Source organism: Bacteriovorax sp. As-1 (assembly GCF_058446905.1).
In genome coordinates, this window is record NZ_CP184341.1 from 1,079,313 (window position 1) to 1,192,285 (window position 112,973).

A 112,973-nucleotide genomic window follows, 5' to 3' on the forward strand; every position below is an offset into this window, starting at 1 on the left:
GCCTTACAATTTAAGGCCTGATATCACTGAAGGTTTCATGGCATTCAAAATTAGCACTAAAGAAGAATTTGAAAATTTTATTTTCAATAATTACGAAATTGTTAATCAATACCTGCACGATAAAAAGCAAGGTTTACCAATCCCCTTTTATTCAAGTGTCGATGTAAGAGAGAGCAAAACAAAATACGCTCCAGTCGATCACAATATGTACCCTGCAGGATTTAACAATCTCTGTGCGGCGGATTTTGCAGACGCAGCAGTGATTGTAAAAAATACGATTTCTAAAATCGCTCCCGATGCAAAAGTTGTAGGGATCATTCCTGAATCGCATACAAAAAATCTTTTCTATCTCGATCACCTGACTAAACTTGCTCAACTAGTTAGAGACTCTGGCTACGAGGTCATCTTTCTAACTTTTGATGAAGCGCCTTTTGAAGGCAGCAATTCTCTTTCTCTGGTTTCACAAAACGGAACATCACTGACAATTGAAAAAGCTAAATTAGAAAACGGTGAAATCCACGGCCTGACAAAAAAATGTGATTTCGTTATCTGCAATAACGATCAGTCTAATCCGCTTCCAGTTAACTGGAACGAAGTTAAGACTCTCATCAATCCAACTCCGAAGATCGGATGGTTTAGAAGACAAAAAAACACTCACTTCAAATACTACAAACAAGTGGCGGATGAATTCTGCGCACACTTCGGGATTGACCCGAATTTAATCCAGGCAAGATTCGTGGGCGTTGACCATGTCGACTTCGAGGAAAAAAGCGGATTAGACACACTTGGTGCTGCCGTTGATGGAATCATTGCGGAACTTCCTCCGGGATCAAAAGTATTCGTTAAAGCTTCTCAAGGGACATACGGAATGGGAATTTCAGTTGTGTCTTCTGGTGAAGAGATCATTAACATGAACCGCAAAACCCGCAACAAAATGGATGTGGGTAAAAACTCAATCAAGTTCACTTCCCTTCTGGTTCAAGAAGGTGTTGAGACAATTATTAAATACGATGACAAGCCGGCAGAAATCACAATCTACCTTATTAATTGCCAGTCGATTGGTGGGTTCATGAGAATCAACGGTGAAAAAGACAATATTGGAAACTTAAACAGCCGTGGAATGGTTTTTAGAAAACTGTGTATGAGTGAAGTTGTGAAAGAAGCTCAAGATCACACGATGAAAGAAGCCGTCTACTCTGTTATTGCGAGGCTATCAACATTAGCCTCTGCTTATGAAATCAAAGAAGTGATGGAATAAATGCTCCAGTGGAGCATTTATACAATGAAATGAAATACTAAAAACGTGGAACTTCTTTTTTAAGAGTTCCATCACAAACAGTGAGAAAATATTATGATGACAGGAGCTAAGAAAAACATCTTAGATGCCATTGGATGGACACCGATTGTAAAACTTAACAAAGTGACAACTGGTGTGGAGTCAGAAATCTACGTAAAACTAGAATTCATGAACCCAGGTGGATCTTCAAAAGACCGTATCGGTGGGTTTATCATGGACCGCGCGATTGCGGCCGGAAAACTAAAGCCAGGTGGAACAATCATCGAAGGGACATCAGGAAACACTGGTGTGGGACTTGCGATGTGGGCCGCTGTTAACGGATACAAATGTATCTTCGTTATGGCCGATAAGCAGTCAGTTGAAAAAGTAAACAACCTGAAAGCTTTCGGAGCAAAAGTTGTGGTGTGCCCTACTGACGTTGAGCCGGAAGATCCAAGATCATACTACTCAGTTTCAAAGCGCCTTGCTGAAACAATTCCAAACTCGTACTACGTTAACCAATACGACAACCTTTGGAACCGCGAAACTCACGTGGCAACGACAGGTCCGGAAATTTTCGAACAAACTAAAGGTGACTTCGATGTTTATATGGCCGGAGTTGGTACTGGGGGAACAATCACAGGTGTTTCAATGTACCTTAAAACTAAAATGCCAAAACTAACAACTGTTGGTGTTGACGTTGAAGGATCAATCGTTGCTCAGTTCGCCCGCACAGGAGACCTAAGCGGTGCTCGTTCATACGTTATCGAAGGAATTGGAGAAGACTTCATTCCAGAAAACTATGACTTCAAAGTGATTGATGACTGGGTCGTTGTTGGCGATAAAGAATCATTCCTCATGACTCGCGCTCTATTAAAACAAGAAGGGATCTACACTGGTGGATCTGGTGGAGCTGCTGTCGTTGGAGCGATTAAATACGCTAAGACTTTAAAAGAGCCGAAAAAAATCCTGGTAGTCCTTCCAGACTCAGGAAACAGATACGCTTCAAAAATCTATAACGATGAGTGGATGATGAGCAAAGGCTACATCGATTCTTCTTTCAACGTTATTATCGGGGATCTTCTAAAAGATCTTGGTAAAGACAAAAACGAAGTAATCTCAATCACTGACCATGCAACAATCGGTGATGCTGTAAAATTAATGGAGCAAAAGAGTGTTTCTCAGCTGCCAGTTATCCAGGGAGATATCATTAAAGGTGTCGTGAGTGAAACGAGCTTACTGAAGCCGCTTTACACTGGAGAATTCAAGCTGACTGACAACGTAAGTTTAGCTTACAACAAAGGTTTCAGAGTTGTTGATATCAACGACCTTCTTGCTAACGTTCAGGACTCTCTTCTAAAGAAAGAAGTTGTACTGATTACTGAAGGTGGAAAACTGAAAAACCTTTTAACTAACATTGATATTTTAAATTTCATCGCTAAGAGAGAAAACGTATGACAAAAAAGGCAGCTCCTAAAAAATCAAAAAACATCGTTCACGACATCGCAACGAGAACTATTCATGTAGGTGGGGAACCGGATAAAGAAACAGGCGCGATTATGCCTCCTATTTTCCAGACTTCGACATACGTTCAGGAGTCTCCAGGCGTTCACAAAGGTTATGAGTACACACGTTCTCACAACCCTACTCGTACACGTCTGGAAGAATGTCTTGCTTCTCTTGAGCAAGCAAAACACTGCTGTGTAACAGCTTCAGGTCTTTCTGCTGAAATGCTGATGATGCACTTACTTCCTCCTGGATCAAACATTATCTGCGGTGACGACGTTTATGGCGGAACATACAGACTTTTTACAACTGTATTCAACCACACTCACAACTTCAGATTCGTTGATACAACTGACCTAAAGAAGCTTGAAAAAGAAATTAAAGACTTCAAACCGGCAATGATCTGGCTTGAAACTCCAACCAACCCGCTTCTAAAAATCACTGATATCCAGGCGGTATCAACAATGGCGAAAAAAGTGAAAGCTCTCGTTGTTGTAGATAACACTTTCATGAGCCCGATCTTCCAGAACCCACTAGTTCTTGGAGCTGATTTTGTTCTTCACTCGATGACAAAATATATCAACGGACACAGCGATGTTGTTGGTGGATGTATTATGTTAAACGACGATCACCACAGAAAAGAGCTTTTCCGACTGCAAAACTCAATCGGACCTTCTCAGTCTCCGTTTGATTCTTGGCTAGTTCTTCGCGGAGTAAAAACTCTGGCGATTCGTATGGCCGCTCATGAGAAGAATGCAATGGCCGTAGCTCAGTACTTAGAAAAACACCCTAAGGTTGAGCGCGTAGTATACCCTGGCCTAAAATCTCACCCTCAACACGCAATCGCTAAAAAGCAGATGCTTGGTTTTGGTGGGATGATCACTTTCTTCTTAAAAGGTGACATCAAGAAATCAAAGAAGTTCTTATCGACTGTTAAGCTGTTTGCCCTTGCAGAGAGTTTAGGTGGAGTTGAGAGCTTAATTGAGCACCCGGCGATCATGACTCACGCTTCTGTTCCAAAGAAGGTTCGTGAATCGATTGGTCTTTCGGACAACTTGATCAGATTATCAGTTGGGATTGAACACGTTCAAGACTTGATTGATGACTTAGAGCAAGCATTTAAATCTGTTTAAAAAAGAAAGGCTCCCGCAGGAGCCTTTCTTTTTTCTGCGATGATCACTAAATTTGATAAAGGGTCTTCTGATCTACTTCAATCACACTCATCAGGGCATCATAAATTAAAAAGTTCCCTGCTTTGTTTCGCGAAACTTCAAAGAAAAACTCATTAATAAGGTCGCGAGTGTTTTTATCATTATTGTCTTTATAGAAGCTCTTTAAAGACAGCTTTGGATTAAGCTCTTTTAAATTTTTAAGTGCTCCGCTTGAAAGGAGATAAAACTTTTCGGCCGGCTTAAGTTTTAACTTCACAGGCTCAGAGAAATCAATTAACTCTCCCTGATAGAAAAGAGAGCCGTTGCCTTTAAACTGGCAATCAACTTGAAGAGTTTTCAGGTCGATATTAATAATGCAGTAACTAAGTTCTGCATTGTTTTCCTTTGCATGGTGATTGATCATTTTCTCAAAATGTTCACTTTGAGCTTTTACAGCTGTCGTTGGAGTTGAGTTTTTTAAGACTTCAAGCTCAGAGAGAATTAAAGATGAAAGGATATAACTGTCACTTCCGGCCTGAATGAAAAGGAAATTATGGTCCGTCTGGATCATATCAAAAAATTCACCACCGCTTTTTTCTCCGGCCATAAACTTACTAGTCACAGTGATGCCTTTTAAGCTGTCAACTCTCACCTTCACCAAACGATCGTGCAAGTCTTTTACTCTCGTCAACTCACTTCTCGTAAATTCATAAACCTTATCTAAATCTGCGGCCAATTGATCGAGCTTCACAGCATGATCAGAAAAATTCATATTAATATAATTTTTTAATAAAGGAGTGTTGTAATTGATCTCTTGAGAAAGATCGATAAAACCAAAAATTTTATCAAAGTGATCTTTTAACTGAGACACTAGTTTAAATTCTTTTCTTGTATTTAAGGCCACAACTAACTTTAAATCGCGCTCTTCGCACACATCAATTAGAGCATCAATATGGTCTTCATCTACGATTAAAAGCAATGGCGAGTTTGCTGAGACTCGCGAATCTTCCCAAGTGATGAATTTTGGCGAGAGGTCTGCATCTTTTAAAAGTTTCTTAATATACTCATCTGTCGCCGAATTCTGACGTACGCATTCCATTTCTCGCATAATTCTCCTAAAGCTTCTTTGGGTCTCTAACATTTTAAAATAAGGCTGGAAAAAGCGATATTTAAAAATGTTCTGCCTACTTTTTAGGGCGGATGCCGGAAGCCTTAGATTTTATATCTCCGCGTATTTTGGTCAAATTAGCTTTCTTGCTAAAGTCGCAGGCTTTTCTCACCGATACTAAATGAAAGTGGTAGTCCTTTTTTGATGGGAACCTGGAACTAGTAATGACGAAGAAAAGCAATGTAATTCAATTGTCGGCTTTAAAAGAGAAGCGTGAGCTAAAGCTTAAGGCCGAAGCAGAAGCGCTGTCACGTTCACGTGCAATTGAAGATGCTATCAAATCTACTCCTTCCATCAAATCTATCAAAAAAGAATTCTTCGAACTTTCAATCAAAACTTTATTAAGTGCTCTTCGTTGTAAAGATGACTATACATGGGGACACTCGCTTCGCGTGGCCTATTTCTGTATTTCCGCAGGAAAAGAAATGGGACTATCAGAAGACGAACTATATGAACTAGAGGTCTCGGCCCTTTTCCATGATATTGGAAAAATCGGTGTGCCTGATGCTGTTTTAAAAAAACCTTCGCGTTTAACAGACGAAGAATTTTTGGAAATGAAGCTTCACCCGTCGAAGTCATACGAGATACTTCAAGACTTCCCTATTTTTGAGAAGATGGCGATCAATGCCAAATACCACCACGAGCGTTTCGATGGACGTGGCTACCCGGAAGGGCTTAAAGGTGAAGACATCCCGCTATTTTCAAGAATCATTCTGATTGCTGACACTTTCGATGCCATGACATCGACAAGGCCATACCGCAAAGGGCTTCCTTTTGAAGTTGCCTTTGCTGAACTTCGTGAATTTGCCGGAACTCAATTTGACCCTATGTTAGTTGAGAAATTCATCACTAGTATGATGAAAGAGCAAAATAAAAACGAAGACACCTTCACTCTTCAGGTTATCGCTGGAGATTTCAAGAAAGACGCTGCTTAATTCTGACAAAAAGTCGTTGCCTGGCTCGTACTCACATTGTACTTCTGTACTTTTGCACAGTCTTCATCTGAACTGTAGATTGCTTGAACTACACACTCTGCAGAATTGCCCTTAGACTTATTCCACTTCATGTTTTTGTTACATGTAACATAGGCCGGCTTATCGACACAGGCCCAGTACTTATCTTTACAGTTATAAACAAGCCCACGTCCAAGTTGATCATAAGCAGGAGGTGCTGTTTCAACCGCTACATCATCAACAATTTTTGAGGCCATTGAAGTTTCTTGTTTTTCAGAATCAGCTCCTCCCATCGAAGGAACTTTTACTTCTTCCATCTGTCCGGTTGATGGAGTCTCAGTTGTGTTTTCAAAATTATTCACCAATTGATCCAGCTTTTGATCCACACCTGTCTCAACAGGTTTTGAATCAACAACAACTTCATTTGATGTTGGAACATCTAATGATGAAGAAGCTGTACTCTCATCTTTTGGAGCAATATTAATATTTTCAATGGGAGCTTCTTCTGTTGCATTGGCTTTAGTATCCGTTGCGGCAACTGCTCCCTCTGCCGGTGTAGTCCCCTCGGCCGGTGCTGTTGCTTCAGTAGGTTGAGTCGCCTCTGCTTTTTTCGGTCTTCTTGGTTTTTTTGGCGCAGCTGCTAAAAGTTCTTCGACCGATGGTTCAGAAGAATTTTGCTTTAGAACAAACTCATCCAGGGCCAAGTAACCCAAAACCAGGATAATCACGACTCTGATAATCATGCTTATCTGCTTCTTTTTCTTGTCTTCTTCAGGGGATGCTTCGGATTCGGCTTCCGTCTCCTCAACTTCTTCCTCTTCCTGCTCTTCGACCTGCTCATCCTCTTTTGCCACGCCTAATTTTTTGCGTAGTGGCTCAGGGAGACTCTTTTTAAAATTTGTGATAAGTTTTTCAAGCATATAGACAATTATAAAGGATTTTCATGAAAGTCATAGATGATGGAGTTATCAAGTACGACCGGTCAAATTTTTCCCAGTGCGGGGCGCTTTTAGCCGATGAATACGAGGCCCTTGAATACTGGAGAAAAAAACTCTATCAAATGAACTTGATTGGTGAGTACCCTGAAGTGCATATCGGTTTCGGAAACATGTCTACACTTCGAGACTATTCCTGTTATCACTCAAGCACAAACCCCCAATTTGTCATCACTGGTACTCAAACTGGAAAATACGCTGACCTCAATGGCCTTCAATACACACGCGTGCTCGACTATCAAATTGACCAACTAAAAATTCAAATGATGGGAGCAATTGAAGCTTCCAGCGAAGCCCTTACCCACGCTGCTATCTACGCAGCCAACCCTAACATCACAGCTGTCTTTCACATTCATTCCAACGAGATTTGGAAAAAAATGATTGAAGATAAGTCAGACTTTACTTGTGAAAGTATTCCTTACGGAACAGTTGAGATGGCCCATGCAACTCAAGCATGCATTAAAAACAAAGACACTGGTGTCTTTTGTATGCATGGACATGAAGATGGAATCGTCATCTATGCCCGCTCTCTCGAAGAAGCAGGAAGCCTGACAATTTCCCTCTATCAAAAATATATGAATTAAGTACATATTTAATTTTTTTTTCCGAAAATAGACCCATGAAAGTCATGGGTCTTTTCATTCTTTTTTTATCTATCTTTCTTTCTTGGGAGTTTCCAAGAAGGACATGCATTTTCCACCAACTCTGAAATTCAATCAATCGAGATCAAAGAATTAAACTCCCATTTAGCTGAGGCAGATTGGATCGCGAAGTGGGATCAAGGCCCGAGGTCTTCTTACGGATACGACATGGTCAAAATTCAATCGCCTAAGTTTGTTCACCTGACTATTGATTTAAAAAATTCATCTGAATTTAAATTTGAGATGGAAGTCGCATGAATCATTGCTTATGGATTTTTTGATGGAGAGGTTAGCATTCAGTCATCAACAGAAGAATCTAATAGAGGAACTGAAGTCATCCTGATTTTTAAATACATTGATAAGTCAGCTCCCTCTCAAGTCGATGAAGCTTTTAATAAAGTCGGCATTGTTTAAAAAGCTTTGTAAAAACTTCTAAAATGATTCCCTTCTGGCGAAACTTTAACCCAGGAATCCATCTCATTGGTTACTTCTTTAGAAGAAAGCACTTTCCATTCAATATGATGAGCTTCAGCATATTTGTCAGCAAGTGACTGGATAACTAGTCCCATTGTTTTGCGATAATTGACTTCAACTAGAGGATAGAGTTTTAGCTGTCCTTGTTCCTGGTAAATAAATGAGTCAATCTGCACATTAAAAAGAGCGCCTTTATTCAAATAAACTTGGGCAATCTCCTGAGTGATTTTTTCCAGTTCATCTAAAGAAAAATGGTATTTTTCCTGAATATATTTTTTGAATTTATCCACATCGGAAGCCCCTGCTCCCCCTTTAAACCCACCACTTTCCGAATTAAAATTCTCGACCATAAACTGGCGTTTAATTTCTCCATTGTGGATGACAAACGTTGTGCCGATATCAAAAACTCTTTGATAAACAGGTTCCAATAAAATTTTTTCCACCAGGATTTTTTTTAATGTCTCAACATTAACCTGGTCGACAGAAAAGTAATAATGTCCAATACCGCTAAAACTATGCGGTCGCTTAATAATCCAATGTTTAATATTCGGGTGTGTCTGTAAATGAAAGAGAACATCCTCCACACTCTCTGCTATTTTACCCTGCCAAAAACCCCATCCTCTTTCTTTTGCGACTTCAACTGACGTAAGTTTAGAATTTAATTCTTTTTCTAAATTTCGTTCGTGGCGATGACTCCACCAGTAATCGAATGTTTTTTCATCTGGAGTCAATGATGGAATACTAAACCCTAGAGACTTTAAATGTTTGAGATAATGATCATCATATTGTTTGATGTTTTTTAAGTGACAGGCTTCCTGATTAATAAGGAAAAAAACATATTCAAACTCTCTGATAACTTTTAATGAAAAAGCTGAACCTTCATCGTAGCGAGGATCAAAAAGAGAGGCTTCATAATCCAGGTCAACTTTATAAGTTTTCATTACCAATTCTTGCGGTTGGTGACTTTGAATTCATCTCTAAACTCATCCAGCGACTGGATAAAAGCGTCGTCAAGGCCTGCTTTCTTTCTGATTTCTTTATCAAATTGAATGCCTTTAGCGCGGGCCGGAGTCATCACTCCCGGCAGATGCGTGCGATAATAGTTCCATAGGTCCTGGTTTCCTCTCCACTGATTTAACCAGTAAGCACCAAGGGCCACGTGAGAGATTTCATCTTCTAAAACCACTCGCATAATCTCTGCCGTCTTAAAGTCCTCTACCGCTTTAAAACTCTGCTCATAAAACTGAGCAAAATCTAAGTTGGCCGACTCAAAAGTCATCGCCATGGCTGAATAAAAGTGTGAGGGAGTTTTAAGTTTCTCCATTGAACGCCAGAAAAAGTCATTGAGAGGGAAATCCCCTAACTCAATTCCAAATTCCTTCATACGCGCAAGATACATTTTTAAATGTTTTTGTTCGTCTTGAATGGTCTTTATTAATCCTTTTTTAAACTGGATCATTTCTTTGCCAGTATCCGGATAGAGCAACAGGGCTGCGGCCATCATTTCGATTGCCAGAAGCTCGTGATTCGCAAAAAAATGTAGGGCCAATCCTCTTTTATCTTCCAGGTGAAAGCTTGCGCTTCGAGGGAATTTAACCTGCTCGTTATTGAACTCAAGGCGCTTGGTGCGCCCTGGGTTTTGCGGTAATTCATAATCTTGAAGCTGCTCAGTCAGAATAATGTCTTTTGAAGAAAGTAGTTTATCTTCTAAACTCTCCCCTTCTAGAACTTGTCTGGCAAAATCGCGGTAATGCATAAACTATCTTTTTGGTTTACCTTGAAACTTTCTCTTCTTAGAAGGTTTCCCCTGACGGAAGTTGCTCTTCGTTGAGCCTACTGCCGAGGCTAGGTTTGATTGTCTTTCTCCCGGTTTTCCACCTGGTGGCGACCCTCTTCTACCTTGGAATGGACGTCTCGTGAAGCGCCTTTGCTGGAAGCACTCTTCACAGATCGCAAACTTAGCGTTTTCTGGAAGTTTTCCCCCACAGCTTGAGCAAGTTGGCGTGATCTTGTCCGAAAGAAGTGTATTAAGTTTGTCGATGGCCAGAAGTTTATTTTCCAAAAGATCTGTCTCATCAAACTCAAAATTCTTATTGTTGAAGTGGCGGGCAAGCCATTGGTAAAGCTCCACACACTTGATAGTCGTTTCAAGATAATCAATCTCATTTGAAGCGTGATTGATGTGTTCGTTCTTAATGACTTCATTAGTAACAAATTTCTTTAAGATCCAAACGTAATACTGAACGTGCTCCAGAAGACCTAAGTTAACCGGTGCACAGGCGAATCCAAAAATCTCTGCTGATGAAAGTGTTTGATTGCTGTCGATATCTTCTACTGTTTCAGCAAGTTCAATCATCTCTTTCAAGTCAACGCAATAAAACGGCTTTGTGAAGGTCATAGTGTTGAAGAGTCTTAAAAACTCTGAAAGCCTAAGAATTGGAAGATTATGAGATGAAAGGGCATTGTTAACTTTGGTAAAGATATCCAGATCGGGACCAACCATACTTTGAGTCTGTTGTTCCAGCACTGAATCCAATGCATCCTGAATGTCAGTTAACCCATCTTCTACTTTCTGAAGGCACGTCACCTTTCCTACCGGGAAACGTTGAAAGCGTCCGGCACGTCCGGCAATCTGCTTAATCTCACTCACAGTGATTGGATGCTCTTGTGAATTAATGTGTTTTGTAAGAGTGGTAAAAACGATTCTCTTAATCGGAAGGTTCATCCCCATTGAGATGGCATCAGTACTAACGATAACGTCCGTTATCCCTTTATCAAACTTGCGGGCCTGCTCACGACGAACTTCCGGAGAAAGCATTCCGTAGATAATAGATACTTTAAAACCAACCTGCTCCAAATCGTACTTATATTTAAGAGCATTTCTTCTTGAGAAAACAATCAGAGCATCACTTTTTTGCAGCTGAGAGAGCACGATTGGCTTTTCTTCAACTTCAAGTTTCGTCATACGCTCATAATTCTTCACTTCTAATTCGTCACCGCAAAGTTCAGTGATCTGTTTTACCAGGTCAAGAACAGAGCCATCACCACAAACGTGAACTTCATAGGCGTGAAGGTTAACCAGAGCACGGGTCCATGCCCATCCTCTTTGTTTATCAGTGATCATCTGGATTTCATCAATAACCGCGCATGAGAACTCTTCGTTCAGCTTGGCCATTTCAATCGTCGATGAATAGTGAGTAGCATCTTCAATCTCGATAACTTCTTCACCGGTTAAAAGAGTGGTCTTCACCCCTTTCCCGTTAAGCGTATCGTATAACTCGGCAGCAAGAAGTCTCAGTGGTGCCAGGTAACATCCCTTGCGAGAAGCGGCGAGCGCCTGGATCGCATGGTAGGTCTTACCAGAGTTGGTAGGCCCCATGTGATAGATAATTTTTCTTGGAATTTTTCTAGCGTGCGAGTGCAGCCAGAACTGCCCTAAATACTCTTGAAGAATGTTTGAAGAGATATCTTTTCTCTTTAATACCAGGATGGATTTGATTAATTTTTTAAATTCAACAACCAGGTACTTTTCATGTCTCCAGATGTTGCTAGAAAGCTGCTTGAAAAAGCGTGTGAATTCTTCGTCACTCACCAGTTCAGGTGAATGCCCTTCTTCTGCTAGAATGCGATGGAAGAAAAGGATTAAGTTATTAGCGTGTTCTTTTGCCAGCGGGCTTGGATAAGTGAATGTCTCATCTTGAAGGCCTTTAATTTGCGATTCAAGACGATTTAGAGAAGACTTCTTTAACCTGAATTGCACCTGCTGAAATTTTTTATCCAGAGTTCTTAAAAGGTTCTGATAGATCGCAGTGATATCAGAGATAGCACTTTCTTTATTAAGAGCAATCTGCTCTTCAATCTTCGCTTTTGTATCGTTGATTGCGGCCACGCACTCATCGTAAACGACTTCGCGTACACGCGTTCTGTAATCAGCAAGACAGGCCACACACTGACAGGCAAGTTGGCTTGATTTTAATTCTGCATTGAAGTTTTCTTTGAAACTCTTTTGAGTTTCAACGTGATTTGTTTCTTTTCCTTCAACCCACTTCTTTAATACAGCGTAGTGAAGTTCAAGAACTGCCGGAGTGAGTCCCCCATCCTGACCGAAATAAAAAATTTCTTTTTCCGGCATTAAGCAGTCATCGATAAAAATGAGTGAAATAATATTTTCTCTTTGAAGGAATTCAAAGAAATTTACGTATTCAGTGTTAAAGATAGAAACAAGTGATGGGTACTGCTTAAAAACATTCCAAAGAGCGCTTTGAGTTTTTTCAACGAAATTTAAGACAATGCCTGCATCTTCAACAGTTCGAAGATAATCATCGCTTTCGGAAAAAGAATGAATTTTAATTAAGGTCTTTCTTTCGGTATCTAAGAGGTCGCGGATACCTTGGTAATCGGGAAGGGCGGGAAAATCAGTCGTGCTCAATAAAAATTCCTTTTTAACGTTTCACGACTGATTATATCATCTTGCTTTCTATCGGTCTAATTCAACGATGTACGCTACGGCCATTTTCGCAAACTTTGCAGCATGGTTAGCGTTTCCATTTGATGCGGCCAGAGTGTCTCTAGCTGTATGGATGTTATGGTTCATGTCATTCATCTTCGCTTCAAACGGCATTGATGCCGGATAACCTTGAGAATGCCAAGAAGCGTGATCTGAGCAGCCGTATCCACACTTATCAAATCCCCACTTCACACCTGGGACGTAACGGTCAATGATCGATCCAACAAAGTTGTTTTGTTGGTCGTTGGTGTAGTCTCTCATCATAACGATATCGAGATCTTTTGTTCCCTGGAAATTCGTCATATCAAGTTGCATAACTCCAATGACATTGACGTTTTTCTGCTTGAAGCTTCTTGAAATTTCTTTTGATCCTAAGAGACCAACTTCTTCAGCTGCATAGGCCATAAATTTAATCGTTTTTTGTGGTTGGTATGAACTATCAGCAAGAATGCGGATAACTTCTGAAATCGTCGCGATTCCTGACGCGTTATCATCTGCACCTGGGGCCGTTGAAGTCGCACCACCGAATGATCCGTTGATTGAATCCTGGTGACCACCAATGACAATCGTCTCATCTGACGCACCCTTTAGAGTTAAAATAACTGAAGGCTGATCCCATTGAGAGTGTGGAAAAAATTCGACTGTCGCGTCAGCGCGATTCTTGACTAAATCACTCCAGTAATCTTTGATCCATGTTGCTGATTGCTTTCCGAACTCACCTTTGTAATAACGATTTTTAAACGAAGAAAGTTTAGTGATCGTTGCCAAGATGTTATCAGCTTTTACTTCGTTCACCAGAGGCTTAACTAAGTTTTCCTGATTGATAGTATAGTCCGCGAACATATTATTCTTAGCAAAGACCTGAGCTCCATCTTGAGAATCTAATTGCTCAAGAGCTTCTTCCTTATCGTCGTGAACCATGAATCCACCACAACGGTTGAAGTTTCTGTGCATAAGAAGTGAAAGCCATGGAATCGATTCTTCATCGATTTTTAAGACGCTGATTCCGTCTTTTGTCTCGATAGATTCTACTCTTCTTCCGAAAGTTTTTTCAGAAAAAGCTAGAGCATCTGAATCGATAGTAATGTAGACGCTTTTTGTGTTTTCAGTAGCAAGTGGAGACACTGCTGGGATAGCAATCATTGCTACGGCCAGAGAGAGTGATTTGAAACCTTTCATCATAAACAACCTATTCCTTTAGTGGTAATCATCCGTGATTAACAAAAAGTTTGTTCCTTTTGGTATGATTTGTCTAATTTTCTGGAATTTTATCTTCTTACTTCTTACAATTAATCAAAGAAAGATTTCACATTTTTGACGGAGAGAACCATGATCTCAACTTGGCTAACAAAAACTTTTGATATTAAGTACCCAATCATCCTGGCGCCGATGTTTTTAGTGTCTAATAACAAAATGTTAGCTGAAGCCTATAAGAACGGATTCATTGGTTGTATCCCCTCTTTAAACTACCGAACCCCGGCCGATTTTGAAGCAGGAATGGTCGAACTCCACAAAGAGTGCAATGGTAAATTTGGAATTAATCTCATAGTAAATAAGTCAAATGTTCACCTGGCAGAACACTTAGCTGTTTTAGAAAAATACCCACCTGCCTTCATCATCACTTCTCTTGGTTCTCCAGAAGAAACCATCAAAAGATTAAAACCGCTGGGAGTAAAAATTCTTTGTGACGTGGTCGATGTTGAATACGCTAAAAAAGTCGAATCCCTTGGAGCTGATGCTTTAATTGCTGTTAATTCCGGGGCCGGCGGACACGCTGGAAATATTTCTCCTTCAATCCTGGTTCCAATGTTGATGAAAGCAACGAAGCTCCCGGTGATCTCCGCTGGTGGTGTAGGAACAGGAGCAGGTCTTCTTTCTGTCATGGCCTTAGGAAGTGAAGGTGTTTCGATTGGATCTCCCTTTATCGCCACTAAAGAATCTCCAGTATCAGCTGAATACAAAAAAGCCGTCGTTGATTTTGGAGCGATGGATATCGTTATGACGACAAAAATTTCAGGAAGCCCGTGTTCAGTTATCAACACTCCTTATGTGAAAGAAATCGGGACTGAACAAAACTTCGTTGAATCTTTCTTAAATCACAACAAGCAGCTTAAAAAATATGCCAAGATGCTTACTTACTACCGTGGAATGAAAGCAGTAGAAAAAGCAGCCTTCGCGGCCACTTATAAAACAGTCTGGGTTGCCGGACCTTCAATTGAGTTTACTCACGCCATCGAAGATGTTCAGACGATTATTAAAAGAATTATTACTGAATACGAAGAAGCTTACCAGGCACTGGTCGCTCGCCAGCTTAAGTAAGAGGCAGTTCAATCACAAATGAAGTGTGGGCAGAAGCGGTGTCGTAATAAAACCTGCCGCGGTGGTTTTCAATAATCCCTTTTGAAATAGAAAGACCAAGCCCTGTTCCCTTCCCTACTTCTTTTGTTGTAAAAAATGGCATCATGATTTTGTCCAATACTTCCGGATCAATTCCATCACCACTATCAGTCACGCTGATTTTGCAAACGCCATCATCATGACCGACATTAATTTCAACCCATTTTTCTTTTAATGGCTCGACGGCGTCGTAAGCATTATTGAGCAGGTTTACCAAAACCTGTAAAAGCTCAGCCGCTCTTCCGTTAATGTAAAGCGAGTCACCTTCATCCATATTCACTTTTAAATTGATTGCATGGAATTTGAATCGCTCGCGTGAAAAATCCAAGGTTTCATCAATGAGTCCCGGCACATGGATGCGCTCCATTTGATCGTTTTCAGCATTTCTTGAAAACGATCTCAGCCCGCGAATAATAGATCCGATTCTCTTGGCCGTGTTTTGAATATTGGTTAGTTCTTCGGCAATTGAATGGTTGTATTTAAAGTTATTGCTTAAAGCATTGTCAGTGCCTTCAATTCTACGTTTTAAAAGCGATGTTTTCCCAATGATAATTGTTAGAGGGTTATTGATCTCGTGAGCAATCCCTCCTGCCATTTCCCCCAGCGAAGACATCTTGGCAGAGGCCACTAGTTTTTCTCTTTGGCTGCTTAAAATAGCTTCTGCATGTTTTCTTTCACTGATATCGCGAACACAGGCCTGAAGAACAGTCCTTCCGTCATAAGAAAAAGCAGTGAGAAGAACTTCGGCCGGAAAACTCTTTCCATTCTTGCGACAGTGCACCCATTCAAAATGACTATAACCATCGTTAAAGGCCTTTCTCATGTGGTTGTTGGCCATAGTCTCTGAATCACCTCCGTTAGGCTGAAATTCAGGAGAAAGATCCGACGGGTGCAATGAAAGAAACTCTGCTTTTTTCTCAAAACCAAAAAGTTTCAACGTGCGAGAGTTACAATCAAAGAAACGTCCATCCATTGTTAAAAGCATCAGGGCATCACTTGATCCTTCAAAAATAGAATGTGCCTTGGCCCTTTGTCTTTGGATTTCATATTCGTAATCTTTTTGTGATGAGATATCTGAAATCGTTCCGACCATGCGATGAGGCTTATCACCGGACTTATTATGGATCATCATTCCCCGAACAAGAACCCATTTATAATTACCATTTTTACAAAGGAGGCGGCATTCAGTAATAAAGCTCTGCTCGCCATTAAAGTGTACTGCCAGGTTTGCTCTTACACGAGGAAGATCTTCAGGATGCACTGTCGTTAGCCAGTCTATTTCAGCACTATCTAATTCACCTTCTTCGTACCCCAAAAGACTATTGAGTCTCCTGCTGAAATGAACTTTCCCCGTATCAATATCCCAATCCCAGACAGCATCTCCAGCTCCTTCCAAAGCGAACTTCCAAAGCTCTTCACTGGCCTTTAGTTCTTCAGTTGTCTGACTGGCAAAATTGATCGCACGCTTTTTCATGGCCTGCAGAGAAACGATTAATGTTCCTAACAGTAAACTAATAATCGCTGCCACTGCGCCTACGCGAGATGAAAATGAATCACGGCTGGCATAAAAAGCGGCTGTCCCTTTAAATTGAAAAACAAAATCATGATTACCAAAACGAACTTTTTTAATAATCTCATTAGACCCTGGAAGTTTGTCATACCCTGGAGTCGTCGTAATTAAAGTGCTTTTCCCTAACGAATCTTCTGAGACTTTAAAACTGATCTCTTTTAAATTACCTTGCTGAAAAACAGTGCTGAAGAATTGGTCTGTCATTACTGGAGCATACGTCCACCCAATAAGTCTCTCTCTTCTTTCTGCTACAGTTTTAGGTATTTCTCCTCTTCCATAAAAGGGATAGTAGGCCAGCATCGCCGGCTGTCCATCAGGATCATCAATGAGTTTTATTCTTCCTGTAATTGCCGGCTCTCCTGTATCACGGGCGTATTCGGCGGCCATGCGACGTTGTTCTTCAGTCGCCAGGTCAAGACCTGCCTTTAAACGATTGCCGCCAAAAGGTTCAATATAAGTTACAAGATACGCTTCAGAAAGAAGTGCGTTTTGGGAAGCTTCTTCCGGTGAAACGCCAGGAAAAGCATGGTACTCGAAATCCTGTCCTTTTCTCAGTTCATTTTTCTTAATAAAGGATTCAATCTCAGTTTTAGGAAGGCGGAAAACAACACCTAGCCCTCTTAGTGCCGGAAGTTTTTTTTGAAATTGATTGTATTCTAAAAAACTACTCCACTCTTCTTGTTTCACTTTATCGCTGGCGGTAAATAAACTCGCGCCACTTTGAAGAGCAAAAAAGTAGTTATTCATTTTTGATTCAAGTAATGGCTCCACACCTTCGACAATGGTTTTCAAATAATCATCAGAGTCGCGGCTGTTTTTAAAAAAGAATCCCAAAAATAAAAGGCTGGCGAAAATCCAGCTAAACAGAAGGACTAATCCTGGCTGCTTTAATGAAGAGATGCGCTTTAAATCAGTCATCATCAATGAACTGATCCCTACGCTGGCCAGGAATACCTGTAAGTTAATTAAGTTTGTATTAGTCGTTCCATGTAAGAACACTCCATAGCCAAACTTAACAGCGAGCACGCCGATAAAAGAAATCAGAATCGTGGCCAGAGAACTACCACGCTCTCCTGCCTGAGCTGCACACCAAAGCATGTATGGAAAAATAAAAAATAAGTAAGGTGCTCCTTCAACCTGAAAAAAAAGAAGCCAGCACAGAAGCACTCCACCAAAGATCAGGGCCAGACTCATAAGAATGCCTGGAGCTTCGTGAACTTCATCCTGCAAACTAAAAGAATTTTTAACGAAAGAAAATACCAGAGGCAGAACCACGATGCCTCCAAGAGAGTCTCCTGTCCACCAAGTCAACCAAACCTGATCAAACATTTCTCCTGGTGAAGCTCCTGATAAAACCAGAGTCAGGGTTCCCACCATTGAACTGATAGAAGCTCCAATAATTGAAGCTAAAACAATTGCGAGAGTCCGTGAGTGAGTTTCAGTCTGGTATTTCTTTTGACTAAAAAAAAAGAGCACTACTGCACCGACAAGTGCTTCCAGTGTATTTCCAGTGGCGATACTAAGAATCGATATAAACGACAGGTTTGAAAGTGAATTGATGATAAAAGCACCGATAAAAACGAAGGGCCAGAAACGAAGACCGAAAAGAAACAAAACGGACATGGCCACGCCTGTTGCCGGCCACACAGGAGAAGTCACCTCATTAATCGTTGCCAGTGAAACACCAACGCGAGCAAAAATTAAATAGAGCGCCACGAAAGCAACAAGCTTCACAAAATAATTTTGTAAAAATGTCGAAGTAACGCCGCTCTGAATGCGCTCAGGATCCACAGTGTCCCCAAAACGTAAAATACACCACTAAGTTAGCGACTTCATTTATCACTTTTGTGGCATTTTATCTATTAATTGAAACTTAAGTTTACCTCAACTTCCATTGGGGATGCCAATAAAAAGAAGGCCCGCTAAGCGGGCCTTCTTTAAGGTAAAATTTAATTAGGGTGGCTCAAATAATTTCACAGTCAACAGACGAATGAGTGTTTAAAACATCCAACTTAGTCGAGAGGCTTCTTTGAGCGTAGTCCTTCATCGAATAACTCATCGTTTTAGCGGAAGCTGACGGGTCTTCAATTGAAACCGAGTTTAATCGACCCTCAAGAACAGTAGCTTCAAAGGCAACGCCATTATGAACCTTGTTCATCGAGGCCATTTCGTACTCAGAAATCGGTGTTTCCACGATATCTACCTGAAACTTGGCCAAGAGAATGCACTTTAAAATCGTCCCTGATGCAATCATTTAAAACTCCTATTTTGCCAATAGACCAGCTCTTCTTAAAAGAGCGTCTGGGTTTGGTTGTTTTCCTCTGAAGGCCACATAAAGGTTCATCGGATGCTCACTTCCACCTTTTGAAAGGACATTGTCCTTAAACTTATTAGCGACATCGCGGTTGAAGATTCCTTTTTCTTTGAAGAATTCAAAAGCATCAGCATCTAAAACTTCGGCCCATTTGTATGAGTAGTATCCAGCAGAGTATCCACCGGCAAAAATGTGTGAGAACGCAGTTGAAATACTTGTTCCCTTAACTGATGGAAGGAAATCCATTTTATTAGTCATTTTTGTTTCAAAAGCTTCGATGTCTTTAACTTGATCTGGGTTAGCTGAGTGCCATGCCATATCGATCGTTGCAAAACTAACTTGTCTTAGAGTTGCACGTCCTTCAAGGAAACTTGAAGAATCTTTAATTTTTTTGATCAAATCCGCTGAGATTTTTTCTTTTGTTTCGTAGTGTTCAGCAAAAAGGTCCAGGCACTCTTTTTCGTATGCCCAGTTTTCCATGATCTGTGATGGAAGCTCTACGAAATCCCAGTAAACGTTTGTTCCTGAAAGAGTCTCGTAACGAGTGTTTGCCAGCATACCGTGTAGGGCGTGACCAAACTCGTGGAATAGTGTCACAACTTCATCAAATCCTAGAAGAGAAGGTTTTGTTGGAGTTGGTTTTGTGAAGTTACAAACGATGGCCACATGTGGACGAACGTTCACACCATGATCCATCTTTTGCCCTCTAAAAGACGTCATCCATGCTCCGTTTCTCTTTCCTGCTCTCGGGTGGAAATCAGCATAAAATACAGAAACGTGTTTGTCGTTTTCATCTAAAACTTCATATGTTTTTACATCTTCATGATAGACAGGGATGTCAAAACGTTGCTCAAATTTTAAACCATAAAGGTTTTTTGCAACTTTAAATACTCCATCAATAACGTTCTCAAGCTTGAAGTAAGGGCGAAGCATTTCATCGTTTACCTGAAACTTCTCGTTCTTTAATTTTTCAGCGTAATAAGCTGTATCCCACTTTTGAAGCTCTTCGATGCCATCGAGTTTTTTAGCATAAGCTTTAAGCTCTTCAGTTTCTTTAATAGCAGCAGGTGTCGCATGGTTAACAATGTTGTCTAAGAATTCAAAAACTGTTTTTGGATTCGAGGCCATTCTCTCTTCAAGAATGAAATGAGCGTGAGACTCGTAACCAAGCAGGTTGGCCTTCTGGTGTCTTAGAGTCGCGATCTCTTTAATAATTTCTTTGTTATCTGTTTCGCCGTCTTTAAACCCTTTTGTTGAGTTTGCCAGCCACAGTTTATGGCGAAGCTCACGGTTTTTAGCGTAAGTTAAAAAAGGAATCACACTTGGGTATTGAAGTGTGAAGGCCCATTTGCCTTCATGCCCTTTTTCTTTTGCTGTCATTGCCGCTGCTTCGATTACATCTTCAGTCAGGCCTTCAAGGTCTTTTTTATCTTCAACCAGCATGACGAAGTCATTTGTTTCTTTCAGGATATGATCGCCAAACTTTAGCCCTAGAGTTGAAAGTTTAGTTGAGATTTCTCTCAGTCTTTCCTTTTGAGCATCGTTTAGAAGAGCTCCGTTTCTTACAAAACTTTTGTAGCTTTTTTCTAACAGCATTTTTTGTTCAGCTGAAAGGTTGAAGTTTTCTTTGTGGTCCCAGACTTTTTTAATTTTCTTAAACAGGTCTGCATCCAGGCTAATATCATTTCCGTATTCAGTTAGAAGTGGAGAAAAATCCTTAGCGATTGCCTGAATTTTATCGTTTGTTTCTGCCGAGTGAAGGTTGAAGAAAATTCCTGAGATCAGATCAACTTCCGGCCCTGCATTTTCCAGTGCCTCTACGACGTTTTCAAACGTTTCAGTTTCTTTGTTGTTTTTAATATCAGCAATTCTACTTTTAGCTGCTGCAATAGCTTCTTTCACAGCTGGAATAAAGTCTTCCGGCTTAATTTCATTGAAAGGAACTGTTTCAAACGGTGTCGTGAATTTGTTCAAAAGAATATTCATGTGTATCTCCTACTTAATTTGCAATTCAAATGTCGTACTATCTTTGCCTTCAGCTTCCTGGATAATTGTCTCAGGCAGGCCTAGTGTTTTACTTTTACTATTGAGGTCAGTAACGATTTGAGCGATGCTGAGGGGTTCATTTTTCCTCAGACTCACTTCAGAAGTGACCTTCGTTCTGTTTAGTTCTGTGAATGAAAAGATCAACTGATAAATCCCGCTTGCTCCCTGTCTGCATTCGACATATAGAGCTCTCCCATCAAGGTCCAGCGATCCTGGTTTTCCCATCCCGAGAAGAATTTGAGCGGTTGATGTCTCTCTTAAATCGCGGTTGGAAGTTTGTGCATCGTTGGTTCTTCCCACTCTGACATTGATTGAATCGACTTTTCTAGCTCTCGTCGTTTTCATTTCCAGCTGGCAGTGATCTTCTGTTATTTGAGTATTAGAAGCCGCTGCTTCGCTAGTTTCACTTATCAAAGTGTAACGCTTGCTAAGGAATTTCTCCAATAATTTTGATCTATCGGGCGATGTCACAATATCGAGACAATTATCAGCAGAACGCATAAAAACCTTCTCTTTAGGCAAAAGAAGGAATTCTAATGATTTTTTAGCCTCGGAAAGACTGACTTTTCGCTCAAAGCAAAAGCTGGCCAGGTCTTCCTGCGCAAAGACTGGATTCACAAGTAGTGGAATGACTAAACTACTTATCAGTTGGTAAATGGCTGTCGCCCTTTTGATTGTGAATAAACTCGTCTGCTGTGTTGTATGAGCACAGGTCGAGAGTTGTCTTGAATTGGAAAGACTTTGGTAGTTGTCCTTTTTTATCAAGATCCTCACATGTACATGCAAGCGTCTTCATGAAGTTGAAGAAACGTTGGCTGGTTTGTGGACTCATTAAGTGTTCCATCTGACAAGAATCGTACTCAGCAGTTTTTTCATCTACGCCTACGAAGTCTCTTAGGAAATAAAACAGTAATGTTCTTGAAGATAAAATGCGGTGAACTTCTTCGTGACCAAGTTCAGTTAGAACAACAAATTTACATTCGTCTTCTTCCTGGATTAGACCCTTCTTTTTTAGATTGTTCAGCATTGTAGAAACTGATCCCTTTGTCAGGTCCAGGTCTTTTGCAATGTCTGTCACGCGAGCGAATCCTCTGTTTTCTTTTAACTTATGGATCGTTAAAAGGTAGTGAACCATCGAGTGAGATAAATCATTTTCGTGAGCGTCTTTTTGGTCATTGTTTTTTGTCATCATAACCAAATTTGTACCAACCAAAACCTTCCACGTCAACGAACCAAAAGCCTACAAAACAAGGCACTTACCTGTGCCTAAGAGGCCTGCTTTGAGTGACCTAACATCTTGTTTTTATAAGGGTGCTAAACCGAAACCTTTTTGCCCAGCGATTAAAGAAAGACCCTAAGGTAAAATACTCTTATGAAAACATTAAATTTGGCCCTTATTTCCCTACTCACTCTTGGCCCTGTTTCGGCCATGGCCCAGACAACGACAACGACGACGGCTGCGACTATCTCAACAGCAACCGGAGTGACAACGGCCACTGAAACAAGCAACAATGCTTTGCTTTTAGAAAACGCAAAAGCATCTCGTGAACAAGTCGAAAAGAAAAATGCCGATAAACCTGTCCAAGAAATCCGCGCTCTGGGACCTGGACAGAATAATATCAACACAACAAATCTCACAGACCAAGAATTACAACTAAGCCAGCAGTACCTTCACCAAGGTCTTTCTAACGATATTATGAAACAAAACTGTACTGGCGATATGGCCTCAGTTTGTAATGGGAATGAAGGGAAACACAAGTTCATGGGAATGGACCCGAACATGGTTAAAGCAGTGGCCCAGGCCTACGCGATGTTTGGTGCGATTGCCGGTGACAGCTTAGGATCAATCTCAAAGGGTGATAAGGCCATGCAAGCAGATAAAAAAGCTGCTGAAGAAGCTAAGGCAAAAGGTGAATCGCCAGATAAAGTAGACTCCAAAGCAAACGACTATTGCAAATTTATCCCTACAGCGACAGAAGGAATTGCCACAGCTATGCAGGCGATTAAAACAAAAGAGTTGGGTGAAGATATTGGTAATGGAGATACGGCCCAAAAAGATTACTTACTAAAGGCCGCTAAAAGCCATGACTCTCGAGCGAAAATGGCACAAATCCAGGCCGCCGGATGGTGGGGAGGAGCTGCTTGTTACGCAACCAATGCTGGTCTTGGGAATTTTGCCTGGGATAAAAATCTCTTAATCAAAATGGGAGCTGCTACACTATTAGGTGCCTTCTATCAGAGCGAAGTTTCGGCCAACAAAGAATACGCTGAAAAAACAAGAAAGATTGCAGATATGCTTCCCAACAAAGGAGATTGTAACCCAATCACTGATAACCTTTGTTACTGTTCACAGCCATCAACTGAAAATGATCCTACTTACTGTGCAAAAGGTCTGCATAAAAAATCACTGGCCGCAAGTTCATACCGCGTAGCTTGTACTACGGATACACTGGCCATCGATGCCAGCTGTAACTGCGAAAAGACCAATACATGTTTTGACAATTATCTCGAAATTCAAAGTGAAGGCGCTCTGGAGTTAGGAGGGCTTGGTTATTCAAGTTCACCTTATAAGTCGATTCGCTCACTGGCTCGTGGAGAACTTGTCGGAGGAACACTCAACTCATCATCATACGATTCAACTATGGCCATTGCTAAAAAAGGTCTAAGAGAATTAGCGAGCAAGATTCCTCTGGATAACTCTCCTCTGACAAAAGACCAAAAAGGGATTGCTGATGCTATTGCCTCTAAAGGTGTTCCAGCATCAGTTGCTGCTTTAATGGCCCAGAACCAACCAAGTTCTTCGGCGACGAATGCAGCGATGGCAAAACTTCAAGGCTCTTCAGGTGCTGGCCTAAAACTGGCCTCAGTTGCACCTAGAGGATCAAATATTGTCGATTTCTCAGGTGGTAATGGACTAGGGACTGCAGGAAGAAAAAATGAAGGTGGAAGTGGTGCTGAAGATATTCTAGCGAAACTAAAACCAGGTGCTGCGAAAGCCGCTCCCAATTCAAAAATTCTTGAGTTCGCTCAGAAGGCAGAAGCTCGTGCTCAGCAAGCAAACCAGATTAGAAAAGATAACAACACTCCTCTATTTGAGATTATCTCGATGAGATACCAAACTTCAGGAAGAAGACTTTTAGAAGTGGATGCTGAAGGCAAATAGAAGTGATTAGTCAGTCTCTGGTCATCATCCCAACGTACAACGAAGCCCTCAATGTGGATTCGATGATTGAGCGTCTGTTTGCGCTCTACCCTGATATTTCAGTCCTGATTATCGATGATAATTCGCCCGATAAGACTGCCTTAGTCGTCGAGGCACTAAAGACCAAGCACCCCAACCTCTTTCTGATTAAAAGGGCCGGAAAACTAGGTCTGGGAACAGCTTATGTTGAAGGCTTTAAGTGGGCCCTTCTTAAAAAATTTAAGTTCATCGCCCAAATGGACTGTGACTTCTCTCACGACCCAAAAGATTTAGGACGCTTGATTACGGCCCTCTATGATGGGACGGCCCTGGCCATTGGCTCACGCTACAGCGGCAATGACATCAGGACCAAAGACTGGCCATGGTATCGACTGCTTATTTCATTGGGAGCTGGCTTCCTCCTGCGCCTTTTTACGGGCCTAAAAATCCGCGATATTTCCGGAGGCTTTAAGTGCTTTAAGCGCGAAGCTCTCGAAAAAATCAACTTCGATAACATCATCTCTAAAGGTTATGTTTTTCAATTTGAAATGACCTATAAAGTGCATGCCATGGGGTATGACATTGTCGAAATCCCTATCGTCTTTTCCGAGCGAGTTTATGGAAAATCCAAAATGAACTTGGGCATCGTGCTTGAGGCCTTCAGTGTAATGTTCAGGCTGCGCCTGAAAAAGATAATGAATCAATTGAATTAACGAACCAGGCTTTTTCTTGAAAAAACTTCGTCGTTAAGTGGGTTGTACATCATCAAAACAAGAATCCAGTAAAACACTAATTCAAAGACAATGTAGCGAAGAGCTGAAGGAATAAAGCTCATAAGAATCGCGGCCACTGCGTAAGCCCCTGTCTGCGTATAGCGAGGTAGAGGAATGGCAAAACGGTTTACGAAGTTCTTGATCTGATCCAGGCGTGAGTAGAAAAATGGCAGCACGATAAAGTAAAGTGTCGCCAGGATTTTAATCCCTAAAGTGAAAATGATGTCGGTGATTTCAAAACCGGCGATAACTAGATGGCGGATGTTCATCTCACCTAATGCGTTTCTCACTTTGATAAATTCCGGTGTCGGGTAGTGAAAAATGATTTGCCCCCAGGACATTTCATCCAAAGCAAATGCTAAAAAGACAATTCCGGTAAACACGCTACAAGCAGCAAACACTCCCCCTCTAAAAGGCTTGAGGATGCTGGCGCGGTAAAAACACATAACTGAAGCAAACAATAGAGTTGAAATGATTAACCATTGTAATGGTCCACCTTCAACAGCAAGCTCGCTTTCAAAATACATTGGATTGTTTCTAGCGTGGTACATGTAAAAGAAAATAAGGAGCACCAGAACCGGGTACATCACCTTTTCAAAAAGTTTCAACAGCTCTCTCCCAAATCTTCAAATAACTTTAAACGGTCTGAGTGTCTGCCGCCTTCAAACGAATTGACAAACCAGGCTTCGATAATCTTTTTTGTTTCTTCTTCTGTCGTGAAACGAGCGCCCAAACAAAGAACGTTGGCGTCGTTGTGCTTGCGGGCCATTTCCGCATCCATAGGAGTTCGGCAAAGGGCTGCACGCACACCCTTGAAACGGTTGGCGACGATTGAGACGCCAATTCCTGAACCACAAAGCAAGATTCCCTGAATGCCTTGAGAAGTCACTTCGTGACTCACCTTTTTAGCGTACTCAGGATAATCGGCCCTCTCAGACGAATATGTGCCGCAGTCGATGACATCGAACTGTTTGCTCTGAAGGAAATGTTTTACCATTTCCTTCATTTCATAAGCTGCGTGATCTGAGCCGATTGCTATTTTCATAAATTAGTATCTGTAGTGGTCTGGTTTATATGGACCTTCAGCTTTAATACCAAGGTATTCAGCTTGAGCAGATGTTAGAGTATCTAGTTTTACCCCGATTTTTTCAAGGTGAAGACGAGCTACTTTCTCATCAAGGTGTTTTGGAAGTACGTAAACTTTGTTTTCGTAGTTCTTGTGGTTCGCCCATAGTTCCATTTGTGCCATAACTTGGTTTGTAAACGAGTTAGACATTACGAATGAAGGGTGACCTGTACCACATCCAAGGTTAACCAGACGTCCTTCTGCAAGAACGATTAGTTTCTTTCCAGATGGCATGATGTATTGATCAACTTGAGGCTTGATGTTTACTTTTTTACCAGTCTTGTTCAGGTAAGCAACTTCGATTTCAAGATCGAAGTGACCGATGTTAGCAACGATTGCTCCATCTTTCATCATTTCCATATGCTTGCCTGTGATTACGTCACGGCATCCTGTAGCTGTTACGAAAATGTCTCCAAGCTTTGCAGCATCTTCCATTTTCATAACCTGGTATCCTTCCATAGCTGCTTGAAGAGCACAGATAGGATCGATTTCAGTTACGATTACACGTCCACCAAGACCGCGGAATGATCCAGCAGATCCCTTACCTACGTCACCGTATCCAGCAACAACACACACTTTACCAGCAACCATTACATCTGTAGCTCTCTTAACAGAGTCAACTAGAGATTCGCGGCATCCGTAAAGGTTGTCGAATTTTGATTTAGTTGTTGAGTCGTTGATGTTGATAGCAGGCATTTTCAACTCGCCTTTTTTCATCATATCGTAAAGTCTATGAACACCTGTTGTTGTTTCTTCAGATAGACCTTTGATGTTAGCGATTAGCTCTGGGTACTTGTTGTGAACCATAACAGTTAAGTCACCACCGTCATCAAGGATCATGTTTAGTCCTGATCCATCCGGCCACTTAAGAGTTTGCTCAATACACCAGTCGAATTCTTTTTCGTTCATTCCTTTCCAAGCAAAAACAGGAATCCCTGCAGCAGCAATAGCAGCAGCGGCCTGGTCTTGAGTTGAGAAGATGTTACATGATGACCAACGAACCTCTGCGCCAAGTTCAACAAGAGTTTCGATTAGTACTGCAGTTTGGATTGTCATGTGAAGACATCCAGCAATTTTTGCGCCTTTTAGAGGTTTTGATTTTCCAAATTCCGCACGTAGGGCCATTAATCCTGGCATTTCCGTTTCTGCGATTTCGATTTCCTTACGTCCCCAGTCAGCCAGCGACATATCTTTTACTTTGTAATCCGTAAAGGCCATAATTCCCCCTAGTGGTTTTTTGATTTTGTAATAAAATTAAACAGGCTCACTATAGCATTCCAGAGAGAAGCTCACAAGGTAATTTAAGCATGGCAAGTTATACACAAATCAGTCTCGCAGAGGCAGAAGAAATATTGAAGCTCTACGGTCGGTCAAAGGTGAAAAAGTGCACTTCACTTTCACTGGGGATTTCGAATTCTAACTACCGCGTTGATTTAGAAAACGAAACAGTTTTACTTAAAATCTCCAATGATAAAAATCAACAGCAACTTGCTGATGAGCAAGCTATTTTAGTGTATTTAAAAGAGTGTGGTTACCCTTACTCACTAAAACCTTTCCCTCTGACTTCAGGGGAATTCATTTACAACTACGGTCCGTATTTCGGAGTGCTTTATCCGTTTGCCCAGGGGATTCCTCCCGGACCTTCTGACTACACTTGCCAAGAAGTAGGAAGAGCTATTGCTGAGCTTCATGTTTTAAAACATGACCAAGAGAAAATGAAATCGCTTAGACCCCATGAGTCTGTGGGCTATGGCCCTAAAGAAATATTAGACTACATTAAGTCCCCAAGCTGCCCCGCTGACTTTAAGGCCGGTTTTGAGAGTCTTTTTAGCGATCACTTGGAAGGATTTATGAGTGCTGGTTTTGAGACCGGGATCATTCACGGGGATCTCTACTACGACAATACGCTTTTTGATAACAATAAAATCAGCACTGTACTGGACTTCGAGCAGGCCGGCATCGGCGAATACATTCTGGATTTAGGGATTTCGATTTCTGGAACGTGTTTAGAGAAAGGAATGGTCATAACACCACTAGTAAACTCATACCTGATGGGGTATGAATCAGTCAGACCGCTTTCAGCTGTTGAAAAGAAATTCTTAGACCAGTCCATTATCCTTGGACTCCTTTCGATCTCTCTGTGGAGAATCAAAAGATTCAAAGAAAGAAACCTCAACCCTCTTATGGAAAATTCCTATAGAGACTTGCTTGTACGCGCCTTAAATTATTTTGAAATGAGAAAACAGGAAATATAAATCATGGCTAAAGTTCCACCAAAAAAAGATGGATTTAAAAAAGACGCCGGTGGTGATTACCGCCGCGAAAGACGAAACGACAGACGAGATGACCGTCGTGAACCAAAAAAGTTCAGCGACGTAAAAAGCACGCCTAAGGCGAAAGTAAATGCCGACGGGACAAAACAATTTGACCAGTCGACTTTCTTTGCTTCATGCCCGAGAGAAGTTGAACATCTCCTGGAAAAAGAAATCAGAGACCTTGGCATCACTCGCATTGAAGTGGAAAAAGGTGGAGTTGCTTTTAAAGCTGAAACAGAAGAAGCACTGGATGTTTTATTAAACTCACGTGTGGCCTCAAGAGTTTTTAAAGAACTTCAAGTTTATACAATCTCAACTGAGAAAGACCTTTACGCTCTTGCTAAAGAAAAGTGGTGGGACAAGATCTTCAACGTGCAACAGACGTTTAAGATCAACACTCTTTTTGATCGCGATGCTAAAGAAGCATTCAACAACTCAATGATCTTCTCGCAGCTTTTAAAAGATGCGATCGCTGATAACTTCAGAGAAAAATACGGTGAGAGACCAAGTGTTGACACTGGAAGACCAGACATCACTTTCCTTCTTCGCGTAGAGAGAAAACCTGGAACTCCTCAATTCAACGCCCGTATCCTGGTTGATATGTGCGGTGACCCGATTTCTAACCGCGGTTATAGAGAAGAATCACTTAAAGCGCCACTAAGAGAAAACCTGGCCGCTGCGATCATCATGTCGACAGACTTTGATCCAGAAAAAGATATCTTCACTGATTCAATGTGCGGAACAGGAACACTTCTGATTGAAGCGATTCTTATCAGAGCAAAAGTGGCTCCGACTTATTTAAAAATCAGACAGTACATTGAAAAGCGTGTTCCGGTTTTTGATTTCATCAAGCACCCATGGTTTTTGGCCGACAGAAAAGCACAACGCCTTTTTGATGAAAGAGCTCAAGTGATTTACAACCACTCTCTTGCTGCTTTAAACGAACTTCAAACAAGACAATTTTTTGGTTTTGATATCCACGAGCGTGCGATGGAAACAACTCGCATCCACCTTCACAACGCTATGATTGACCAGCAGATCGTGACTCTCAACAAGCGCGACGCTACCAAAATCACTCCGATGGATGATCCTCCGGGAATCATTATCTGTAACCCTCCTTACGGGGAACGCATGGGTGATGAAGATGAGCTAAAAGGGCTTTATAAATCTTATGGTGAAAACTTAAAGCATAACTTTAAAGGTTTCAGAGCTTACGTTTTCACGTCGAATCCGCTTTTAAGAAAAGAGATTTCTTTAGGGACATCTGAGAGAAAGACGTTTTTTAACGGGAGTCTTGAGTGTCGATTACTTAAGTATGAATTGTATTAGATAAAATAAAAGAGGCCGCTGAATGCGGCCTTTTTTTATTGTTTAATTAAACGAAATCCAACATTAATAAATCTTCCATCTGCCTCAATCTTGGTCTTTGTCGCAGGCCTCAGGATGCGTGGCCCTCCGGTCCAACTTCCACCTTTAAGCAGGTATCCATTTTTATTTTTCGTTAACTGCCAGACATTTCCACACATATCCGAGAGACCAAATGGATTTCTAGGTTTTGATTTCACCGGATGAGTTTGTTGTTTTGCCCCTACTTCTTCCCAGCAGTTTTTTGCCACATCATCGAAGTTTGATCCAAACCAGAAAATCGTGCTCGCCTGGGCCCTCGCTGCAAACTCCCACTCGTTTTGATCTGGTAGCCTTGTTTTTAACTCTGGATAAGTGAGAGATAAAATCGTTATAAAATCTAAAACATCATTGGCCGAAATATTTTCAACTGGGTTGTCAGGACAAATTTCCGCCGAACCTAAAAACGGGACATTCTCAGGGCAATACGATCTTTGTTTGAAGCGGGAAGGATTTGATCCCATGATCTGCATCCATTGCATCTGAGTGATAGGAGAGGCCATGAGTTGAAACTCTGCTTTATTTTCGTAAGCAAATTCAGTTTCGTCGGGGAAATGGCCAGGCTGAAGCTTATTAGAACCTAAAATATTTTTTCCTTTAGGGATTTTAACCCACTCCACTTTCCATTGATTTTTCTCACTCCAATACTCTGTTGATAAGATGTCTCTCAAAATGGGATTACCAGCGATCTGAGTTTTAGTGAAAGTGATGTTTTCTTTTTTAGAGAAGTCTTGAATCATTTTCTCAACAACAGCATTGAATTTTTTTCTCCACGCTGGAAAATCTTTGCGGGCCGAAATTCCAGCTTGAAGATCTTTTTCTTGGTCACTCCATGCTTTAGATTCAGTTACAGTTAAACTGGAATCAACAGCGAATGTCTTGACTCGCTCCAGGGCTTCTCTGGCGTTTAGCCATTGAAGGTTGGCAAGCCCCATGCGGTAGCCTTTATGATCTGGCCTATAGATTGGATTATCTCTTTTGATGATCGCTTCAAACTCAGAAGGAATCATTAAAGCGTGACTTAATTGCGTAATGAAAACGGATTTTAATTTAGAGCTCGATTTTTTACTCTCACACATGGTGAAGTGAGCACTCTTGCCTTTTAATTCAAATGAGCAAAGCTCATCAGACTTTGCGACTTGAGAAAAAAGGGTGAGACCGACAATAAGAGAGAATAAGCTGTATTTTGTTGTGTTCATCCCTTAAATTTAATTGATTTAAGAAATGAACACAATGAATTTTCTTTTGGTGAAATGCGTGTCTAACCGCTCAGCTTTTCTGAGAGCTTCATCGCAAGATTTGGCGAAGCGTACTTTAAAAAAGTGATTGGGTTAATGATCTTATCAAAGTGCTTTGACGACTTTGAGAAGAAGTATGAAGACACGTCTGAATCTTTTAAGAAGATCGTGTGCCCTTTATTTGAAAACTTTCTCGAGATAAATTCTGAATCAAGGAAACAGACTTCTCTGATCATAAAGTTTTTAGCAACATAAATAATAATGCAGTAATCAGAAAGCTCCACTAGAGTCTTTTTGATTTTTACACCTTTTGGAGAAGAAGCGTCACTCCACTCTACTTGAATCTCAACTCTTTTTCCATCTTCCATTACGAAATCAAAACCTCTTTGCGATGTCGACTTCACTTGTTTTAGGCCGAAGATACATTTGGCGTACCACTCACCTAATTGAGTTGGAAGGTTCTTTCCATTGAGAAGAATTTGTTCCGCTGCCAGCACTTCGTAAGCGCGGTTAACGATTCCAATTTGATCGAGAATCATTTTGTTGTTGGGAACATAGACGATGGAAATCTTCTTTGCATCTTTGCGTAAAAGCTTTTTAGAGAATTGCTTTTCATACCAGATGGAGAAGTTTTCATTGCTTGAAAGCTCATAAGAGTCATAAACAAAGCCCACTCGCAGAAGCGAGTGGATGTCTTTGCATTCGGGCAATTTCTTTTGAATGTACTTAAGAGGGGCGAATTCCTTGCGGTCTTCGCTCATGACAAAGTATTCATCTTTGTCATAGTCACTACTCCCATGAGTAGATGACGAGAAGAGTTTAATCTCTTCACTTAGTTTTTGAATGTCCATTTAGCGCTCAATTTTTAAAAGTATAATCCCTACTAGTGTACCACTAAGTGGATCAAACATTCAATTGAGATAAGTCCTCTTTGAAATTCAGGATTGACTGCGCAATTCCCGCATTTTTAACCAGTTGTTGCTGGACATAAAATCTAAAGTCGACTTTTTTGCTCTGGTAATAATCTTTATCTTCTTGCGATTGAGCTGTTTTCGACGCAATCACTGCTTCGCATGCACCTTCAAGAAGTAGCCATGCACCAATTAAGTTCGCAGAGAAATTTAAGAAATTCATTGAATGGAAAAGGATTGTGTCGAACTTATTTGCTTTTGCTAGAGCTCCAAACTGCGCCAGGATCTCTTGTGCCTTTTGCAAATTCTTTCCTAAAGTAGCTAACTCGTCAGCAAACTCTTGAGCTTCTGGACGCGCCATTGTCTTCTGGATTTTTGCTCCGATTCCCATAAATGTTTTAGCGTTGTCTTTTAAAACTTTTCTCATTACGAAATCCATCGCCTGGATAGCGTTTGTCCCTTCGTAGATGGAAGCAATTTTTAAATCGCGGGCAAATTGCTCGATTCCGTACTCTGAACAAAATCCATATCCACCGTGAGTCTGGATAGCATCAACTGCTACCTGGAAGCCTTCATCTGAGCAGTACGATTTACAGATTGGAGTTAAGAATGCGATTTCATCTTCAGCGGCTTTGTCACCGTGGTGAGCGCGGTCAAACTGATCACCTGTATAAAGGATCAAGCTTCTCATTGAACGGGCCATTGATCTCATTTTTAAAAGAGTTCTTTTAACGTCCGGGTGATTCACAATCTCTTTTCCAAATTGTGATCTCTCACGTGCGTACTGTTCAGTTAACATATAAACCAGGTTTGCTTGTGCTTCACCTTGAACACCACATAGAAGTCTTGCTTCATTCATCAGAATGAACATGTTGATCATTCCTTCGAACTCTTTACCGATTAAGTAACCTTCACAGTTACCTTGAGCTCCGAAAGTCATTTCACATGTCGCTTGACCGTGAATTCCCATTTTCTCTTCAATTTTTGTACACACTACATCGTTTGGAGTTCCATCGAGGCGAATTTTAGGAACGATAAAGAGTGAGAGACCTTTTGTTCCTGCCGGAGCTCCTGGAGTTTTTGCCAGAACTAAATGGATGATGTTTTCGTAGAAATCGTTATCTCCTGAAGAGATAAAAATTTTGATCCCTTTCATTTTATAAGTGCCGTTGCCATTTGGAGTTGCTGTGGTGATGACTGCACCAACATCACTCCCCGCTCCCGGCTCTGTTAAGCACATTGTCCCACCCCATAATCCTGAGATCATGTTTGGCACGTATGTATCTTTTTGTTCTTGAGTCCCTACTTTTAGGATTACATCCATGGCCCCGCGAGAAAGCCCCGGATACATTGAGAATGAAACGTTTGCTCCGTTCATGATCGACTGACAGACAAGAGACACTGTGTGAGGAACTGGCATACCACCAATTTCTTCCGGGTATCCAATTGCGTGCCATCCGTTTTCGTAATACTTTTTCATTCCTTCTTTGAATGATTGAGGCGCTGTTACTTTTCCATTGGCAAGTTTTACACCTTCATGGTCCCCAATTGTTCTGCTTGGGTAAACTTCTTTTTCAATGAACTTGTTACATTCATTGATAATATCTTTCATATCGTTTTCACCAACACCGTTGTTTTGGATTTTTAGCATATTGAAAAGGTTGAAGTGAATATCTCTAAGATCTGTTTTGAATTGGGCCACGTTAAACCATCCTTGATTTAATTAATTTGAAGTCCTTTTATTATAAATCAAATCGCATAAAAAAAAGAGAGGACCCATTCGGGTCCCCTATTTTTTATTTTGTAGTGATTTGGTCTGATATCTGATTAGATTGCTCTAACAAAGTACTGAGTTCCTGAAGAAGACTGCACACCAGATGGGTTAGCTTGGATCGGGTATCTTGTGTCAATTACATAGTAAGCACCACTCACTGTGATGTAATATACGTTTCCACCTGACATTGCTTGAACTTGTACGTTCGTAGCGGCGTTCAAGATAGAGATAAGTTCAGACTGCTTAGATGACACGTTAACATCTGAGTGCCTCACTGTTGCACCGTTACTATATTGGTAAGTGATCGTTGGAGTTGAAGCCACGATCGAGTTCCAAGTTGTCGTCGTTCCAGATGACCCAGAGCTCGAAGTGTAACAGTAATAAAAGATACCCCATTTTGTGTCACAAGTTTGGTTACTTGATCCAGATGAGATAACACCGTTACCAAAGTTAGATGAGTAGCTGTTAATTTGCGCAATTAATGTCTGCACATAAGTTTGAGCTGTAGTGTTACCTGAAAGGTAGGGGTTCGAGTAAGTCAACGATGAAGTTGATGACGAAACCTTGTTGTCCTTTCCACATGAAACTAATGAAGCTAAAACGATCATAGATAATAATAATTTTTTCATAACGTCCTCCCTAAAGGCGTATTGAGTATAGTTTCTTAGAAACTGCTTGGTTTATATTAGAGCAACTGTCATGCCAAGCAGTGCCCTATGGATTTACAGGGGTTAGCTAAGAGGGGTGTATGCTGTGTGAACATTCTACAAACACCTGTCTAAAAATTAGTCAATTTTTTAGACACTATTCAGGGGATTACAGAGGAGGATGTCTATATTTTAGCTAGTGATGTTTAATCAAAGATTTGGGTCTTTTCTTAGGTTTTATGAGGTTGAATAGTTTTTAAGCTATTTTTTTAACCTATATAAGGATGATTTTGATTACCCGATTGCCGGAGGAATCAAAAATAAAATCGCCGATCCTAAAGTTAAGGAAAGGGCCCAGGATGTTCTGGAGAAATTCTTTGAAGCTGACTATGTAATCAGAATCGTTACATCATTAGACACACTAAAGTCTAAAGACATCCCTGAAGATGCTAATTGGGATACGATTGGAACTTATTACTAAACCTGGCGTTTAAAGAAGAGAATCTTTAATCCCTCTTCAGGGTTTACTTCCATATCGCTGAAGCTCGCGTACATTTTATTCTGGAAGATAAACTCCGGTGCATGCTCTTTAAAGGCGTTTAAAAGAAAATCACTCCCGAGATATGGCGAATTCAAACAGGCCATAATAACCGCATCCTCGCTGGCCATTTCCGGCAGGCGGCGGATAATTTTATGATAGTCTCTTTCCACTTTAAAACTCAGACCCTGATTTGTCGGCGGATCAATAATCACAATATCGTAAGGGCCTCTTTTAGAGATGACTCCCAATGATTTCATAATATCGTAGTGAAAGAATTTAGTCTTTCTGCCGTCGATCTCAATACCGTTTAAACGGTGATTTTTCTCACCCACATTAAGTGCCGGCTGGCTCATATCCACATTGGCCACGGCCAGAGCTTGCCCCTTAAAAGCGGCGACAGAGAGTGAGCAGGTATAAGAAAAAAGATTGAGCACTCGTTTATTTTGCGAGTGTTGTCTCAACCAATCTCTTCCCAGTCCCATATCCAGAAAAAATCCTGTGTTCTGAGGGTTTTTTAAATTGAGTGAGTATTTCTCTCCCTTTTCCACTGCAAAAGCTTCAGCGGGCATTTCCCCTTTTAAAACTTCTACGTTGTCATTTTTTAAATGGCGCTTTTGTAAAACAATAGACTCAAATGAAAGTTCAGGAATAGAAAGTAAAAGATCGACCAGGGCCGATTTTTCATTTGATTCAATTTCTTTATAGGTAGTGATTAAGATCGTCGGTGGAAAAAAATCGATGGAAAGATGCTCAAGCCCTTCCCATTTTTTTCCTCTTCCATGAAAAAGCCTGGCACATTCCCCATTGTGAGGAATGTGCTCTTTGATGACATTAAGCAGTTGGTGCATTCGTCTGCGCTTTGCCACCAAAAAGTTTGTAGCGGATAAAGAAAGTTAAAAGCACACCGATCACTAACCCGATAATTTGGGCCAGGATAAGTTTCTGCATAGAGTATTGAGTGGCCGGTTCACAGTTAACACCAAAACTCACAGGTGGAGTTAAAAGCACTCCAATCATTTTTGGCCCAAGCCACGTCATAACTGCAAGACCAACAAGGCCACCGATAAAAGCAATGTTTAGATTCTTGTGAAAGTTTTTCATTTAATGGGCTCCTTAGTATGAATCCACGTCACTTCGTGTTTATTACATGAAAGATGCACAACGCGAGAATTAGGGATCGCTTTGAACTTAAACATTGTTTCAAAGTCCGTCGGTTGTTGAAACTTAATCGTACACGCAAAGTTGTCGACAAGTCCTGACTCACGCCAGCGATTGACCAGTTCTAAAAGTTTATCCGGGTAACAAATGATATCTGAGAAAAACCAATCTAGTTTTCCTACGTGTTGAGGTCTTAGACCAAAAGCACTCTCTTGCTTAAATTCAATATTAGGTAGGGCCGCAATCTTCGGGTCAAGCGGAGCTTTATCAACACTCACCACATTAGTCCCTACTGTTTGCAGAACCCAAGTCCATCCGCCTGGACAGCTTCCAACATCAATCGTCTTCATTCCTGGGTCTGGTTTATAACCGTACAATGTGAAGAGCTCCCACAGCTTTAGATAAGCGCGCGATGGAGGATTGATTTTATCTTCATTGAAATGAATTTCTCCAAAAGGCAGCGGACAAGTTGTCTCAGGAGAAATGATGATTTCTGCATCGGAAAGAAGTGAGAAAACTCCAATCGGAGTCTTGGGAATCTCTTCCAGGAAGTCATAGCGCTTTATTTTCGCCCTAGGCACTTTATCCAGAATTAATTCAGCTCTGCGGTGATTATTGAGTGAAAAGTGACTCCATCTGCGGGCGCGGGCCTTTAGAAGTTCTGCGGCATGAGAAATGGAGGTATACGGCAGGATTTCGACGTTGAGCCACGTATCCTGTGCAAAGACCACGTCTTGCGCCTCTCCCTTACAGAGCACTAATCTGCCATGTTGCGAGAGGATTTCAATACCCATTAGCCCGAGTTCGGTTTTTAAGTCCGTCTCGAAGCCCTCCGGGGCTAAATATCCGGTGATTGTCTGTTCTAAATTGCTTTGACCCATACGTACTAAAATTGATACCATAGGGGCGTAAACTTGGGAATCAAAAGAGCTAACAAAAAAGATAAAAAGAAAAGAGCAAATGGCCAAAAAAATCAACGGACTAATGACAAAAGAAATGAGGATTTACGGAGAAAACGCCTGCCTGGCCGTTTTCAAAAAACGTCCTCAGGATATTATTCAACTATTTTTGACTAAGGAAATGATGAAAAAATTTCCTCACGTCACTAAATACTGTGCTCAAAACAAAAAGGCCTACCACATTGTTGAGCGCGCAGAACTGGAGAAAATGACCAGAGCCACTCACCATGAAGACATCTGCATGTTGATTAAAGAGGCCCCATCAAAGTCACTTGAGGCCTATCTCTCATTAAAACCGGAAAATGCAGTCATCATCGCTTTGGAAAATGTATCCAACCCACACAATATTGGGGCCATCTTAAGAAATGCGGCTCATTTTGGAGCAACAGGAATCATTGTTCCCGATAAAAAAGTCGCTGATTCTGCTTCTTCCATCAGAACGTCTGAAGGTGGATCTGAATTCGTCGATATTTTTGAAGCCAAAGACTTTAAGAAGGCGCTGGCCCTTCTGGCAAAAAATAAATTCCAAATTATCACAACCTCTTCACACGCCAAGGCGAGCCTTTACGATGTGAAATGGGAAAAGAAAATAGTGATCGTTTTTGGAGAAGAGGCAGAAGGTTTAAGTAAAGACCTTCTCGCTGTTGGAACAACTATTAAAATCCCTGGCACTGACCACGTCGAGAGCTTAAACGTTTCCGTCGCTAGTGCTGTCATACTTTCTGACTATTATCAAAAGGTGAAAACAAATGAAATCAATCCACGGTTTAAGTAATCGCGTTCTGCTTTGTATCCTCGATGGTTTTGGAATCAATCCGAAGGATTTAAAAAACGCTATCAAGCATGCCCATAAGCCAAACATTGATGCTTTAATGGCCAACTACCCTATGACGACGATTGAGCCAGGCGGGACTCTGGTAGGTCTTCCTAAAGGTGTTGCTGGTAACTCTGAAGTCGGTCACATGAATCTGGGCGCAGGTCGCTCTGTTCGTCAGGACCTTGTCCGTATCAACGAAGCAATCGAGAATGGTTCGCTTAAAGAGATGGAAGAAATTAAAAATATTATCAAGTATGCCAAGGCCCACTCTAACCGCATTCACTTGATGGGTCTTTTATCTGATGGTGGTGTTCACTCGCACATCAATCACCTGAAAGAGCTGGCTAAAATTTTCCACGAACATAAAATTGAAATGTGCCTACACGCTTTTACTGACGGGCGCGACACCGCTCGAGATGTTGGAGTGAAGTATGTTGAAGAAGCCATGCATATCCCGGGTTTAAAATTCGCCTCTATGCAAGGACGCTCAATAGGAATGGACCGCGACCGCAGATGGAATAAAATCGAGCACTGTTATAAGTGTTTTATGGGGAAAGATCTTTTTACAAGCTTCTCCCCTATTGAATACCTGCAAAGCGAATACGCAGCAGGACGCTACGATGAATTCGTCAATCCAGTGATGTTTGATAAAAACCTGGCGATGACGAAAGACGATGCTGTTTTATTTTTTAACTTCCGTCCAGACCGCGCGATTCAAATCACGCTGGCCCTGACAGATCCAAAGTTTACTGATTTTTCTGTACCTGTTCGCCCCGGGTATTTCTTGTGTATGACACCATATGTGCAAGACTGGGTTAACCTTCCTATTCTTTTTGATAAAGAAAAACTTAGTGGAACTCTCTGCGAGTACCTTTCAAGTTTAGGAAAGCGACAATTTAAAATTGCTGAGACAGAAAAATACGCTCACGTAACTTTCTTCTTTAATGGCGGTGACAAGCATCCATTTAAAGGTGAAGACCAGGTTCTGATTTCATCTCCAAAAGATGTGGCGACTTATGATTTAAAACCTGAGATGAGTGCTTATCTTGTTTGCGATAGGTTGGAAGAAGCTCTTCGCGATCACTCGTACGACTTTTATGTAGTTAATTTCGCCAACTCTGATATGGTCGGGCACACTGGGAATTTTGAAGCTGCGATTAAGGCCATCGAGGCCCTGGATGTGGTGATGGGTAAATTAACAGCAACGTGCGCGAAAGAAGGTGTCACGATGTTGGTGACAGCTGATCACGGAAACTCGGATCAAATGATGTACGAAAATGGCGATGTCCACACTTCTCACACAGAAGCAGTAGTCCCATTTATTGTTGTTGATCCTAAATTAAAAAATGAGACAATAGAATTAAATGAAGGCCCAATGGCCTTAAGAAACGTGGCCCCTACTGTCCTAAATATCATGGGTGTTCCACAAGCTCCTCTTTTTGAAGGTGTGAGCGTTTTTAAATAAGGATTAAGTTTATGAGCAAGCCTTCTATTAAAAATATCGGTGTTCTTTGCAGTGGTGGCGATAGCCCGGGCATGAACTGCGCCATCAGAGCTGTCGTCAGAACGGCAATTGGTGAAGGCCTCGGGGTCTACGGTATTCAAAAAGGATACGAAGGCTTACTCGAAAACAATATCAGAGAACTTAATGTCTCCTCTGTAGGTAATATTCTTCAGCACGGTGGAACGATTCTTCAGACATCGCGCTCAAAAGAGTTCAGAACTCCTGAAGGAAGAAAAAAGGCAGCAGATATCTTAAAGAAACATCACATTGATGCTCTTATTGTTATCGGTGGAGACGGGTCATTTAACGGTGCCATGGCACTTCATCAGGAACACGGCATTGCTGTCGTCGGAATCCCTGGGACAATTGATAACGATATCAGTGGAACAGATTATACTATCGGTTTTGATACCGCTGTTCAAAATGCAGTAGAGGCCGTGGATAAAATCAGAGACACGGCAAACTCCCACGCCCGCACTTTTATTGTTGAAGTTATGGGAAGAAAGTCGCCGGCCATCGCACTTAAAGTTGGGATCTGCACAGGTGCTGAAAACGTTGTCCTACCGACTGCGACGATTGATTACCAAAAAATTGCCGGTGATATCGACCGCGGGATTAAACGCGGAAAAACATCATCGATTATTATCGCAGCTGAAGGCGAAGAGGCCGGAATCGGTTACACTATTCAAAAGAATTTAAAAGACCAATTCCAGGTAGAAGCTCACGTCTGTATCCTCGGTCACATCCAACGTGGTGGAAACCCGACGCCAACTGATCGTTTGATTGCTTCGCAAATGGGGCACTCGGCAGTTAAGGCGATCACTAGCGGGCAAAACGCCAGCGCGACCGTGTATATCCACGGTAAAGTTTCACTTGCTCCACTAATTGACTGTTTAAGAAAGAAGAATGAGTTTGACGTCAGCGAAGTCGAGTTACTGACTTCGCTGTCGATTTAAGACTAATTACTGATTAACAGCTTCATCAGCAGTTTCAACAAGTGAAAGAATCGATTTTTTCATAAAAACTCCTGAACTGTTGTGTGTTTGTCCAAACTACATTTCTCAGTAATTTTTTACAGGCCTCTAGTAGGGCTAAAAAGGCTCAATTCCTGCTCAAAGACTCAAAAAGCCCCTCTATTGGAAGATGATATTGGTCATCTAAGACTTGCACGTTACCAGGCGCTATAATTTTGAGCATTTGATTCTCTTCTAATTTAAACATGTCACGCAAAAACTCTTGCACAGTAGAAGTCAGAACAAGCGGCGAAACTTCGCCTTCCACTGAAATTTTCCCTGCTGCAAAACAGTCCTCCAGGTGCCCTAATGGCAAATGCCCGGTCAGGCTCCAGAGCATCAGGAGCAAAGGCAGCTCTAAGTACCTATACTCTTCTTCTTTAAACTTTTTTCCTTCAACTTCGCCTTCTATACATAAAACAAAACGCTTTAACGGGAACTTGAGTTTCCTCTGGCGTGAGAGATAAATAAATTTTTCTTTCACTCCTCGGGAATGTTTTCCCAACCCTACTATTTCGATACCTGGAATCCCGTTTGAAGCGTAGCCAAAGATATCCACCGGACACAAAACTCCCCCGAACGGGTAAATACTTTTCGTTCTCATGTTCATAAAAATCTCCTGCGCTCCCCCTTGCAAAAGAAGCTCAGGCAGATCATTCTTAATTACCAAAATTTAATAGAAAAAATGCCTGAAAAAATCAATTTTTGAAAGGCATGGGAATTAAGGAATACGCTATGAGTTCACAAAAAGACGTGAGAATTGAACATGACCTTCTAGGAGACCTGGCAGTACCAGCGGATGCCTATTATGGAATTCACACTCAACGTGCGATTGAGAACTTTAAAATTTCCGACAGCCAAATCGGCCACAATCACATCATGGTTAAATCTCTAGCGATTACTAAGAAGGCCTGCGCTCTGGCAAACGGTGAAATTGGGACAATCGATGCAAAGGTTGCAGAGATCATCGCGCGCGCTTGTGATGAAATTATTATTCACGGCCGCTGTATGGATCAATTTCCTTCAGACATCTACCAAGGTGGAGCTGGAACTTCTGTCAATATGAACGCCAATGAAGTTATCGCCAACCTTGCCCTGGAACTTCTAGGCGAGAAAAAAGGAAGCTACCATATCATTCACCCGAATGATCACGTCAATAAATGCCAGTCGACAAACGATGCCTATCCAACAGCCTTCAGGATTGCCCTTTATAGACATATCACTCTATTGATTGAAGCACTCGAATCTCTTTGCACTTCATTTACTCACAAGGCAGAAGAGTTTAAGCCTATTTTAAAAATGGGCCGTACTCAACTTCAAGACGCTGTTCCAATGTCACTAGGGCAAGAGTTCAATGCTTATGCCACTCTCCTAAAAGAAGAAGTGAAATTGATTTCAAAACTAAAAGATTTAATTCTTGAAGTAAACTTAGGTGCCACTGCAATTGGTACGGGTATTAACGCTCCAGAGGGATACTCTCGAGTGGCCGTAAAAAAGCTGGCAGAAATCACAGGACTTGAATACACAGTTTCAGAAGATCTTATTGAGGCCACATCTGACTGTGGTGCTTACGTTATGATCTCTGGCGCTCTCAAAAGAACGGCCGTGAAACTTTCTAAAATCTGCAACGACCTTCGCCTGCTTTCAAGTGGTCCTCGTGCTGGATTAAAAGAAATCAACCTTCCAGAACTTCAAGCTGGATCAAGCATCATGCCGGCCAAGGTCAACCCGGTTATCCCGGAAGTTGTAAACCAGGTTTGTTTCAAAGTTATCGGAAACGACTTAACTGTTACCATGGCATCAGAGGCAGGACAGCTGCAGTTGAACGTAATGGAGCCAGTGATTGCGTCTTCTCTCTTTGAATCAATCAACCTTTTAGAAAATGCTTCATACAATCTAAAATATAAATGTATCGATGGGATCACGGCGAACCCGGATATCTGTAAGAACAACGTTATGAACAGTATCGCCATCGTGACTTTCTTAGATCCGATTCTAGGGCATGAAAAATGTGACCTGATTGGAAAAGAGTGTGCGAAAACTGGCAAAACTGTGAGTGAAGTTGTTTTAGAAAATAAACTTCTGACTCAAGAGCAGTTAGACCAGATTTTCTCTACAGAAAACATGCTGAATCCAAAATACATCGGGAAAAACTTTAAGGCGCACTAGATACCTAGTGGTCGCCTCCCAAAGTCTCGCCCATCGGTCTTGAATAGTAACAGTTGATATTTTTCTCTAGCATCGAGAAGTGAGCGACATCTAGCCTATTGGCGTAGATTTTCTTTAATTCATCACAGCCTTTCTTGGGATCGAAACAGTATTTCAAATCGCGTTCATCGCATGAGATAGAAATCATAACACTTTCACTGTGTTCACATTTAACCATCTTGGTTTTCTCATCGACGATCGCACGCGAGAGAGTTTTATCTAGCGGGAATTTATTAAGGCAAAAATCAATCGCCTGATAGACCTTCCCCATGCAATCAATCTCACTCATGGACTTGGCCTCAATGAGCTCAAAATTTTTAGCGCCTAATTTCTCGCAGACTTCGCGAAAAGGATATTCATCATAGCGTGCTTTGGAAGTTTCGTGTTTTAAGACAGCGGCAAAGCTATTTAGGGAAAGAAGGAGGAAAAAAAGGGTGATTATAGTCTTCATAGGGGAAATTATATCGCCAATTTCCCCTATGAAGAAAAAAAATTATCTTACGATTTCAATCTTGTCAGCAAGTGTCCCGTCAGCATTTCTTAAAACTTTGATAGTAATTGATTTTTTTACTTGGATTGGGTTCATCGCTTCAGTGTCGTCAAAACTGTCCTGAATGTAGTTAATAACGATAACGTCTTTTGCCAGGAAAACGATTCTCTTTACTTCATACATCATCTCATCAAGTTCAAAAACTTTTGAATCCTGGTAACCTGTATTTAGAACTAAAATCATACGAGTTGCATTCATTCCATCTCCGGCCAGGATCTCTACAACCTTTGCCTGAAGCTCAGATGTCACTGAGTATGTTTGTTGAACACCGATAACCAGGTCCAGGATTTTTAGCTCTGAAGCGTTTGAAGCTTCGATAGAATCGTTTGCAAAAGAAACTGCACTAAATGTAAGAGCAATCGCAAGAATGAATGATTTCATAGAATGACTCCTAAAAAAATTTTTAGGCAAACTATCATAAATAAAAATCAGGTGTGGGTTTGTGAAGATTTTACAGCAAAAAAAAAGGGCTTCCCGAAAGAAGCCCTTGATTAGATAACCTAAGTAAGATCGTAAAGTCTTTGAAAGACTAAGACGGCCATAGCCCTCTAAGCTTCATAGCTTTTTCAAGACGTCTGATAGCTGCAACAAGAGCCGCTGACTTCATGTTACAGTTGTACTCTTTTGAAACAGAGTAAACGTTCTCGAAAGCATCTTTCATGATTGAGTGAAGACGCTTGTTAACTTCGTCTAGATCCCAGAAGAAAGACTGAAGACCTTGTACCCATTCAAAGTAAGATACGATTACCCCACCAGCGTTACATAGAACGTCTGGGATAAGGAATGCACCTTTCTCAGTTACGATATCGATCGCTTCTTTTGTTAAAGGTCCGTTAGCACCTTCAGCGATGATTTTTGCTTTTACTACGTGAGCATTGTCTTTAGTGATAACACCGTCGATAGCAGCCGGGATAAGAACATCAACGTTAAGAGCGAATAGCTCGTCGTTTGTGATGTGTTTTGTTCCTGGCATACCTTTTAGAACTTTGTTTTCCTTTACCCATTTCTCACATTTTTCAATGTCTAATCCGTTAGCGTCGTAAACACCACCAGACACGTCTGATACTGCAACGATTTTTGCACCTTGAGCGCGTAGGTCGTTAGCAGCTGGGATAGCTACTTTACCGAAACCGTGGATAGCAACAGTTGTGTTTTGGTTGATTGTCATACCAATCTTTTCAGCAGCGAAGTTTACACAGAATGCAACCCCTTTACCTGTAGATTCAGCACGTCCTTTAGAGCCCCCGATTTCAATTGGCTTACCAGTAACGACTGCGCCATCAGTGTATCCTTTGATTTGAGAGTATGTATCCATGAACCAACCCATAGTCTGTCCATCAGTTCCGATATCTGGAGCTGGGATGTCTACGTGAGGTCCGATGATCATGTTGATTTCAGTAGCGTAACGACGAGTTAGCGCTTGAAGCTCTTGACGAGAAAGTTGTGTTGGATCAACACAGATACCACCTTTTGCTCCACCGTATGGAAGACCAACAAGGGCACACTTAAATGTCATAAGCATTGCCAGACCGGCAGTTTCAGAAAGGTCTACACCTGGATGGTAACGAATCCCACCTTTACCAGGACCTAGAGATAAGTTGTGCTGAACTCTGTATCCGATGAACGTTTTAACTGTTCCGTCGTCAAGACGAATAGGCACAGAAACTTGTAGTGCACGTTTTGGGTATTTTAATCTTTCAGCTACGTTTGGGTCTAGACCCATGATCTTTGCAGCGTCTTCAAGTTGCTTAATAGCGTCTTGAAAAAGAGCAGCGTCGAATAAACTCATTTAAGGACCTCCGATTCATAGAAATAAGTGCCCTCGAGTTTACTCTCGGATTTCTAAGAATGCCAGAGGCCGAGCGAATTAAAGATTAAATGGGAAGCTAGCTGTCATTTCTAGCCTTGAATCCGCGTCATTTCCTGATGTATTTGAAAGACGGGCCTTCACATTGTCAGTAATCTGCTGATCAATGTAAGTTAGCATTTCGGAATCATTCACAGAGTACTCTGCTCCTGACGCCAAGCCTAAAGACTTAAACTCTTTGCGTGTAATTAATTTTGCTTTACCGTTAGCACTCACTTGGGCCGAACATTCAACCCATGGGTTCTTCACTTCCATGATGGCCTTCCCCTGAAGGACGCGGGCCTTGAATTTAAAACCAAAGTTTTTAGAAACGTTTACTGAAGCATTTGGGCGAAGATTTTTTTCTACTTTGCTCATTCTATGTAGAGTTGAGCCTTCATCAGCTTTTTTCATTTCACCTGATAATCTCTTATCAGCATAACGAAGCATCTTCTTACTGATGTACTTAGCTTTTTGTGAAGCAGTTGGAGTTGTGTACATACCTGTCGATTTAAGATCCCAAAGAGTAACGTACTCTTCCGTTTTTTCCCATCCACTTAGTGAAGCCTTCATATCTTTCATAACTCCGGCATCATCTTCAGCGAACATATTATCGTTAGTAAAAAAACTCTCTTCATGTAGTGGAACTGTCAGGACTTCTTCCTCAACGGCCGCTGGTTTTCTAGACATCTTATTAGTGTCAGCAGCGCTTACTTGAAATGCAGCAAAAGCGAACAGTGCGCACAGTGAGTGTTTAAAAGTTAAACACCTGTGTAAGTTCTTCAAAGTTGCTGTCGTCATAGTTTTCATAAGGTTGAGCCTCTTTTAATGTTTCTTACCATTAATTATCGCAAGGCCTGTGCCAAAAGAGGTGAATAGGTAAATTGTATCTGATTGAGGCTTAATCTATTGAAAAGAGATTTTTTTGAGGAATGGCCGACAAATTTACTCCCGTAGAACTGTCCAAATTTTAGACAGTTCTGCGGGATATAAAGGTCAAGGAGTTAGAAGAAGCTCTCTGTTTTTACACCGCAAATCTTCGCACCAGACTTATCTTTAAGATCCTTAATATAACTGTTTTCGATTTTCTGGAAGCTGAGGCTCTTATCGCAGTAGTTCTTTTTAAACTCAGAAAAGTTCGCTTTGTTGGCAGCAGGTTTAAAATAATCCAGCTTGTTGTTGTCGCAGGTAAGCTTCTGACACACTCTTGGCATCTTCCCTTCTAATCCCGGATCGTAAACCTCTTGAAGAAGAGTGCAATGGCGAACGAGGTTGCGCAATTGTCCTTCGGCAACGGGGTCGTCAACAACACCTCTATCTTTAGCGGAAACAAACTTCACCTGATTTTCAAATTCTTTAAACTGCTTCTCCAGGCGATCTTCGAATTTCTTTCTCGCAAGAGTGGCCATACCGTTTTTGTATTTATTAAAACGCGCCATCGCTCTGCTCGATTCATTTTGAACTGAGGCTTCATCTTTAACCGCCATTAACTGCTCAATCGTGCGGGCAATACTTTTTTGCTTAATATTTTCCAGTTTAGTTCCTGGAGTTGTTCTCACAATGAACATTGAAAGGTCGAGTTCAACCAATGGGTCTTTACTGTTGAAAAATTCTGTAATCTCACTTAAAAGCTGACTTCCCTTTTTTCCATTTGGATCGTTTGCTGGATCATAGTCTTGATACTCTTTCATTTTACCAAGAAATTTATTAATCTTTGCCTGCTCTCTCGACTGCTGCATCTTTGGAAGAGACTTCACTCTTTCGCGCAGATCTGCTTCGTTGGAAACTGCATATTTTGAAAGATCGTCAAGATGATCTAAAATCGCGGACTCAAGCTCAGGTGAAATGCTAGCTGTATTTGTAGCCCCCGGCATCCCCGGAACTGTATTCATTCCTGGTGTTGCATACGGTGATGTCATCATTCCAAGCTTTGATGTTGCAGGAATAGAATCTGTAACTTTCTTAATGTCACGGTACTTTTGAATAAGCGACAGAAGATCTGAACTCACTGCAATCGACTGAGTCTGGCATTCAGGGTTTGGCGTCGCGATTTCTACCGGCTTATCTTCACAGTACATTTTTTGTTGAACGTTAAAATACAAACAGGCATTTTGTTCAAATGTTTCTTCGCTTAAAATCTCTTCCATTAAAGCGGTCGCTTTCTGAGCATCACTTGGGAAAAGTTTATCTAAAAGATTAGACACCAGATCAGCACCAAAGCCGGCCACAGCTCCCCATGGGCCAACAACTGAAAGCGCTTTGGTCTTTAAAAAAGTATTCATTGTCACCTTAAAAAGATCCTGTGACTTAAACCCACAGTCTTCCTGATTGGCAATGGCCTGATTAAGGATTTGCTCAATTCCCGCCAGTCCTTTATTGATTTGTTTTTGAACTGCTTGAGGAGCGATACTTTCACGGCAGATCATTTGATTTTCTTCTACCATGTCTTCATATTTTTTGCTGATACACTCTCTCTTTTCTTCCAGAGTCATCTCTTTTATTTCTGTCTCTGTCGTCGTGTATGAGTAAGTATATGAAGTCGATGCCGTTGACACTGACGAATCAGCTAAACAACTTGAGAATGGGTTTGTCGTCCCTTGGGTCATTTTCTTTTCAGCGTAATAGTAAGCAAGGTTTCTTTGCCCGATAAGTTCCACGTTTTTTGAGTAACATTTCACACTGGCAGTTGAAACACCAGACATACCTGAATAAGGGTTACTAGAATCCGATCCATTGAGCATTGTCTCCAGCATCGTCAGCTGATTTCTTCCCATGGCCTCCGCCATTGCGTCCTGTTTGAGTGAGCACTTGGGATTTTTCGCTGCTGTACTTAAGAAACTTTTTAAATCAGAAAGTAAATCCGTCTCATCAGTATTCATTGTTGTTAGAAGCGGGCACTTGGCATTTACTTTGACGTTTTTGTACTGAACACCACTTCCTGAAAGACCATTGTCAAAAACAGGAACTGATTGGTTATTGTCACCCTGGAACTGATAGGTTCCAATACCGCCCCCTATTCCTGCGCCCATACCGGCACCAGGAAAACCTCCTCCGCCATAACCATAGAAGAAGTTAGGGTAATCTTCAGCGCGAAGAACTGGTGAAAGAAGCGAAAAGATTAAAATGAATGCAGATGTTTTCATAGGTTGTCTCCTACGAGTTCTTTGACTGCTTCAAGTTTTCTTTCGTCACCATACCAGGCAAACGAAATAAGATCGTATGAGCCTTTGGCAAAGTGAACCGGATAAATAATTTGATAACTATTTTTGTCTTTTTTCACCATCTTGATCAGACAGACATCCTGACCTTTGATTTTCATATTCTGAGCTGAACCTTGCATCGATTCTTTGTAGAACTTGTTGGCAGCGGCACATTTATCACTTACCAGTGATTGTTTTTTGTAATGGGATTCCTGATGAGTTTCTCTTTGAACGACAACTTTTAGATCTTTGTCTTTTTTGTTTTCAAAAATATGTGGAGTGATCGATCTCAATTCTTTGATGTACTGATACTGCCAGTTCTGATCACTGAATTTCAGTGATAATCCTTGTTCGTATTTTACGGTTTTAATTTCTGCATTCACTGAAAAACTCAGCGCCAGAAAAAACAAAATTAAGACGGATTTCATTGGAATCTCCTACCTACACAAAACTATTAGCTTTTCGGAGGAGAACCGGGAGAACTTTATTTAGAAAAAGGGCATAAAAAAGGGGGTCGAAACCCCCTGATTTTGTTTTGATTATTGATCCATCATTTCTTTAGTTTCTTCAACTAAAGTTCTCAACAGTTCCTGAGTTTTTTTGTCAAGATTCAGGTCTTTTGTTTTTGATGACATTGCTTTTAAGAAAGCATTGGCGCTTACACCTTTTGGAAGAGCAGCTTTAAGTGGAGTTTTCTTTCCAGCTTTTACTAATCCACCTGAATTGATAATGCGGGCAAGTTCAGCTCTCTTCGTGATGTCCCCAGCAAGGATCTTTTTTTCTACATCAGATTTAAGTGTCCCTTTTGGAAGAGCATCCCACTCAAGAAGAACGTATTTTTCAATATCGTATCTCTTAGCAGCTTCTTTGATGAATTTTGGCATTTTTGCGATAAGTAGTGAGCGGTGAACTTCTGATTTAGAAATCCCAAGTGCGGCCTGGATTTTTCTTTCACTTGCTTCAGTTGCAATTTGATAGTTCAGGATACCGTCAGCTTTATCAACATAGTGAAGTTCTTCGCGGGCCGAGTTCTCAGAGAACTGGATCGCCATTAATTCTTCTTCAGTCTTGTTTTCAAGAACAAAACATGGAGCTGAAACAGCTTTGTTGAAAGTAAGAGCGCGGTAACGTCTCTCACCACAAATCAGTCTGTAACGCCCGTTTTTGTCATGGTGAAGAACAAGCGGCTGAATGAGACCGTTTAGTTCGATGTTTTTAGCTAGATCTTTGATTGAATCGTCGTTGAACTTGGTTCTTACCTGTTCTTTAACAACGATTTCTTTCATTTGAATTTCAGTAAGCTTCGCTCCTTGTAGAAGACGATCATCTGAAACTTTAAAAATTTCTCGACCTACTTTTTCAGCTAGGTCTATGGTGTTTCTTTCTTTTTTTGATACACGCGCGGCAAATGTCTTAGACATATATAATTCTCCACATCCTTATGTAAATTAACTGTCAATCAATTATAAATTTAATGATTTCCAAAGTTCTTCGTAGTCACGACGTCCGGCAGACTTCGCTCCCATAACACAAACTGGTCTTCTTGTAGAGATCGACTCTTGAAGCTGAACCATGTTTCTTACCATTGGAGTGATGTTGAAAGACTGTGACAACTCTTCCATACGGGCCTGCTCGATTTTTCTTCTCGGGTTCACCATAGATGGAATAATAGAAAACTCTAAAGATGGGTTTTCTGTTTCTTTGATGATTTCAAATGTGTCCATTAACTCTTCCAGACCGTCGATTGAATAATCTTGTGCCTGAGTAGGGATAAGAACGCGGTTTGAAGCCACTAGAGACATGATCAACTCATCTCCAAGCATCGGTGGAGTGTCGATAATGACGTAATCAAAGTCAAGATTTGCATCTTGAAGTCTTTTTCTTAATAGACGCTCTTTTCTTCCCGCTTCTTTTCTAATCTCACCTTCTGAAAGGATCAGAAGCTTTGAAAGGTTAGAAAGGTGACGAGATGCTGGGATTAGCCTGATGTTTTTATACAGCTTCCCTGACATTTCCGGCTTCACGATTACGTCGTTAATACCAACGTCACCGATTAACCATTCTGGAACTAATGTTCTTTGAATTTGCACCCCAAAAGTTGAACTTAGGTTTGCTTGTGAATCGAGGTCAATAACTAAAACTTTATGACCTTTATTAGCTAGGTAACAAGATAACTGATAGCATTGCATTGTCTTACCAACGCCACCCTTGTTATTACCGATTGTGATAACTTCCATGAATCACTCCTGTTTTTTGTACTCATATAAAAGTTTGTTGGACTTGTTAGGAGTTGTCAAAGAAAAAATGCCCCTATCAAAAATTGTAGGGGCGATTAAAATTAACCTGCTTTTAAAAAAACTCCGAAGGGTATATCGTAAATAGACAAACTTTTTATCGAGAAAAAAATGAAATCAATCTCACTCGCTTCTTCTCTCGTGGCCCTTTTGTTTGCTGGATGTGCAAGCACTTCGGGAAATCAAAAGGCCCAATCACTTACTAGCTTCACTCTTTATAATATGCCGAACTCTCCGGTGATCGGAACGACAATGTCGGGACAAAAAATCAAACTTGGTGGATTTTCCGGATTAGTCTTTGATCACGAACAAGACGGGTCACTTTATTTCCAGACAGTCACCGACAGGGGGCCAAACGGTGAACCGGATGGAACCGACAGGCCTTTTTTGCTGCCAGAATACAGTCCGACGATTGTTGTTTTAAAGGCCACAAAAGAAAATAAGGATCTTTCTGTCGCCGCTGAAATTAAACTTAAAAAGAAAGATGGATCACCTTTAACCGGTCTTCCAAACAGCAGGCTTGAAGAAAACCCAACGGACGTTTTCGGTCTTTATTACTCAGTTGATCCACAAGGTTTAGACACTGAAGGGATCACAACAGACGGCGAAGGCGGATGGTGGTTATCGGATGAGTACGCCCCTTCCCTGGTTCACTTCAACGTTGAAGGCAAGATGACCAGACGTTTGACGCCAGGCCAAGAGCTGCCAAGAATGTACAGTGAAAGAAAACCAAACCGCGGATTTGAGGCCGTGGCCCGAGTGGGGACTAAACTTTACGGATTCCTGCAAAGCCCACTTCCAAAAGAAACGTCTAAAGATGGGGAGTTCTCAAGAATCGTGGAAGTTGACCTTGAAACGATGAAGACTTCGGCCGAATACTTCTACCTTTTTGCCAAAGGCAACGACAAGATCGGCGATGCCATCGCTCTTGATGCTAAAAACTTTCTGGTTTTAGAGCAAAATGGGAAAGTGGGTGAACAAAGCCAGAAATACATCTACAAAATCACTCTTGGTGAATCAGATCAAATGGTGAAAAAAACCATGATTGCTGATTTGAAGACAACTCCATTTAATAATCTTGAAAAGATTGAAGGCTTAGCGTTAATTGATCATAAAAGACTGGCGCTGGTTTACGATAATGATTTTCAAATTGCCGGGAAAACCAACCACACAACCGGTCTGACTCCCCTTAACGAGAGCACAAACCAGTTGCTAGTTTTAGAATTCAAAGAAAGCTTGCTCGATTCAAGCCTTTAATTACTTCTTAAGCAGATCGCGGATTTCAGATAATAGCTTAACTTCATCAGACGGGCCAGCTGGCGCCGCTGGTGGTTCTGCTTTTTTAAGTTTTTGAAGCTGGTTAACCAGAATGAAAACTGAGAATGAGACAATCAGGAAACTCACCACTGTATTAGCGAATGTCCCGTACTTAATTAAAACTGCGCCGGCCGCATTGGCATCAGCAAGAGTGGCGTAAGGTGCAGGTGCTTTTGCCCCTTCCTTCACAACTAAAAATAGGTTTGAGAAATCCACATTTCCTAGAAGAGCTCCAATTGGTGGCATAATGATGTCATCAACCAGGGATTTTACGATTGCCCCGAAAGCCGCCCCGATAATGACCCCTACCGCCAAATCAACCACGTTCCCTTTGACCGCAAATTCTTTAAACTCTTTTAGCATAATTTTATCCTCAACCAATTATTAGTTATTTATTTAGAGATTGCATCAAAAGCTATTGAAGGGCAAGCACCTATTTCACTAGACATTTTTGGGTGTATGAGGGATTTACAGGAGGTCTGTTTTTTAACCATTTTTATCAATGAGGTTCTGTATGAAATGTCTCGTTTTCCTTCTTTCTGCACTACTGACGACGGCCGCGTTTGCAGCTGACTTTACCAACGAATCTGAAGCAGGGATCGCCGTTGCCAACGGTAACACAAAGTCTCAGACCTATAACTTAAAACAAGAAAACGGCCTAAAATTTGACGCGAACGTTTTAAAATTTAAAGCACGTTTCCTAAACACATACAGCAACAACGATGAAAGCGCGCGTTATATCCTGGGAAGCCTTCGTTACGAGCGCGAACTTAATGATCAATTCTCTCTATTTGTTGAAGAAGGGTTAGAAAGCGACAAATTCGCTGGATACGAACTTCGCCACAACAATGACATCGGTGGAAAGTACAACATCTACAAAATTGAAAACTTCTACTGGTTTGTTGAAGCTGGTTACCGTTATGTAAATGAGAAAAGAAACAACGGTTCTCACGTCTATAAAAATTCTTTAAGAGCTTACACTGAGACAGAAAAGAAATGGACTGAAACTGTTTCAACAAAATACTTCCTTGAGTACATTCCAAACCTTAAGGAAAGTAAAGATTACCAAATCAATACAGAACTTTCAGTTTCTGCCGCTCTTTCAACTATGTTTTCAATTAAGACGGCATTCCTGCTAAGATATGATCATCTACCAGCTCCAGGAACAGTGACTAAAACAGACACACTTTTAACAACTGCTTTAGTAGCTAAGTTCTAATTTCAGGATTAACCATGATTAAAGAAATCGACGTTCAAGAATTAAAAAAGAAATTAGATAACAAAGAAAACTTCGTTTTCATCGACTGCCGCGAGCAAGAAGAATGGGATGAAGCGCATATTGAAGGCGCAACACTAATCCCTCTTTCTACTTTCCAGGAAAAATACGAAGCTGTGTTAACAGACAAAAATGCCACTATTGTTGTTCAATGTAGAAGCGGAAAAAGAAGTATGAACGCATGCATGTTCCTTCTTTCAAAAGGCTACAGCGACCTGAACAATCTTGAAGGCGGGATCATGGCATGGCATGAAGCTGGATTCCCTATTAAGGCATAAGGATAGAAAGAAATGTTAGATTTATTTTCTGAAGAGCAAGAAGACAGCTATAAACCAACCATCACGGAAGCAGAGCTTTCAGATGCAGACGTTTTAGTTGAACTAAGAAAGCTTAAAGAAGAATTAAAAGACAAAGTAGTAGTACTTGGTCACCACTATCAACAAGACGACGTTATTGAGTTCGCCGATATTACCGGAGACTCACTTCAACTGGCACGCGAAGCTGCTAAGCTCGACAAAGAATACATCATTTTCTGTGGTGTGCACTTTATGGCCGAAACAGCGGACATGCTGACGTCGAAAAACCAGAAAGTCATTCTTCCCGACTTAAAAGCGGGATGCTCAATGGCCGACATGGCAAGAAGATCTGAAATTGACCGCGCATGGAACTTCATCCAGAAGTCGACGAAAGAAAAAGTTGTCCCAGTAACATACATCAACTGCGCGGCGACTCTTAAAGCTTTCGTAGGCGATAACGGCGGAAGTATCTGTACGTCATCAAACGCCGAAAAAATTATTTCATGGGCGCTTTCTCAAGGTGAGAAGTTGCTTTTCTTCCCTGACCAACATCTAGGGCGCAACACCTGTTTTAAAATGGGAATCCCATTAGAAGACATGGTGATCTACAACCCGAACATGCTTAACGGTGGATTAACGAGTGAACAAATCGACAAAGCAAAAGTCATCCTATGGTACGGCTTCTGTTCAGTTCATCAGGGATTCACCAAAGATCAGGTCCTGGCGATTAAGAAAAAAGACCCTGAAATGACCGTCATTGTTCACCCTGAGTGTCCATTTGATGTTGTGGCAGCAAGCGATGATAACGGGTCAACTTCGTACATCATCGACAAAATCGCCAAGTCTCCATCAGGAAGTAAGTTTGCCGTAGGAACCGAGATCAACCTGGTTAACCGCCTGGCGTCCCAGTTCCCAGACAAAAAAATTGTTTCGCTATCGCCTTATCAATGTCTTTGCACAACTATGTACCGCGTAAGACCGCGTTGGTTACTTGCCAGTTTCCGTGCGATCAAAGAGAATAAGCCGATAAATATTATTAGTGTACCAGAAGATATCGCGCACTCTTCTATGAAGGCGCTCGATAGAATGCTCGCTATTAAATAAAAGAAGGAAATATGATTTACGCAGACTATAACGGCAGTGCTCCCCTTTCTCCTCCAGTAAAAGAGTATCTTTTAAAGAGACTTGAAAAAGGGCCATTTGCTAACCCAAATGCTATCCATCACCTTGGTGCTAAGACACTTATGGGGATGGAGAATGCGAGGGCGGTTTGCGCTAAGGTACTAGGCGCTGATTATGACCAGGTCATTTTCAACTCTGGGGCCACTGAAGGGATCTCAACTGTTTTCCACAGCGTTTTAGGCTGTGACAAAAACACGAAAAAAACCATCATCATTTCGGGAATCGAGCACTCTGCCATCATCAACACAGCTAACTACTACGCTTCTGAAAAAGGTTACAACGTAAAAGTTCTTCCTGTGACAAAAGATGGTGTCGTTGAACTTGAAACACTAAAAAAATGGATCGCTGAAGAAAAGACAAATATCGCTATGGTTTCAATCATGGCCGCAAACAATGAAACAGGTGTTATTCAGCCGTACAATGAAATCAATGACCTTTGTAAAGCTAACAACATCCCTTTTCTTTGCGACACAACTCAGTTCATCGGTAAGACACGCTTCAACTTCAAAGAGTCAAACTTCGACTACGCTGTTTGCTCTGGCCACAAACTAGGAGCAATGACGGGAACAGGGATCCTTTTGGTTAAAGACGCTACTACTCTAAAACCATTAATCATCGGTGGAGGCCAGGAAAAAGGTCACCGCGGTGGAACTCAGAATTATCTTGGAAACGAAACACTAGCTGTTGCTTTAACGGCGATTGATAGCGTTTTAAAAAACCTTGATGCACTTTCTGAAAAGAGACTTGAATTTGAAGCTAAGATGAAAAAAGCTTTCCCAAATGTTGTTATCATCGGAGAAAACGCTCCAAGACTTGCTTCGACGACATACATTTCATACCCAGGTATTCACGGACAAGCGGTGCAAATTGAGCTTGAATCTCAAGACATCTTTGTCACCACTTCTTCTGCCTGCTCTGACAATATGCCAGTGACTTCTAAAGTTCTACGCGCCATGGGAGTTGAAGACGATGTCGGTCGCGGCGTTGTTCGCATCAGTCTTTGCCTGAACTCGCCTCTTGAGTACTACGACCAGCTGGCAGATGCACTGACAAAAGCTTATACAAAACTGACTAAGGTAAAGAGCTTCTAATGACAAAATTTAAATTCCAGTTCCTTCTCATCATCGCAATGCTGGTAGTGGCTTCTTGTTCAAGCTCGCAGAAAAAAAACAGCGTTTCGATTTCTTCTGCAAGCACTGGAGTGATCAAAAATCATAGCGTTCCTTTTCCTCTTTACCTGACAAATAAAATTGAAACGAGAGAAGCGATCGTCGACAAAACGAACGAGAACGTTTTTATCGTTCACACTGGTCACTTACTGAAGGCCAATGCTTCCAAAGCTCAAAACATGGCCGTTCTTGAATCTTTAACAGGTAAAGGAATCGACATTGTTAACCTTTCAATCGAAGATTTCATCATCGCTGACCAACAAGAAATCTCATTTGAGAAATACCCACAAAAATTCTTAAACAGCTCCGTTGTCGACCTAAACGAAGACAACATTATCGCTAAATCGAATATCGCTCCTTACGTCATTCACGATGGCGTAGCACTAATCGGGCTTTCAGATAAAAACATCGATAAGCTTCTTTCAATGGATAAGTTTTTAGTAAGTGATTACGTCCTGGCCATTCTTCGCGCCAGAAAAGCTGCTTTAAAAGACCCGGCAGCGACAAATCCTGAAAGACCTCTGACTTCATTTGTAATTGTTCATACGATGGGTTCAGATATTAATGAAGTGATGGAAAGACTTCCGCCTAACTTCATTAACTCACTGGCAGACTAAGATTTTATCGGCGTTAAGCACCGGTTCTAAGTCACTTTGACAAATCCCCGCCTCTTCCTCTGGCACGACTTTTACCCCGCGCGGGCAAGCTGGTTCATTTTTTTCTCCACAGTGATTTTGTCCGCAGAATTTTGATCCGCCTTGGGGACACTGGAAATCGACAACTTCATACCAACCGTAACGACAGTCTCCACAGCGATTCTCCCCCACTGTTTCGCAGTTTTTATTCACTTGCTGGCATCTGATCGCCGTGCCTCGGCTAAAGCGGTCTGAGATTTTTCCCAGATATCTATTGCTGCCAAAATCAAAGCTGTCATCATTTAAGCGAAGAAACTTTAATCCACTAATCATACTTCTTTCAGATAGGGCCTTATATTTTTCGTGAACCAGACCTAATTCAATGTTTGGCATCGGGATTTCAATTTTCTTTTTCTCTTTTTGATACTCAAAATCAAGTACGAGCTTAAAGCGCGTAAAGCTAATTGCCAGGTTTGAGAGACCTTGAAGTTCAAGGAGCTTCTCTCCTTTTTCTGCCGTCTCCGGACAACTCTCCAGATTCTTTAGCTCCATCACTTTTAAACTACCAACAATTTCTTTATAAGGAACCGTATAATAGAGACACTGCCGTATTTGGTTGAGTCCGCCTTTTGCCGGCAGAGTAACTGAAACTACCAGTTGTTCAAAACCAGGAGGTCTTAAAATCACTTCGCCAGAATTTTTAAGTCCATCCAGCGCAGTGGTATAAATCCACTCTTCTGAAAGCCTTAAGTCCATTTCAGCGACACTCATTTTTTCATTATTTTTTACGCATGAAAAAAGCAGAACGAGCATAAGGAGGTTTAGGATTTTCATTGCATCACCTCGCGCATGCAACGAAAGCCCACCTGGAATTTCTCAACAGCAACAAAAGGATTGAGTCCTCTGAAATCAAAATTTCTCAAGTCAAACCCTTCTCCGTCCCATCCGGCGCGAAAACCTAATTTATGCCATGAAGATTTTGAATCAAAATAAAATGATGAAGCCTTCAAATTGCTGTCGGGATCAATCGGATTTCTAAATGCTTCGAACACTCCACCCATTGAATCGCGCAGCCCCGACCAGCTTGGCTCTGTGGAATTTAAGCTATAGGCCTTTTTACTTAAGCAATCTTTAGAGTAAATCAAATTGCAGTCTGACTTGTACTCACTTGCTTTTTTCGTCCAATAATAAGGCGAGCGAAGATTTCTCTTTGGGATTTTATCTCCCAAATCCATTGGAAGAAATGTCGCTGCATCAAAGATATGAGCAAGCATGACTTGTCTGCCCTTAAAAGAGCAGTAGTTCTCCATCTGATTAAACGTTAAATCCACCGCAGGAAGAAAGAGGTCATCTCCCTTTTTTTCTCTTAGTCCACGAGTAAAATCAGGATTTCCAAAACGAATCCACTCATTGATTTCTCCATTGGTCACCAAGTGTGTATCGAAATAAATATGACGGTTGAAATTATCAAAGCGGTAGTCTTCCGCATCTTTTTCCTGAACCTGCTCACCATAAGCGTAAGCTCTCTGTTCTAAATAAACTTCCTGGCACTGGTCTTCTAAAAAAATATCCAGTTTTCTTTTTGTCGCCGGATCTTCAATCGTCATCGCCACACCGACTTCGCGAAGTCCTCCATAAGAACTATTGGACTTCGTAAGATAGCGGTAAGGAAGATTTTTAACTTCTTCCAGGTTTATGATTTTGTAATTGAGATTTTTTGAGAACAAAGCGTGGCACTGAAGCAGAATCGGGTTACAGCGCAAAAGTGATTCATCAAACTTTTGATTCACTTCCAGATACTTCAAGCAGTCGGCCTTCATCAGGCTCCATTCGCGAGACTCTTCCCCTTCAATCCACATGCGATGAATCTCTGAAGAGTTTTGAATAAGGCGATTTAAACCAGCTTTTTCTTGAACAAAATAATCAGGTTTATCGCTTTTTGGAACTCCTTTCATAAAAACAGCAATTCCAGCACCGATTAAGACGGCACAAAGAGCTACTGGAACAATGAACCTTTTGAAATTTTTCATAAGAGATTACAATATAACTAACAATGCCCTCAAAGGAAATACACTTATGAGTTATCAAGATTGGATTAATCAAGCTTCTGAACAAAGCGATGCAAATTTAGAAACACTTTCATTTTCTGACTACATGGACGTTTTCGAAAAAAATGCAAAACTAGAATGTCGTCCAACGTATGAATATATCCGTGACATGCTTAACCACTACGGTGTTAACAGCGATGGATCATTTAAACTTTTTGGAATGAAGCACCCGGACTCTCCTGCTGTTCATGGACAAGTAAAAGTGCAACAGGCGCTTTATCAAAATCTGGTGAACTTTAGTGAGGAAGGATTTAACAATAAATTCATTCTACTTATCGGACCTAACGGTTCTTCTAAGTCATCTCTGGTTAACAAGATGATCAAAGGTTTGGAAGATTACTCTGAAACTGAATCTGGAAAACTTTATTCCTTCAGCTGGATCTTTCCACTAGACACTTATGTTAAAGGCTCGCTGGGATTAACCAGTACAATCCGCGAAAGCCAACACGGAAGTTTTGCTTACCTGGAAGATAAAGAAATCTCGGCCATCATGCCAAGTGAACTAAAAGATCACCCGCTATTGTTAGTTCCAAAAGAGCATAGACAAAAACTTATTGAAGAAGCACTTAAAGGCGATGAAAGACTTCTGGCCTCAATCAGAAAATCTTATCTATACCGCGGAGACCTCTCAAAAAGAAACCGCATGATCTATGATGCCCTTTTAAAAAATTACAAAGGGAAACATCAGGAAGTGTTAAAGCACATCCGTGTTGAAAGATTCTCAATCAGCAAGCGTTACTCAACTGCTGCTGTGACAATTGAGCCTCAAATCCATGTTGATGCTCGCATGCAACAAATCACTATGGATAAACGTTTAGCAAGTCTTCCACCAAGTCTTCAGTCGTTAAATCTCTTCTCTCTTCAAGGCGAAGCTGTCATGGCTAACCGTGGAGTGCTTGAGTACTCTGACCTTCTCAAGCGCCCACTTGATGCTTACAAATACCTTCTGATGACAATGGAAACTGGCTCGATCAACCTGCAAGGCATTTTAACTGAACTAGATATTTTCTTTATCGGAACTTCAAATGAAATCCACCTTGCTGCTTTTAAGCAGCACCCGGACTTCAACTCATTTAAAGGAAGATTCAACTTCATCACTGTTCCTTACCTTCTCGATGTAAAACATGAAGAGAAGATTTATGCAGAACAAGTTGAAGGAATTAAAGACCGCTCTCACTTCTCGCCTCACGCTCTGAATGCTCTTTGCTTCTTTGCCGTGATGTCACGCTTAAGAGTTTGTCAGACAAAAAACTACAACGATAAAAAACTAGCAAACATCGCTACCAACCTGAATCCGCTTGAAAAAGCTCTTTACCTTGCTGGTATGGAACTTCCAGAGAAGCTGGACGTTGAATCAAAACAGATTTTAAAACAAGGTTTTGATGAAATAGTGAATGAATACGTTAACGACAGCTTGTACGAAGGAAAGTTTGGTCTTTCTCCTCGCGATGTTAAACACATCGTCTTCAGGCTTTCTTCGCTTCATAAAAATGTGACGTTCGTAGAAGTGCTTGAGTACCTTCAACACTTAATCCAAAAGAAGAGTGAATACGACTTCTTAAATATGGCGCCACAAGCGGATTACCACAATCCTGCTCGTTACTTAGAGCTGATTAAAGAGCATAACTTAAATAACTTTGACCGCGAATTAAGAAGTGCACTTGGGCTTGTGGACGATCGTTCATACGAAGACTACATCCGCCGTTATATTGAAAATATCAACGCTTTAAATAAAGGCGAAAAAATCAAAAACACGGCAATGGGCAAATTCGTAGACCCGGATGACTTCTTCATTAAAGAATTTGAAGCAGCTATCGGTCTAAAAGAAGACTCAAAAACATTCCGCTCTCACCTTCTGTCAAAACTTGGAGCTTACTCTCTGGATAACCGTGGTAAAACTCTGATTTACACTGACGTTTTCCCTGATCTTGTAGACCGTCTGCAGGAGTCATATAGAAGCGAGCAAAAGAAGATTATTCAAAACATTTCTCGCAATATTGTCTTCTTTGAAGCAGAATACGCCAAAACATTAGGCCCAGGACAAAACTCACCTCTTTCTGATGAAAACAGAAAGTTAATTAAGTCTGTCCTATCGAATTTAGAAAACCGCTTTGGCTATACTGAGGGAGCTGCGATGTCGTTAGTTAAATTCCTAATCAAGGAACGCTACTAGACTTTGCACCTTTTTTGAAATGACTGTAATTCATAAAATTTACCGAGATGATCTCTTCGAAGTCCGCCATATGGCGGACGAAGAGCACGATGGCATGAGACTGGATCAGTTTCTTGGCGTCTACTTAGAGTCATTTTCACGTGAGATCATCAAAAAGAAAATCAAGAATGGAGAGATTGAAATCGTAGGCCGCCCCGGCACCCACAAACCTTCAAGCCCGATTCACCACCGCGACGAAATCATCATTAAGTTTTATAAGAGCCAATATGAAGATGAGTACTGGAAAGGTAAAAAACTAGATTTACAAACAACTCCCGATGTTGTGTATGAAGACCAGGACCTGATCGTTATTTCAAAACCAGCTTTCATGTCCACTCACCCGGCCGGAAGACACTTGTTTAACTGCGCCACTGTCTTCTTTGAAATGAAATACAACCACACCATCCACTCTCTTCACCGCATTGACCGTGAGACTTCTGGCATTTTAATGCTGGGAAAAAATCCTAAGATGGCCACAGAGATGATGGAGCGCTTTGAAGATGATGACGTTAAAAAGTGTTATCTTTTTATCGCCAAAATTAAAGACGGCTTTAAGCACCAGGACTACTTTGTCGCTAACGAACGAATGGGCAATCCCGATGAAGGCCTAAAGCGCATTTTAGTTCAGTCTTATCCTGAAGATTCGCTGGAAGGAAAACATGCCCGCACATTCTTTTATATTTTAGAAAAAAACGATGACTACGTTATCGGTATCGCCTGTCCTCAAACAGGTCGCCAGCACCAAATCCGCGTTCACGCTAAGGCCCATGGCATTCCACTAGTTGGTGATAAGCTCTATTTGGGAAGCTATGAAATGTTCCAGCGCTTCAAAGACCATTTAGCGGAAGAAGAAGATTTCGAAGAGATGGAGCTTCCTCGCCATGCGCTTCACGCTATCGCATTGAAAATCCCTTACAAAGGTGAAGAAAAGCTCTTTATTACTAAAATCCCTAATGACCTTCGTGAATGGATTGAACAAAAAACTCAGTTCAAACCAAGTGAGATCGAAGAAAAGATTCAATTAACGGTGAAAAAATACTACAATAGCTTCTAAATGAAGAAGCTATTCGTCCTTGCCTCGATTTTATCGATATTCATTTCAATATCGCTTTCGTTTTCTTGCGAAAGAGGCTACTTTTGTTGCGAAGAGCGCCATTCATCGTCAAGCCAATGCTCTGCCTGCGGCACAAGTCCTGAATCTGCTTACGATATCAAGACGATCCCCAACCATCTCTTTCTTCGCCCGTTTTTTATCGGACAAATATTTTTCCAAGTTATTCACATTGAAGAAATGAACTACATTTCGCCAGTGGATCGACCTCCTACTATCGCCGCTTAATACTTCTTTTCGTGCTCCAACATTGATTTAGGATTTTTATGAAATTTAAAGATAACTTCGCGCTTATTTACATCGCGTGGCTAGTGAACATCGTATCCTTTGCCGGATCAATGTACTTTAGCAATTTTATGATGCTGCCGCCTTGTACACTTTGTTGGTACCAACGCATCTGCATCTTTCCACTAAGCCTTCTTCTGGCCGTAGGATTCTTGAAAAAAGATGAAAACGTTTTTTCATATACGATCCCACTCGTCAGCATTGGATGGATTATTTCCCTTTACCACAACCTGCTTTACTACAAGATTATCCCCGAAGCGATTAAGACTTGCACCAGCGGAGTCTCTTGCACCAGTAAACAGATTGAGTTTTTAGGATTTATCACCATTCCTTTAATGGCCTTCACAAGTTTAACTATTACACTTATTTGTCTTATTCTCTTTTACAAAAACACAAGGAAATCTCACTCATGAAAAAAGATATAAAATTTATTCTCCTTCCTATCGTCGCAATCATTCTTTTTGCCGCTACTCTTTGGTACGTCAACAAAGGTAAAAATGAAGAGGTCACAACAGCTGAGGCTCCTCAGGCCACACTTTTAAGAGAAGGAAACTACACGAAGGGACCAGCTTCAGCGAAAGTAATTGTGGTTGAATTCTTTGACCCTGAATGCGAAGGCTGCGCTGCTTTTCACCCAATCCTTCAGAAAGTCATTTCTGAGTATCCTAACGATGTTCAACTTGTTGCTCGTTACATGCTCTTCCACGGAAACTCTCACTATGCAGCTCTTGCCCTTGAAGGTGCAGGGAAACAAGGGAAATTCTGGGAAATGTACAACTTCATGTTAGAGAGACAAAATGAATGGTCTCACCAGAAAGAACCAGTGAACTTTATTTTTGAAAAGTTCGCTAAAGAGCTTGGACTTAACATTGATGAATTCAATAAGTCATATGAAGACATGACTTTCAAGGCAGCACTGGCAAAAGATATGTCTGACGGGCATCTATTAGGGGTTCAGGGAACTCCTACATTTTTCATCAATGGGAAAATGCTGATGAGATTGAGCTATCAAGATTTAAAAGAAGCAATCGAATCTGAATTAAAGCGCTAATCAATTGAAGGTGCAGTTTATGACTGCACCTTCTTCAACCATCCTGCTACATGAACCAAACCTAACATAATTGGAACTTCTACAAGTGGCCCGATGACAGCGGCAAAGGCCGCTCCATGATTGATACCAAATGTCGCAATCGCCACTGCAATAGCAAGCTCAAAATTATTGGAGGCCGCTGTAAAGGAAAGAGTTGTCGACTCAGAATGACTTGCCCCCATCTTTTTACTTAGAAGAAATGAGAGAAGGAACATAACAATAAAATAGATCAATAGTGGAATTGAAATTCTAATGACATCAAAAGGAAGCTCAATAATTTTATCACCTTTTAAAGAGAACATCACAACAATGGTAAACAGCAAAGCCACTAAAGCGAGTGGTCCAATTTTGGCGGCAACATGCTCTTCGTACCACAGCTCTCCTTTATTTTTTACAAAATAAAATCTCGTTAAAAATCCTGCAACAAAAGGAATTCCAAGATAAATCCCAACGTTCTTGGCAATATCAATCATCGAAAAATGAACTTCCAGTCCATGCTCTCCAAAAAACTCAGGTAAAAAGGTTATAAAAAACATCGAGTAGACAGGAAAAAATAATATCTGAAAGATAGAATTAAAAGCGACCAGCCCGGCGCAATACTCGCGATTACCGTTGGCCAGGTCATTCCAAACTAAAACCATAGCAATACATCTGGCCAGCCCTATTAAAATCAATCCAAGCATATAATCAGAGTGACCTTTCAAAAATATCAGGGCCAAAAAGAACATAAGGAATGGTCCGATCACCCAGTTCTGCACTAAAGATAAAAGAAGAATTTTTTTATTTCTAAAAACTCCTCCAACTTGTTCATATTTTACCTTAGCAAGTGGTGGATACATCATGACAATAAGACCTATGGCAATTGGTATTGAAGTCGGGCCATAACTCATATTTTGTATTTGAGTTGAAAATTCCGGAATAAACCTGGAGATTAACACTCCGATGGCCATCGCTATAAAAATCCATAGCGTCAGGTAATTATCAAGAAGAGATAATTTTCTCATTTCATTACCTCGTTTTTACAGCATTGCCATTGAATAGCTATTAAGGCATTCGGTCTAAAAATCAGCAGTATGCCAAGAGAGAGATATTGTGCAGCCATTAGTCTACCTTCAGGTTTTTAACAAATTCACGAATTTCATCTCTCACCCGGCGATATTGCGATAAAACTTCTTCCTCGTTACTCATTCCGAGGGTAAGTTTAGGTGGATCGTCAAATCCCACATGAAGAACTTTGCAGCTCCCTGGGAAGTAGGGGCAATGCTCATTCGCATGACCACAAACAGTATAAACAAGGTCAAATTCAATAGAAGCAAGCTCCTCAAGCGTTTTAGAGCTCTGATGAGTTATATCGACTCCAGCTTCCCACATAACAGCAATCGCCCTTTTATTCATTCCATGTTTTTCAATCCCGGCCGAGTAAAAATCATATTTATCACCGTGAAAATGGCTGGCCCACCCTTCGGCCATTTGAGAGCGGCATGAATTCCCTGTACAAAGGAAAAGAATTTTTAATTTTTGTTTTTTCATTAACAGCACTTTTTCCCTAAAGAATTTGTCGATAAGCAAAGAGATTGCTTCGATGAGATTGGTAACTGTTCATGGACGTAGAAAATCTCCCATGCATTCCCATCAGGATCTTGAAGCCAGATTTTATCTTGTCTAGCAAAACAGCACTCCGTATTTTCTTCTATTTTAGAGAGTACTCCTCTTTCCGTCAGAAGATTTTCCCAAAGAGCAATGGCCTCAGCAGATTCGACTTCGATTCCAAGGTGATTGACTTTGCTGATCTCTCTGTTGCCTCCGGACTGCATCGTAAAATTCAAGGCCGGAGACTTTAAATCAAACTTAGCATAGTCCTCAGTCATCTTTTGAGGTTTTACACCAAAGACTCTTTCATAAAACTTTACGGATTCGGCCACATTGGAAACATTGATTGATAAATGAGCTCTCATGATTTTCTCCCTATTAGCATTTGCAACTAGCATCGAAACAATCCATAACCCGGTACTGCTTCATTTCTGTGCTTCCCACATCACAGGCACGGCAAAGGTCCTGCAACGATTTTTTAATCTGCATCAGGTCTGCAATCTTCTGGTCAATTTCATCGATTTTATTTTCGGCCTTTGTTTTAACCGCCGCGCAGGTCGCACGGGACTTTTGGTTCATTTCAAAAAGATCCTTAATCTCTTTTAATGTAAACCCAAGGTCCTTAGCACGTTTAATGAAACTTAAGCGCAAGGCATGGTCTTCGTTATAATAACGATAGCCATTGGCCCTTTTGGAAGGCTCTTTTAAAATCCCTTCGCGGTGGTAGAAGCGGATCGTCTCCGGATTGATGTCGACAAGTTCAGCTAGTTTTTTGATTGTTATATCTTTCATATAACAATAATAAACCCCGTAGTATGGTACAGGGTCAAAACATTTTTTTAGATATTTTCAGGTGTGTTTTTTCGAGCCTTTATATTCTCAAAGTCAGCGACTTTGGCATCAAAGTAATTCACTCCACTCTTTACCAGAGAGATTGTGGCCAACAAAAAACCTGTTCCCACAACTAAAAAAATCATGCTCGCGCCGATTAAAATATTCTTTCTCATCTTGGGATCTATGCGCTGAAACTTTTGATACAAATAAGACCAGTTGCTCTTAACTTCTAATTCACTATTTTGATGATTCATTAGTTAAAGGTAAGGGAGGATCTGACTTATTTAAAATCGAAAATTGCGAAGTTTTAGAGTGTTTTTTTCAAATAATTCAAAACGCCCCAAGGACCAACATTGTCTTCACCTGTAAGAATTGTCGTCGGTTTATACTCGAGCCTGTCGATCACTGCGGAAATGTTTGCCACACCCACTGAGTTTTTGAATGATTTAAACATCGTCTGGTCATTGAGTGAGTCACCAAAGAAAACACAATCATTAGCGTCGGTTTTTTTAGCGCTCAAGTAATGTTGAACCGCTTTGTATTTTGAAACTTCACCACACCAGAAATTGAGGTGAACATTCGATGTTGAGAAATTGATTTTTTCTTCGCGAAGATAGTCTTCGATGTGATGGAAAAGTGTACCGTCCTGCAGGTCATGAAGTTCAATCGCTCTGTCTGTCTTTCTTCCGAACGAATCCACAGAAAGAGGAACATTCGGGAACTTCTTTTCAAAGCTCACACAGAAATCTGCCAGGCGTTTTACTTCTTCTTTTGAGATCAAACATTCTTCAGTGATAAATTTCCCAGAGCGAGAGACGATCGCTCCCCCACCTTCAACGATAACGTCAGTTAAGAATGGGAAATGAGTTAAAAGAAAATGTCCCCATGAAAGAGAGCGGCCAGTGACGATAACCAAAGGAACTTCTTTTTTCTCCAGGTGAGAAAGAACATCAAAAAAAATGGGACCCAAACCTTCTTTGTAAGTTAGAGTCCCATCAAAATCGCTAAAGACAATTTTAAACATAATGAATTATTCGATCGGGTAACCAAATCCTACGAACACCGCTGTGAAGCTGTCTTTTAGACCAATGATGGCTTCAGCGTTTGCCGTGATTGGCTTGTTAGTGATTAGGTTCTCAGCTGGGATCACCCCAGAGACACCAATGTTTGCACTAAGAGTTGTTTCATAACGGTTTCTTTTACCATCAAGGCTGATTCCGTATGGAAGTGAAAGATATGGGAAAGCTTCGTTCCCCCAGAAGCTGAAACCTTTTGAAACAGTTGGAGCAAGTCCAATGATGTTTCTTCTTGTTCCGAATTCTTTTGAGTTCTCAAGAAAAGCTTTGATTGAAGTACGTGGTTGGATATCGTAATCAGGAAAAAGCTCGTAATCGTAACCAGCAAATAGTCTTGCTGAACGCTCACCACCTGAAATCCCTAAACCAGCATCAATTGATGAAAGTTCGTTTAGTTTTTGAGTGTATCTTGCCTGAAGCCCAACACCGCCACCGTTAGAAACGATACCAGTCACCTCAGCTGAAAGTACTTTTTTGTCTTCTGCTAGTGGGAAAGTCGAAATCCCCATCCCATAACCAAATGCTGCACTAGAGCCCAGTCCTACTGACAGAGTTAAGGCCAAAAGTGATAATCCTTTTAAATTCTTCATGTTTACCGTCCTAAATAAGCATAATGTCATTTAATTAATTTAATAGCACAAAAGATAAAGAGTCAAAATTTAATGGGTAAAAACTACAATAAGCCCCAGATATGAGAACATTTCCGTTGACTGTATGGGGTGATGCCCCTATAAATGTCCTACGAAAATATGGTGGCTGTAGTTCAGTCGGTAGAGCACTAGATTGTGATTCTAGGTGTCGTGGGTTCGAGCCCCATCAGCCACCCCATTATTTTGGTAATGATCTCAGCAATGAGTGAAATTATATTAAGCCCCGTTTAACCCACGGGGCTTTTTTATTATTAAGCAATAAATCAGTAATCTATCCTTCTACGGATTTTCTCTAACATCAAAGTAATCTCTTGATTAACTTCGAGATTCAAGAATAATTCTCCTGCAATTTCGACAGAGCTTCTAAAGCTGGCAGTTACCGCTTCCGGATCGAGAGCTGGACAAACTTTTTCATATTTCTCATACATCTTCTTAGGAATATCTTTTTCGATACTCTTAGAAGGACTCTCCCAATGATCAAAAGCTAAGGCTTCTACCCTCATTAACCATAAAGTAAATTTTTGAATATATGAGAATGTCATATGTGCATGGGCCCACTCTTTTCTTCCAATCAAATGTGATGTGTATACCAGAGAGTTCACTAAGGACTGTGCTAACCACTCAATTGATTCTTTAGAATTTCTTGTTGGTGAAATAACGGAAATAGAATCTAGTGTATTCTTCAATAATCCATCTTTATCGACCTGAATCATTTTATCTTTGAGTTCAAAAGAAACTAATCCCTCCCAGCTTTTGATAATTCCTATTTCTTTAATATCAAGAAAATGAAACTCGGCACGAATCAAGTCATCATAGATCGCAACTTTAGTACCAAACTCATTTTTAAAGAACAAATCGACTTTACCCAATTGAGCAACCCAATGTTTCTCATCAAAATTTTCTGTATCAGTTAAAAAAATATAGAACTCGATGTCGGAATATTTGTCTCCTTCACCTTTGATAAAAGAACCATACATAAAAACTGAACGGATGTTAGGATCAAGCAAAGAAGATTCCTTCACCTGACTAATCATGGCCAACTGTCTCATAAGACCTCCAAAATTGTAGTTATTAATCAATAGACAAAATTTATGATTACTTATTAGTTACTGCACACATTCTAGGAGTCCCCTTTCAAGTGGTTTATTTCAAGGATAGAAATTCATTATATGCTTAACCCTAAATATAATCCAACCGCTGGGATTTCAGCAACTTAAGCAGCTGAATCTTATGTGTTTTTTTTGAACTTGCTTGGATTTCAGTATTTGGTAGAATATAAAAACTGGTGGAGGGTTTAATAAACCCCGCGACAGGTTCTCTCCACCAGAAACCTTCCCTAAATTCTTAGGATGTTTTCTGGCCCAAATATCATAAGCAACCTAAGAAATTAAATCTCTGAATCCCTTCATCTCTTTCAATTCTCTTAAATGAATTATGGAGTTTAAAATTAGAAAGTCCGTGGTGAAAATGGATTTCTGCTAATGAGTGTGTACACTTATGAACACGACCCCATTCATTGTTGAAGACAAACCATAAACAGTTTGTATCCAATATTAAAGCCCAGTTAACCCACTGGGCTTTTTTATTTCTGCTTAACTATACTGCTTTAAAAATTCTTCTGATGGTGGAATGACTTTAATCACATCAACCGGAATTCCATTCGGGTCTTCTGCGATGAAATGTCGCTGTCCGAACTCCTCATTTTTAATTTCAAGATAGATTGTTCGACCATCTTGCTTAAACGCTTGATAAATCTCATCCACGTGATCAGTTTCAAAATTTAAGATCACGCTCTGATTAGAAGTCTGACCTTTAAATTTGGCAGGAATGGTATCGTGATTTAGATCAAGAATCGCTAGTTCTACCGCTCCGTTCTTCAAGCTAATATACCAATCACTTGAGAAAGATCTCTCAAATCCAAAATATTTTTCGTAAAACACAGAAGTCTCCTCTACTTTTGTGGTTTTAATAACTGAATAACTACTCGTGATCATAATGCCTCCTTTGATAGGATTGACGCCACCATTTTTCTGACGACGCTTGAGCTTTTCTTGAATGCATCTTCTTTATTGGGTTGATGAGATATCCAGAGTGCAATTTCATTCGTGCCACCGGAAATAAATCGTGCCATTACATGAGGATCTGTTTTTGTACGAGTTTCTTTAATCGCATCTACAAGGGTCGCTTCAGATGAGGCTTCATCAATTTCTTTCCAACGTTTCCATCCCAAGACAGAAATCGAATCCTCGAGCATGATTTTGGAATATTTTGATGAAGAGGATTCTTTAATAAATGTCAGGCATCCAAGTATAATCCCCTCAACAATATCACTTTCAGCTTCAGCGCTACTTGCCACCTTTTCGGCAATTCTCCGGGCACTCATTTGAACGACACTATCAAAGAGATCTTTCTTGTTTCTGAAATGATGGTACATGGCCCCTGAAGTCACTCCAAGGTCTTCTCCTATAGAGTCAAATCTAGTTTCAGCATAGCCCTTCTTAGCAAACAATCCTTGGGCGTGTTTGATAATTTGATTCTTAGTATTGAGACCCTGTTCTATTTTTAAGCTCATGCATGCATTATACATAGATAATCTATGTATGTAAAGGCGGGGCATCTTTTCAATAACTTGAATAAAGATACAGTTTGTAATATATATTTTAATCTTTTTCTCACCTCAAATCTGAGGTGAGAAACCGTCGATAGGAAGGATTAGAGCAATAATTCCATAAGGGAATCGATCGAATCCCCCCTTGTAGAGAAAAATGAGGGCCTAATGGCCGCTTATAAAATTCTTTTTTTAGGATTTTTTAAGGAAATTTGGCTTTTTTGAACTGTTTATCTATATTAAGAGCCCAAAAGCCAAATGGGAATTTTTAATCCACGCCCAGGGTTGGCAATAACTCGAGAACCTTCTTGGTTATCAGAAAAATAGTGAAAGAGTTCTTGAACCTGTTCTGGAAAACGATCTGCCATGAGATCTCTTCTGATGGCCCTCATTGTGGCCTGATCACTTCCTGGGGCGCGGCCAAGACCCAAATCAATGCGACCGGGGTAAAGAGTCTCCAGCGTTCCAAACTGTTCGGCAATAATAAGAGAGGCGTGGTTGGGAAGCATGACACCTCCTGAGCCCACGCGGATTGTTTTTGTTTGTCCGGCAATGTGGCCAATGAGAACCGAAGTCGCTGAGCTTGCGATTCCGTCCATGTTGTGGTGTTCAGCTAACCAAAAGCGATTGTAGCCTAAACGTTCGGCATGCTGAGCGAGACTGACGGAATTGGCAAAGGCCTCTTGGGCATTTGAGCCCTCAGCGATTGGAGCAAGATCGAGGACAGAATATTTGATTTTTTTTGGTGTTGTTTTCATAAGTCAGAAGTTTATAATGAAAAACATTCATAAACTATATGCCATAAGTCTGTACGTTAGTATAAAGGCTGTGCCTGGAAAAGACATGTTCATCAATATCAAACCTCTTGTAAAATACCGCGATTTTCGACTTCTTTATATCGGTCAATTCCTCTCTTTTATCGGGAGTATGGTGACTTATGTGGCCATCCCTTATGAGGTTTATGAACTGACCAAAGATAATAAGATTGTCGGTTTTGTCAGTATTGCCCAGCTTGTTCCAGTTATTTTATTTGGGATTATTGGAGGTGCCTATGCAGACAGACTCAACCGCAGAAAGCTACTTTTAATTTCTGAAATTTTAATGTGCCTCTTCATTGGGATGTTTGCTTGGAATGCCTTTCGTGAAACTCCAAGTGTCCCTCTTATTTTTGTCACTGTTTTTCTTTTACAGTCAGTCGTGGGGTTTCACCGCCCGGCCATGGATGCTTTAAACCAAAAGTTAGTTGAACCAGAAGACTATGCTTCAATCGGAGCCTTGGGAAGTTTTCGCTGGTCAGTGGGGGCGATTGTAGGTCCTGCCCTAGGTGGAATTATTATTGCAAAGTTTGGAGTCAAGGGCGCATATCTTTTTGATGTGGTCACTTTTTTTGCCGCTCTTGTTTGCATCTTTTTGATGAAACAAACTCCCGATCCTGAAAAGCGCCAGCATTCACCACTGCAAGACATTAAAGAAGGATTACAGTTTGCTCTTTCTAGACCAGAGCTCATTGGAACTTATCTCATCGATATTGTCGCCATGTTATTTGCTTTTCCAGTGGCTCTGTTTCCAGCAATGGCCGAAAGTTTTGGGGGGGCCAAGGCCGTAGGATTTCTTTTTTCCGGAATGGCCACAGGGGCAATGGTCATGACGCTTTTTAGTGGATGGTCTGGGAAAGTCAGACACCACGGAAGAGCGGTCGTCATTGCAGCTTCTTTATGGGCGGTTTTTATTTTCTTCCTCGGTTTTGCCAATTCCTTGCCCCTGGCCTTTATGTGTTTGGTTTTTGCCGGTGCCGCCGATATGTTGAGCGGACTTTTTCGCGGGATTATTTGGAACCAAACTGTACCGAACGAGTTGCGTGGAAGACTCAGTGGAATTGAGATGATCTCTTATATGTCGGGTCCGCTTTTAGGGAATGCCCGTGCTGGCTATGTGGCCTCGGCCACTAGTGTTTCAATTAGTATTATCAGTGGAGGAATCATTTGTTTTCTGGCAGTGATTCTGACGGCCTTTTGTTTGCCGAAGTTCTGGAAATACACAGACAAGAAGTAGTGGGGAAGAAATCCCGATTTTTTCTGGGCCTGAGATTTGCATTATCAATACTGAACTAATGCGCTTTGAGCGCTTAGGAGGGATTATGGATGTGAATACTCTTTATGTTCAAACACAAGGATCTTACGGAAAGGACCCATTAATTTTCTTGCACGCTTTTCCTCTCTCGTCAGATATGTGGCGAGATCAAATGCAGTTTTTTTCTAAAACCCATTATACGCTTGCTCCCGATTTACCAGGTTTTGGCAAGAGTGTTCTTCCTTCTCATGCTGTGACGTTTGAATATTATGTCGAATCCGTTTTAAATTTCTTGAAAGAGGCCGGAATAAAACAATCAATTTGGTGTGGTCTTTCGATGGGCGGCTACCTCGCTTTAAGACTTTACCAAAAAGCCCCAGAGCTTTGTACTGGACTCATCCTGGCCGACACCAAGGCCCTGGCCGATGACAATTTAGCAAAAGAGAAGCGCTGGAGTTCGATAAAAAAACTTCACTCTCATCGCGAGTCGATAGGAAGGATTAGAGCAATAATTCCATAAGGGAATCGATCGAATCCCCCCTTGTAGAGAAAAATGAGGGCCTAATGGCCGCTTATAAAATTCTTTTTTTAGGATTTTTTAAGGAAATTTGGCTTTTTTGAACTGTTTATCTATATTAGAAGAAGAGTACCCAAGTCTTCATTCTAGATGATGACGACAATATTCATAAGCTTTGGACAGCTAGACTAGGTAAAAATATTACATGCTTTAGCAACGGAGATGACTTTTATAAGGCTATTTGCAATATAAAAGGGGAAGACTTTTTTTGTCTTGTTGATTTTGAACTAAAGGGGCAATTAAAAAATGGATTACAGTTAATTGAGTCTTTGAATATTGCAGACAAATCTATATTGGTTACAAGCCGTTTTCAGGAGAAAGAAGTTAAAGAAAAGATTATAAGTTTAGGCTGTCAACTTATGCCCAAGATGCTTGCATCTATTATTAACATAAAGAGATTAGAAGACAGTGACGATTTTTATGAGTATGTTTACATCGAAGATGAAGAACTTCTTCGAATGTCTTGGCAGGCAAAAGCTAAAAAGAAAAATATTAAGCTTCTAGCAATTTCATCAACAAAAGAATTTGAAATTTATAAAGCAAAAATTAGTTTAGAAAGTACGTTCATATATATTGATAACAATCTAGGTGAGGGAGACATTCCTGGAAAAGATTTTGCCGAAGAACTTCATAGGTCTGGTTATAAGAATCTTTCTATTGCTAGTGGTTACGATGCTGAAAATTTTGCCAAATATCCTTGGCTTAAATACTCAGGAAAAAATTGTCCATTTTGAAATGTGCTAATTGGCTTTATTTTCCTGCAATTTTGAATCACGTACTTAATAGTCTGATTCCTCTTAAAATCGCCTCATATACTTGCCACCCATAATTAAACCTTAAGACACTCAACCAGCTAAAATGACTCAATATCAGGCAAATGGGTATCAACTAATAAATATAGCAGATAGAATACTGTAAAGGATTAGCAATTTACTCCGATAAGTTGGCATCAACTGTATCGAAGAGGAATAAGCATGAAACTGTCAGTTAAGATTGTTCTTATATCAGGTATGTCTTTTATAGCGCTCTCTGGAGCCTATGCTGCTGATCTGTGCCTGTCTTGTACTGATGTTAATGGGCTTCCTAAGTCTAGTTCGTTTGTAGAACTGGAGAGGCTCGCAAAAAACGATAAGTTTACGAAGAGTGGATTGAAGGTGAGAAATGTTGCGAGTGTGACTGATCCTGATCCGACTGGAGATTATGAAGCTTTTTGCTTACAATTTGGGCAAGAAAACTCACTAGGGATGAAGAAACTTTTAAGAGAGATGGCGACAACTAGTTATTCTGTGGATAGCTATTTCTCTCATTCTCTTTGTCAACCTGATGGATATAGTACAGCAGTAAAATGTCCCATGATTCATAAAGCAGTCGATGATCCAGAAAAAAATGAAAGAAAGGTACAAGATCTTTTAGAGTATTATACTGATCAAAGAAAAGAACCAGCTCTTTTTACAAAAGCAATTAATTTCCCTAATACGGATGGACAAACTCTTCTTGATTATATTGAGCATATGACTGTTCGAAATGGTGGATATACTCAAGTCCAACTGAATGGCCCAGTAAAAAGAATTATTGCGCTTTTATGTAAAGCTGGTGGAGTCTATAAAACTTACAAAAATAAGGCGTGTCCAACTCAGTGAAAAATAAAAAAATTATCTTTCTAATTTTATTATCGCTTTCGTCAGAATTATTTTCTGGTCGATAGGAAGGATTAGAGCAATAATTCCATAAGGGAATCGATCGAATCCCCCCTTGTAGAGAAAAATGAGGGCCTAATGGCCGCTTATAAAATTCTTTTTTTAGGATTTTTTAAGGAAATTTGGCTTTTTTGAACTGTTTATCTATATTAAATTTCTTATATGGTATAGTTGTTGAATAAGTATCGTTTAATTTTTCCCCCCAAACGCACTAAGAAAATGATTTTTTTTAAGAATTTTCTCAACTGGTGGTTGAAAATTTAACAAATGGACATCGCATAATTTATCTTTCAGATTAGTTAAAACGGCACCAATACCTGCAGACATATTCGCTTCAAACCACGAAGTACTTGAAAAATCAAGATCTATATCATCTACGTCACAATCTTTTGTTGCTTCAAAAAGTTCAACAATTTTTGAATATCCTTCGTAATTGTTCTCAACTCTACTTGGAAATTGAAATTTAAAATTATCAAACATACTATTCCTTTATAAAGTTTTTCATAAGTTCTTCAATAACATTTACCAACTGAACATCTTCTTTATTACACTTATCGCGAAATTTTTTAACGAGAGTAGAGCTGAGGCGAAAAGTAATATTTTCCTTAACTTTTTCGGCTTCTTTTTTTTTAACTTTCTGAATAATTTCTTTATTTGATATTTTCATATTTGCAATTAATAATATAATGCCAAATTAAACTTAAATCAATTTTATTTTTATTTATAATTTGCATTAATAAATATAATGCAAATAAAAATGCAACACGTCTTCATTTTATTCCAAACTAACCAGCCCTACTTTGGCGCACAATTTTATTAGTGATCAAGTACAAAAGCTATGCAATCGTTGCAACTTACACTCTAGGAGCACGGCGGAAGAATGTGCGCACTTCTCAAGTATCTCCCAAGTCACACCTCTGCTTTCTTGGCTCTTTAAGTATTAAAGCGCAACAATAAGTGGTATTGATTTTTTTTTTATTTCTATTGATGGAAAAATTGTTGGAATAACATCAACTTACACAGGGAATACTAGTGATAACATTTCCCTTCTGTATATGGTTGTCTCCACCACTACATGCCACCCCATTTTTTATTCAAGTTTTGATCTTCGTAAGAAGTGAAAAATACTAAAGCCCTGTTTAACCCACAGGGCTTTTTTTATTCTATCCATCACTCAAACACAAAACAACGACATCCTGAAACACAACTTGATTGAACGATCGCAAAACCGCCTTCAATCTTTCTAAATAGAATATGCAACATTTTTGTTGCATATAAGGGATTCTGAGTTTAGTGTTATAAGGGCTTAAAAAGGAGCAACCATGTCATCAGATCAAATCAAAAAATCAATCGTCATTAAATCTCCAGTTTCTAGAGTTTGGAGAGCTTTAACAGACCATGAAGAATACGGGACTTGGTTTCAATGTGTAATTGATCGTCCATTTGTAGTTGGAGAACTTGTAATGGGACGAATGACGATCAAAGGGGCGGAACACTTAACATTTCCAATGAAAATTTTAAAGATGGATAAAGACAGACTCTTTTCCTGTGAATGGCCAGCTTACGTCGAAAAGACGGACTTAGATCTTCTCCAGGAACCCTGGTTGACTATGGAGTATCATTTAGAGGAAGTATCAGAAGGAACGAAACTTTCTATTATTGAGAGTGGATTTGATAGCCTTAATGCGGCTATTCGTGATGAAGCACGCAAAGGAAACGATGAGGGTTGGGATTTCCAACTGAACAACATTCGCAATTACTTACATGGTCAAAATTAATAGTCTCCGGAAACATGCTGAGATTTTTTTCGCTCTTAGTGACGAAACACGCCTAAGTTTGGTGCAAAAACTCATTGATGCCGGCGAAACCTCCATCAGTGAACTTACGCATGGATTTCCAATGTCACGTCAAGCAGCCACAAGACATATTAAAGTCCTAGAAGATGTAGGGATTATACGACAAAAGAAAATCGGACGTGAAAATCGACTCACTATAGATATGAAGCCACTTGATGAAGCGCTAGACCTGCTAGAAAGTGTCGAACGCCGCTGGGATCAGCGACTTAGTCGCCTTAAAATTTTTGCTGAAAATACTGAATAAATGAGAAGGGATATATCCGCTCCAAGTAATCCTGATAATTGAATTTTTACCTTGGGTAGCGAATCAGACAAAGCCCTAAGGCACTGATATCACCAAGAAAACTCCGTGGCAAGAATGGTCAAATGTAAACGTTTGTCTACAGGATCGACTGCAACCCCATTTAAATTCTGATCTCAGCAATGAGTGATTTATACTAAAAGCCCCGTTTAACCCACGGGGCTTTTTTTACTTGAATCTATTTTGATCACGAACCTGCGACAACCTGAAACACACAAACCATTACAAGCACTGCTCGACAAGATTCAAATTCGCCAATCAAACCTGAATGAACTAAAATACAATTTATGAACATACTAACTAGTAATTATGCTCTCCGAAGATTTACACAAAGCGATCTTGAAAATGTTTTTAAAGGTCTCTCTCATCCTGAGGTAATCCCATATTATGGAGTCTCCTTTTCAACTATTGAAGAAACTCAAAAGCAAGTTGATTGGTATCTTCAAATCGAACAAGAAAATACTGGCCGGTGGAGAGCAATAACATTTAAAGATAATTCTCAATTTATTGGAGCGATAGGCTTTAATTATTGGCAGCAAGCACATCGCAAAGCTGAAATTGGGTTTTGGTTAATGCCTGAATACTGGAAGAAGGGAGTCATCAAAGAGGCTTTACCTGCTATGATCGCGTTTGGCTTTCAAGAGATGAAGCTTCATCGAATTGAAGCTGAAGTCGAGTCTGAGAATAGTAGTTCCAAGAGAGTTTTAGAAGCATCAGGTTTCCGATTTGAAGGAACTAAGAGAGATTCTGAAATCAAAAATGGCAGATTTATTAGTCTCGACTTATTTTCGTTATTAGAAAATGAGATTGGCAACAAGTTCCAAAGCTAATCCATTAGCTTGGAACACATCCATCAAAGCAGCCCTTAGGTTCATAAATTAAAAATCTCATTAAGAAAATCAAAAGCTGACTTCTCAGATCTTCGATGAGCATTCTTATCATACTTAATTCCCAAGTCAGGAATATCAGCGCCAACAAAAGAGAATGCATGCTTTGCATGGCCATAGCAATGAATTTGCCAGTCAGCATTTGCAGTAGTCATCTCATCTGCAAAGCTCAACATCTCAGCGGCTTTAACCATAGGGTCTTCCCATCCATGCAGCACTAAGACACTAGAATCAATCCTTGGCCGAATATCGATTTTAGGATTGCTCAGAAGTCCATGAATACTTATAGCACCTCGAAGGCCTTCAGGGTTGGCCCTAGCAAGATCTAAGGCACATAAGCCACCAAAGCAATGCCCCATAATTGCAATCTTATCCGAAAGCACCAATGAATGTTCTTTAGCAGCTTTAAAGGAGGCGAGCAGTCTCTTCCGAAGTAAATCACGATTTTCAATAAGTGGGTTCATTAGATGAGAGTTATCACCATCAATCTTGCCTCGAACACCCTTCCCATAAACATCTATGGCCAGACCAATAAATCCCCTCTTTGATAGAGATTCTGCTATTTGATTAAAGTAGTCATCTGGACCACTCCAAGCGTGGCCAACCATAACACAGGGACGTTTAGAAAAATTATCTCCATTAAGCGCTAAATAACCTTCAAAAGTCGTTTCTCCATCGGTGTATTCAAATTTGCTCATAATTTCCTCCTTATGGATTGATTATAAGTGAATAGCTATTTACTATTAAAAAAATGAGCAGAACGAAAAAACAAAGTGATTCTGAGGTATTGGCGATTGCATTTGATGTCATAGCACGTGAAGGCTTTACTTCATTTACTTTTGAGCAAGTAGGAAGAGCAGTAAAACTCTCGCCAGCTGCCCTAGTAAAAAGATTCAAAAACAAAAAGACACTCGCACTTCTGGCCAGGAATCAAAAATGGGATCAGAACCTTGGGCAGATCGAGTCAGACGCTTTTAAAAAGTTGATTGGATTAAAAGGAATTTTTGATTTTCTACAAATGATTGCTCTCAGTGTAAATTCGAGAAGATTAGGTGAACACGCCATTTTTCTTGGTACAGAAGCTTGCTCACCTCACTCAAGAAAGAAAGTAGCGAACTATTTTGAAAATACTCGCAGGATCTTTCATGACTTGTTAGTGCAAGCAATAAAAAGCGGAGAATTGTCCGAAGAAATTGATCCAAAGCTTCTATCAAAGACACTAGAGGCTTTAGTGCAAGGTGCGATATTTCAATTTGCGTTTTTGGATGAAAAAAGTATTGAGCTACATCTAAAGATGCATTTTGAAATCATGCTCAAGCCCTACTTAAGGGACTGATATAACGGTACTAGCAAGTCAAATTGGCCGTGGCAAAAATGGTATCGTGTAAACGTTTGTCTACAGGATCGAACGCCACCCCATTCTTCTCCAAAATTAGAATGGTTCGTTTTAAATTCACGGTGAAAAACTTCGTAAGAAGCAATCATATTAAGGCCCGGTCAACCCACCGGGCTTTTTTTTGCCTAAAATTTTAAATGAACATTTGAAACTCTTCTTGGTCCACAACTTAACCACTAAATTCATGTCCTAAAAATTCAAGTCAAAATCTTATCGCTTAAAATTCTAAGCAGTTCAATTCTACAGCTGTTAGAGCAAGTTGCCCAGATGATGGAGTAGATTGAGTAGTAAGTTCTATAAAAGGTGCCAAAAAAACTAGTGGAGTAGTTAGCTGCTGTCCATCCATCAGGGGCGGTACCTGACAAGACCGAACTCGTGACTGGCAAACCCATATCACCATTTACAAATGTTGGGCATGAAGGATCTGTATGGATGATAGGGTGATCATCACAGATCAGGATCTTCTTCAACGTCTCAACCATGCCTTCTCCAAAATGACAACCTCTTAGCCTATTTCTACGTCGCCCGGAAGTTTTTACAAAAGTAAGTCTTCCTCAATTTCAAACGGTATAAGAGATTCTATTAAAACTTTTAAAAGCTTTAGTGTATATGAAATACGCAAACAGCCATAAAAATCTTAAAAAGGAGTCTCTTATGAAAGCAATCGTTGTAGGTTTAGTTCTTCTTTCAAGCTCAGCATTCGCTCGCGACAGCCAGTGGTCACTTTGTAAAACAAGCACAATGATTTATGAAGAAAAAGAAACTCTACTACTTAATAGATATGAGCACAGAAGTAATGATGGAATGGGCAGAACAACTGACCTGACATTAATCTTTGGTGGGCATCTTCTAACAGGTGCTTTTGATTCAACAGAAGTAGACACAGGTGCAGTCACTCTATCATCTGAAACATCATCTTTTACCGGCACAATCCTGCTAAAGAATAATGCTGTTCAATTAAGAGGAACTTTGAGTCTGGATGGAGCTGAAACTCCACTCGCTTCTAACTTCAGATGTGAAGTTCTTAGAGATTAATTTTTACCTAAACTAAACGGCCCATCTCTGGGCCGTTTTTCTTTACCCCTATCGCTTGTAAATCGCTTTTAATTTTAATTCACCTGATTCATAAACCAATTCACTAATTGATGAAACCTGCCTTGCTCCTTCAGCCGTCTTTTCTTGGAATAGAAGATATTTAAAAGCCTGGGCAATCGCATATCGGACTTCCTCCAGATTCATTCCATCTGACGAAACCACCGCTTTTGTTTCAATTCGTTTGATTGTATCAAGGACACTCTCACCTGTTGTCAGCATAACTCCTATGCAATTGCTTCTTACCATTTCCATGAAAGGCATCAACTCAGGCCCTACACAATCAGAGAGCACCAGGTAGTCAGCGCGCATTCTTTCGGCTACGCCGATGAGATCAATCATCTCACTAGCTTTCTGAGTCTGGGATTGGATGCGGCAGACATGAGGCCTCTTAATAAGTAAGTCGGGAATTCTTTCTAAAGTCACAACTCTATTTGGCTGTGGGATTCCATTTACCAACAAATTGAGCATCGTCGTTTTTCCCGATCCCATATTTCCTGCGACAATGAATCCTTTGTTGGAAGCAAGCATCTTTTCAATCACATTTTTTCCTTCGGAATCAAGAGCTTTAAATCTAATGAGATCATCAAACGTCAGGTCTTGAATCGGAAGTTTAGTAATAACAATACTTGGTCCTTTAATCGCGAGTGGCGGAAGAACGATCGCGACTTTAGTGTATTGATCCAGGTTAAAAAAGTAAGAGAGCTCTTCAGACTTCTTTTTCTTTTGATGAAAGGCCAGGAGTCTCGTCACAACTTGATCCAGTTCAGTGCTCTTTTTAAAAACCTTATCAAGCATTACCATCTTTCCATTATCAATATAATAAACTTCGTTATAAGCATCAACGACCAGCTCCCATACATTCTTTAAGCTAAAAGCACTCCATAAAGGGCCAAGTAGTGATTTCATTTCAGCTGATGGGTCTTTTTTAGCTTTGGTTGCCATAGTGTCCTCCTGTTGATGTGACACTAGCTTACAGGATGACTGGATTGAATCCACCTCGGGAATCCCCTAGGATAAGATTAACCACTTGTTATTAATGGCATTTCTAACAGCTTCGGTCCTGGTTGAAGACTCGGTTTTTGTGAAGATCGATTTCAAATGAAACTCGATAGTCTTTTCTGAGAGGTTAAAGGCTGAGGCGATCTCTCTGTTGGTGTAGCCCTGAGAAACGTGAAAAAGAACCTCTTTTTCTCTCGCTGTCAGAGGGCTATCTGCAGAGGGAGAATCATTGAGAGAAACCACCAGCGATTCAAGAGAATTGGCCACTCTCATAAGGGCCAATTCAGGGCGCGGGCCCCTAGAGTGCAATCTGCACTCTTTTGAGAGCCTCTTTAATTCATTTAAAAGTGTTTGGATATTGTCCACGCTCAAATCATAGTGAAATAATCTATTCCTATCAAGCAATTCTGATATTAGAGACTAATCACAGACTTGCATCTCTTCTAAACACATTCGCAATTCCCTACCAAAATACACAGTGACATCGTGTCCCTGACTCTCGAGTACAGTTTCATTTTGAAGACCATATCAACTCCGATCTTTTTTCCTTTTATTTAAAGTTCATAGAATTTTTTGCCGTAGAGACTGCATAAGTTGGCACGCCTTCTTTGCATTCGATGACATCAATCGAATTTGGTTTTTACTAACCTCTACACAAAGGAGCTTCACTATGAAGCATGTCTATCTCGCATTGTTTATTGCTTTAAATATTTTTTCTACTAACTCTCATGCATTCGGAGCAAAGAGACCAAGTGTACCTAGCTCAGGCTCGGGAAGTTCTGGAGGTTCATCAGGTGGAGGAACAACAACTCCCACCACACCCTCAACTGGAGCAGCTTTTAGTTCTCCTTGGAATCAAAGTGATACGTCAATCATCATTGATGCCTACGAAGGAAATTCAATCGACTGGGACAAAATGGCCAAAGACAAGAAAGTGGCAGCAGTCATTCACCGCTCGGGGATGGGATTAAAAATCGACTCTCAGTATAAGGCACGCAAAAAAATTGCTCTTGAGCGCGGATACCTGTGGGGAGCATATCACTTAGGAACAAGAGGAAACACAATCGCGCAAGCTGACTTCTTTTTATCTCTAGTGCAAGATGAACCAAATACACTGATGGTCCTTGACCTGGAAGATACTGGTGCCAGCAACTTTATGAGTGTTGATGAGGCCGTTGTCTTCATGAACTACGTTTATGAAAAAACAGGACGTGTTCCAGTTGTTTACGCTAACCATGCAACGACAACTCTTCTTAACTCAAAAGTAAAAAACCAACCGCTGTTTCAAAGATCAAAACTTTGGTACGCTCGTTTTAAATCTAATGTCACAGATTTTCCTGCCGGGATTTGGACAAATTACTTTATGTGGCAGTTCTCTAGCGAGATCAACTGTACCTCAACTGGGTCGTGCTTATACAATGTTCCTGGAACAAAGTATGATATGGATGTGAACGTTTATTACGGAACTCCTACAGATTTAGCGCTTCAATGGAATAACGATTAAATAAAAAAAAGGCCCGGGAAACCGGGCCTTTTTTTTATTATCTGTATTGAGCAGCTAGTCTGTCTAACACCGGAACAGGAATTTCTTCTCCGTCACGGATAGTTTCATATTGTCCCATTACTGCATCATAGAATTCATCAAAACGATTTGGGTGAACACCTGAAGCGTATGCAGTAGAAAGAACTGAATACTCTAGTTCTTGCTCTGAAACGTGATCGATCATTAGATCGATTAGGTCCATAAGTGACCAACCAGCAATTGCTGGATCCATATCTGGGTCTTGTGATCTTAAAAATTCAATAATCGTTCTTCTTTCCATTTCCATGTTTCAATCCTTTGAAAAATTTCTGTATTGATACGTCTATTTTAATCAATTTTTGGAAATTGAGTGATCTTTCTTTTAAGATTTTACCTGAGCAGGACGTTCAAGTAAGGCCAGCTCTCTCTCTCAAGGTTTGCTTTTATTCTGCTTGAGACAACTTCGTTGATGAGTTCGATTGAGGCCTTGTCTCCTGGAACTAATGAAAAAGCTTCTTTATAAGAAAGCCCCAGCCCCATACCAATCACTTGGGCGGATTTATCATTTAATGTTTCGATCCCAAAAAAAGCACCTCCTAGGCCACTATCTAAAAGCCTTTTCCAATAAGCGCGCTGCTTATCGAGAAAGTCCAATCTGAAATAACCTGTATATTGAATTTTAAAAGGAAGATTTTCTACAATACCTAAAAAGTATTCCAGTTTTTCCGCATCTTCATTAAAGTGTCATCGGCCAGAATATAATTTTGAATTCCAAAACGTTCATAGTTATCGATGAATTCTTTTTCAAGAATAGCGCCTGGCTTTATATATTCATTTGCTTTTCTGCCATTTAAAGGAAAAGAGCAGAATTTACATTTAAACTTGCAGCCTCTTGAGACTTCAATCGTCATAGTTTCATTGCGATGAATGACATCTGTCTCGTGATACTCAGTGGAGTAATCATTATTAAAAGTATTGTCTGAGATATAAATATTGCGTCCGTCTACGACACGTCTAAATTTCTTTAGAGAATGGATGTCTGTAGCAAATTTCGTAATGAGTTGATCGCCGTAACCAAGAGCAACAGGATCGAAGAAACTAAAAATTTCATCGTTGCTATTTACTCCTCCGGCCACGAAAGGGATATGAGGGAATTGCTCTTTTTTCTCTTTAATAAGATCTAAAAGTTCCTGGGCATATTTATTTCGAAGAGAGCTTGTTCCAGAATAACGCGCTCGAGCAACCATAAATGTTGTAGAAAGGCCAGCCTTTCTACAACATTTAAGCAAGACGATACACTCCAATGGTACGAATCCAGATTTGATGTGGTGAAATATCAGAGAAAAATACTACGTCCATAAGGGAAAATGCTAACTCAGTAAGGTGTTATCTTCAATTAAACTGTCACAGAAAGAACATTGTCACAGTAATTGCTTTTGCACATAAAAGCCAGCATGCGTTGATTCTTACATTTTTTTAGCATTAAACAATAAATGCATTTTCCCCAAATCATTTGTTACAAGCGAAGGTTATAACAAATTTTTATAAATCAAAATGATTGAACAAAGATTTCTTGTTGGATAAAATCTTGCTTTAACAACTAGGAGTAAATATGAAATTTTTAATCTCTTCACTTCTTCTGATCGCATCTGTTTCTGCTTTTGCTGGCCCTGATTGTACAAAAGAGCCAAAAACAAAATGGCAGGACGAAAAAAAATTCCAGGAAAAATTAGTAGCTGATGGTTACAAAATTAAAGTCTTCAAAGTCACAAAAGGAAACTGTTACGAAATTTACGGATGGAACAAAGAAGGCAAAAAAGTAGAAATCTACTTCAGCCCAGTCGATGGTTCTAAAGTAAAAGAAGAAATCAACTAATGAGTTCTTCTAAAAAGATAGTCTGGCCTTATTACATAAGGCTTATTCACTGGATTATTGCTCTAACAGTAATTCTCAATATCTTTATCCTGGAGGAGGGAGATCCTCCTCACAGGAATTTAGGTTATCTCGCTCTTGGACTGGTTCTTATTAGATTTTTCCTAGGATTCATTAACAAAAGGAAAAATCTCTTTCCCGCTCTTCCTTTAAAGTGGTCTGACATCAAAACTCATGTAACATCACACTTCAATGGCTCGCCCGTTGATTACGAAGGCCACACCCCGTTGGCCTCAGTTGTTTATGTTTTAATTTGGATTTGCCTGATTGGACTTGCTATTAGCGGTTGGATGTTGGGGCTTGATGCCTTCTGGGGTGATGAAACTCTGGAAGAGATTCACGGTACAATTTCTACAGGTCTTGAAGTCCTGGTGGTTATTCATTTCATCGGCATTGCGCTTGATTCCTATTTCTGGAAACGCAAAACCTGGATGGCGATGATTAAAGGTTTTAAATAGCGGACCCGTGAGTGGGGCCCGCTACTAATCCAAAGCTCTAGAAGTTAATTCCTAAATTTGCTCCGAAACTTGAGTACTTCACCTTTAATTGTGGGTCTCCAGAACCCATTGTGTAGCGGTAATCAAGACCTAATGAAAGTTCTTTCACGATCATATATTCCGCTCCAACTCCTGCATGATATCCGATATCAAGATAGTTGGTTGTGTTTGAAGGTGGTGAATTGACCATGAATGCAAGTCCTGCTGGAATAATCCACGGTCTGAATTTTCCCAATCCATCAAATCTGTATTTTGGAGCAACGACGACAGCGAGCTCTGAAACGCTGACTTCTTTTTTACTTGAATCGCTTGAAACGACCACGTCGATGGCATTGGCAACTTTCTTATTTGAGAATCTATTGTAATCAACAAAAATTTCTCCTAGAAGTGAGTTTGATTCGAACAGTGGGCAATTCATTAATTTAATATCCAGACCGGCACCTAACCCATGGCCGCTCTTATCATCATTCTTTCCATTGGCCCCACCAGTATCAGTAAAAGTTTGTCCCCCTCTGCTCGTGTTTAGGTTGGAAATTCCGTAACGGTAAAACACCTGACCATCTGCAAAAGCACTTGAACTGATAACAGCTAACATGGCCAATAGACCTAATCTTTTCATCTCATTCTCCTTTGTTGAGTAAAGGGAGTTTCGTCCTCAAACTGTTTCTTGAGAATGTTTCAGATTAGATTAAAAAATGATTTTAATTAGTGAAATGAGTGCATGAAATCCTGCTGAATTGCCCCTATGGGAATGAGGAAATGAAAGCTTGTTCCAACTCCCTTCTCACTATCAACCCAGATTTTTCCATTGTGGGCCTCCACGATCCCCTTTGCGATAGCAAGCCCTAAACCAACTCCGTGATTAGATGAATGCTCTACTTGCCAGAAGCGATCAAAAATATGCGGCAGCTGATCCTCGGTCATTCCCGCTCCAGTGTCTTCAATACTAAAGAGCACTTGATGGTCGAGTCTGCGCGCATGAACAATAATCTTTCCTCCTTTCTGGGTAAATTTAATAGCGTTGCCGATTAAGTTGGATAAGACCTGAATGAAGCGGTCTTTATCACATAAAACATGAGGAAGATCATCATCTACATCGCTAATGACTTTGATAGATTTTTCTTCGGCGAGCAGTCTGGCAGATTCTATAAACTCTTCCAGTATTATTTTAGGGTCGTGATCTTTAAAATCAATGGCAAAAGTCCCTGCCTGTATTTTTGCAAAATCCAAAATCCTGGCAATCAATCCCTGCATTAATTCACTGGAGCGTTTTATTCTCACAGCGGCCTTATCAATTTTATCTTTTGCTCTTTTATCTTCGATATCAATTTTCACAATGGACTTAAGGCTCATCATAATAACCGATAAAGGATTTTGCAGGTCATGAGAAACCATCGCCAAAACATCTTCACGAATTCCAATAGCATCGCGCGCCTCTTTATAAAGGCGGGCCTTATCAAGTGCGAGGGCCAGAGCGTTGGCAAACTCTTCACAAAAAGGAAGCGCATTTTGATCAAAACGCCTTCCGGAATCATTAAAACAAAGAGTCACAGCTCCCAAAGATTTTCCCCGAGCAATGACGGGTACAGAAATAAAAGATTTAATCGAGAGTGCAGAATAAAGCGCACGATCCTTACTGTCGGGAAAAACCTCTATTAATTCTTCATCTGTTAAGTGAGTGACAACAATTGGCTTCCCTTCCAATAAAACTTCTTTTATCGACTGAAAGTATTCTGAATTTCTTGGATAACGTCGAATAAAGGCTTCCAGAACAACTGCTTTATCCGAATCCCGATGGGCCACAAACTCCAAACGAACATCTTCTTCCATGTTGGTCGTATAAAAAACACAACAATCAGCAAAATTAGGAATTAAAAGCTTTCCCAGTTTGTTTGTGTCGAGCTCAAGTGACTCTGCCAGAATTCGACTGACATTGAGTTGAAAATTTTGTTCAGATTCATATTTTTTTTGTTCGGCAATATCCTGATTCTGAACAAGTGCCCCGATGATTTGCCCATTTTCGTCCTTGATGGGTGCTGCTGAATTTAAAATGACTCCGTAAGTGCCATCAAATTTTTTAATCTTTAAAACTTCATTATGGCAAACCTCTCCTTTTTCTAAGGCACGGACAGAAGCCCATTCATGAGATTCAATTTTTTTGCCTGTCTCATAAACCCATCCTTGAAGTTCACTGTAATTTTGAATCGGGATCTCTTTATCTCCCCCCCATATTTTTATTGCAGCTGGATTTTCCGAAAAAATATGTCCTTGCTTATCAATCAGCCACACACCGATAGGTAAATTTTCAACTAAGAGTTTAAAAAGTTTTTCACTCTCCTTTAAAGCAATTTCGGCTCCTTGTTTTTCAACAACCAGATTCGTTACGTCTTCTGCCTGATTGATTATATAACTGAGGTTTCCCTCCAAATCGAGAACAGGTGAATTCATCACCAGCCAGAAGTGCGTTTCAAATTTGTCATTATCATTCATGATGTCGTAACGAAGAAGATTCATCTTATCAGGTTTTTTACTTTTCAATACTTTTTCAAAAGATTCTATAAGCAGCTTTCTGCCATTAGCTTCCATCTCATTTGGATTTTCAGGAAAAACATCAAAGACCCCTTTGTTCAGGATGTCTTCTCTTTTTATTTTTGCTTGCCTCATATAAGCATCACTTACGGCGACAATAGTGTACTTTGGTGCATCGGGAAGAAAAACAAGAAACAATCCCGGACTCGATTCAAAAAGTAGACGAAAGTCAGGTGTACCTTGTGTATTCATCTGAGAATCCTTAAGAGAAAGTTAACAACATTCTTTGTCTCCCAAACTGAAAGGACATTTCGTCTTCTGTTTTGCCTTGTAACTTCATTTTGATGTGACATTTTTCCCTCTCAGTGATGAAAAGAATACCTTTGTAAAAAATTGCAAAGCTCATACCAGCAACATAATTTGTAAGCACAATCTCTTTCAACAAATGTCATTCTAAAAGAAATATTAAGGAAGAATTAAAATCGCGCAGTCATTTTGCAAAACATTTAAATAATAATTCTGAGTTTAAATAAATTCCCCTGAGAATAGTGCTGTTTCATTCACAATCAATCAGTGTTATAATGAGTCCATTTTTTAAACTCACAAGCGATCTTTTAATATGAACAATCATGAAGAAACTCTCTCTCCCTTAGTCTTATGGCTGATGACTATTGCAACTGGCGTGTGCGTAGCAAACCTTTATTACTGCCAGCCTCTTCTGCACCAAATGCAGGAAACATTTAAAGTAACTCCAGGTCAGATGGGTGCCATCCCAACTCTTACTCAACTTGGATATGCCGTTGGAATGCTTTTTCTCATTCCTCTTGGAGATCAGATTGAAAAAAGAAAACTTATTTTTATTTCAACAGTTATCTCGGCAATGACATTAGTAGGAATGGTCCTTTCACCAAATCTTTTAACTGCTACAATCATGAGTTTCTTAATCGGTGTAACAACCATGACTCCGCAATTTATTATTCCTTTTGCTGTTCATCTCGCTCCTGCTGAAAAGCGCGGCCGAGTTCTAGGAATGGTTATGAGTGGTCTACTCCTGGGAATTCTTCTAGCAAGAACAGTCGCTGGTTTTGTTGGTGCTGAATACGGATGGAGATTTATGTTCAGCCTGGCCGCAGGTGCGCTTGTTGTTCTTGCTGTTATCTTAAGACTCGTTCTACCGGTAAGCCAGCCAAGTTACCAGGGAAGTTACATTAAGCTTATCCATTCTGTGTGGACACTCGTTAAAGAGCAACCAGTTCTTCGCGAGTCGATGCTCTTTGGTTCAATGCTCTTTGGTGCCTTCTCTGCTTTTTGGGCCACGCTTATCTATTTGATGGAGTCTCCTGCTTTTCATCTTGGTGCAAGGGCCGTTGGACTTTTTGGTCTCTTAGGTGCTGCTGGTGCATTGACTGCACCTATCATCGGAAGACTTTCAGATAAAAAAAGCCCACGCTCTGCGATTATGATTGGTTTTATTTTAATGGCCCTTTCTTTTATCCTTTATATGACTTTGGGACAAAACTCGCTGATTGCTCTGTCTATCGGAGTGCTTCTAATGGATATTGGACTTCAAGGAAGCCACGTCTCTAACCAAAGCCGCGTCTTCTCTTTAATTCCTGAAGCACGCAGCAGATTAAATACTGCTTATATGTTCTCATACTTCCTTGGTGGAGCTCTAGGTTCATGGCTTGGTTCAATTTCCTGGGGGCTTTACGGATGGACTGGAGTTTGCACGAGCGCACTTCTCATGATTGGGATTGGTGCTCTTCCCTTTGTTTTAGAAAGAGCACGCAAAGCTTAGAAAATAACTAAATCAATTAAAATTTGAACGATGGTTAGGACGACGGATGCAATAATGGCCGTTGCCCAGCCATCAATCTTAAAACTCGACATCAATCCTGCGGCCATTCGAAGAACAATCGCAATAATCACAAAAGTAAAAAGCCCTAGAGTTAAAATATTGATTGGTAAAGTGAGGATAAAAAGAATTGGTTTTAGAATGGCATTTAATAAACCAATAATCACACTGGCCACCATCGCTGATTTAAAATCCTTGATATCAAAACCTTTAACTAATTTTGATGTGACTAAAAGGGCAACGGCAGAGAAGACCCAAACAAGTAAAACATGTAACATAGAACCTCTTTAAATTTTTTCCGCAAACCACTCTGCAGACTTTTCCAGAATTTTTTTATCGACACTGATTTGAATCTCTTTTGCCAAATCAGAGAGTTTCTTTTTCCTTAAAACATCTCGCCAAGCATTGTCTGCTTCGTACATGGCCCCGGCAATAGAAAAGACCGGAAGTTTCATTTTCTTTAATTTTGGTTAACAAGGATTATTGCGTCTGATTTCCTGACAATTGAAAGTATTTTGTCTTCCATCTACCGCCTCCACAACTTCAAGCATATTGATTTTATCAGCAGCTCTAGCAAGTGTTAAATCAAAAATTTCTTTTTCTGAGAAAAATTCTCTCGTTTTTTGATAGAGATCCTGACTTACATGTGCCTAGTTTAATTTTGTCACAGCTTCTGTCCAAGTGAAAGCTGCTTTTAAAGATCTAATGTTAGAAAAACCTCTCTAAAAAAATCTCACACTCGTGGTACTTTCCTCCAGAATCATTGTATAGTTAAGCATACAAACGTCCTTGAGGTTTCTATGTCTAATCAAGTTAATCCCTTATCACAATCGGAGTCCTGGGGCAGAGTCGCTGAAGGTTATGCTGAGATGGCAGATTGGGTTATGTCTCCTTTTGCAAAAAAAGCGATTGAAATATCTAACATTACACCCGCCTCAAAAGTTCTGGATGTTGCTTGTGGCACTGGTATTTTAACCTGTATGCTCTCTAATCAAGTTAAAGAAATACACGCACTGGATTTTTCTCATGACATGCTTAATGAATTAAAAAAACGTTTATTAAAAAGAGAACTCTTTAATGTTGAGATACTTCAGGCCAACGGACAAAATCTGCCTTTTGATGATAATCAATTTGATCATGCTTTCTCTCTTTTTGGTCTTATGTTCTTCCCCGATCGCATTAAGGGCTTTAAAGAACTTCATCGCGTTCTAAAACCAGGAAGTGCCGCCATCGTTTCAAGCTGGGCATCTCTTGAGAAATCGACGCTGATGCAAGCAATTGGAGCTGCGATTAACTCTACACTTCCCGATGCTCCTTCTCCAAGAGCTAATTCTCGCTCATTAGAAGACCCCGAAGTCTTTAAAGCAGAAATGGAAGAGGCCGGTTTTGAAAATGTTTTGATTCAGGAATGTGCAATGAATTTACCGGCGATCTCACCTAAAATGTTTTGGAAGCTAATGTCTGAAGGAGGTGCCCCGATTGCTTTACTACAAAGCAATTATGGCCCTGACGAATGGCATATGATCTCGACTAAAATTATGAACTATCTTCACGAAACGTACACAGAATCTCCAATGCAACTTATGACCACTGCTTACTTCGGTAGCGGTATCAAGAAATCCTAGAGTGGTTCTTCTTTTGCAGAATGAATTTTACTTTCAACATAAGTTGAAAGATTTCATTTTAAAAAAGAGGATAATATGCAAAAAACTTTTCGAAGCATTTTACTCTGCTTCTCACTTCTCTTTTTTACCCATAATCTGCTGGCCTCTGAACTTTGGGTAAAAACCTCAGGAGATATAAGGCACTTTGTAAGTTTAGACACTGATGAAGGAATTGTTGTTAAACACTATGTGCAAGAAAAGGGAGACTACCAGGACCTCATCTCCTCCAATGAATTTAGCACTCTCTTAGATGCTAAACATTTTATCAAACAGACTTATCCACAATATCACTCCACTAAAAAACTTTCGTACTGGCCCATTGACACAACAGCTTCAGAAAAAAAGAACAAGAATTTGTGGGTAGCGGCTAATCAATGGAGCGATTACTGGGAAGAAAGATATGCACAATGGCTGCAATCTGAAATAACCTCCGACTTTTATATGAAATACAATATCCCCACTGATTGTGCGGATGCACTCATTGGTTACCGCTGGATTTTTGCCCGTATCTACTCACTTCCTGTGGCAAATACGGTTTCTGATACCGGTTCTTTGTTTGGACAATTTTCCATGAGAAAGCAGTGGGAAAATCTTCCAACGTCTGTCAACTGGTATGATGATCAACTATTTCTTGCAGCATTGAATTATGTCATGGACATGACCAGCACCAGAACAGTGATGGCCAATGATGGTTTTCCTGTTTCAATCACGAGAAAAGGTTTGCAAGCGGGAACATTTATTGTCAGCCAAACTAATGGTTCAGGTCACATGAGAACGATTACAGAAAATTACTTTGATGACCCTTCACAACTTCCTCTCTTCACACATTCATCCACAGCGCCAAGAGAAGTCAGACCTCTTTATAGAGAAGCGTTTGTCGATCAGGCCTGGCCAATAAGAGGAACGCGAGAAATACTTGCCTTTCGCTGGCCAGTTGTCTCGCGCAACTCATGGACACTTACACCTAAAAAAAATGATCCTCGATACTCTATGGAGCAGTTTGATCAAGGCCTTCAGGGAAAATATTATTCTTTCATCCAGTTTGTTATCAGCCGAGTAAAACCCAACTACGATCCATTTAGTTTAATTGATACTGGAATTATCGATTTGGTGAATTACACTAATATGAGAGTCAAAATCGTTCGGGACGGATACGAGTTCTGCCGCTCTCACAACTGCAATCCAGGAACACAAGGTTATGAAGACTGGAGTACACCAAACCGTGATTCAAAATACGTTATTAAGTTTGCTGAAATTGAAGACTTGGTTAAGGCCTTTGATCCCATGTATCCAGGTCTAATGCAGCATTGGCAAAATGCTCTGGATGGCACTGTGCTCGATATTGAGGGGTTCTCATTATCTCTGGCAAGGTTGAGAAATATTTTTGAGAAAAAGCTCGCTAGCTATAATCCCAAGGATTCCATTTTAAGGCGCTGGGGTTTACAATAACACTTCAATCAGAGCAGTCCTTGAGACTGCTCTTTTTTTTACAGGCAAGTTATGAATAAATTAATCGCCCTTTATTTTTTATTATCGACTCATGTTTTTGCTGGAGACTACATCGATCTTCCGGTTTCAACATTTGAATCAAAAGCTGAAGGCATTTACGATCGTATCAATAATATCATTAATAATCCTGAGCCTGTTTTAGTTCGCTACAAACCAGTGGGAATGAAAATTAGAGACAAGGTCATCAATCACAACCAAATCCAATTTTTGGCGACAAAAGAAGTTTTAGGTATCTCAAAAACTGTTTTATACAAGGGCACGCTGGATATTTCTTATATCGATTCTCAACCAAATCAAAAATGCTTTAAGACCTTTTTGGACTTCAACGGATCAGGCGATTTGATTATTGAAAACATTGAAAACCTGGAGATGGTTTTTTGCACGAAAGAAAAAGGACCTGATCATTTAAGTGCTACTGTAAAATCTAAAATGAAAAAAGGACAAGGTTACGGCGGGGTGATTGGTCCAATCGCTAAAAATTTAATCGCTGATCAAGTCGCTCCTATAATCACTTCTATTAAAGAAGAAATCGAAAAGGATAACTAATGTCTCAGCCGTGGTTGGTTTTTGCTCTTGGTTCAGCTTTTTTTGCTGGCTTAACTGCTCTCTTTGGAAAAATGGGTGTTGAAAACGTCAATTCCAACATGGCCACATTCGTTCGCACGATCGTCATTCTTTTTGTTTCTGCTTCTATCATCACGATGAATTCAGAGTGGCAACGAGTTGATAAATTTTCTTCACGCACTATTGTCTTTTTAGTTCTTTCTGGTATCGCGACAGGATTGTCGTGGTTATGTTACTACCGCGCTCTTCAACTCGGGCACGTGGCGCAGGTCGCTTCAGTTGACAAGCTTAGTGTTGCATTTGCAATTATTCTTTCTGCTTTTATTTTAGGAGAAATCCTGACATGGCAAACTGCACTTGGTTGTCTCTTGATCATTAGTGGATCAATCGTTATCGCTCTTCCAAAATTCTAAGCTTTAACTTTTCTTATGGAGACTTCTTTGCAGTATAGAAAGCAAAAGGAGTACATCATGATAAAGTTTTACCATTCACCACACTCTCGTTCGACTGGCACTTTATGGCTTTTAGAAGAGTTAGAAATTCCTTATGAATTAGAACTGATAAATATCAATGCTCCAGGTGGTGCACCTGAAGCTTACCGAACAATTCAGCCGAACAAAAAAGTCCCGGCCATTGTCCATGATGGGATTATAATCACCGAACGAGCGGCCATCACCACTTACTTATGTGATGCTTTTCCCGATAATGATATTGCTCCGCAAGTGGGAGATTTAAGACGTGGACCTTATCTTTCAATGTTGGTTTACTGTGATGCAGTCCTCGATCCAGTCATCGCTGCAAGGACTCATGGATGGACTTATAAATCGAATGAATTTTCATTCGGTCTTTTTGATGACATGGTCGAGTATCTTGACCAAAAACTTATACATCATCGTTATGCCACTGGCAGTGATTTCACAGCTGCAGATGTTCAACTGGGAATCATGCTTTATTGGGCGATAAAAATTTTCCCAGTCATGCCTGAGAAAGAATCTTTTATGCGCTACCTAGATCGTCTAAGTGAAAGACCTGCTTTTATCCGGGCCCTGGAAAAAGACCAGGTGCTGGCCAAAAATCCGAATTCAACGACCGCCCACTTTCCTTACGACAAACCAAGTCCCCGCCAGAATCAGGACAGTTCCCATGATCATGTGTACGGTGATGGATTCTCTTAAAAAAATCGCTCCCCAAATCATTCCAAAGAGCGGCATAAGAAAAGTCACAGTCAAGGCCTTTGCCGGTCCAACATCCGCGATCAATTGATAATAAAGTAAATAGGCCACAGCACTACAAAGAAGAGCAATACCTAAAACATTAAGTGCGATATTTAAACTCACGCTCTCTGGGATTGGTTGACTTAACGAGAGTGGAATAAGAATAAGTCCGGCAAACAGCTGACATCCACCCGCAAAAGAAAGTGGTTTAATGTGCGAAGCAAATTTTTTAATATAAATCCCAGCAATAGCATAACAGCTGGCCGCTACTAAACAGGCGATGATAGCAGGAAAAGCGTTGTTATTAAGTTGGGTTGTTCCCAAGTCGACAACTAAGGCCACACCTGCACTCGCCAGCACAAGACCAGTTATTTTTGACCAGGTCATTTCGTCTTTTAACCAAAGCCATGAAAAGATCACACCGAACATGGGTGAAGTTGAATTGAGAATTACTTCATAAGAAGCAGGAAGATAAAGTGCACCATAAGCAAACAGAGTAAAAGGGATGGCCGAATTGATGACCCCTATTATTAAGTAATGCTTCCAGTTTTTTTTCCATTCCAGGTCAAAACCTTTTGCCGCAAAATAAAGACACAGCACTAATCCACCAATAAAGAGTCTTAAGTTAGTCGTAAGAAAGGGCCCCAAGACTGGCGCAAGAATTCTTAAAAAGATGAATGAACCTCCCCAAATAGCGGCGAGGGTAAAAAGGCGAATCAGATCAATTGTTTTCATACAAAGATGTTAATAGGTTTACTTTAGTTCCACAGCATAATATTCCTGAGCATTCAACTTTTCCCCATTGTTACTCGTAGCTAAGTCCATTTTTTCCCGGAACAAAATGAAGAGTGATGAGAAATTCGTATTCCTTCGTTGGTTCTAAATTTGCAACATTCGATTGTGAATAGAACTTTAGGACGGGTTCAGCTAAAACAAAGGATTTTTCATGATCAACGCATTAGAGACTCTTAAGCATCTAAGACAATCTCTGAACGATGAAGATGACGACACAAGCGTTATTCATATTATGGAAAATCATCACAAGTACCTCAAAGAGTATATTAATATGCTCAATGACAGCGGAACCGCTCCTGAAGACAAGCAGGCTTTGGCATCGCTCTTTCTTTGCATTTTTCAAATGCACGCGCATGCCGAAGGAGATTCTTTTTATCCTGCACTCAGAGAAGCCTTAAGTCACGAAGTGAGACTTTTGGGGATAAAGGGCCAGGATGAGCACGAGATTGCTTTTGAAATAGTCGATGAAATTAAAAGTATGGACTACAAACATTATTGGTCAGAAGACATTGATGCAAAAATTAGAATGTTAACTGGGCTAATTAAATCCCACATCAAAGAAGAGGAAAGTGTGGTTTACCCAAACGCCAAACGTTCTCTAAGTGAAAAACAATTAGTGAATTTAACAAATGAATATCTCAAGAAATGTTTAATGTACCTGGATATGGAGATGGAAAGCGGTCCGTCGGACGTATCAAGAAGTGATGTGATAACGTTCTTTTATTGAGCGTAAATTATCAATAGAACATTGACCCGCAGAGACCCGGTGGCCGCCCCACCGGTTTTTTGTGGTTTAGGGGTCATAAATATATTACCTACCTGAAGAAAATAACTGGATTCTGTTGTATAAAACCGAGGATGACGAATATGATTCACGACCTACAATTTGCTTATCTAAAGAAAAAGTATCACATTGATACAAACGCACCGGCATCTGAAAACCGTCTGACTTTAGATAAAATCTTCGTCAATAATTTCCCTGCAAAAATCAAAGATAAATTCGTTGTTGATTTTGGCTGCGGCCTAGGTGGAGACACCGAAGCAATGGCCAAATGGGGTGCCAAGCTTTCTCTGGGACTTGAAATCAGGGCAGAGTTGGTAGCAGACAACTTAGAACGCATTCAACTTCCAAACTGTACTTTTGCTACAACTCTCCCTGAGAATCTTCAATCGCAGGCAGACTTAATTATTTCTATCGATGCTTTCGAGCACTTCGAAAAACCGGCAGAAATGCTAAAGATCATGTACAGCTGTCTTCGCCCAGGTGGCGAGGCCTTCATTAGCTTCGGTCCAACGTGGTATCACCCACACGGAGGACACGCCTTCTCTGTCTTCCCATGGTCGCATTTACTCTTTACTGAAAAAGCGCTGATTCGCTGGAGAAATCAGTTTTATCATGATGGTGCCACGAAGTTTAATGAAGTTGCTGGTGGCCTTAACCAGCTTTCCATTGCTGATTTTGAAAAGATCTTTAATCAAAGCCCATTTGAAATCGTAGAGCTTAATTGCAAACCGATCAAAGGGAAAAAGTGGCTACAAAAACTCCTGGGCAGAGAATTCACTACCAGTATGGTGCTTGTACACCTAAGAAAGCCTCTGGCAATCCACTAAAAATTTATTCTTTTTTACCTTGAGAGTTGATGTAGTCCTTCCACTCTTGCTGAATTTTCACATCACTTTTTTGCAGTTCTTTTTGTAATTTTGCCTGAAGCTCTACCAGCTCCTTTCTGTCGGCATCACTAAGTTCATTGTCTTTTGTCAGGTCGACAACTTTATTAAGAAATTCGTAATAGGCATTACATTCTTCACCGACAGCATCACATGGAATCGCTCTGGTCGCTTCTACTCCATCGGCCATATAGTTCATGACTTTTACATCTGGTTCACTCATCAGCTTATTGACAACTTCATTGATCTGCACGACTTGCTTAGAGTACTGGCCAATAGTGACAGCTGGTTTCTCTGGCGTTTTAGAACATGAATACAATGAAAAAGTAACAAGTGATAAAAGTAGAACACTTTTCATACTATCTCCAAATGGCAAGGATCACGCCCATCATTGACACTCCCACAAGTGGATAAGAGATATTAATGAAAGCAAGCTTAATAGGTTTCATAGAAAAATAATGGTTCGGAAGCATTGTCGTTAAAGAAAATCCCAGCCAACATAAAAAGCCGAGTTTTAAACCCTCTAATGCCGTCGTAGCCCCAGTTGTAATAATAAAGTAGCTCAATACCAATCCCATGATGATGTAAGAGATAAACGAGGCAAAATAACCGTGAGTCACGGCATTTTGAGGTTCGTGTTCACTCATTTTGTCAGGATTTAATCCCATCAGCTTCATCCATGACCTGCTAAAAAGAAAAGCATACCATAAAAAGCCTAGCAACATATTAAGCACGGCACAAACAAGGATAGCGGAAAAATTGAATTGTAAAAACATAAAATCTCCCGTGAGGGCATGACCCTCAGGGAGATTCTAAATCAGATATGATTAGTTAGAAAGTCTTAAATACTAACTGCGCCTTCGAACGTACAAGCCGGTTTATTGCTTACACCTGCGTTGCCACAAGCTAGGTAGTCAACGATATCAGGGTTCGTTCTAAGCGATGTTCCAATGCGGAAGTCACCAGATGGGTGGATACCTTCATCACCAGTTCCACAAAGGTTAGCCCAGCTGCTTACTAGAAGAGCATCTGTTTCTGCAAAAGAGTAGTTTTGCGATCTAGCGTGAATGTTTAGAGCTTTCATACCCCAAGCATCAGCAATCAGCTCACCAGCGTGGCTTGTTACAACTTTCATGTTACACGCAGCTGGGTCTTTTTCATTCTTCTTACAGAACTTTTTATCGTTGTCAGTTTTGTTGAATTTATCAACATAGTTATCAGCTAAGCACCCCATGAATGGTTTGTATAGATCGTTTCCAAGCTTGCTGTTATCTAAATGGTGACCCATTTCGTGAGAGATCGCTAGAAGGATGCTGTTGAATCTCTCTCTCATATCCGGCTCCTGGCTCATAGTGATCAGGAATCCTGGACAGATTAAAACGTACTTATCGTTTCCTAATGTTGTAGCAAAAGCGTTTGCCACCATACCATCAGATCCACACGCATTGTTTAGAAGCTGAGCTAGAATATTGTCTTCCATTCCAGTTCTTTCTAGGAAGTCACCAAAGTTACCAACGATAATCTGGTCAATGATTCCCGACATAACAATCTTAGTTGTATTGTCAAAACGGCTTTCTGAAATTCCACGCTTCATGTATGACTTAAGAAGATTTACGTTCGCTGGGTCTGTCACAACAGTTTCAATTCCCACAACTCTCTTCTTAGCTGCACGCATGATCTCTTGGTTTCTAATTTTGTATGACTGAATAGCGCGTTTAATGAAGTGAAGTTTAGAAACTTTCTTCTTCATTTCTTCAATTCTTGGCTCAGAAGCTTTTGAAGCTTCTGCTGCGATTTCACCTTTTAGCTTGTTGATATAAATATCTCTCTGAGCTCTTTGGGCCTGAGTTTCCGTACAAATCTTTTTTAAAGGATCAGCACAGACAGTTGATTCTTGAGAAAAGGCAGAAAAGCTGAAAGCAGCTGCAGTAAGCGCGCAAGCGAGAACTAAAGATTTAGACTTCATAAACGACTCCGTTTGGGGGTGTAAGGTTCGCGTACAATTTTATGTATTCTGTCACTTTTAGAAATTTCCTCAAGTTACGCTGTAAAAAAGTAATGACTTGTCTAAAAAGTAGTCACTTTTTGGATTAAAACCCATTATAATCACGAAAAAAGGATGACCAAGACATGACCCCAAACGATTACCTAAGAAGCCTGCGCTACCTACTCGACATCAGCGACTATAAAGTCGTTGAGATCATCAAGCTCTCTGGCCCAACAGTGCAACTGGATGAAGTGCGCGCTTACTTTAAAGACGAAGAAGACCCAGGTTACATAAAATGTAGCGATGAAATGATCGCTCACTTTTTAGATGGCATGGTTTATTACAAGCGTGGAAAAGACGAGAACAAAACTCCTCCTCCTTTTGAACTACCCGTTACCAACAATGTCGTTTTAAAGAAAGTTAAAGTGGCCTTTGCCCTTAAAGAAGATGATATGCACGATGCTATGTCCCGAGCTGGCCTTAAAGTCGGCCGCTCTGAATTCAGCGCTCTTCTTCGCAAGAAAGGTCATGAAAACTACCGCGAATGCGGTGACCAATTCCTAAGAAACTTTTTAAAAGGTTTGACACTAAAAGAGCGCGGATAGAAAATTTTTCTATGAAAAATTTAATCCTATTCGTTTTTCTTTTATCTCTTCTGACCTCTTGTTCAAATAGCTCCGGTGGCGGAAGCAGCAAGTCTCTTCCTGGTGGCTCGACGGCTACATTCGATGCAGAAAATGCCAATGGTGACCGCTCAATCCCAAGTACAGGTTGTTCAATTTCAACATGGGTGAACACATCAAATAATTCTTTAAATGGAAACTTAGACTGTTCTTTTGGCGGCGGTTTTGCCGGCAACGGGATTTTTACCAGCCCTTATCGTTTTGAATTTAACGGAACAAGCACAGTCGTAACAACAAATATCAATCCTCAGCCAAACACCATGAGCAGCACAACATGGATGGCCTGGGTTTATCCTACAAGCACCACTCTCCAGCATGTGCTTTCAATTGATAACCACTCGGGTGCTTTTAACCGTGCTCTAGTCATTCAAAATAGCAACTGGTCTGCTTTTACAGGAACATCGACATCTTTTGAATCGCACTCTGTTGATTTGAACCAATGGCAACATGTTGCCGTTGTCTACACACCTTCTGGTATTACAGTTTATAAAAACGGGACTGCTGCAAGCTCTGGTTCAGCTCCTACAATCAACAATACTGCCCAAACATTTACCATTGGTCGTTCTGCGGCCGGAGGATGGGATTACTTCCAGGGTGCAATTGCCTGGGTTGCTGTTTATCCTAGAGAGCTTGGTAAAAATGAAATACAAAGTGCATGTCGTGCCCTGGCCAACCGCTTTGATGCCATTCTTTGCGACAGCAATTAATGATTGAAGTCTTTACCAAAAATACATTTAAAGAAATGCCGTGGAAAAATGGCGGCGGCTCTACTTTAGAGCTTTATAAAATCCCCCATAAAGACAGCTTCAACTTTCGTCTTTCTATCGCCACTGTGAGTTCCGATGGCCCCTTCTCTCACTTTCCGGGAATTGAGCGCATTCTTCTTTTAATGGAAGGCGCAGGCTTTAGATTAAATAAAAATCCTCAGCCTATGACAATGGATACTGCTTTTTTTCCCATCACATTCGCTGGCGAAGAAGACATTCACTGCCAACTAATTCAAGGCACTTGCCGTGACTTTAACGTTATGACCAGAAGGGATTTTGCCACCAGCTCTCTTACTATTGCTGAGATGGATGGAAAAAATCCATTAAAGATCAAAGCACTCTGCCCTTTAAAGTTTATTTATGATACTCATGCTCAAACTTTAACAAAACTGGATCAGGGTGATGAAAGTGAGTTTGGAGGATCTTTTCCAACTCGCCTTTTTATCATTGACGTTAACTTTGTATGAGCACGGGCAAAACATCTTTTTATGAGCATAATTATCAGGAGCTGGAAACGCTTCTGAAAACTCATGCCATTAATCCAAAAAGTGCTTCGCTACTTTTCCGTCACCACTACAAAGAGAAAAAACTCTCGCCTTGTGAGCACCACAATCTTTCAAAAGCTGCGCGTTCCTTTGTTGCTCTGAACTTTGATTTTAGCCTTCCTGAAATCGACTACGTTCATGAATCAACAGATTTGACAGTTAAACTTTTACTCAAATTAAAAGACGATCAGAAAGTTGAATGCGTGCTTATTCCCTTTCAAAATAAATACACTATCTGCCTTTCAACTCAGGTTGGGTGTGCGATGAAGTGCTCTTTTTGTTTTACCGGAACTCAAGGCTTAAAAAGGAACCTGGAGACTTCTGAAATCATCGGCCAGTTTATCCTTGCCTGGAACTGGTTAAAAGAAAACCGTCCGGATGATCATCAGTTAAAAAATATCGTTTACATGGGACAAGGTGAGCCACTTCATAATTTCTCAGCTGTAAAAAAAGCATCTGAAATTTTCCTCGACCAACATGGAATGAGTTTAGGAATTCAGAAAATCACTGTTTCAACAGCAGGGTATCTTCCGGGGCTTAAGCGCTGGAACGAAGAAATGCCGGGCGTGAACCTCGCTCTTTCTCTTCACTCAGTCATTGAAGAAAAAAGAAATAAACTCATCCCTATTAATCAGCGCTACTCACTTCAGGAAGTTATGGATTATATCGACACCATTCCTCTGGCGAGAAAGCAGTATGTAATTTACGAATACTTATTGATCAAAGATTTTAACGATACCGAAGAAGACGCTCACGCGACGGGAGCTTTCCTTAAAGGCAGACAGGCCATCATTAACCTGATTCCTTTTAACCCATTCCCAGGTTCTGATTTTGAACGCTCTACAGATGAGAGTATTCTGCGTTTTCAAAAAATTATTGAGACCTATAATCTTCCGGCCCTGATTCGCACAACAAAAGGTGATGACATCCTGGCCGCTTGTGGACAGCTTAATACTAAAAGCCCAGGAAATACTTCCAAAGCGGTACAGTAATAAGCGAAATGGGAATCCCCACGCCAACCATCAAGTTCGTGAGCTCATTATCTAGGTTAAATTCATTGGCCACAACTGCCGCCGTAATCATGGTCGCCATTGCTGATTCAAGCACCGTGACTTGTGTGATCAGATCATTTCCACCTAAAACCTTAATATAGAAAAAAGCAAAAAAAGCAGGAAGGACTAAAAGCCTGAAGCCCAGACCAACCATCAGCGGGAACCAGCGTCTTTTAAAAACCGCCGGGTCAACATGCAGCTGATACCCAACGGAGAAAACCGCCAGCGGAACAAGAGTTGCCGCCACCTTTTCAAAGGCGGGTATAATAGGATCAAGGCCATGGGGATGATTCATTCCAAATAACAGATACCAGAAAACAGAAAGTAAAAGAGCAATAAAAGGTGGGAAAAATAAAATCCTACGTGCAATAAATTGCGGTGTGATTTTAGCTCCCGAATAAAGAGCTGCTACAAAAATACCGATTGTTGCCAAGGCAAGAAAACTTCCTGGCTGGTCTGCAAGAATCCCAATAGGAAGAGCGTGCGGGCCGATTAAAGCTTCTAATAAAGGAAACCCAACAAAAGATGTATTCCCTAATCCTGCCGTTAGAATCAACGCTCCAGTTGTCGAGTCCTTCCATCCAAATTGCTTTCCAGCAAAACCAAAAACTAAATAAGAAAAGGCAAAGGCCATCCAGGCCATTGATACAGGCATCCACCAGTTACCGCTAAAATCCATTGTCACTAGAAGTTTTGGCAGCTGAGCAAAGACCAGCGCAGGAAGTGATAAATAGACTACAAAAGAGTTTAAAACCTGTGGCGTAGCATTTGGAAAATGTCGCAACTTTTTACATAGGTTTCCGGCAATAAGACAGACGAAAATAACAATAAAATTTGTCATAGTGGCATTTTACCAGACTGTATAAAGAATGGACAGCTCTACCCTTTTTACATCCATCCCTACCAAAATATATCTCTGGAGGTTAAGATTGGTCCATAGAAACTTGTGGAGCCGTTCTTCCTCTTCGCCCTAACGAAGAAGGAAGCGTACAAGCGGCCCACGATGTTTTTGTTTGTAAGTTCCTTTTCCCTGAAATTCGCGAAGCCTCAAGATCACAGACCTAAAATAAACTTTTACTCTTCACGAGTTTATTAACTCTTAAACTAACAATCACCAGTAGAAGAATTGAGAGCGCTGCCATTACAGGTACAACAAATCCAAGTCTCAGGATCACTTCTGAATTAAAGACATTTTTCATAATCACAAACGTCAACCCTGAACCAAAAAGCACAGAGAGGATAAAACAGAAACCTGTTAAAAACGAAAACTCTCTTGAGTAAATCTGCTTAATTGTTTCTGTCTTAAGTCCAAGCATATAAAAAAGACTCATTTCACGCTTTCTTAGCTCCAGGTGGTTAAAACTCACCGCCACCAGGACAACGAAGGCCACAAACAGCGATAAGAATGAAATAAACTTAATGGCAATCGCCATTAAATCAAAGATGGTCGTAATCTTTCTCACTAACTCTGAAACTTCCAGCATCGACACACTTGGGAAAGTCTCGGCCATCTTTGCGAATACTTTTCTTTTCTCTTCAAATGACTTCACTTTAATAGAAGCTAAGTACGTTTTTGGGGCTTCTTCCAGGACTCCCGGTTGGAACAGAATGAAGAAGTTCGGCTCAAAACTCGTCCACTTTACAGTACGGAAGCTTGTCACCACGCCTTCAACTTCAATCCCGCTGATATCAAATACCAGCTTGTCTCCGATTTCAGCTCCTAATCTTCTCGCATAAGAGCGCTCAAGAGAAATTTCACATGGACCTTTCTCTACATCGCATTTCTCGCCGTTAAATTTTCCTTCGACCAATGTCTCCGACCACGACAAATGAGAGCGAAAACTTAAATTCACGCCGCGGTTTCTCACGCGCTCTGAGTTTTCTTCTTCTCTCGTCTGGAAACTTGGATCACTTGTACCAGGCTCTTCTCTTTTTTGTGTGGCCACCCCGTTAAGTTTTAGTAAGCGCCCTCTAATCATCGGGGCAAACATAGTGCGGTTCCAGCCTTCTGATTTTGTCAGCCGATCAAACTCTTCGGCCTGAGTGTCTTGAAGATCAAACATAAAAAGATCTGGTCTTCTGTCTCCATAAGTTTGAGTGAATTCCTCTCTTAGAGAGCTTTCTAATTGAAAAATGAAGGTCGTTAACGTCATCCCCACAAGTAAACAAATAAAAATGGTGAACGATGAAGTGAAATAACGGCTCACAGTTCTCGAAGCATGACGATTAACAAACGTCATTTTTCCAGATGTTCTGTCTAAAAAAGTTGTGATTCCCTTAAAACAAACTCCGGCCAAAGAGATAATCACCAATAATCCACCAAGGAAAAGTGATCCTACCTTAATCGAGTTAGCTAAAACAATCGCCAGGACAATCACGTAAACTAAAAGTGGAAGAAAGTAATAAAACTTGATGCGCTTAAGTTCTGCCGGTAAGTCTTGAAAGATCGTAGCGACCGGAGTCTGCAAAGCGCCCCAGAAAAGAGGCCCCAGCGCCAGCATGCTTCCTCCTAAAGAAAGAGAAAGAATACGCAACAGAGCAAGGCCATTGAGTCTAAAGATGAGTTCTTCTCCTACAAGCTTACTAAAATAGCCTTCAGTAAATGGTAGAGCAGAAACGACAATAGTCGTTGAGATGAGAACCGCAATCAACGTGAGTAAAACTAAGTGAACGAAGTTTACTTTAAAAAGAAACGTCGTTCTGATTCCCATCGCTTTATAAATAGAAAATGTTCTAAGTTTCTTTGAAAGAAAGTGCTGGGTAAAATAATAAAGACCGACAAGACTTAGTAAATAAGTCATGAGTGTAATTAAACTCAGGTAATCCGTCAGAAGATTGAGTGAGCGAGAGATCTGCTGACTCGACTCTTCAGGGCCTGCAATCTTCACCGCTTTATCAATAATCAGACTGCGCAGTTCTTTTTGGATAATTTTGTTTTTGATTTCTGGCGGAAGCTTAATCGAGTAACTGTAAGTTGCAGTTGAACCAAATTTAATTAAGTCAGTTTGTGGAAGGAAGTTGTAAGAAAGAAAAATCTTAGGAGCTAAGTTAAATCCTCTAAAAGAAGAGAATTGATCCTGCAGAATGATTCCACCAACAGTAAAGATCGCTTCTCCTACTTTTACCTTATCGCCAACCTTAATTCCCAGCTCCCACGAAAGATCGCGGCTCATCCATAGGATGGGACTTTCATGGATATTTCCCCAGTCCCCCGGGCCTTTGCGCCCGCCATCTTCAAGAACCACACCTCCATAAAAAGGAAATTCAGGTGTGACGAAATTTAAATCCGCAAGCTTTGATAAAGGCTCACCTTCTTTACCCGAAGTCACTTTCATCACAAGCGAGTACGTTTCTGTCCATTTGGCATAAGTGAATTTCTTTTCACTTAGGTAGTTTTCAATTTTTTTGATTTCACTTTCATCAAGCGCACGTCTGGTTGAAATGGAAAGATCTGAAGCAATAAAGTTTTTAGCATTTTTAGCGACTTTATCTTCGATACCAACCCTAAAGGACTCCACTAATAAAAGACCAATAATCCCCAAAGAAGCGCAGAGAACATAAAACCAGTTAAATGATTTATCAAACCTGAAGTCTTTCCAGAAAAATTTTATAAATGACATTTTCCACCAATCAGACGCACGATACGGTCTGCCTTACTGGCCAGTTCCTCATCATGAGTGACAAGAATCATTGTGGTCTTTTTTTCACGGACCATATTAAAAAGAATTTCGATAACATGTTTGCCAGTTTCAGTATCCAGATTTCCTGTCGGCTCATCTGCCAATAATAAAGGCGGCCCAAAAGAAAGAGCTCGGGCAATCGCCACGCGCTGCTGCTCTCCACCAGACAGCATTGAAGGGTAATGATTCGCGCGCTCTCTTAGGCCAACCATATCCAACCACTTCATCGCTGTTTCTTTATCTTCTTTACCGTTAATCTCAAACGACAACAGAACATTTTCCAAAGCTGTTAAATGAGGAATCAGATGAAACTGTTGGAAAACAATTCCCAACTTCTCTGCTCTAAACTTGCAGAGCTCTTCTTCTGATAATTTTGTCAGGTCAGTTCCGTCAACAGAAATACTTCCATGATCCGGGCGATCAAGACCGGCCAGTAGTGAAAGCATCGTAGTCTTCCCACTTCCCGATTTACCTAGAAGAGCGATAATCTCGCCGCTTTTAATATCCAGGGTAACGTCATTTAAAACGTGAATCGTGTTTTTTCCCTGTTCAAAATGTTTGTTTAAGTTTTTGACTTCAATTCTCATAAGTTTTTTTCCACAAAATCAGTTACAGTTTTGGCCACCAGGACATGTCCTTTGGCATTCGGGTGAATACCGTCAGGTAAATTAAGATCAGACTTCCCCGCTACGTCATTTAGAACGAAAGGAAGGAAAGCGACTTTTTCAGTGTTCGCAATTTTTTTATACATAGCTTCGAACTCGGCCACATACTGCTTACCGTAGTTAGGAGGCATTAAAAGTCCTAGCAATAAAACTTTCACCTTTTTCTCTTTAGCAAGTTTAATAATTGCTAAAAGATTCTTCTGAGTTTCAGCAAGTTTTAACCCACGTAGACCATCGTTGGCCCCAAGTTCTAAAACCAGGATGTCAGTTTTCTTTTTTAAGTGCCACTTTAGCCTGGTTACTCCGCTTGCCGAAGTTGAACCGCTCACTCCGCCGTTAGTGACAACGACATCGTGTTTTTTCTCTTTCAGGTTTTTTTCCACTAAACGAGGAAAGGACTGCTCTTCATCCAGCCCGTAGCCTTCAGAAAGAGAATCGCCCAAAAAAAGAATGTGTGTAGACGCAAAGACGCTGGTGTTAATTAATAACAATCCCGCCAGGAGAATCAAAAATTTTTTCATGACTAATTTTCCAAAAAAGTTTAAGTCAGTTTTCTGGTAAAGAATTCTATCGCTTCGTGATAATCACCAAAATCTTTGACAATGGTTTGAGCAAAGATTTTTGATGGTTCAACAAACTGGTTGTGCATTGGTTTTACCTGCAAGTCAAATTGCTTTTTGACTCCTTCAGGCGTTCTTCCGCGTTCATGGACATCTCTGTCCAGTCTTCTTTTAAAGCGCAGCTCTTCCGGTGTGTCGAAGAAGACGGCTTCATCAAGAGCTGCGCGGACAACACTTGAGTCTAAAATCAGAATGCCATCCACTAGAATAATTTTCTTTGGATGGCATTCAATTGTTTCAATTTTTCTAGTGTGAGTAGCAAAGTCGTAGAGAGGAACTTTGATGCTTTTGCCTTGCTTTAAATCGCGAAGACCTACTGCCAAAAGATCAAAATCAAGACTGCTTGGATGATCGAAGTTTACTGATCCACCATCACCGTCGAATTTTGCAGACTGGTCAATGTAATAGTTGTCCTGATAAAGAATCGAACATCTCTCATCGCCAAGAATTTTCTGTAGCTCTCTGGCAAAATAAGTTTTCCCAGATCCGCTTCCACCTGCAACACCGATAATGTATGGAGTAACCATGCAATTTTCCTATTTAGTCTGGAAAAGGCGGTCTCCCGCATCCCCAAGTCCTGGAACAAGGTAACCAACTTCGTTAATCTCTTCTTCTACATTCAATGTGAACACTTCGACGTCTGGGTGGAAAAAGTGAAGTTTTTCCAGACCAATTTTCGAAGCAATTAAACAAAGAACTTTAATCTTGCCGACCTCATATTGTTTTAAGCGGTCAATCGCTGCCACAATCGTATCTGATGTCGCCACAAGCGGATCGCACAGAAGAATTTCTTTGCCTTTGATATTTTCCGGCATTTTGAAATAATACTCAACCGTATTGTGAATAAATTTATCGCGATAGATCCCGATAAATCCAGCGCTGGCGATCGGTAACATCGACAATACCGCATCCAGCATCCCGTTTCCGGCGCGAAGGATAGAAACAACTACTGGTGGGTTAATCATTCTTTCAATTGTCGTCTTAGCAATCGGAGTTTCGATGGCCACTGGCTCCATCTGGTCCCATTCTCTCATTGCCTCATACGCTAAAATCTTCGAGATTTCTTTGGTGATCTCACGGAAGTCATTCGAGTTCGTGTTTTTATCACGCAAGTGCCCTAGCTTATGTCTTAACAGTGGGTGCTTAATGATCGTAATTTTCTGGCCCATAATATTTCCTTAAATAAATTAAACTTAATTAAAAAACTGTTCCATCACTCTCAATCTTTAATGGAGGAGAACTGTCAGGTCTTTTTGCTTTCGCTGCCTTTCTTCCGGCCCACCATGTCCCACCTTCAAGAACTTTTGCCAGCGGGAATTCACTTGAAGATTTTCCAAGCTTCTTCTGCACTTCAGACCCAATGCGATCAAGCAGGGCCACGGTTAGCCCACGCCATTCAATGATGAGTTCTGAATCCGGTCTATGGCTAGCTTCCATTAATTTTTTATCTCTTAGAGTAATCAGTTCGCGGTCAACTAAGAGTCCACCGTTTCTGTATTCAGCTAAGCCAGTCAGCTTATCTACATCTGTCACCGTAAAACCTGCTTCAATAAGCGGCTCAATCAGAGAGTAAGTCATCCATTGAGAAAGTTTATGGAAAACCGCAAGGCCTCCTGGAACTTTTGAATATGACCAGGCATCACCAAGGTTTACACCATCAACTTTTAATCTTCCCGGCCAGATTTCTCCCAACCCATCAAGCACTGCTCTTAGAAGCTGTGGCCCTGTGATATTTTTCTCATAACGGGTATCGAGATAATCCACAATGCTTCCCGGTCTTCCCAGAGGGAAAATCTCGCGTTTATCAGCAACTGTTTTACCAAGATTCTTAAGCAGGCCTAAGCGTCCTTCAACTCCAATAAGAGGATTTGATTCCGTTACCTGAAAAGCTGTTTTTAATTTTTCGGCCGTAAGGTTTTGCAGTCCTGTTGCTGTCGCTTTTAAGGAACCATCTTCAGAAAGAGCACCTTCCATGAAAAGGTAGAAGCTTGCGACTCCCAGACCTTCAGAACGATTAAAAATTTTTCCTGTCGATTTTTCATTATAGGCCCAGATATTTCCGGCACCAGCATCGAGAAGTACAGATGTGATCACCAGGTCGAGTTTAATTCTCGCCTGCTCCATTGCATCTCTATTGCTGATTTTCGCATTAAGCGCTTCAGCGCGGTTGATGCCACCGACTTTAAAATGCCCCCAACGTGAATGAAAAGGAATATTGTGATCAGGGTAATTTTCATTAATCACCTGAACTACGTAATCCACCACTTCGTTTAATTTTTCCGGGTGGTAGTTAAAATGGGTTTTCCCTGCCTGGGTTAATTCAAGTATGCTCTCAGCACTTCTTCTGATCGCACCTGGCGACAAAAGAAAATCCAGGTCTTTTTCAGTATTACTCATCGATCGGTCTCCCTTTAACTTTTTCTAGCGCATCACCTTTTTTAACTTCACCAGGAGTGAAGTAACCGGCAGCTTTTTTCGCTTCGATTTCTACCTGAGCATCCGCAGGGATTAGCTCAGCAGGAATCTGAATTCTATTCACAACCTCAATACCACTTTTTACGATAGCGTTGTATTTCATGTTACTCATTGAGTGCAGGTTATGGATTTTTGTAATTCCAAAAAATTGAAGAATGTCTGGCATCAACTCCTGAAAGCGTGCATCTTCAACACCGGCCACACATTCTGTACGACGGAAATAAGTCGCCGCAGAGTCCCCTCCTTCCTGACGTTTACGAGCATTGTAAACAAGGAACTTGGTTACTTCACCCAGGGCACGTCCTTCTTTTCTGTAGTAAGCGATGATACCGACGCCGCCTCTTTGAGCTGTGCGAGCAGCGTCTTCGATTCCGTAAATCAGGTATGGTCTACACGTACAGATATCTGAGCCAAATACGTCTGATCCGTTACACTCATCGTGTACGCGGCAAGTAAGTTCTACTTTTGAATCAGCAAGGTCTGCAGGATTTCCAAAAATATAAACAGTCGTACTTCCAATCGGTGGAAGCATCACTTTTAAATCTGGTCGAGTCACAAGCTCTGGGAACATTCCTCCAGTTTCCTGGAAAAGAATTTTTCTTAGTTCACCTTCTTCAACCCCAAGGCGCTTTGCAATCCCAGGAAGATACCAAACTGGCTCAAGGGCCACTTTTGTTACTTTGATATCCATGTTTTCTTTTACGATTTTGCCGTCAACTTTTAGTCTTCCTGCTTTAATCGCATCGTGGATTTCTGGAAGTTGTAAATGAGCTTGAGTGACAGAAATCGTAGGACGAATATCGTAACCTTGATCATAAAGTTCTTTGAAGTTCAACTGAACATCTAATCCCCATGGATCAATCGAAACCATTTTTTCAGGGTCAAACCATGAAGCGTACGGCCCGATCTTTACCGGCGACTCTGTATTGTGTAAGTCTGGACGGTGGTCTGTTTTATAAGAACCTTGAGCAATTGAAAGCGCACGATAAACAGAATAACTTCCGCTGTGAGTTCCAATTGCATTTCTTTCTTTAATGTCTGTAAGAGAACCAATCACTGGTCCTCTTTCTTTTGGAGTTTTAGCACCCCAGTTGATTTTTAAGCTGCTTTTATAAAGCTGCTTTGAGTGAGACGTTAAAACAACATGCGCTGATCTTTTAAACTTTTTTTCGCTCATATTTTCCATAAATACTGCCTCGTTTACGACATCCAGTTGTTGTCGTTTTGTTTTTCCCATTTAATTGTTACTTTCTTAATATTGCTCCAGAAATCAAGCGAGTGATGTCCTGTAATATCACCATGGCCAAACTTCGAAGCATTAATGCCACCAAAAGAGAACGGTTCGCGTGGGACAGGAACTCCAACATTCACTCCCACCATTCCCGTGCTTGCCATCTTAATGACTTTCTCGGCCAGTGCTCCACTCTGAGTGAAAACAGAACAAGCATTACCGTAGTCTACGCTGTTTTCAATTTTCATTGCGTGGGTGATATCCTGACATCTGATGATACTAATAACTGGTCCAAAAAGCTCCACTTGAGCAGCTTCGCTTCCCGGTTGAATGTTATCTAAGATCGTTGGTCCAATCCAGTTTCCTTCTTCCATACCCGCTGGAGCTTTTGCCTTTCTTCCATCAAGAAGAACTTTTGCTCCCGCCTTTTCAGCGCGGTCAATCGCATTTCTTAAAAACTCAACTTGAGTTTTTGTAATGATCGCTCCCATATCTTTTCCAAGAGTCAGTGAGCTTGCTCTTTCAATAATTTTTTTAATATGAGCATCAACCTCACCCACAGCTAGTAAAACTGAAGCGGCCATACAACGTTGTCCCGCACACCCTGTGAATGAATCGCTGATACCAACACCAGCTAGTTCAGGGTTAGCGTCTGGAAGAAGCACGATATGGTTTTTTGCTCCTCCAAGAGCAAGAACACGTTTACCTAATGCTGTTCCTCTGTCGTACACCATCTTAGCAATCTTAGTTGAACCAACAAAACCTACAGCTTTAACGTGTTTGTGATCAATAATCGCCTCAACCGTTTCACGTCCACCTTGAAGCACCTGGAACAATCCATCTGGAAGACCAGCTTCTTTTAGAGCTGCTGCAATTTTTAGTGATGTTAATGGAGTTTTTTCTGACGGCTTCCAGATGTAAGCATTTCCTAGTGTAAGAGCAATAGGAATTGTCCACATTGGAACCATGGCCGGGAAGTTAAACGGAGTAATGTTAGCGACAACTCCAACCGGCTCGCGACGGTACTCGCAGCTTACACCACGAGACACTTCTACACGTCCACCGAGGTCCATATTTTGAAGAGCGATTGCGAATTCTAAAACTTCAATCCCTTTTAGAAGACCTGCCTTTCCTTCTTCAAAACATTTTCCAGACTCTGAACTTTTTAAGTGGGAGATTTCTTCCAGATCGCGCATTAAGATGTTTCTGAAATTGAACATCACTTTCGTGCGCTCTTTCATCGGAATATCTGCCCAAATCGTTTGCGCTTTGTGAGCAGACTCAACTGCAGCGTCGACTTCTGATTTGGTGGCGCTCATGAACTCGCCAATTTTTTTTCCATTGTACGGGCTAGTCACTTCAACTTTTTCGCCCTTTCCATTTTGAAATTGCCCATCGATAAAATTTTGGCAATTAATAACTTGTGCTGATATCTTAACGCTCATACCTGTGTCCTTTATTAGGTTAATTTATTAAATAAAAGCAAATATAAAGAAGAAAATTTTATGCTTAATCACAATGGATTTACCAATGAAAAATGTACTTTTTCCTAGGCAACTCAGATATCTGTGACGTGGTATTTCTTACCCGAGCGCATAATTTCCATCCTCATTGTAAAATGAGCAAATGAGCACAGAAGAAAATCTAATCTCTAAAAGTAGCCTGACTGAAAAAAACCGAGAGTTACAACGCGAACTCGACTCGGCCCGAGCATTAATTAGAAAATATGAAGGGATTATTGCTAATTTACAGGCTGAAAATAGCTCTAACCTTAAGAAGTTTTCCCATGACCTCGCAAGCCCTCTGCAGATTCTTTCGATGACGATCGAATCTCTTCAAGACCGCGCTCCAGAATTCAGCACAACGTTAGACCGAATGAAACGCTCAACTGATAGCATGATTGAGATAATTAACTCTATCCGCAAATTACAAAAGGCCATGCCGGCCACGCCTTCTAAAGAACTTAAGGTAGTTTAAGGATTCCCGACCAATTCGTTTCGTATAATTTTGCTTGTAAATTTTGCGGCATATCTTAGGATGAAGTTATATGGATATACGTTTAATCACTGTCAAGGAAGACTTTGAGAAGGCATTTCGTATTCTCGACCAAAGAGAATATCCGCTTTCTTTCTATGAGTACACTCTCAAACACGACTCATTCAGAAACCCACAACGCTTAAAACTAATTGGCGCTTTTCAAGATGATGAATGTGTAGGAACGATCAGCTATAAAATCACGCCATGCCCTCACCTTGGACGCATTCTCGAAATCCAGGAGATGCATCAAAAGAACATCAAAGGCTATAAAGTCATGATGGATTTCTTGGATGAAATCGCCCGCGAGGAAGAATGTCTTTCAATTAAGATTTGTAAGAATAAGGCCGAGCGCCTGGACTTCAATTTCTTAGACCGCTTTGAAACGTTCTTAAAAAAATTGATCGCTTAAATTTCTTCAAAATTAACTTTTACATTGAGATCAGAGGCATTGAACTCTGCCGTCTTATTGTAAAAAGATGTAATAGTCTGAGGTTTACCAATCACTTTTCTCGCCTCATCCACCATCTTCATATCAATTTGCACAGGATTAATCTTGTTGCCATTAACTAAAATGTTTTTAAATTTTCTCAGGCTAAAAACGATTTTATTTTTTAAACCTTCAGAAGCGATAACGATATCTTGGTTATAGTTGCCAGTTATAGTCTTTACGATTTCGACAGTCTTTGAGCCAACAACCTGATTGATTT

General features: G+C 40.6%; 121 protein-coding genes, 1 tRNA gene and 1 pseudogene (2 of these 123 cut by a window edge). 52 read left to right on the forward strand and 71 right to left on the reverse strand.

The annotated features are described in order from the left end of the window. The 4 genes from ACN20O_RS05460 to ACN20O_RS05475 all read left to right on the forward strand — a co-directional run. Positions 1-21 carry the 3' end of an ArsA family ATPase gene (locus ACN20O_RS05460; protein WP_491637959.1) on the forward strand. The gene continues 1,029 nt to the left of window position 1, outside the view, so only the last 21 of its 1,050 coding nucleotides appear in the window; the start codon falls outside the window, past its left edge; it ends in the stop codon at positions 19-21. A gap of 16 nt (positions 22-37) precedes the next feature. Continuing rightward, positions 38-1,258: a glutamate--cysteine ligase gene (gshA, locus tag ACN20O_RS05465; protein WP_491637961.1), complete on the forward strand. Its 1,221-nt coding sequence runs from the start codon at positions 38-40 to the stop codon at positions 1,256-1,258. 93 nt (positions 1,259-1,351) lie between these two features. Then, positions 1,352-2,734, forward strand: a complete 1,383-nt coding sequence (locus tag ACN20O_RS05470; RefSeq protein WP_491637963.1) for a pyridoxal-phosphate dependent enzyme — start codon at positions 1,352-1,354, stop codon at positions 2,732-2,734. Then, on the forward strand, positions 2,731-3,915 hold the full coding sequence (locus tag ACN20O_RS05475) for a trans-sulfuration enzyme family protein (RefSeq protein WP_491637965.1): 1,185 nt from the start codon (positions 2,731-2,733) through the stop codon (positions 3,913-3,915). Before ACN20O_RS05470 ends, ACN20O_RS05475 begins: the two co-directional genes overlap by 4 nt. A 46-nt stretch (positions 3,916-3,961) precedes the next feature. Here ACN20O_RS05475 and ACN20O_RS05480 read toward each other — a convergent pair whose 3' ends face one another. Then, on the reverse strand, positions 3,962-5,032 hold the full coding sequence (locus ACN20O_RS05480) for a hypothetical protein (RefSeq protein ID WP_491637967.1): 1,071 nt from the start codon (positions 5,030-5,032) through the stop codon (positions 3,962-3,964). A 233-nt stretch (positions 5,033-5,265) separates the two neighbouring features. On the opposite strand from ACN20O_RS05480, the gene ACN20O_RS05485 reads away from it, so the two are divergent. Beyond that, entirely contained in the window at positions 5,266-6,036 is a 771-nt protein-coding gene (locus ACN20O_RS05485; protein ID WP_491637970.1) for an HD-GYP domain-containing protein, read from the forward strand. On the opposite strand, the gene ACN20O_RS05490 is transcribed toward ACN20O_RS05485, so the two are convergent. Then, entirely contained in the window at positions 6,033-6,974 is a 942-nt protein-coding gene (locus ACN20O_RS05490; protein ID WP_491637972.1) for a hypothetical protein, read from the reverse strand. The genes ACN20O_RS05485 and ACN20O_RS05490 overlap by 4 nt on opposite strands. A 23-nt stretch (positions 6,975-6,997) precedes the next feature. On the opposite strand from ACN20O_RS05490, the gene ACN20O_RS05495 reads away from it, so the two are divergent. After that, complete coding sequence (locus tag ACN20O_RS05495; RefSeq protein WP_491637974.1) at positions 6,998-7,633, forward strand: class II aldolase/adducin family protein; 636 nt, start codon at positions 6,998-7,000, stop codon at positions 7,631-7,633. Between the two features lie 467 nt (positions 7,634-8,100). Here ACN20O_RS05495 and ACN20O_RS05500 read toward each other — a convergent pair whose 3' ends face one another. From ACN20O_RS05500 to ACN20O_RS05515, 4 genes are read right to left on the reverse strand one after another with little or no spacing between them, the layout of a single operon-like run. Next, a complete protein-coding gene (locus ACN20O_RS05500) occupies positions 8,101-9,105 on the reverse strand; it encodes a hypothetical protein (protein WP_491637976.1) in 1,005 nt (334 codons plus the stop codon). Then, positions 9,105-9,920 (reverse strand): ferritin-like domain-containing protein, encoded by an 816-nt coding sequence (locus tag ACN20O_RS05505; RefSeq protein WP_491637978.1) that lies wholly within the window; start codon positions 9,918-9,920, stop codon positions 9,105-9,107. The genes ACN20O_RS05500 and ACN20O_RS05505 overlap by 1 nt, the downstream gene beginning before the upstream one ends. Positions 9,921-9,923: 3 nt before the next feature. After that, positions 9,924-12,593: a helicase-related protein gene (locus tag ACN20O_RS05510; RefSeq protein WP_491637980.1), complete on the reverse strand. Its 2,670-nt coding sequence runs from the start codon at positions 12,591-12,593 to the stop codon at positions 9,924-9,926. Between the two features lie 48 nt (positions 12,594-12,641). Further along, positions 12,642-13,853 carry a M20/M25/M40 family metallo-hydrolase gene (locus ACN20O_RS05515; protein ID WP_491637982.1) on the reverse strand — a complete coding sequence of 404 codons (1,212 nt, stop codon included), beginning with the start codon at positions 13,851-13,853 and terminating at the stop codon, positions 12,642-12,644. Positions 13,854-14,000: 147 nt separating this feature from the next. On the opposite strand from ACN20O_RS05515, the gene ACN20O_RS05520 reads away from it, so the two are divergent. Further along, entirely contained in the window at positions 14,001-14,990 is a 990-nt protein-coding gene (locus tag ACN20O_RS05520; RefSeq protein WP_102244930.1) for an NAD(P)H-dependent flavin oxidoreductase, read from the forward strand. On the opposite strand, the gene ACN20O_RS05525 is transcribed toward ACN20O_RS05520, so the two are convergent. The 5 genes from ACN20O_RS05525 to ACN20O_RS05545 all read right to left on the reverse strand — a co-directional run bounded on the left by ACN20O_RS05525 (position 14,983) and on the right by ACN20O_RS05545 (position 22,190). Continuing rightward, positions 14,983-18,429 (reverse strand): CHASE domain-containing protein, encoded by a 3,447-nt coding sequence (locus tag ACN20O_RS05525; RefSeq protein ID WP_491637984.1) that lies wholly within the window; start codon positions 18,427-18,429, stop codon positions 14,983-14,985. The two genes, ACN20O_RS05520 and ACN20O_RS05525, sit on opposite strands and share 8 nt — an antisense overlap. A 172-nt stretch (positions 18,430-18,601) precedes the next feature. Then, entirely contained in the window at positions 18,602-18,892 is a 291-nt protein-coding gene (locus tag ACN20O_RS05530) for a hypothetical protein (protein ID WP_491637986.1), read from the reverse strand. A gap of 9 nt (positions 18,893-18,901) precedes the next feature. Then, positions 18,902-20,938, reverse strand: coding sequence for a M3 family metallopeptidase (locus tag ACN20O_RS05535; protein WP_491637988.1), 2,037 nt, complete (start codon positions 20,936-20,938; stop codon positions 18,902-18,904). A gap of 9 nt (positions 20,939-20,947) precedes the next feature. Next, a complete protein-coding gene (locus ACN20O_RS05540; RefSeq protein ID WP_491637990.1) occupies positions 20,948-21,499 on the reverse strand; it encodes a hypothetical protein in 552 nt (183 codons plus the stop codon). 136 nt (positions 21,500-21,635) lie between these two features. After that, the gene (locus ACN20O_RS05545) at positions 21,636-22,190 is read right to left on the reverse strand and encodes a metal-dependent transcriptional regulator (protein WP_491637992.1); all 555 of its coding nucleotides are present in this window, start codon (positions 22,188-22,190) and stop codon (positions 21,636-21,638) included. Positions 22,191-22,370: 180 nt separating this feature from the next. On the opposite strand from ACN20O_RS05545, the gene ACN20O_RS05550 reads away from it, so the two are divergent. Together ACN20O_RS05550 and ACN20O_RS05555 are read left to right on the forward strand one after the other, a co-directional pair. Next, the gene (locus tag ACN20O_RS05550; protein ID WP_491637994.1) at positions 22,371-24,161 is read left to right on the forward strand and encodes a hypothetical protein; all 1,791 of its coding nucleotides are present in this window, start codon (positions 22,371-22,373) and stop codon (positions 24,159-24,161) included. A 2-nt stretch (positions 24,162-24,163) separates the two neighbouring features. Then, positions 24,164-24,892 carry a polyprenol monophosphomannose synthase gene (locus tag ACN20O_RS05555; protein WP_491637996.1) on the forward strand — a complete coding sequence of 243 codons (729 nt, stop codon included), beginning with the start codon at positions 24,164-24,166 and terminating at the stop codon, positions 24,890-24,892. Here the strand turns inward: ACN20O_RS05555 and ACN20O_RS05560 are convergent. Genes ACN20O_RS05560 through ahcY form a run of 3 tightly spaced genes read right to left on the reverse strand, consistent with a single transcriptional unit; the run spans position 24,889 to position 27,296 of the window. Then, positions 24,889-25,560: a hypothetical protein gene (locus ACN20O_RS05560; RefSeq protein ID WP_491637998.1), complete on the reverse strand. Its 672-nt coding sequence runs from the start codon at positions 25,558-25,560 to the stop codon at positions 24,889-24,891. The genes ACN20O_RS05555 and ACN20O_RS05560 overlap by 4 nt on opposite strands. Next, a complete protein-coding gene (gene rpiB / locus ACN20O_RS05565) occupies positions 25,557-25,997 on the reverse strand; it encodes a ribose 5-phosphate isomerase B (protein ID WP_491638000.1) in 441 nt (146 codons plus the stop codon). The genes ACN20O_RS05560 and rpiB overlap by 4 nt, the downstream gene beginning before the upstream one ends. Positions 25,998-26,000: 3 nt before the next feature. Beyond that, positions 26,001-27,296, reverse strand: coding sequence for an adenosylhomocysteinase (ahcY, locus tag ACN20O_RS05570; RefSeq protein WP_491638002.1), 1,296 nt, complete (start codon positions 27,294-27,296; stop codon positions 26,001-26,003). Positions 27,297-27,385: 89 nt separating this feature from the next. On the opposite strand from ahcY, the gene ACN20O_RS05575 reads away from it, so the two are divergent. Both ACN20O_RS05575 and ACN20O_RS05580 read left to right on the forward strand, forming a co-directional pair. Continuing rightward, positions 27,386-28,333 carry a phosphotransferase gene (locus tag ACN20O_RS05575; protein ID WP_491638004.1) on the forward strand — a complete coding sequence of 316 codons (948 nt, stop codon included), beginning with the start codon at positions 27,386-27,388 and terminating at the stop codon, positions 28,331-28,333. A gap of 3 nt (positions 28,334-28,336) precedes the next feature. Next, positions 28,337-29,722, forward strand: coding sequence for a THUMP domain-containing class I SAM-dependent RNA methyltransferase (locus ACN20O_RS05580; protein WP_491638006.1), 1,386 nt, complete (start codon positions 28,337-28,339; stop codon positions 29,720-29,722). A gap of 35 nt (positions 29,723-29,757) precedes the next feature. Here the strand turns inward: ACN20O_RS05580 and ACN20O_RS05585 are convergent, their stop codons facing one another. The 7 genes from ACN20O_RS05585 to ACN20O_RS05615 all read right to left on the reverse strand — a co-directional run bounded on the left by ACN20O_RS05585 (position 29,758) and on the right by ACN20O_RS05615 (position 36,860). Beyond that, on the reverse strand, positions 29,758-30,996 hold the full coding sequence (locus ACN20O_RS05585) for a formylglycine-generating enzyme family protein (RefSeq protein ID WP_491638008.1): 1,239 nt from the start codon (positions 30,994-30,996) through the stop codon (positions 29,758-29,760). A gap of 62 nt (positions 30,997-31,058) precedes the next feature. Continuing rightward, complete coding sequence (locus ACN20O_RS05590; RefSeq protein ID WP_491638010.1) at positions 31,059-31,886, reverse strand: hypothetical protein; 828 nt, start codon at positions 31,884-31,886, stop codon at positions 31,059-31,061. 52 nt (positions 31,887-31,938) lie between these two features. Then, positions 31,939-33,648, reverse strand: a complete 1,710-nt coding sequence (locus tag ACN20O_RS05595) for an acyl-CoA dehydrogenase family protein (protein ID WP_491638012.1) — start codon at positions 33,646-33,648, stop codon at positions 31,939-31,941. 125 nt (positions 33,649-33,773) lie between these two features. Beyond that, positions 33,774-34,349 (reverse strand): hypothetical protein, encoded by a 576-nt coding sequence (locus ACN20O_RS05600; RefSeq protein WP_491638014.1) that lies wholly within the window; start codon positions 34,347-34,349, stop codon positions 33,774-33,776. A gap of 495 nt (positions 34,350-34,844) precedes the next feature. Continuing rightward, entirely contained in the window at positions 34,845-35,756 is a 912-nt protein-coding gene (locus ACN20O_RS05605; RefSeq protein ID WP_491638016.1) for a class I SAM-dependent methyltransferase, read from the reverse strand. Beyond that, complete coding sequence (locus ACN20O_RS05610; protein WP_491638018.1) at positions 35,740-36,009, reverse strand: hypothetical protein; 270 nt, start codon at positions 36,007-36,009, stop codon at positions 35,740-35,742. Before ACN20O_RS05610 ends, ACN20O_RS05605 begins: the two co-directional genes overlap by 17 nt. After that, positions 36,006-36,860, reverse strand: a complete 855-nt coding sequence (locus ACN20O_RS05615; protein WP_491638020.1) for an SAM-dependent methyltransferase — start codon at positions 36,858-36,860, stop codon at positions 36,006-36,008. The genes ACN20O_RS05610 and ACN20O_RS05615 overlap by 4 nt, the downstream gene beginning before the upstream one ends. Positions 36,861-37,026: 166 nt before the next feature. Here ACN20O_RS05615 and ACN20O_RS05620 point away from each other — a divergent pair, with 166 nt between their 5' ends. The 3 genes from ACN20O_RS05620 to pfkA are packed head-to-tail and all read left to right on the forward strand — an operon-like array spanning position 37,027 to position 40,302. After that, positions 37,027-37,800, forward strand: a complete 774-nt coding sequence (locus ACN20O_RS05620; RefSeq protein ID WP_491638022.1) for a TrmH family RNA methyltransferase — start codon at positions 37,027-37,029, stop codon at positions 37,798-37,800. Next, on the forward strand, positions 37,775-39,307 hold the full coding sequence (gene gpmI / locus ACN20O_RS05625; protein ID WP_491638024.1) for a 2,3-bisphosphoglycerate-independent phosphoglycerate mutase: 1,533 nt from the start codon (positions 37,775-37,777) through the stop codon (positions 39,305-39,307). The genes ACN20O_RS05620 and gpmI overlap by 26 nt, the downstream gene beginning before the upstream one ends. Before the next feature lie 11 nt (positions 39,308-39,318). Next, complete coding sequence (gene pfkA / locus ACN20O_RS05630; protein WP_491638026.1) at positions 39,319-40,302, forward strand: 6-phosphofructokinase; 984 nt, start codon at positions 39,319-39,321, stop codon at positions 40,300-40,302. Between the two features lie 145 nt (positions 40,303-40,447). Here the strand turns inward: pfkA and ACN20O_RS05635 are convergent, their stop codons facing one another. Next, complete coding sequence (locus tag ACN20O_RS05635) at positions 40,448-40,969, reverse strand: hypothetical protein (protein WP_491638028.1); 522 nt, start codon at positions 40,967-40,969, stop codon at positions 40,448-40,450. Between the two features lie 125 nt (positions 40,970-41,094). Here ACN20O_RS05635 and aspA point away from each other — a divergent pair, with 125 nt between their 5' ends. Beyond that, a complete protein-coding gene (gene aspA, locus ACN20O_RS05640) occupies positions 41,095-42,528 on the forward strand; it encodes an aspartate ammonia-lyase (protein WP_491638030.1) in 1,434 nt (477 codons plus the stop codon). Positions 42,529-42,532: 4 nt separating this feature from the next. Here the strand turns inward: aspA and ACN20O_RS05645 are convergent, their stop codons facing one another. The 8 genes from ACN20O_RS05645 to ACN20O_RS05680 form a co-directional block, all read right to left on the reverse strand. Continuing rightward, entirely contained in the window at positions 42,533-43,018 is a 486-nt protein-coding gene (locus ACN20O_RS05645; protein ID WP_491638032.1) for a hypothetical protein, read from the reverse strand. Between the two features lie 42 nt (positions 43,019-43,060). Beyond that, the gene (locus ACN20O_RS05650; RefSeq protein ID WP_491638034.1) at positions 43,061-43,498 is read right to left on the reverse strand and encodes a hypothetical protein; all 438 of its coding nucleotides are present in this window, start codon (positions 43,496-43,498) and stop codon (positions 43,061-43,063) included. 148 nt (positions 43,499-43,646) lie between these two features. After that, a complete protein-coding gene (locus ACN20O_RS05655) occupies positions 43,647-44,906 on the reverse strand; it encodes a Glu/Leu/Phe/Val family dehydrogenase (protein ID WP_102244958.1) in 1,260 nt (419 codons plus the stop codon). Between the two features lie 78 nt (positions 44,907-44,984). Continuing rightward, positions 44,985-45,773, reverse strand: a complete 789-nt coding sequence (locus ACN20O_RS05660; protein ID WP_491638036.1) for a hypothetical protein — start codon at positions 45,771-45,773, stop codon at positions 44,985-44,987. A gap of 194 nt (positions 45,774-45,967) precedes the next feature. Further along, positions 45,968-48,106, reverse strand: a complete 2,139-nt coding sequence (locus ACN20O_RS05665) for a hypothetical protein (protein WP_491638038.1) — start codon at positions 48,104-48,106, stop codon at positions 45,968-45,970. Next, on the reverse strand, positions 48,103-48,591 hold the full coding sequence (locus tag ACN20O_RS05670) for a hypothetical protein (RefSeq protein WP_491638040.1): 489 nt from the start codon (positions 48,589-48,591) through the stop codon (positions 48,103-48,105). Before ACN20O_RS05670 ends, ACN20O_RS05665 begins: the two co-directional genes overlap by 4 nt. 111 nt (positions 48,592-48,702) lie before the next feature. Next, entirely contained in the window at positions 48,703-49,584 is an 882-nt protein-coding gene (locus ACN20O_RS05675; protein WP_491638042.1) for a ParB/RepB/Spo0J family partition protein, read from the reverse strand. Positions 49,585-49,626: 42 nt separating this feature from the next. Then, entirely contained in the window at positions 49,627-50,400 is a 774-nt protein-coding gene (locus ACN20O_RS05680; RefSeq protein ID WP_102244963.1) for a ParA family protein, read from the reverse strand. 168 nt (positions 50,401-50,568) lie between these two features. On the opposite strand from ACN20O_RS05680, the gene ACN20O_RS05685 reads away from it, so the two are divergent. Next, positions 50,569-51,714, forward strand: coding sequence for an esterase-like activity of phytase family protein (locus tag ACN20O_RS05685; protein ID WP_491638044.1), 1,146 nt, complete (start codon positions 50,569-50,571; stop codon positions 51,712-51,714). On the opposite strand, the gene mscL is transcribed toward ACN20O_RS05685, so the two are convergent. After that, positions 51,715-52,137: a large conductance mechanosensitive channel protein MscL gene (gene mscL / locus ACN20O_RS05690; RefSeq protein ID WP_491638046.1), complete on the reverse strand. Its 423-nt coding sequence runs from the start codon at positions 52,135-52,137 to the stop codon at positions 51,715-51,717. It abuts the gene before it with no gap. A gap of 151 nt (positions 52,138-52,288) precedes the next feature. On the opposite strand from mscL, the gene ACN20O_RS05695 reads away from it, so the two are divergent. From ACN20O_RS05695 to ACN20O_RS05715, 5 genes are read left to right on the forward strand one after another with little or no spacing between them, the layout of a single operon-like run. Continuing rightward, the gene (locus ACN20O_RS05695; protein WP_491638048.1) at positions 52,289-52,993 is read left to right on the forward strand and encodes a DUF481 domain-containing protein; all 705 of its coding nucleotides are present in this window, start codon (positions 52,289-52,291) and stop codon (positions 52,991-52,993) included. A 14-nt stretch (positions 52,994-53,007) separates the two neighbouring features. Beyond that, positions 53,008-53,328 carry a rhodanese-like domain-containing protein gene (locus ACN20O_RS05700; RefSeq protein WP_491638050.1) on the forward strand — a complete coding sequence of 107 codons (321 nt, stop codon included), beginning with the start codon at positions 53,008-53,010 and terminating at the stop codon, positions 53,326-53,328. Positions 53,329-53,340: 12 nt separating this feature from the next. Then, positions 53,341-54,450 (forward strand): quinolinate synthase NadA, encoded by a 1,110-nt coding sequence (gene nadA / locus ACN20O_RS05705; RefSeq protein WP_491638052.1) that lies wholly within the window; start codon positions 53,341-53,343, stop codon positions 54,448-54,450. Between the two features lie 11 nt (positions 54,451-54,461). Next, entirely contained in the window at positions 54,462-55,619 is a 1,158-nt protein-coding gene (locus ACN20O_RS05710; protein ID WP_491638054.1) for a cysteine desulfurase family protein, read from the forward strand. Further along, the gene (locus ACN20O_RS05715) at positions 55,619-56,314 is read left to right on the forward strand and encodes a hypothetical protein (RefSeq protein WP_491638055.1); all 696 of its coding nucleotides are present in this window, start codon (positions 55,619-55,621) and stop codon (positions 56,312-56,314) included. Before ACN20O_RS05710 ends, ACN20O_RS05715 begins: the two co-directional genes overlap by 1 nt. Here the strand turns inward: ACN20O_RS05715 and ACN20O_RS05720 are convergent. Together ACN20O_RS05720 and ACN20O_RS05725 are read right to left on the reverse strand one after the other, a co-directional pair. Then, the gene (locus tag ACN20O_RS05720) at positions 56,300-57,166 is read right to left on the reverse strand and encodes a hypothetical protein (protein WP_491638057.1); all 867 of its coding nucleotides are present in this window, start codon (positions 57,164-57,166) and stop codon (positions 56,300-56,302) included. The two genes, ACN20O_RS05715 and ACN20O_RS05720, sit on opposite strands and share 15 nt — an antisense overlap. Beyond that, positions 57,163-58,362 (reverse strand): hypothetical protein, encoded by a 1,200-nt coding sequence (locus ACN20O_RS05725; protein ID WP_491638059.1) that lies wholly within the window; start codon positions 58,360-58,362, stop codon positions 57,163-57,165. Before ACN20O_RS05725 ends, ACN20O_RS05720 begins: the two co-directional genes overlap by 4 nt. A gap of 46 nt (positions 58,363-58,408) precedes the next feature. Between ACN20O_RS05725 and ACN20O_RS05730 the strand changes: the two genes are divergently transcribed. The 4 genes from ACN20O_RS05730 (at position 58,409) to ACN20O_RS05745 (ending at position 63,099) form a co-directional block, all read left to right on the forward strand. Further along, entirely contained in the window at positions 58,409-60,613 is a 2,205-nt protein-coding gene (locus ACN20O_RS05730; RefSeq protein ID WP_491638061.1) for a hypothetical protein, read from the forward strand. A 19-nt stretch (positions 60,614-60,632) separates the two neighbouring features. After that, entirely contained in the window at positions 60,633-61,706 is a 1,074-nt protein-coding gene (locus ACN20O_RS05735) for an RluA family pseudouridine synthase (RefSeq protein ID WP_491638063.1), read from the forward strand. A gap of 323 nt (positions 61,707-62,029) precedes the next feature. After that, positions 62,030-62,461, forward strand: coding sequence for a disulfide bond formation protein B (locus ACN20O_RS05740; RefSeq protein WP_491638065.1), 432 nt, complete (start codon positions 62,030-62,032; stop codon positions 62,459-62,461). Beyond that, a complete protein-coding gene (locus ACN20O_RS05745) occupies positions 62,458-63,099 on the forward strand; it encodes a DsbA family protein (RefSeq protein ID WP_491638067.1) in 642 nt (213 codons plus the stop codon). Before ACN20O_RS05740 ends, ACN20O_RS05745 begins: the two co-directional genes overlap by 4 nt. 17 nt (positions 63,100-63,116) lie before the next feature. Here ACN20O_RS05745 and arsB read toward each other — a convergent pair whose 3' ends face one another. From arsB to ACN20O_RS05780, 7 genes are all read right to left on the reverse strand, one after another. Next, positions 63,117-64,142, reverse strand: coding sequence for an ACR3 family arsenite efflux transporter (gene arsB / locus ACN20O_RS05750; protein ID WP_491638069.1), 1,026 nt, complete (start codon positions 64,140-64,142; stop codon positions 63,117-63,119). 97 nt (positions 64,143-64,239) lie between these two features. Continuing rightward, on the reverse strand, positions 64,240-64,668 hold the full coding sequence (locus ACN20O_RS05755) for an arsenate reductase ArsC (protein WP_491638071.1): 429 nt from the start codon (positions 64,666-64,668) through the stop codon (positions 64,240-64,242). Next, positions 64,668-65,093, reverse strand: a complete 426-nt coding sequence (locus ACN20O_RS05760; RefSeq protein ID WP_491638073.1) for an ArsI/CadI family heavy metal resistance metalloenzyme — start codon at positions 65,091-65,093, stop codon at positions 64,668-64,670. Before ACN20O_RS05760 ends, ACN20O_RS05755 begins: the two co-directional genes overlap by 1 nt. 13 nt (positions 65,094-65,106) lie before the next feature. Further along, on the reverse strand, positions 65,107-65,520 hold the full coding sequence (locus ACN20O_RS05765) for a heavy metal-responsive transcriptional regulator (RefSeq protein WP_491638075.1): 414 nt from the start codon (positions 65,518-65,520) through the stop codon (positions 65,107-65,109). 47 nt (positions 65,521-65,567) lie between these two features. After that, the gene (locus tag ACN20O_RS05770; RefSeq protein ID WP_491638077.1) at positions 65,568-65,816 is read right to left on the reverse strand and encodes a hypothetical protein; all 249 of its coding nucleotides are present in this window, start codon (positions 65,814-65,816) and stop codon (positions 65,568-65,570) included. Positions 65,817-65,869: 53 nt separating this feature from the next. After that, positions 65,870-66,586 carry an HAD family hydrolase gene (locus tag ACN20O_RS05775; RefSeq protein ID WP_491638078.1) on the reverse strand — a complete coding sequence of 239 codons (717 nt, stop codon included), beginning with the start codon at positions 66,584-66,586 and terminating at the stop codon, positions 65,870-65,872. Positions 66,587-66,592: 6 nt separating this feature from the next. After that, positions 66,593-67,228 (reverse strand): hypothetical protein, encoded by a 636-nt coding sequence (locus tag ACN20O_RS05780; protein ID WP_102244982.1) that lies wholly within the window; start codon positions 67,226-67,228, stop codon positions 66,593-66,595. Positions 67,229-67,390: 162 nt separating this feature from the next. Here ACN20O_RS05780 and ACN20O_RS05785 point away from each other — a divergent pair. Continuing rightward, a tRNA-His gene (locus ACN20O_RS05785) sits at positions 67,391-67,466 on the forward strand. 85 nt (positions 67,467-67,551) lie between these two features. Here ACN20O_RS05785 and ACN20O_RS05790 read toward each other — a convergent pair. The 4 genes and pseudogenes from ACN20O_RS05790 to ACN20O_RS05805 form a co-directional block, all read right to left on the reverse strand. Beyond that, positions 67,552-68,337: an aminoglycoside 6-adenylyltransferase gene (locus ACN20O_RS05790; protein WP_374000027.1), complete on the reverse strand. Its 786-nt coding sequence runs from the start codon at positions 68,335-68,337 to the stop codon at positions 67,552-67,554. Between the two features lie 543 nt (positions 68,338-68,880). Next, positions 68,881-69,282: a VOC family protein gene (locus ACN20O_RS05795; protein ID WP_491638080.1), complete on the reverse strand. Its 402-nt coding sequence runs from the start codon at positions 69,280-69,282 to the stop codon at positions 68,881-68,883. Continuing rightward, the gene (locus tag ACN20O_RS05800; protein ID WP_491638082.1) at positions 69,279-69,860 is read right to left on the reverse strand and encodes a TetR/AcrR family transcriptional regulator; all 582 of its coding nucleotides are present in this window, start codon (positions 69,858-69,860) and stop codon (positions 69,279-69,281) included. The genes ACN20O_RS05795 and ACN20O_RS05800 overlap by 4 nt, the downstream gene beginning before the upstream one ends. A 278-nt stretch (positions 69,861-70,138) precedes the next feature. Beyond that, a pseudogene (locus tag ACN20O_RS05805) lies at positions 70,139-70,654 on the reverse strand (MsnO8 family LLM class oxidoreductase); the annotation flags it as partial. 85 nt (positions 70,655-70,739) lie between these two features. Here ACN20O_RS05805 and ACN20O_RS05810 point away from each other — a divergent pair. The 4 genes from ACN20O_RS05810 (at position 70,740) to ACN20O_RS05825 (ending at position 74,183) form a co-directional block, all read left to right on the forward strand. Next, a complete protein-coding gene (locus ACN20O_RS05810; protein ID WP_491638084.1) occupies positions 70,740-71,948 on the forward strand; it encodes an MFS transporter in 1,209 nt (402 codons plus the stop codon). 85 nt (positions 71,949-72,033) lie between these two features. Beyond that, on the forward strand, positions 72,034-72,486 hold the full coding sequence (locus ACN20O_RS05815; RefSeq protein WP_491638086.1) for an alpha/beta fold hydrolase: 453 nt from the start codon (positions 72,034-72,036) through the stop codon (positions 72,484-72,486). 326 nt (positions 72,487-72,812) lie between these two features. Next, the gene (locus ACN20O_RS05820) at positions 72,813-73,277 is read left to right on the forward strand and encodes a hypothetical protein (protein WP_491638088.1); all 465 of its coding nucleotides are present in this window, start codon (positions 72,813-72,815) and stop codon (positions 73,275-73,277) included. Positions 73,278-73,517: 240 nt separating this feature from the next. Further along, positions 73,518-74,183, forward strand: coding sequence for a hypothetical protein (locus ACN20O_RS05825; RefSeq protein WP_491638090.1), 666 nt, complete (start codon positions 73,518-73,520; stop codon positions 74,181-74,183). Positions 74,184-74,429: 246 nt separating this feature from the next. Here ACN20O_RS05825 and ACN20O_RS05830 read toward each other — a convergent pair whose 3' ends face one another. Together ACN20O_RS05830 and ACN20O_RS05835 are read right to left on the reverse strand one after the other, a co-directional pair. Then, positions 74,430-74,720, reverse strand: coding sequence for a hypothetical protein (locus ACN20O_RS05830; RefSeq protein ID WP_491638092.1), 291 nt, complete (start codon positions 74,718-74,720; stop codon positions 74,430-74,432). Position 74,721: 1 nt separating this feature from the next. After that, the gene (locus ACN20O_RS05835) at positions 74,722-74,907 is read right to left on the reverse strand and encodes a hypothetical protein (RefSeq protein ID WP_491638094.1); all 186 of its coding nucleotides are present in this window, start codon (positions 74,905-74,907) and stop codon (positions 74,722-74,724) included. A 655-nt stretch (positions 74,908-75,562) separates the two neighbouring features. Between ACN20O_RS05835 and ACN20O_RS05840 the strand changes: the two genes are divergently transcribed. The 3 genes from ACN20O_RS05840 (at position 75,563) to ACN20O_RS05850 (ending at position 77,227) form a co-directional block, all read left to right on the forward strand. Beyond that, positions 75,563-76,018, forward strand: coding sequence for an SRPBCC family protein (locus ACN20O_RS05840; RefSeq protein WP_491638096.1), 456 nt, complete (start codon positions 75,563-75,565; stop codon positions 76,016-76,018). Further along, on the forward strand, positions 76,005-76,340 hold the full coding sequence (locus ACN20O_RS05845) for an ArsR/SmtB family transcription factor (protein WP_491638098.1): 336 nt from the start codon (positions 76,005-76,007) through the stop codon (positions 76,338-76,340). Before ACN20O_RS05840 ends, ACN20O_RS05845 begins: the two co-directional genes overlap by 14 nt. A gap of 344 nt (positions 76,341-76,684) precedes the next feature. Then, positions 76,685-77,227: a GNAT family N-acetyltransferase gene (locus ACN20O_RS05850; RefSeq protein WP_491638100.1), complete on the forward strand. Its 543-nt coding sequence runs from the start codon at positions 76,685-76,687 to the stop codon at positions 77,225-77,227. A 41-nt stretch (positions 77,228-77,268) separates the two neighbouring features. On the opposite strand, the gene ACN20O_RS05855 is transcribed toward ACN20O_RS05850, so the two are convergent. Beyond that, positions 77,269-77,982: a dienelactone hydrolase family protein gene (locus tag ACN20O_RS05855; RefSeq protein ID WP_491638102.1), complete on the reverse strand. Its 714-nt coding sequence runs from the start codon at positions 77,980-77,982 to the stop codon at positions 77,269-77,271. Positions 77,983-78,035: 53 nt separating this feature from the next. Here ACN20O_RS05855 and ACN20O_RS05860 point away from each other — a divergent pair, with 53 nt between their 5' ends. Beyond that, positions 78,036-78,620 (forward strand): TetR/AcrR family transcriptional regulator, encoded by a 585-nt coding sequence (locus tag ACN20O_RS05860; protein ID WP_491638104.1) that lies wholly within the window; start codon positions 78,036-78,038, stop codon positions 78,618-78,620. Positions 78,621-78,877: 257 nt separating this feature from the next. Here the strand turns inward: ACN20O_RS05860 and ACN20O_RS05865 are convergent, their stop codons facing one another. Beyond that, complete coding sequence (locus tag ACN20O_RS05865; RefSeq protein WP_491638106.1) at positions 78,878-79,162, reverse strand: hypothetical protein; 285 nt, start codon at positions 79,160-79,162, stop codon at positions 78,878-78,880. A gap of 172 nt (positions 79,163-79,334) precedes the next feature. Here ACN20O_RS05865 and ACN20O_RS05870 point away from each other — a divergent pair, with 172 nt between their 5' ends. After that, on the forward strand, positions 79,335-79,715 hold the full coding sequence (locus ACN20O_RS05870) for a hypothetical protein (RefSeq protein ID WP_491638108.1): 381 nt from the start codon (positions 79,335-79,337) through the stop codon (positions 79,713-79,715). A gap of 48 nt (positions 79,716-79,763) precedes the next feature. Here ACN20O_RS05870 and ACN20O_RS05875 read toward each other — a convergent pair whose 3' ends face one another. Continuing rightward, positions 79,764-80,717, reverse strand: coding sequence for an ATPase, T2SS/T4P/T4SS family (locus ACN20O_RS05875; RefSeq protein WP_491638110.1), 954 nt, complete (start codon positions 80,715-80,717; stop codon positions 79,764-79,766). Positions 80,718-80,783: 66 nt separating this feature from the next. Then, positions 80,784-81,047, reverse strand: a complete 264-nt coding sequence (locus ACN20O_RS05880; protein WP_102244992.1) for a response regulator transcription factor — start codon at positions 81,045-81,047, stop codon at positions 80,784-80,786. 397 nt (positions 81,048-81,444) lie between these two features. Here ACN20O_RS05880 and ACN20O_RS05885 point away from each other — a divergent pair, with 397 nt between their 5' ends. Then, positions 81,445-82,278 carry a glycoside hydrolase family 25 protein gene (locus tag ACN20O_RS05885; RefSeq protein WP_491638112.1) on the forward strand — a complete coding sequence of 278 codons (834 nt, stop codon included), beginning with the start codon at positions 81,445-81,447 and terminating at the stop codon, positions 82,276-82,278. Between the two features lie 37 nt (positions 82,279-82,315). Here the strand turns inward: ACN20O_RS05885 and ACN20O_RS05890 are convergent, their stop codons facing one another. The 3 genes from ACN20O_RS05890 to ACN20O_RS05900 all read right to left on the reverse strand — a co-directional run bounded on the left by ACN20O_RS05890 (position 82,316) and on the right by ACN20O_RS05900 (position 83,543). After that, positions 82,316-82,603 carry a hypothetical protein gene (locus ACN20O_RS05890; protein WP_491638114.1) on the reverse strand — a complete coding sequence of 96 codons (288 nt, stop codon included), beginning with the start codon at positions 82,601-82,603 and terminating at the stop codon, positions 82,316-82,318. A gap of 83 nt (positions 82,604-82,686) precedes the next feature. Continuing rightward, positions 82,687-82,950 (reverse strand): hypothetical protein, encoded by a 264-nt coding sequence (locus tag ACN20O_RS05895; protein WP_491638116.1) that lies wholly within the window; start codon positions 82,948-82,950, stop codon positions 82,687-82,689. A 50-nt stretch (positions 82,951-83,000) separates the two neighbouring features. Further along, entirely contained in the window at positions 83,001-83,543 is a 543-nt protein-coding gene (locus tag ACN20O_RS05900) for a radical SAM protein (RefSeq protein WP_491638118.1), read from the reverse strand. A 365-nt stretch (positions 83,544-83,908) separates the two neighbouring features. Here ACN20O_RS05900 and ACN20O_RS05905 point away from each other — a divergent pair, with 365 nt between their 5' ends. Continuing rightward, complete coding sequence (locus ACN20O_RS05905; protein WP_491638120.1) at positions 83,909-84,172, forward strand: PepSY domain-containing protein; 264 nt, start codon at positions 83,909-83,911, stop codon at positions 84,170-84,172. Beyond that, positions 84,172-84,687 (forward strand): cytochrome b/b6 domain-containing protein, encoded by a 516-nt coding sequence (locus ACN20O_RS05910; RefSeq protein ID WP_491638122.1) that lies wholly within the window; start codon positions 84,172-84,174, stop codon positions 84,685-84,687. Before ACN20O_RS05905 ends, ACN20O_RS05910 begins: the two co-directional genes overlap by 1 nt. A gap of 37 nt (positions 84,688-84,724) precedes the next feature. Here ACN20O_RS05910 and ACN20O_RS05915 read toward each other — a convergent pair whose 3' ends face one another. Both ACN20O_RS05915 and ACN20O_RS05920 read right to left on the reverse strand, forming a co-directional pair. Beyond that, on the reverse strand, positions 84,725-85,345 hold the full coding sequence (locus tag ACN20O_RS05915) for an outer membrane beta-barrel protein (protein WP_491638124.1): 621 nt from the start codon (positions 85,343-85,345) through the stop codon (positions 84,725-84,727). An 86-nt stretch (positions 85,346-85,431) separates the two neighbouring features. Continuing rightward, positions 85,432-87,507 carry a sensor histidine kinase gene (locus tag ACN20O_RS05920; protein WP_491638126.1) on the reverse strand — a complete coding sequence of 692 codons (2,076 nt, stop codon included), beginning with the start codon at positions 87,505-87,507 and terminating at the stop codon, positions 85,432-85,434. A gap of 412 nt (positions 87,508-87,919) precedes the next feature. On the opposite strand from ACN20O_RS05920, the gene ACN20O_RS05925 reads away from it, so the two are divergent. Further along, a complete protein-coding gene (locus ACN20O_RS05925) occupies positions 87,920-89,053 on the forward strand; it encodes an MFS transporter (RefSeq protein ID WP_491638128.1) in 1,134 nt (377 codons plus the stop codon). Here ACN20O_RS05925 and ACN20O_RS05930 read toward each other — a convergent pair. Beyond that, positions 89,050-89,388, reverse strand: a complete 339-nt coding sequence (locus tag ACN20O_RS05930) for a phage holin family protein (protein WP_491638130.1) — start codon at positions 89,386-89,388, stop codon at positions 89,050-89,052. The genes ACN20O_RS05925 and ACN20O_RS05930 overlap by 4 nt on opposite strands. 9 nt (positions 89,389-89,397) lie before the next feature. Then, a complete protein-coding gene (locus tag ACN20O_RS05935) occupies positions 89,398-89,565 on the reverse strand; it encodes a hypothetical protein (RefSeq protein ID WP_491638132.1) in 168 nt (55 codons plus the stop codon). 345 nt (positions 89,566-89,910) lie between these two features. Here ACN20O_RS05935 and ACN20O_RS05940 point away from each other — a divergent pair, with 345 nt between their 5' ends. From ACN20O_RS05940 to ACN20O_RS05960, 5 genes are all read left to right on the forward strand, one after another. After that, positions 89,911-90,735, forward strand: coding sequence for a class I SAM-dependent methyltransferase (locus tag ACN20O_RS05940; RefSeq protein WP_491638134.1), 825 nt, complete (start codon positions 89,911-89,913; stop codon positions 90,733-90,735). Positions 90,736-90,810: 75 nt separating this feature from the next. Next, a complete protein-coding gene (locus ACN20O_RS05945; RefSeq protein ID WP_491638136.1) occupies positions 90,811-92,223 on the forward strand; it encodes a hypothetical protein in 1,413 nt (470 codons plus the stop codon). Between the two features lie 51 nt (positions 92,224-92,274). Beyond that, positions 92,275-92,829: a hypothetical protein gene (locus ACN20O_RS05950; RefSeq protein ID WP_491638138.1), complete on the forward strand. Its 555-nt coding sequence runs from the start codon at positions 92,275-92,277 to the stop codon at positions 92,827-92,829. Further along, complete coding sequence (locus tag ACN20O_RS05955) at positions 92,829-93,260, forward strand: EamA family transporter (protein ID WP_491638140.1); 432 nt, start codon at positions 92,829-92,831, stop codon at positions 93,258-93,260. The genes ACN20O_RS05950 and ACN20O_RS05955 overlap by 1 nt, the downstream gene beginning before the upstream one ends. A 57-nt stretch (positions 93,261-93,317) precedes the next feature. Further along, positions 93,318-94,022 (forward strand): glutathione S-transferase family protein, encoded by a 705-nt coding sequence (locus ACN20O_RS05960; protein ID WP_491638142.1) that lies wholly within the window; start codon positions 93,318-93,320, stop codon positions 94,020-94,022. On the opposite strand, the gene ACN20O_RS05965 is transcribed toward ACN20O_RS05960, so the two are convergent. Continuing rightward, positions 93,930-94,796: a DMT family transporter gene (locus tag ACN20O_RS05965; protein ID WP_491638144.1), complete on the reverse strand. Its 867-nt coding sequence runs from the start codon at positions 94,794-94,796 to the stop codon at positions 93,930-93,932. The genes ACN20O_RS05960 and ACN20O_RS05965 overlap by 93 nt on opposite strands. Before the next feature lie 211 nt (positions 94,797-95,007). Between ACN20O_RS05965 and ACN20O_RS05970 the strand changes: the two genes are divergently transcribed. Together ACN20O_RS05970 and ACN20O_RS05975 are read left to right on the forward strand one after the other, a co-directional pair. Beyond that, the gene (locus ACN20O_RS05970) at positions 95,008-95,583 is read left to right on the forward strand and encodes a hemerythrin domain-containing protein (RefSeq protein WP_491638146.1); all 576 of its coding nucleotides are present in this window, start codon (positions 95,008-95,010) and stop codon (positions 95,581-95,583) included. 131 nt (positions 95,584-95,714) lie between these two features. Beyond that, on the forward strand, positions 95,715-96,467 hold the full coding sequence (locus ACN20O_RS05975) for a methyltransferase domain-containing protein (RefSeq protein WP_491638148.1): 753 nt from the start codon (positions 95,715-95,717) through the stop codon (positions 96,465-96,467). Between the two features lie 4 nt (positions 96,468-96,471). Here the strand turns inward: ACN20O_RS05975 and ACN20O_RS05980 are convergent, their stop codons facing one another. From ACN20O_RS05980 to ACN20O_RS05990, 3 genes are all read right to left on the reverse strand, one after another. After that, positions 96,472-96,882, reverse strand: a complete 411-nt coding sequence (locus ACN20O_RS05980; RefSeq protein WP_491638150.1) for a hypothetical protein — start codon at positions 96,880-96,882, stop codon at positions 96,472-96,474. Between the two features lies 1 nt (position 96,883). Beyond that, positions 96,884-97,300: a DUF1761 domain-containing protein gene (locus ACN20O_RS05985; protein ID WP_491638151.1), complete on the reverse strand. Its 417-nt coding sequence runs from the start codon at positions 97,298-97,300 to the stop codon at positions 96,884-96,886. 65 nt (positions 97,301-97,365) lie between these two features. Beyond that, on the reverse strand, positions 97,366-98,490 hold the full coding sequence (locus ACN20O_RS05990) for a hypothetical protein (protein ID WP_491638153.1): 1,125 nt from the start codon (positions 98,488-98,490) through the stop codon (positions 97,366-97,368). A 164-nt stretch (positions 98,491-98,654) separates the two neighbouring features. Here ACN20O_RS05990 and ACN20O_RS05995 point away from each other — a divergent pair, with 164 nt between their 5' ends. The 4 genes from ACN20O_RS05995 to rlmN are packed head-to-tail and all read left to right on the forward strand — an operon-like array spanning position 98,655 to position 101,498. Continuing rightward, positions 98,655-99,116 (forward strand): YehS family protein, encoded by a 462-nt coding sequence (locus ACN20O_RS05995; RefSeq protein ID WP_491638155.1) that lies wholly within the window; start codon positions 98,655-98,657, stop codon positions 99,114-99,116. 11 nt (positions 99,117-99,127) lie between these two features. Then, positions 99,128-99,901, forward strand: coding sequence for a LamG domain-containing protein (locus tag ACN20O_RS06000; RefSeq protein WP_491638157.1), 774 nt, complete (start codon positions 99,128-99,130; stop codon positions 99,899-99,901). Further along, a complete protein-coding gene (locus tag ACN20O_RS06005) occupies positions 99,901-100,428 on the forward strand; it encodes a HutD/Ves family protein (protein ID WP_491638159.1) in 528 nt (175 codons plus the stop codon). The genes ACN20O_RS06000 and ACN20O_RS06005 overlap by 1 nt, the downstream gene beginning before the upstream one ends. After that, positions 100,425-101,498 carry a dual-specificity RNA methyltransferase RlmN gene (rlmN, locus tag ACN20O_RS06010; protein ID WP_491638161.1) on the forward strand — a complete coding sequence of 358 codons (1,074 nt, stop codon included), beginning with the start codon at positions 100,425-100,427 and terminating at the stop codon, positions 101,496-101,498. Before ACN20O_RS06005 ends, rlmN begins: the two co-directional genes overlap by 4 nt. Here the strand turns inward: rlmN and ACN20O_RS06015 are convergent. From ACN20O_RS06015 to mmsA, 9 genes are all read right to left on the reverse strand, one after another. Continuing rightward, positions 101,461-102,399, reverse strand: coding sequence for an AEC family transporter (locus ACN20O_RS06015; protein WP_491638163.1), 939 nt, complete (start codon positions 102,397-102,399; stop codon positions 101,461-101,463). The two genes, rlmN and ACN20O_RS06015, sit on opposite strands and share 38 nt — an antisense overlap. Positions 102,400-102,619: 220 nt before the next feature. Next, a complete protein-coding gene (locus ACN20O_RS06020; RefSeq protein ID WP_491638165.1) occupies positions 102,620-105,178 on the reverse strand; it encodes an ABC transporter permease in 2,559 nt (852 codons plus the stop codon). Next, entirely contained in the window at positions 105,166-105,825 is a 660-nt protein-coding gene (locus tag ACN20O_RS06025) for an ABC transporter ATP-binding protein (protein WP_102245020.1), read from the reverse strand. The genes ACN20O_RS06020 and ACN20O_RS06025 overlap by 13 nt, the downstream gene beginning before the upstream one ends. Beyond that, positions 105,822-106,424 carry an arylesterase gene (locus ACN20O_RS06030; protein WP_491638168.1) on the reverse strand — a complete coding sequence of 201 codons (603 nt, stop codon included), beginning with the start codon at positions 106,422-106,424 and terminating at the stop codon, positions 105,822-105,824. The genes ACN20O_RS06025 and ACN20O_RS06030 overlap by 4 nt, the downstream gene beginning before the upstream one ends. A 20-nt stretch (positions 106,425-106,444) precedes the next feature. Further along, on the reverse strand, positions 106,445-107,050 hold the full coding sequence (udk, locus tag ACN20O_RS06035) for a uridine kinase (RefSeq protein WP_491638170.1): 606 nt from the start codon (positions 107,048-107,050) through the stop codon (positions 106,445-106,447). A 9-nt stretch (positions 107,051-107,059) separates the two neighbouring features. Further along, positions 107,060-107,692 carry a uracil phosphoribosyltransferase gene (gene upp / locus ACN20O_RS06040; RefSeq protein ID WP_102245023.1) on the reverse strand — a complete coding sequence of 211 codons (633 nt, stop codon included), beginning with the start codon at positions 107,690-107,692 and terminating at the stop codon, positions 107,060-107,062. Between the two features lie 28 nt (positions 107,693-107,720). Next, positions 107,721-108,920 (reverse strand): URC4/urg3 family protein, encoded by a 1,200-nt coding sequence (locus tag ACN20O_RS06045; protein ID WP_491638172.1) that lies wholly within the window; start codon positions 108,918-108,920, stop codon positions 107,721-107,723. Continuing rightward, a complete protein-coding gene (locus ACN20O_RS06050; RefSeq protein WP_491638174.1) occupies positions 108,913-110,175 on the reverse strand; it encodes a GTP cyclohydrolase II in 1,263 nt (420 codons plus the stop codon). The genes ACN20O_RS06045 and ACN20O_RS06050 overlap by 8 nt, the downstream gene beginning before the upstream one ends. A 23-nt stretch (positions 110,176-110,198) precedes the next feature. After that, positions 110,199-111,674 (reverse strand): CoA-acylating methylmalonate-semialdehyde dehydrogenase, encoded by a 1,476-nt coding sequence (gene mmsA / locus ACN20O_RS06055; protein ID WP_491638176.1) that lies wholly within the window; start codon positions 111,672-111,674, stop codon positions 110,199-110,201. A 181-nt stretch (positions 111,675-111,855) separates the two neighbouring features. Here mmsA and ACN20O_RS06060 point away from each other — a divergent pair, with 181 nt between their 5' ends. Both ACN20O_RS06060 and ACN20O_RS06065 read left to right on the forward strand, forming a co-directional pair. Next, a complete protein-coding gene (locus ACN20O_RS06060) occupies positions 111,856-112,206 on the forward strand; it encodes a histidine kinase dimerization/phospho-acceptor domain-containing protein (RefSeq protein ID WP_491638178.1) in 351 nt (116 codons plus the stop codon). Between the two features lie 70 nt (positions 112,207-112,276). Beyond that, positions 112,277-112,675 carry a hypothetical protein gene (locus tag ACN20O_RS06065; RefSeq protein ID WP_491638180.1) on the forward strand — a complete coding sequence of 133 codons (399 nt, stop codon included), beginning with the start codon at positions 112,277-112,279 and terminating at the stop codon, positions 112,673-112,675. Here the strand turns inward: ACN20O_RS06065 and ACN20O_RS06070 are convergent. Then, positions 112,672-112,973, reverse strand: the 3' portion of a protein-coding gene (locus tag ACN20O_RS06070) for a hypothetical protein (protein ID WP_491638182.1). It continues 85 nt past the right edge of the window; the window shows 302 of its 387 coding nt (coding positions 86-387); its start codon lies beyond the right edge, outside the window; its stop codon occupies positions 112,672-112,674. The two genes, ACN20O_RS06065 and ACN20O_RS06070, sit on opposite strands and share 4 nt — an antisense overlap.

Bases quoted from the DNA above. Each gene is read 5' to 3' on its own strand.
- gshA (WP_491637961.1), top strand. From the start codon at position 38: ATGGCATTCAAAATTAGCACTAAAGAAGAATTTGAAAATTTTATTTTC.
- ACN20O_RS05470 (WP_491637963.1), top strand. From the start codon at position 1,352: ATGATGACAGGAGCTAAGAAAAACATCTTAGATGCCATTGGATGGACA.
- ACN20O_RS05475 (WP_491637965.1), top strand. From the start codon at position 2,731: ATGACAAAAAAGGCAGCTCCTAAAAAATCAAAAAACATCGTTCACGAC.
- ACN20O_RS05480 (WP_491637967.1), bottom strand. From the start codon at position 5,032: ATGGAATGCGTACGTCAGAATTCGGCGACAGATGAGTATATTAAGAAA.
- ACN20O_RS05485 (WP_491637970.1), top strand. From the start codon at position 5,266: ATGACGAAGAAAAGCAATGTAATTCAATTGTCGGCTTTAAAAGAGAAG.
- ACN20O_RS05490 (WP_491637972.1), bottom strand. From the start codon at position 6,974: ATGCTTGAAAAACTTATCACAAATTTTAAAAAGAGTCTCCCTGAGCCA.
- ACN20O_RS05495 (WP_491637974.1), top strand. From the start codon at position 6,998: ATGAAAGTCATAGATGATGGAGTTATCAAGTACGACCGGTCAAATTTT.
- ACN20O_RS05500 (WP_491637976.1), bottom strand. From the start codon at position 9,105: ATGAAAACTTATAAAGTTGACCTGGATTATGAAGCCTCTCTTTTTGAT.
- ACN20O_RS05505 (WP_491637978.1), bottom strand. From the start codon at position 9,920: ATGCATTACCGCGATTTTGCCAGACAAGTTCTAGAAGGGGAGAGTTTA.
- ACN20O_RS05515 (WP_491637982.1), bottom strand. From the start codon at position 13,853: ATGATGAAAGGTTTCAAATCACTCTCTCTGGCCGTAGCAATGATTGCT.
- ACN20O_RS05520 (WP_102244930.1), top strand. From the start codon at position 14,001: ATGATCTCAACTTGGCTAACAAAAACTTTTGATATTAAGTACCCAATC.
- ACN20O_RS05530 (WP_491637986.1), bottom strand. From the start codon at position 18,892: ATGATTGCATCAGGGACGATTTTAAAGTGCATTCTCTTGGCCAAGTTT.
- ACN20O_RS05535 (WP_491637988.1), bottom strand. From the start codon at position 20,938: ATGAATATTCTTTTGAACAAATTCACGACACCGTTTGAAACAGTTCCT.
- ACN20O_RS05540 (WP_491637990.1), bottom strand. From the start codon at position 21,499: ATGCGTTCTGCTGATAATTGTCTCGATATTGTGACATCGCCCGATAGA.
- ACN20O_RS05545 (WP_491637992.1), bottom strand. From the start codon at position 22,190: ATGATGACAAAAAACAATGACCAAAAAGACGCTCACGAAAATGATTTA.
- ACN20O_RS05550 (WP_491637994.1), top strand. From the start codon at position 22,371: ATGAAAACATTAAATTTGGCCCTTATTTCCCTACTCACTCTTGGCCCT.
- rpiB (WP_491638000.1), bottom strand. From the start codon at position 25,997: ATGAAAATAGCAATCGGCTCAGATCACGCAGCTTATGAAATGAAGGAA.
- ahcY (WP_491638002.1), bottom strand. From the start codon at position 27,296: ATGGCCTTTACGGATTACAAAGTAAAAGATATGTCGCTGGCTGACTGG.
- ACN20O_RS05575 (WP_491638004.1), top strand. From the start codon at position 27,386: ATGGCAAGTTATACACAAATCAGTCTCGCAGAGGCAGAAGAAATATTG.
- ACN20O_RS05580 (WP_491638006.1), top strand. From the start codon at position 28,337: ATGGCTAAAGTTCCACCAAAAAAAGATGGATTTAAAAAAGACGCCGGT.
- ACN20O_RS05585 (WP_491638008.1), bottom strand. From the start codon at position 30,996: ATGAACACAACAAAATACAGCTTATTCTCTCTTATTGTCGGTCTCACC.
- ACN20O_RS05590 (WP_491638010.1), bottom strand. From the start codon at position 31,886: ATGGACATTCAAAAACTAAGTGAAGAGATTAAACTCTTCTCGTCATCT.
- ACN20O_RS05600 (WP_491638014.1), bottom strand. From the start codon at position 34,349: ATGAAAAAATTATTATTATCTATGATCGTTTTAGCTTCATTAGTTTCA.
- ACN20O_RS05605 (WP_491638016.1), bottom strand. From the start codon at position 35,756: ATGCACCAACTGCTTAATGTCATCAAAGAGCACATTCCTCACAATGGG.
- ACN20O_RS05610 (WP_491638018.1), bottom strand. From the start codon at position 36,009: ATGAAAAACTTTCACAAGAATCTAAACATTGCTTTTATCGGTGGCCTT.
- ACN20O_RS05615 (WP_491638020.1), bottom strand. From the start codon at position 36,860: ATGGGTATTGAAATCCTCTCGCAACATGGCAGATTAGTGCTCTGTAAG.
- ACN20O_RS05620 (WP_491638022.1), top strand. From the start codon at position 37,027: ATGGCCAAAAAAATCAACGGACTAATGACAAAAGAAATGAGGATTTAC.
- gpmI (WP_491638024.1), top strand. From the start codon at position 37,775: ATGAAATCAATCCACGGTTTAAGTAATCGCGTTCTGCTTTGTATCCTC.
- pfkA (WP_491638026.1), top strand. From the start codon at position 39,319: ATGAGCAAGCCTTCTATTAAAAATATCGGTGTTCTTTGCAGTGGTGGC.
- ACN20O_RS05635 (WP_491638028.1), bottom strand. From the start codon at position 40,969: ATGAACATGAGAACGAAAAGTATTTACCCGTTCGGGGGAGTTTTGTGT.
- aspA (WP_491638030.1), top strand. From the start codon at position 41,095: ATGAGTTCACAAAAAGACGTGAGAATTGAACATGACCTTCTAGGAGAC.
- ACN20O_RS05645 (WP_491638032.1), bottom strand. From the start codon at position 43,018: ATGAAGACTATAATCACCCTTTTTTTCCTCCTTCTTTCCCTAAATAGC.
- ACN20O_RS05650 (WP_491638034.1), bottom strand. From the start codon at position 43,498: ATGAAATCATTCATTCTTGCGATTGCTCTTACATTTAGTGCAGTTTCT.
- ACN20O_RS05655 (WP_102244958.1), bottom strand. From the start codon at position 44,906: ATGAGTTTATTCGACGCTGCTCTTTTTCAAGACGCTATTAAGCAACTT.
- ACN20O_RS05660 (WP_491638036.1), bottom strand. From the start codon at position 45,773: ATGAAAACTATGACGACAGCAACTTTGAAGAACTTACACAGGTGTTTA.
- ACN20O_RS05665 (WP_491638038.1), bottom strand. From the start codon at position 48,106: ATGAAAACATCTGCATTCATTTTAATCTTTTCGCTTCTTTCACCAGTT.
- ACN20O_RS05670 (WP_491638040.1), bottom strand. From the start codon at position 48,591: ATGAAATCCGTCTTAATTTTGTTTTTTCTGGCGCTGAGTTTTTCAGTG.
- ACN20O_RS05675 (WP_491638042.1), bottom strand. From the start codon at position 49,584: ATGTCTAAGACATTTGCCGCGCGTGTATCAAAAAAAGAAAGAAACACC.
- ACN20O_RS05680 (WP_102244963.1), bottom strand. From the start codon at position 50,400: ATGGAAGTTATCACAATCGGTAATAACAAGGGTGGCGTTGGTAAGACA.
- ACN20O_RS05685 (WP_491638044.1), top strand. From the start codon at position 50,569: ATGAAATCAATCTCACTCGCTTCTTCTCTCGTGGCCCTTTTGTTTGCT.
- mscL (WP_491638046.1), bottom strand. From the start codon at position 52,137: ATGCTAAAAGAGTTTAAAGAATTTGCGGTCAAAGGGAACGTGGTTGAT.
- ACN20O_RS05695 (WP_491638048.1), top strand. From the start codon at position 52,289: ATGAAATGTCTCGTTTTCCTTCTTTCTGCACTACTGACGACGGCCGCG.
- ACN20O_RS05700 (WP_491638050.1), top strand. From the start codon at position 53,008: ATGATTAAAGAAATCGACGTTCAAGAATTAAAAAAGAAATTAGATAAC.
- nadA (WP_491638052.1), top strand. From the start codon at position 53,341: ATGTTAGATTTATTTTCTGAAGAGCAAGAAGACAGCTATAAACCAACC.
- ACN20O_RS05710 (WP_491638054.1), top strand. From the start codon at position 54,462: ATGATTTACGCAGACTATAACGGCAGTGCTCCCCTTTCTCCTCCAGTA.
- ACN20O_RS05715 (WP_491638055.1), top strand. From the start codon at position 55,619: ATGACAAAATTTAAATTCCAGTTCCTTCTCATCATCGCAATGCTGGTA.
- ACN20O_RS05720 (WP_491638057.1), bottom strand. From the start codon at position 57,166: ATGAAAATCCTAAACCTCCTTATGCTCGTTCTGCTTTTTTCATGCGTA.
- ACN20O_RS05725 (WP_491638059.1), bottom strand. From the start codon at position 58,362: ATGAAAAATTTCAAAAGGTTCATTGTTCCAGTAGCTCTTTGTGCCGTC.
- ACN20O_RS05730 (WP_491638061.1), top strand. From the start codon at position 58,409: ATGAGTTATCAAGATTGGATTAATCAAGCTTCTGAACAAAGCGATGCA.
- ACN20O_RS05735 (WP_491638063.1), top strand. From the start codon at position 60,633: ATGACTGTAATTCATAAAATTTACCGAGATGATCTCTTCGAAGTCCGC.
- ACN20O_RS05740 (WP_491638065.1), top strand. From the start codon at position 62,030: ATGAAATTTAAAGATAACTTCGCGCTTATTTACATCGCGTGGCTAGTG.
- ACN20O_RS05745 (WP_491638067.1), top strand. From the start codon at position 62,458: ATGAAAAAAGATATAAAATTTATTCTCCTTCCTATCGTCGCAATCATT.
- arsB (WP_491638069.1), bottom strand. From the start codon at position 64,142: ATGAGAAAATTATCTCTTCTTGATAATTACCTGACGCTATGGATTTTT.
- ACN20O_RS05755 (WP_491638071.1), bottom strand. From the start codon at position 64,668: ATGAAAAAACAAAAATTAAAAATTCTTTTCCTTTGTACAGGGAATTCA.
- ACN20O_RS05760 (WP_491638073.1), bottom strand. From the start codon at position 65,093: ATGAGAGCTCATTTATCAATCAATGTTTCCAATGTGGCCGAATCCGTA.
- ACN20O_RS05765 (WP_491638075.1), bottom strand. From the start codon at position 65,520: ATGAAAGATATAACAATCAAAAAACTAGCTGAACTTGTCGACATCAAT.
- ACN20O_RS05770 (WP_491638077.1), bottom strand. From the start codon at position 65,816: ATGAATCATCAAAATAGTGAATTAGAAGTTAAGAGCAACTGGTCTTAT.
- ACN20O_RS05775 (WP_491638078.1), bottom strand. From the start codon at position 66,586: ATGTTTAAAATTGTCTTTAGCGATTTTGATGGGACTCTAACTTACAAA.
- ACN20O_RS05780 (WP_102244982.1), bottom strand. From the start codon at position 67,228: ATGAAGAATTTAAAAGGATTATCACTTTTGGCCTTAACTCTGTCAGTA.
- ACN20O_RS05790 (WP_374000027.1), bottom strand. From the start codon at position 68,337: ATGAGACAGTTGGCCATGATTAGTCAGGTGAAGGAATCTTCTTTGCTT.
- ACN20O_RS05795 (WP_491638080.1), bottom strand. From the start codon at position 69,282: ATGATCACGAGTAGTTATTCAGTTATTAAAACCACAAAAGTAGAGGAG.
- ACN20O_RS05800 (WP_491638082.1), bottom strand. From the start codon at position 69,860: ATGAGCTTAAAAATAGAACAGGGTCTCAATACTAAGAATCAAATTATC.
- ACN20O_RS05810 (WP_491638084.1), top strand. From the start codon at position 70,740: ATGTTCATCAATATCAAACCTCTTGTAAAATACCGCGATTTTCGACTT.
- ACN20O_RS05815 (WP_491638086.1), top strand. From the start codon at position 72,034: ATGGATGTGAATACTCTTTATGTTCAAACACAAGGATCTTACGGAAAG.
- ACN20O_RS05825 (WP_491638090.1), top strand. From the start codon at position 73,518: ATGAAACTGTCAGTTAAGATTGTTCTTATATCAGGTATGTCTTTTATA.
- ACN20O_RS05830 (WP_491638092.1), bottom strand. From the start codon at position 74,720: ATGTTTGATAATTTTAAATTTCAATTTCCAAGTAGAGTTGAGAACAAT.
- ACN20O_RS05835 (WP_491638094.1), bottom strand. From the start codon at position 74,907: ATGAAAATATCAAATAAAGAAATTATTCAGAAAGTTAAAAAAAAAGAA.
- ACN20O_RS05840 (WP_491638096.1), top strand. From the start codon at position 75,563: ATGTCATCAGATCAAATCAAAAAATCAATCGTCATTAAATCTCCAGTT.
- ACN20O_RS05845 (WP_491638098.1), top strand. From the start codon at position 76,005: ATGGTCAAAATTAATAGTCTCCGGAAACATGCTGAGATTTTTTTCGCT.
- ACN20O_RS05850 (WP_491638100.1), top strand. From the start codon at position 76,685: ATGAACATACTAACTAGTAATTATGCTCTCCGAAGATTTACACAAAGC.
- ACN20O_RS05855 (WP_491638102.1), bottom strand. From the start codon at position 77,982: ATGAGCAAATTTGAATACACCGATGGAGAAACGACTTTTGAAGGTTAT.
- ACN20O_RS05860 (WP_491638104.1), top strand. From the start codon at position 78,036: ATGAGCAGAACGAAAAAACAAAGTGATTCTGAGGTATTGGCGATTGCA.
- ACN20O_RS05865 (WP_491638106.1), bottom strand. From the start codon at position 79,162: ATGGTTGAGACGTTGAAGAAGATCCTGATCTGTGATGATCACCCTATC.
- ACN20O_RS05870 (WP_491638108.1), top strand. From the start codon at position 79,335: ATGAAAGCAATCGTTGTAGGTTTAGTTCTTCTTTCAAGCTCAGCATTC.
- ACN20O_RS05875 (WP_491638110.1), bottom strand. From the start codon at position 80,717: ATGGCAACCAAAGCTAAAAAAGACCCATCAGCTGAAATGAAATCACTA.
- ACN20O_RS05880 (WP_102244992.1), bottom strand. From the start codon at position 81,047: ATGAGAGTGGCCAATTCTCTTGAATCGCTGGTGGTTTCTCTCAATGAT.
- ACN20O_RS05885 (WP_491638112.1), top strand. From the start codon at position 81,445: ATGAAGCATGTCTATCTCGCATTGTTTATTGCTTTAAATATTTTTTCT.
- ACN20O_RS05890 (WP_491638114.1), bottom strand. From the start codon at position 82,603: ATGGAAATGGAAAGAAGAACGATTATTGAATTTTTAAGATCACAAGAC.
- ACN20O_RS05900 (WP_491638118.1), bottom strand. From the start codon at position 83,543: ATGGTTGCTCGAGCGCGTTATTCTGGAACAAGCTCTCTTCGAAATAAA.
- ACN20O_RS05905 (WP_491638120.1), top strand. From the start codon at position 83,909: ATGAAATTTTTAATCTCTTCACTTCTTCTGATCGCATCTGTTTCTGCT.
- ACN20O_RS05910 (WP_491638122.1), top strand. From the start codon at position 84,172: ATGAGTTCTTCTAAAAAGATAGTCTGGCCTTATTACATAAGGCTTATT.
- ACN20O_RS05915 (WP_491638124.1), bottom strand. From the start codon at position 85,345: ATGAAAAGATTAGGTCTATTGGCCATGTTAGCTGTTATCAGTTCAAGT.
- ACN20O_RS05920 (WP_491638126.1), bottom strand. From the start codon at position 87,507: ATGAATACACAAGGTACACCTGACTTTCGTCTACTTTTTGAATCGAGT.
- ACN20O_RS05925 (WP_491638128.1), top strand. From the start codon at position 87,920: ATGACTATTGCAACTGGCGTGTGCGTAGCAAACCTTTATTACTGCCAG.
- ACN20O_RS05930 (WP_491638130.1), bottom strand. From the start codon at position 89,388: ATGTTACATGTTTTACTTGTTTGGGTCTTCTCTGCCGTTGCCCTTTTA.
- ACN20O_RS05935 (WP_491638132.1), bottom strand. From the start codon at position 89,565: ATGAAACTTCCGGTCTTTTCTATTGCCGGGGCCATGTACGAAGCAGAC.
- ACN20O_RS05940 (WP_491638134.1), top strand. From the start codon at position 89,911: ATGTCTAATCAAGTTAATCCCTTATCACAATCGGAGTCCTGGGGCAGA.
- ACN20O_RS05945 (WP_491638136.1), top strand. From the start codon at position 90,811: ATGCAAAAAACTTTTCGAAGCATTTTACTCTGCTTCTCACTTCTCTTT.
- ACN20O_RS05950 (WP_491638138.1), top strand. From the start codon at position 92,275: ATGAATAAATTAATCGCCCTTTATTTTTTATTATCGACTCATGTTTTT.
- ACN20O_RS05955 (WP_491638140.1), top strand. From the start codon at position 92,829: ATGTCTCAGCCGTGGTTGGTTTTTGCTCTTGGTTCAGCTTTTTTTGCT.
- ACN20O_RS05960 (WP_491638142.1), top strand. From the start codon at position 93,318: ATGATAAAGTTTTACCATTCACCACACTCTCGTTCGACTGGCACTTTA.
- ACN20O_RS05965 (WP_491638144.1), bottom strand. From the start codon at position 94,796: ATGAAAACAATTGATCTGATTCGCCTTTTTACCCTCGCCGCTATTTGG.
- ACN20O_RS05970 (WP_491638146.1), top strand. From the start codon at position 95,008: ATGATCAACGCATTAGAGACTCTTAAGCATCTAAGACAATCTCTGAAC.
- ACN20O_RS05975 (WP_491638148.1), top strand. From the start codon at position 95,715: ATGACGAATATGATTCACGACCTACAATTTGCTTATCTAAAGAAAAAG.
- ACN20O_RS05980 (WP_491638150.1), bottom strand. From the start codon at position 96,882: ATGAAAAGTGTTCTACTTTTATCACTTGTTACTTTTTCATTGTATTCA.
- ACN20O_RS05985 (WP_491638151.1), bottom strand. From the start codon at position 97,300: ATGTTTTTACAATTCAATTTTTCCGCTATCCTTGTTTGTGCCGTGCTT.
- ACN20O_RS05990 (WP_491638153.1), bottom strand. From the start codon at position 98,490: ATGAAGTCTAAATCTTTAGTTCTCGCTTGCGCGCTTACTGCAGCTGCT.
- ACN20O_RS05995 (WP_491638155.1), top strand. From the start codon at position 98,655: ATGACCCCAAACGATTACCTAAGAAGCCTGCGCTACCTACTCGACATC.
- ACN20O_RS06000 (WP_491638157.1), top strand. From the start codon at position 99,128: ATGAAAAATTTAATCCTATTCGTTTTTCTTTTATCTCTTCTGACCTCT.
- ACN20O_RS06005 (WP_491638159.1), top strand. From the start codon at position 99,901: ATGATTGAAGTCTTTACCAAAAATACATTTAAAGAAATGCCGTGGAAA.
- rlmN (WP_491638161.1), top strand. From the start codon at position 100,425: ATGAGCACGGGCAAAACATCTTTTTATGAGCATAATTATCAGGAGCTG.
- ACN20O_RS06015 (WP_491638163.1), bottom strand. From the start codon at position 102,399: ATGACAAATTTTATTGTTATTTTCGTCTGTCTTATTGCCGGAAACCTA.
- ACN20O_RS06020 (WP_491638165.1), bottom strand. From the start codon at position 105,178: ATGTCATTTATAAAATTTTTCTGGAAAGACTTCAGGTTTGATAAATCA.
- ACN20O_RS06025 (WP_102245020.1), bottom strand. From the start codon at position 105,825: ATGAGAATTGAAGTCAAAAACTTAAACAAACATTTTGAACAGGGAAAA.
- ACN20O_RS06030 (WP_491638168.1), bottom strand. From the start codon at position 106,424: ATGAAAAAATTTTTGATTCTCCTGGCGGGATTGTTATTAATTAACACC.
- udk (WP_491638170.1), bottom strand. From the start codon at position 107,050: ATGGTTACTCCATACATTATCGGTGTTGCAGGTGGAAGCGGATCTGGG.
- upp (WP_102245023.1), bottom strand. From the start codon at position 107,692: ATGGGCCAGAAAATTACGATCATTAAGCACCCACTGTTAAGACATAAG.
- ACN20O_RS06045 (WP_491638172.1), bottom strand. From the start codon at position 108,920: ATGAGTAATACTGAAAAAGACCTGGATTTTCTTTTGTCGCCAGGTGCG.
- ACN20O_RS06050 (WP_491638174.1), bottom strand. From the start codon at position 110,175: ATGAGCGAAAAAAAGTTTAAAAGATCAGCGCATGTTGTTTTAACGTCT.
- mmsA (WP_491638176.1), bottom strand. From the start codon at position 111,674: ATGAGCGTTAAGATATCAGCACAAGTTATTAATTGCCAAAATTTTATC.
- ACN20O_RS06060 (WP_491638178.1), top strand. From the start codon at position 111,856: ATGAGCACAGAAGAAAATCTAATCTCTAAAAGTAGCCTGACTGAAAAA.
- ACN20O_RS06065 (WP_491638180.1), top strand. From the start codon at position 112,277: ATGGATATACGTTTAATCACTGTCAAGGAAGACTTTGAGAAGGCATTT.